This is a genomic window from Corynebacterium mustelae (assembly GCF_001020985.1).
Taxonomy (GTDB): Bacteria; Actinomycetota; Actinomycetes; order Mycobacteriales; family Mycobacteriaceae; genus Corynebacterium; species Corynebacterium mustelae.
Window position 1 is genome coordinate 461,374 of record NZ_CP011542.1, and the last position, 114,356, is coordinate 575,729.

Consider the following 114,356-nt stretch of genomic DNA (forward strand, 5'->3'; position numbering starts at 1 on the left):
TTGACGGCGAAAAGCGCTACATCGTTGCACCTAAGGGCCTCAAGCAGGGCCAGATGGTAGAGTCCGGCGCAACCGCCGACATCAAGGTTGGCAACAACCTGCCACTGCGGAATATCCCAGCTGGTACCGTCATCCACTGCGTTGAGCTCAAGCCGGGCGCAGGCGCTAAGCTCGCTCGTTCCGCAGGTAGCTCCATTCAGCTGCTCGGTAAGGCAGGCAAATACGCTGTTTTGCGTATGCCATCGTCTGAAATCCGCCGCGTGGACATCCGCTGCCGCGCCACCGTTGGTGAGGTCGGTAACGCTGACCAGATCAACATCCGGTGGGGTAAAGCTGGCCGTATGCGCTGGAAGGGCGTTCGCCCAACCGTGCGTGGTGTGGTCATGAACCCAGTGGATCACCCACATGGTGGTGGTGAAGGTAAGACCTCGGGTGGTCGTCACCCAGTAAGCCCATGGGGCAAGAAGGAAGGTCGTACCCGTAACCCGAACCGGTACAGCAACAACATGATCGTGCAGCGTCGCCGCACGAACAAGAGCAAGAAGCGCTAAGAGGAGGTAAGGAAAGATGCCACGCAGCCTTAAGAAGGGCCCGTTCGTTGATGAGCACCTCCTCGCGAAGGTCGACGCTCAGAACGAAAAGGGCACCAAGCAGGTTATTAAGACCTGGTCCCGTCGTTCCACCATTCTCCCCGATTTCATTGGTCACACCTTCGCCGTCCACGACGGTCGCAAGCATGTGCCAGTGTTCGTGGACGACTCCATGGTCGGCCACAAGCTCGGTGAGTTTGCACCAACCAAGACCTTCAAGGGTCACATTCAAGAAAAGAAGAAGGGACGTCGATAAGCGATGAGCGATATCACATCCGCACGCGCGACTGCCCGCTTCGTTCGCGTAACCCCTATGAAGGCACGCCGTGTAATCGACTTGGTTCGCGGTAAGTCCGTTGAGGAAGCACTGGCAATCTTGAAGTACGCCCCACAGGCTGCTTCCGAGCCAGTAGCCAAGGTCGTTCAGTCCGCAGCTGCTAACGCTGAGAACAACTTCGGCCTTGACCGTCGCACCCTGGTTATCTCCGAGGCTTATGCCGACGAAGGCCCAACCATGCGTCGTTTCCGTCCACGCGCTCAGGGTCGCGCATTCCAGATCCGTAAGCGCACCAGCCACATCACCGTGGTTGTCGAGAGCCAGAAGGCAGGTGCATAACAGTGGGACAAAAAATCCACCCACACGGCCTCCGATTGGGCATTACTTCCGACTGGAAGTCCCACTGGTTCGCCGATAAGAACTACGCTGAGTACCTCGCAGAAGACATCAAGATCCGCGAGTTCCTCACCAAAACCCTCGACCGTGCAGGTATCGCCGACATCGTGATCGAGCGCACCCGCGACCGCGTCCGCGTCGACATCCACACCGCCCGTCCAGGCATCGTGATCGGCCGTCGTGGTTCTGAGGCTGACCGTTTGCGCCGCGAGCTGGAGAAGCTCACCGGCAAGCAGGTCGCCCTCAACATCCTCGAGGTCAAGAACATTGACGCCAATGCTCAACTGGTGGCACAGTCCATCGCTGAGCAGCTGACCAACCGTGTGGCATTCCGCCGCGCAATGCGCAAGGCAATCCAGGGCGCTATGCGTCAGCCACAGGTCAAGGGCATCAAGGTCATGTGCTCCGGTCGTCTTGGCGGTGCCGAGATGTCCCGCACCGAGCGCTACCACGAGGGTCGCGTTCCTTTGCACACCCTCCGCGCCGAAATCGACTACGGCACCTATGAAGCACACACCACTTTCGGCCGCATCGGCGTGAAGGTGTGGATCTACAAGGGTGACGTCGTTGGTGGCCGTCGCGAGAGCGAAATCAACGCACCATCTGAGCGCCGTGGCCGCGGTGACCGCAACGCACGTCCGCGTCGTGGTGGCCAGCGTCGTCAGCGTGCTGAGCAGAAGCAGGAGGGATAACCTATGCTTATTCCAAAGCGCGTGAAGTACCGTCGTCAGCACCGTCCACACCGTGACGGCGTATCCAAGGGCGGTAATCGCATCAACTTCGGTGACTACGCAATCCAGGCTCTGGAACCTGCTTACATCACCAACCGTCAGATCGAATCTGCACGTATCGCCATCAACCGCCACGTCAAGCGTGGTGGTAAGGTGTGGATCAACATTTTCCCAGACCGGCCACTTACCCAGAAGCCTCTCGGTGTTCGTATGGGTTCCGGTAAAGGTCCAGTGGAAAAGTGGATCGCTAACGTTAAGCCAGGTCGCATCCTCTTTGAAATGAGCTATCCGAATGAGGAAATGGCGCTTGAGGCACTGCGTCGCGCAGGCCAAAAGCTCCCTTGCAAGGTTCGTATTATCAAGAAGGAGGACCAGTTCTAATGGCTAACGGTACCCCCGCACACGAGCTTCGCGAGCTTAACGCTGAGGAGCTCAACACCCGTCTGGCTGAAGCCAAGGAAGAGCTGTTCAACCTGCGCTTCCAGGCCGCAACCGGCCAGCTGACCAATAACCGTCGCCTGCGCACGGTCAAGACCGACATCGCCCGCATCTACACCGTTATTCGCGAGCGCGAGCTGGGCCTGTCTGTTGTTCCGGGAGCTGAGGCTTAATTATGAGTGAGGCAAACGTGAACAAGAAGAAAAAGGGCGCACGTAAGGTACGCACCGGCTATGTCGTTTCCGACAAGATGCAGAAGACCATCGTTGTGGAATTGGAAGACCGCAAGCAGCACGGCTTGTACGGTAAGACCATCCGCACCAACTCCAAGGTGAAGGTTCACGACGAGAACGAAATCGCTGGCATCGGCGACCTCGTTCGCATCGAGGAAACCCGCCCATTGAGCAAGGACAAGCACTTCCGTCTCGTTGAGATCATCGAGAAGGCACGCTAATTCTTTAGCCTAAAAGGCGCGGATAAAACTACACACTCGCCCGCCCCCCGACATAAAAGGGGATGCGGGCGAGTGTTTTTGCTTTTCGACGCTTTAACGGGTTTCGCTGTACTCAATGTTTTAGTTGGAAACGTTAATGAGCCACTCTTGTGCTGTTTTGTCGTTGATGACTAATCCCCCCCGACCGTAATCGTTCAAAAAGATCGGTAATAGTTGCTGCGGGTTTAAGTTGGTGGGGTTGAGAGTTCGGCATATATTGGATCTTCACGGCTAGATAAAGATCCAGCCCACACTTTGAAACATCGGAAATGATTCAAAGGCAGGCTGAACGATTAACCAGAGTCTAACAAAAATATGAAAGATTTGCCAGGGGTGCTGAGGCAAAACGGGGGAAGCGGGTTGGGCTGTCGGCCGAGTAGATCGAGATTGAGAAATCTTGAGCAAAAACGATGTGATTATCTCTGTTATGTGTGCCGTGTGATTGTAGACAGCACCCTGTACCTGTAACTAACCCGTTGCTCCCTTATACGATGGTTGGTTACCGGTTGAAGCGTTTTAATCTGAAGGTTTCGCGAAATATGCGTTGATTTCTTCCCGCAATTCGGTGTCAGTGGCGAACCTGTTTAAGAAATCAAGGAATGTGAGTTCGTAGTCGATGTCATAGAACCAGGCGTCGTGGTCCATGGCGTAAACAGTGGGATTTTGGGGGTGGGGGTCGTCGCTAAGAACGAAAAATCCCACCTGGTAGCGGGTGTTTCCTAAGATGATGAAGTTTGGGGACTTAGTGGTTGTGGGTAGTTTTGATGCGACTCCGGTGATGAAGCCCTCGTCATCGTGCCACTCTTCGTAGTCTGTGGTTCCTGGGCTCAGCGGCGTTGCGATCCAAGGCGAGAATGTGAAGTCTTCCCTTTGAACCAGTTCACGCAGTTGGCCTTGGTGTTCAAGGATCTTGCGAAGATCATCGCTGTATTCGACGTGGTCACTGAATCCTTGCTCAATGATGGGCGTTGGGAACGTCATGGACATGAGCGCTTCCTGCAGGGTGCCGTTGGGGCTGGCGTAGGCTGCGCCCAGTTCTTTCAGCCGTGCCTCGATTTCGGAAGAAAAGATCATAGGTCCGATTATGGCAATAAAGTGCAGATAGTGCGGGGTTTTATAAAAGGCTTCTGGCAACGTCGACAAGCATCGCGCAGCTCACCCGGCACTAGTTGAACGAACAGTGAAACGCCTGCGTGGGAACACCTTTACCGCAATGCTGAGGTTGTCGTGCATTACGAATGGCGCCACATTGCGCGCCAGCTTTTCGGGCTTGATTCTAGGACTACGGGGATAAGTAGGAGTGCCATCACTATCGTGATGATTCTGTTCTTTAGCAAATCCTCGACGATGCTGGTGGTGGGGAATCCATAGCCAACGATGGTGATGAAGCCCAAGAAAGCAAGCATCATGTAGGCACCGAGACGTGCTTTTGAGCGGCTCATCAAAAGGAGGACACCAGCAACTACTTCGTAGCAGCCAAGCACGATGGTGAGCCATCCGATATTCGGCATCACAAAATCTGACCACAGGTTAGAAAGCGAGGGTATGAGCGCAGTGTCGCCGAACACTGCGTAGCTTTCTGGATGGGTTCGGCCGAGCACAAGGTGAGAGAAACCTCCGGAAATGAAAATTACCGCGAAAAGGGTTCTTACAATCGACCTATACATATGCATCAGCCCATCCTACAGCGATGAAAAGGGTCCTTTCATGGGTTACAGACAATCGCAGTGAACCAGCAATCTGCCACCCAGGTAATCGTCGTAGAGCGCCGACCAATTTAGCAATAGAATGCCGACCAGTTTATCGGTAGAACCCTGACCGTTTTAGCAGTAGAGCTCCGTCCAGTTTGTTGATTGGTTGCATTTTCCCATGTAGATCGTGGTTTAATTCCTAAAAATCTCGCAACCGTGAACCCGAATCATAAGGCATCAAGCCGTTTCCTTATTTTTTAAAAGTGTGCGGAATTGGTCGGTGATGTAAGGTACTGCCGCATATACGGCAAAGCGAAGCTGACATACCCGTAGCGGGGGCTTGAGATGATTTCGGCGTTTAAAAGTCGACGCCGGTAATTGCCTGCATATTGCGTGTCAACGTTAAGCCGCTGGGCAATATCGGACATTTTGGACGGCCCGTCGTCTACTGCCATCGCTTTAAGAAAATCTTGATCCGTGGGGGAGAGGTCTGAAAGGGAAGGTTTGTGAACTAGCTCGCCGAGACGGTGGCGGGCGCGTTCACCACTTGCTTTAACCGAGTCTAAGGTTATGCGGTTTCCGTCCCGAGTGCGGAACAGGTATTGGCCTACCAGCTGAATCATGAATGGGTAGCCGCCACAAATCTCAACAGCTAGATCTAGTGCGCCTGGTTCCCATTCGAAATCCAATGAGGCTAGCGGGGACGAAAGGGCGGTGCGAACATCGGAATCAGCGACTAGCCCCAGTGCAATTTTGTTGGCACGGCGTAGGAATGTTACGGGATTTTGCCCAGAATCAGCCGCCAACAGTGGTTTCACGGATTGTGGAATGCCTGCCATGGTTATGGCAATCTCGCAGTTTTCACGGACTAAATGCTGAATGGTCGCCCCGAAGTCAATAACTTCTTCTTTTCGGTTATAGTGCAGCTCATCTAAGGTGATAAGCACTCCCACAGGTTCCTGTCCAATTTGGGCATCAATATGTGCCTGCAGCGTGAAAAGATTCGTGAGGACATCCCGTAACGTTGTATTTGGACGATATTTCTCTGTCTCAGTGAACTGCAAGCCTCCTAGCGAGGCGATGTTTACACCTGTAAGAGTTTTCTTGTGGGTGCGAAAGTTCTTTTGGATGATCCGGTACGCTGCATCTTGAATGCGTTGGGTAAAACCAGGGGTTGCAGTCTCGGCGATAACCCACCAAGATTCGGCTCGTGCTGCATCTTGAAATGCATTAAGCAATACGGTTTTGCCCACGCCACGAAGGCCAGTGATGAGGGAAACTCGTTCATGTGCGCCTGGGCCGTCGAAAAGCGCATCCTTGAAGTCTTCAATTTCTTGTTCACGACCAGCAAGGTATGGCGGGGTTGCTCCCAATGTGGCTTTGAAGGGATTGCGTACACGGCTCATGACATAAATCTACATGATTTTTACTATCCTTTACTATCTCTTACTATCCTTTACTATCTCTTACTATCTTCCGCATATTGCTAGCTCAAAACGGGTATGACGCAAGTTCGTAAGCCGTTGAGTTGTGACAACTGCCTACTTCGCGCTATCCCAAAGTTTCCGCAAGTGGATAACCAATTCGTCGGGCACCTGCATTGGAAGAGAATGGGTTGTGTTCGGCCACGTATGCACAGTGACGTTATCAAGCAATTGTTGAGCCTTATCCGCGGCTTTTTGCCCGCCAGCAAGTGAGCTGTCGCTGGCTATTGCAACGTAGACCGGCATAGAAAGCGCCACCGCCGTATCTTCGGTTAGCAGTGACGGGGTCGGAAGTTGCGCACGGTAATGCTTTGTCCCTAATGCGATCATACACGCCAGGGTGTCATCGTCATCGTGGTTGTATTCGGCACCGCCGATGCGGTTAAGCGCCTGGTTGCGAATGCTATCGGGTATTCCAGGAATCGATGCCACAACTACCCAAGCCATCATGGATGCAGGTGGATATGCGAAAGTAAAGACAGGTTCGAGAAGTGCAAGAGAGGCGACGCGTTCCGGATGGGTGCATGCATATGCGGTTGGGGTCGCCCCGCCGAACGAATGGCCAACGAAGTGCGCGCCCATAGGAGCTACGGCATCCATGACCTGGTCAATCCATTCAGCTTGGTTGGTCATCGAGGTAAGTGGTGCCGATTGGACGGACATGCCAGCGTCGCCAAGCGCATCGAAGGCCACAACGCGGTGGGTTTCGGCAAAGCTGGGCAGGTTAGTTGCCCACATTGGCACCCCTGACGAACGCCCGGTAACAGCACTATAGGGGTTGTATCCGCAGTCGCGGGAGTGCTCCACTCGTAAACGCGTACTGTGCCGTAGTCCGTCTGGATACCATGCTGTTTCGTCGGCGAGGGCATGAGCGTCATGGCATCGCGGTATGCGGTTGCGTAGGCGTTACGACCTGCGGTGGAATGGAAATGCCCGACTATAGGTTTTCTTGTTATTCTAACTACGACGGACCAAACCCCAATTATCGCCAGGATCGCGACGACAGCTTGTGCCAGATTCTTGCGGCGGGGGAATGCTCGGCGGTTAGGGCGTGCGGTTGACCTTTGTGTTGGGGCTACCAACGGTGACGGGCCCTTCTGCGGTGCCGACATAGCCCAAAACCTAGCACCGCATAGTGGAAAAGTAAAGGGTTAAGCTGCATAAACAGTGCGTTAGACGGGCCGCATTGGCAGCAGTTGGCGCACTGTGGCATGGATAAGTTTCTTGCTTTTCGATGCCGCAAAAGCCGCGTCTCATCATCTCAGCATTAGGTCGATATTGCTGGCCCAACAGTGTGCAGCTGATGGATAGATCGAGCGATATTTTGCCACCGAATCACGATAAAACCTGCCACCGAATCACGGTAAATTTAATATTTGGGTATGAAAAAGCACGTAAAGCGTAATATTCAAGAATGGATAATGGGGTTACTTAGCACGTTTTCTGCAGTTGGACTTACAGGTGCCCGGCAGGTAGGTAAAATTACACTTGCTTCAATGGTTGGGGCGTCGCTGAATAAAGAAATGTTGTTTTTAACACTTGATGATCCAGAAGTGCTAAACGCGGCGCGAACCGACCCACGCGGGTTTGTAGCGCAAGCAAAAGATCGGATCTTGGTTATCGATACGGATCGACCTTCGGGGATGTTTTATCGTTACTAGGTGGTTCACGGTCGTTGGGGCAGAGTCTGCATATAGTCTGGCAGAGCGCGTTATTGGATGTACGCTGTGGAGCTTTAGCCTAAAAAAGATATGATTTCACCATGTCTGTTTTCCCGAAAGCGCTGTCTGTCGGCAGCCATATTCGTGTGATCGCTCCTTCGGATTCGCTAGCACCAATTGAAACAGGGGAAATGGGTCGATACTTAAGTAATTTGGCCACACGGCGGTTAGAAAGTTTAGGGTTTCGGGTGTCATTTTCCTCATACGCTCGCGAGAGTGGCCGATTTGAATTTTCATCAGTTGACAAGAGACTGCATGATCTGCACGAGGCCTTCGCTGATAAGAGTGTCGATGGAATAATCACGGTCATTGGTGGTACCAGCAGCCACGAGCTACTTCCGTATCTGAATTTCGATCTAATTGCCGACAACCCAAAGTTTTTCTGCGGTTATTCTGACATTACGGCTCTTCAGAACGCGATATATGCGAGAACTGGAGTTGTAACTTACTCTGGCCCGCATTGGTCAAGCTTCGGTATGCGTGATTATTTTGAAACTACTCAAGCATCTTTCCAACAGGCCGCGATGAGCCTTAACTCTATTGAATGGAAACCAAGCAGTTGGTTCACGGATGACTCATGGTTTATCGAACAGGATAACCGCGTCACTGAACCGACTTCGGGCTGGTGGATTATCAATGATGGTTGCGCTCAAGGGACTGCCCTTGGCTCTAATCTGAGTACATTCACGCTTCTAAATGGCACTCGGTTCTTGCCGCAGCTGGCCGGCAGCATCCTCTTCGCCGAAGTTACGGCAGGATCTTCAATCGTGGAATTTCGCAGGCGGCTATTTTCGGTTCTTCAACAGCCGGGTGGGGACCAGCTGGCTGGGCTTGTTATTGGTCGATTCCAGAAACACAGCACAGTCACACGTGAGGATATTGAAGAACTAGTCAGCGACATACCTCAGCTTAGCGCTATTCCAGTTGTTGCGAATCTTGATTTTGGGCACACCAACCCGCAGTTAACCTTTCCTATTGGCGGGCAGGTGAACCTGCGGGCAGACAGTAATCAAAACCATATTTCGCTTGTTTTTACTCGCGGCTAGTAAAAACACTTGTTAGGTAAGTGTTATGAAAACCGGAACTTTTGATATTTGTACCTGGTGCACAACGTTACCTGTGCCTTGATTATTAGAGTTGTGTTGCGGGAAAGTACCGTGAACCAGGTTACAGGTAAAACTGTTAGTCCTGTTTGGAGGTTTCCGGATGTTCTTCAGTTACAAGAACCTCGGAATCAATCACGTCCCATTCGGGTTCTGCGGTAGTTTTGTTTTCTGAAGTGCGAAGTTGATCTTCAAAAACCTCAATGAGTCGGTTTCCTAGCGGTTTGAATGTGGCCCATGTAAGCCCTCCGGAAACCACACCACCAATAACCGGAACTGATTTTGTGATGGTCTTTCCCAACGCCTGTTTGGTGATTTTATAGCCGAGTGCTGCGGCGACCCGTTTAAGAAGCGGGTACCATGTGGTTTTCGTGAGTGGTTTGGAGACTACTTTCTTAGCTAGGTGTGTACTAAGATGCGGTACCAGGTTCTTCTTGACTAGTGAGGCTGCTCCAGATACCCCGAACATGGTACCTAAATACATGATGAGTCGATTTTGGCCTTCTTCGGAGAGCTCGTTTCCGTTGGTGAAAATGTCAATATCGCCGTATAGGTAAGCGATTTCTTGTGCCATACGGATGGCATACCCAAAGTACTGCACAGTATCGCCCATTCCAGCTGGAATCATTGCAAGAGGACTAGAAGGCAGGCCTGCCATGAATGCGATCCCAGAGGTCTTCTTGGTGTTAGCGGAAACGACTTTGAGCGCGTGCGTACGAATCTCGTCAATTGATAGAACGCTTGTTGTTCCCTCTACAAGAATGCGGTCTAGTTCAGGATGATTCTTGAATTTTGCAGTGAGGAATGTAGTGCGGTCAACCCGAACCATAGGCAATGCGGTCGCTTTCCCTATGACATCAACAAGGATGCCGTAATATTTCTCGGTGTCTAATCTCTTAGCGTTGCCCTTTGATGCCATACGCCATCCCTTCTTTCTGATATAAGTATTAACTGAAGAAATGATAGCATTTATTTGGCATTTTATTGGTTTATATATGTTATTTTCTTAGATTTTCAACTTCCGAGTAGCGCTGGTAGTTAAAGCAACAGGTCGTGCATGCCATGGCTTTGGTTATCGCTATAACCTAGATTGCGCAGTCGAGACTAGTGTCCATCGAAACCATGCAATCCGTGCCCAGCAACAATTTCAAATTCGAAGCCTCCGGAATTCTCAAGATAACACGCGTAGTGGTTGGGCCCTCCGGCGTGAGGGTATTTCTCTGAAAATAATTCGGTAAATCCATGTTGGGTTGCGGCGATTCGAATGGCGTCGACAACTGAAGGGCTGGCCGCAACCAGTGCGAGGTGATTAAGGCCAGCGCGCATGCGATCATGTTCGCCATTGATTTCGGGGGATTGTTCAAGCACTAGGTATGTGCCGTCGGGTGCTGTCCATATTTTTCCTGACTCCCATCCATCTATATCGTTACGTTCCCACCCTAATAAGCACAATAACCAATCGAAACTTGGGTACGTGCGATTAAGGTTTGTGGTCCATAATTCAATGTGGTGGAGCGAACGAGCCATTGCATTATTGTAAAAGACATGCACATGCGGCGTAGATGGGGTCGGCTTAAAAAAATTTTATTCACCCCAAATGCTGTAGTGAATACGCTCCCACAGATATTCGTCAACGCTGGCTTCCACCTCGTTAAGAATCTCAAGTGCATCAGCACCAGGAGTTTGGTCCGTCATTTCAGATAACTCTGGTTCTATCGGACAATTCTCAAGACACCGAACAAGGTACTCAATTGTTGTGGCGTTATATCCATTTCTATCGATGGCGGCAGCGACGAACAACGCGTGCACTTCTTGGCGTTCATCGTCGCAAAGTTCCATGTAGTCGTTGACGAGCGCGGCGGCGGTGGCGTCGTAAAGCCCAAGTGCAAAAACTGCGAACGTCCCAGGCATCGCCCGGTTGTGGTCTTCTAAGCCTAAGTACCATTCGTATTCTCTCATTGCCGTACGTGCGTAATCGGCAATGATGTCAAATAATTCGGGATAATGCGCGGCGCACTGGAAAAGCTGATCTATGCTATTGGTTTCCAAATATGGAATGGGGAGATAATTCTTGGTGGGGCCGGTGAAATCGATGCTGTAGCTGTTGGGGAAAAGTGGACAGGAAACAACGTGGATCAGGTACTCCAATACCGCGCGATACGCGCGTGGATCCTCCTGTGTCACGGTGACGGAAATAATCCCGGAAACGTCATTTGCCTGCCCATACCAACCATCGCCAGCAGAGGAAGCAACATTCTCAGGCAGATCGCCGCTGCCGGTTTCGAACAGGCGATATGGCGTGTCAGAGCCCAATGCTGTGGCCTGGCTTAACAGCATTTCTGCGTATTGGCGTGAGGAGGGGGAAGAGTACCGGATATCAGCTACCGCAACAGCACATGCAAACTCTAGTAGTTCGTGGGGCACCTCTGTCAGATCCACCTCGGGCTTGGGGTGCCACGTGGAAACTGCATAGGGGTTTTGGCTAGCCGGAAAGTACGGTTTTGTAAGGTGGCGTGTCAGCCAGTTGCGAATAGGCCCGCTAATAGTGTTCCACCCAACCAGTTCCCGGAGTTTATCCACCATGTCCCATTCGTTGGCGGTGGTAATGGAACCCACGTCCATGGTGTGTAACGCGAATGTTAAAAGCTTACGTACAGGAATACGGAAATCCTTGTAGTGGATTGATGTGGGGTGCTCGGTGGTGATATCACCGTGGTCAAGGTGACCCAACCGTAGTTGTTCCAGCACACTGGTGAAAATATCGATGACCATAGGGTCCGTGCAGTCGTCGAAACTGAGCTGGTCTTGGTCATTTCCCGGCATTATTTTCGCTTTCTAGGGTGGGCAGTAAACGGAAAACTGTAGGCGTAGTGCTGCGATGCGGTTCTATATATTTGTTTGAAATTGGTCGGCAACGTGGGGGCATCGTCAAGCTGCAATACGGTGGTTGCTTTTTCTAAACGATTCCGGCCCGAGCAATTTCGGGCGTCAGGAGACTTCCAAGAGATACGTGATATTGCTGAAGTCATGGCGCTGAAGATCATGATCGTTGATGAGGAAACTCATGCACCCTTCATTGCCTAGGACCAATTGGACGTCGTCCATGCTACGGGCATGAAGTTGGAGAAGAAGCCGTTGTCCGTCGCCGACCTCACGGGGATCCCAGTGGAAGAAGTGGCCCCAACCATCACCGAAAACTGAGGGATATATGTCAGGTTGATGTGTGGTGATGATCCGCCGCAGCTTCCGGGCAGTGGCAGCATCCGTAGGCAGGCCGCGTTCGGAGAGCTCGTGCAGTACAACTGGGTTTTCGGCACTGCTAAGTGCTTGTTGAATACGTGTGCCGGTGACTGTGAAGTGCCCGCCGCTTAAGAGATAGTCGGCATTTTCTGGAATATGTTCGGCGGCTTGGGCCTTGTCAAGTTCGTCGGCGGGAATGAGGCGTACCAGACACCCAGACTTGCCGTCGGTTGTGGCTTCATCGGAGCCAAAGGAGAAATCGTCCGCAACGAAGAACTGCAAAAGTCCACCGGTGGGGTAGTCAGTCAATGGCGGTAGTTCCGCGAGGTTGAGCTGGGCGATGAGGCACATCGGTTTGTCGTTGTAACCGCGGGGCCACGGGAATTCCGGGGTGACCGCACCGAGGTATCCCACCCGGGAACTTGCCGGATTGAGTTCGCGTGGTCCTGAGCCGGAAACGGGGTGTAATTCTAGAGCGATGACAGGGCGGGTTGTGGTGTTGTAGAAATCGGTGAGAGCCGGGCGGATATCAGTCACGGCGAAACAATCCTTACGATGACGGGATGGGCGGGGACTAGTGGGCGCTAAAACTGTACAGCGGGGTACTGAAATCGAGGTTGGCTAAGTCTTTATCGCCAATGAAGAAGTGTAGAATTCCATCGTGGCCAATATCGATTCCGGTAGCTGATGCGAGTTGTAGGAGTAACTGCATGTCTTGGGTATGGAAATGCGGGTTAAAGTAACGTGAATTTTCGTCATGGAGATAGTTGCGCGGGTCTTGTTGTGGGTGTTGGGTCCAGCCACCAAGGAAAAGCTGAGCGTAATGGTCGGTGACGTCTTCCAACGCGTCGACCGGGTCTAGCCAGCCGTATTCTTCTAAAGCGTCTTCTTCATCCAGGTCCTCGAAATCTTCGTCATCATAGAATCCGATGGAGTCGAGGAAATCCTCTTCTTCCGTGTAAATGCCCGCCTGCTCCGCCACTGCGCTGAACTGGTAGTCATCGTATTGCGGTGCCTGGTCGTAGAGGGTTCCAGTGATCCTGAATTGGTCGATGGTGAAAATACTCTTGGGGTGATCGTGAGTTTCGGCGGCAGCAGTTTCTAGCTCAGCCGCCGGAATATAGCGCACGACGCTTCCCCGGTAGTTGGGGTCGGCGCCGTTTGTGGTTCCCATGTGATCGTCCACGGCAACGAAGAATTGCAGCAAACCTTCCGCCGGTAATTCCTCCCTGGCAGGCAGTTCGGCAAGGTTGAGTTGCGCGAGATGCTGCATCGGATTGCCTGCGGAATCGACAGGCCACGGGTGGTTCGGTGTCACTGCCGCCGTATTGCCCGTACGTGAGGCGGTGACGGCGACTGGCTCAGTTGGGGGACTAAACGTTAGTTTCGTAGTTCGGCGTAGGTTTGCTGCTGCGAATTCAGCAAACGGTGATTCAATATTCTCGAGTTTAGATCGAATGAGGGAATCCACGCGGGAAGCCTTTCGCATTAGATGTGATATGTGCCTTGAAAATTTTAGCCTTCCCTAACGAAGCCAGTTATGTTTTTGCGCATAATAATTTAGTAATGGAACAAGCCCAATAAGCGAGAGTGCGACACTGCCGATGACGCTAATGACGATGCTGATGATCGTCCCAAGGTCAAAATCGTTACCTTGGGCTTGCTTCTCAGATGGCGAAGTTTGAGCAAGGGTGGCTGCTACTGCGTTGTGTTGCGGTTGGGCGACAGGGACAACCGTTGTGAGTGTAAGAATAGTTGCTGCGCAGCACGATAGAAGGCGGCGATACATGGTGCGGTTCCTCCGGGGTGGCTTAACTAAAACCTCGAGTGTTTATCATATATAAATTAGTATTAATCTATCTAAGATTAATACTTTTTCAAGTCTTTTGGCTACATTTTTGCTTTTTGACGCGTCAGTGTGGGCTTTTGGTAAAAATCCAACTTCACATGCCCAAAAATCTGTGATCGCGGGGGTGGGGTAGTGGTTATGATATCCACCTGTCTGGTGGGTGGTTTGTGTGAAGGTTTGATTAAAAGCTTGCCAATGTGAGCCTTCACATTTCTTTGATGAATTTTTATTGGTTGATGGTGGTCATGGCTTTGTTTTTAGACTGCCATTGAGTGGAATTTTCAGGTTTGCGTATGTGGGGTTAACAACGTTTTATTCCGAAAAAATGTGTGGAAAAGCTGGATTGTTACGGGGGTGAAATTGTTGGGATGTTTTTCATTTTATTCTAAAAGCGCTTGCCAATGTTAGCGCTATCATGCAAGCTGGGCCTAGAGCGGTAAGTGAGGCGCTCCACAAATAAGCCTGAGTGTGTTCCAAGCCTCATTTGCTTCCGCTGGAACAAGTGAAAGGAGGCTGCAAGCAATGACAACCGATTTGCTTCGCCTTGAACACATCTCGAAAACCTTTCCGGGTGTCAAGGCATTGGACGACGTAATGCTCACCCTGCGCCACAATGAAGTACTCGGCCTATGCGGTGAAAACGGTGCAGGTAAGTCCACACTTATGAAGATTCTTACTGGTGTCTACACCGCTGATCCGGGCGGTAGCATCTACCTCAACGGGAATTTAAGCAAAGTTAATGGCCCGCGCGACGCGCAAGAAAAGGGTATCTCCATCATTCACCAAGAACTCAACTTGGTGCCTGATATGACTGTTGCTCAAAACATCTACATGGGCCGCGAAGCTAAAACCGGTGGTTTGTTGCTGAACGACACCGCAATGGTTAAAAAGGCTGAGCAACTACTGACGAGGCTAGGGATCGATGTAAATCCGCGTGCCTACATCCGCGACCTTACTGTAGCCAGGCAACAGATGGTTGAAATTGCCAAGGCGTTGTCTTTCGATTGCAAGATTTTGGTCATGGATGAGCCCACCGCCGCCTTAACCGACACTGAAATCGAAACCCTCATGAGGCTGATCCGAAATTTCGTGTCCCCCGAAACCGGCATGGTGTATATCTCGCACCGGATGGATGAAATCGCCGAAATCACAGACCGAGTGACGGTACTTCGCGATGGCCAGTACGTTACCACCCTCGAGACCGCGGAAACCCCAATCAAAGACATCATCGCAGCAATGGTGGGGCGCCAAATTGTTACTGATGTTCGCCCGGAGCCTAAAGATTTCCGTGACCAGCCAGTGGTCTTAAGCGTCGATAAGCTCTCTACCCGCGACCTGGTCAAAGACGTAAGCTTCGAGCTGCGTAGGGGCGAAATCTTCGGCATCGCGGGGCTCATGGGGGCTGGGCGCACCGAACTTGCGCGCGCTATCGTCGGTGCCGACCCAAAAAGCGCTGGAACGGTCACCGTGGCTGGTACGAAAGTCACCTTGCGTTCGCCAGCCGATGCAGTCGAGCACGGTATTGGTTACCTTTCCGAAGACCGGAAACAATACGGGCTCCTACTAGACATGGACGTCAAAGCCAATACGGCGCTCTCGTCGCTGTCCACCAAATACTCGAAGTTTGGGATCATCCGCGAAGCTGACATTGCCCGCGATACCCAAGCTCAAGTGGGTCGTTTAAAAATCAAAACCCCCAGCATTCACCAAATAATCCGCAATCTTTCCGGCGGTAACCAACAAAAAGTCATCATCGGCAAGTGGTTGGTTCGCGACTGTGACATCCTCATCGTCGACGAACCCACCCGCGGTATCGACGTCGGCGCCAAGGACGAAATCTACGCCCTTTTGAACGAACTATGCGCCGAAGGAAAGTCTCTCATCGTCATATCTTCCGAACTTCCCGAGGTGCTGCGCATCTGCGACCGGATAGGCGTCATGTGCAATGGTCGAATGACCGGCATCTTGGAAAACTCCGAGGCAAACCAAGAATCAATCATGGAACTGGCAACCAAATTCCGCGACACTGACAAGGAGGTGGCCTAATGTCTGCGCAATCTACCACGACACCAAGCACCCTTAGCGCACGGCTAAATGCTCAGCTGCAGCAATTGCTGGCGCTGGCAGCCCTGGCCTTAATCTTCATCTTCTTCTCTGTATCCACTGACAATTTCTTCCAGTGGGGCAATATCACATCCATCCTGCTGTCTTCTGCGGTGATCGGCACGATGGCTCTAGGCGCTACATTCGTTATCGCTACCGCGGGCATTGACCTATCGGTCGGAACGGGTATGACGCTATGCGCCGTGATGACTGGTGTTTTCTTAAGCGGAGACTGGTTGGGGTTACCGCTACCAATTGGCATCATTGCCGCCATCGCCTTTGGTGCATTCATGGGATTCATCAACGGCATGAACGTGGCAATCTTCAAAATCCCGCCGTTCATCGCAACCCTGGCCATGATGATGGTAGCTCAAGGCCTAGCCCTGATTATCACCAAGTCCACCCCGATCTATCTCACCGATGTTCCCGCCTTTGCTGCCATTTCCCAAGGCGAGGTCATACCAGATTTCCCCAATGCCGCACTGATATTCATCATCTGCGCCATTTTCGCCGCAGTTGTGATGTCTAAAACTCTGCTAGGCCGCTACGCTCTTTCGATCGGTTCTAACGAGGAAGCCACCCGCATCTCTGGTGTCAACACCCGCAACTGGCTGATTGCCATCTACACCTTCGCCGGAATTTTCACCGCGCTGGCCGCAATCCTGCTATCCGCGCGCCTCAATTCAGCCCAGCCTGCCACCGGTATGGGCTACGAGTTAGAGGCGATCGCCGCTGTCGTCATCGGCGGTACATCACTGTCGGGTGGCCGGGCCACCATTTTCGGGACCTTTATTGGTGCACTGCTGATGGCGGTTTTGGCTAACGGCCTGCAAATCATGTCCATCCCACAGGAATGGCAGAAAGTTTCCATCGGAATCGTCATTCTCATCGCAGTCTTCGCTGACAACCTGCGTCGAAGCCGCGAAAAGAAAGCCTAACCCTAGTTTTAAGAAAGGATTAGTACATCATGAATAAGAAACTCCTCGCCGTTTTAGGCGCCACCGCAATGCTCGCCGCGTGTTCTGGTGACCAATCAGGAACCTCCACATCGTCTCCCAGTACCGACGGTAAACCCTATATCGCTGTGGTATCCAAGGGATATCAGCACCAATTCTGGCAAGCAGTCAAACAAGGTGCTGAGAAAGCCGCCGAAGAAGTTGGAGCCACCATCACCTACGACGGTCCTGACAACGAAACCCAAGTGGACAAGCAGATCCAACAACTGCAAACCGCCCTGTCGAAGAAACCAATAGCCGTGGTTTTCGCAGCACTTGACTCCCAAGCCGCAATTCCACTGCTGACCACCGCCCAGGGCGATAACATCCCAGTGGTCGCATTTGACTCCGGCGTCGACTCCGACATCCCCGTCGCAACCGCCGCCACCGACAACAAAGCGGCAGCTGCTGAAGCCGCCAAGCACGTCGTGGAACTTGTGGGCGATACCGGCGAAGTTGGCATTGTCTGCCAGGACCAAACCTCTACCACAGCTAAAGACCGCCGCGACGGATTCACCGAGTATCTGGAGAAGAACGCCCCTAACTTGAAAGTCGTTGACATTCAATACGGCGGCGGTGACCACCAGAAATCCGCCGATCTGACTAAATCCATGCTGCAAGCACACTCCGATATCAAAGCGATGTACGGCTGCAACGAAGGCTCTGCTGTCGGAATCGGCCTTGGTGTCACCGAAGCCGGAAAGAAAGGTGAGGTCACCGTCGTCGGTTTCGATTCCGGCGAAGCACAAATGAACTTCATCAAAGACGGCACCATCGCTGGCGCAGTCACCCAAGACCCAGTCGACATCGGATATCAAGCAGTGAAAGCGGCCTATGCCGCAGCTAACGGCGAAACCGTCGAAAAGAATATCGCCACCAACTTCGCCTGGTACGACAAAAACAACATTGACGACGCCGACATCCAAACCATGCTGTACAAGTAAGGAAGAACAATGACACAACATCCAGTCATCGGAATCCGCCCCATCATCGACGGCCGACGCCAAGGAGTACGTGAATCCTTGGAAGAAAAAACCATGGCAATGGCCACGGCAGCCGCCAAACTCATCGAAGACAATCTGCGTCACGCAGATGGCAGCCCAGTAACCTGCGTCATTGCCGATAGCACCATCGGCCGGGCCGGGGAGGCTGCCCAGTGCGCCGAAAAATTCGCAAAACTCCCCATCGCCGCCGAGCTCACCGTCACCCCATCTTGGTGCTACGTCACCGAGGTGATGGACTTAAACCCCAATTACCCACACGCTATCTGGGGATTTAACGGCACCGAACGGCCCGGCGCGGTGACGCTTGCCGCTAACCTAGCTGCCTACGCCCAGTTTGGGGTTCCCGCGTTCGGCATCTATGGTGAGCATGTCCAAGACGCTGACGATGAAACTATCCCTGCGGAAGTTGCAGAGCGGATTTTACGGTTTGCTCGCTGCGGCATCGCGGTTGGAACCATGAAGGGGCGTAATTACTTGCAGATTGGTTCCGCCTGCATGGGTATCGCAGGTTCGGTTATTGACCGGCATATGCTGCAGGATTACCTGGGCATGGGTACCGAAAGTGTGGACATGACCGAGCTTGTGCGGCGGATTGACCGGGAGGTATTCGATAGTGAGGAATACGATAAGGCTCGCGCGTGGGTGCGAGAGCGGATTACTGAAGGCGAAGACCACAATCCAGAGCACAACCAAATTTCCGACGAAGAGCGGGAAAAGCAATGGGATTACGTGACCAAGATGGCATTGATTGCCAAGGACCTCATGGTAGGTAACCCACGTCTTGCCGAGTTAGGTTTCGTTGAGGAAGCCGCTGGCCATAACGCTATCTGCGCAGGTTTCCAGGGGCAACGCCAGTGGACGGATCACCTGCCTAACGGCGACTTCATGGAGACCATTCTCAACACCAGCTTCGATTGGAATGGCAGGCGGCAGCCGCTGACGTTTGCCACCGAAAACGATGTACTCAACGGTATAAGCATGCTGTTTAATCACTTGCTTACCAACCGCACCCAGCTCTTTAGTGATGTGCGTACCTACTGGTCACCGGAGGCTATAGAACGAGTCACCGGAACTAAACCGGAAGGCTTGGCGGCACAGGGATTCTTGGATCTGCGCAACTCCGGTTCTACGTCGCTTGATGCCTCAGGTGGGGCGACCGATGCGGAGGGCAACCCGACCATCAAGCCGTGGTGGGAGATGACTGATGCGGATATCACGGCATGTTTGGAGGCCACTACCTTCCATGCTGCTACCCATGAGTATTTCCGGGGCGGCGGGTTTTCTACTCACTTCACCACCCCGGGCGGTATGCCGGTGACCATGGCGCGGTTGAATCTGGTCAAGGGGCAAGGCCCGGTGTTGCAGATCGTGGAAGGCACCACAGTTTTGCTTGACGACGCCGCCACTGCCGCCATCGTTGATCGTACCGACCCTACCTGGCCCACCACCTTCTTTGCGCCTAGGTTGACGGGTGAAGGGGCCTTCACCAGTGTTTATTCGGTGATGGATAATTGGGGAGCTAACCACGGCGCCATCGGGTATGGGCATTTCGGCCACGAACTGATCACTCTTGCCGCTATGCTTCGCATTCCGGTGAACATGCACAATGTCGAAGCCGACCGGATTTTCCGGCCCCGTGCCTGGGGATTGCACGGCACCCAGGACGCCGAATCCGCTGACTTCCGCGCCTGCGCAAACTACGGCCCCCTCTACGGCTGATGAATACGCTCAGCTACGCCGTAGTTGTCGACCTAGGATCATCCTCCGGCCGAGTCGTTGTCGCCAGCTCGGCCGGGGGAGACACCCTCGACATGACAGAAGTTCACAGGTTTGCCCATCATGCCCAATCTGATGGCAATCATCTGGTGTGGGACATCGACCACCTGGTATCCGAAACCATAACCGGGTTATATTACGCTAAGGAAGCGATCGGTGGTCTGCCAGCTACCGTCGCTATCGATACCTGGGGTGTTGACTATGTGCTTGTCGATACCGAAGGTAACCGCACTGCACCGGTTGTCTGTTACCGAGACGGACGCACCCACGCTACTCAAGCCGCGGCAGAAACCGCATTAGAGCCTGCGCAACACTTTGCCCTCACTGGTGTGCAACCGGAAACCATAACCACTGCACGCCAATTGTTTGCGCAGCAGGCCACCTCAGAAATCCCGGCAACCGCAGATAAAATGCTACTACTGCCTGACTATGTAGCGTTCTGTCTTACGGGGAGCATGGGGTGGTCACCCACCATTGCCTCAACAACCGCGCTCACTCAGCCCGGCAGTGCCAACTGGGCTGAGGACGTATTTGACGCGTATGCGATTCCTTGCACGCTCGTAGGTCCACTCAATACGGAAATGACCGACATCGGGTCGGTCACAGTCACCGGTTTGGAGAATTTCACGGTGGTGCGTGCTGGTGGGCACGACACTGCCTGCGCGGTACATGGGCTGGGGCTTTCCGAGACTCAGGGGTTTTTATCCTGCGGCTCGTGGTCGCTCGTCGGGTGTGTGCGGGATACACCTGTGCTTAACGACACAGCCTACCGCGCCGGGTTAAGCAACGAGGTCTGCACCGACGGCAAGATCCGGTTACTGCGCAACCTCACTGGGCTATGGATTCTGCAACAGTGCTGCCGGGTATTTGCCGAGCAAGGTAGACCAAGCGACATTGCGCTGCTGGCCACAGAAGCTGCCGATTGTCCTGATCCGGGTGTGTACATTGACACCAATGATCCGGTGTTTGCCGCACCTGGAGACTATCCAGCGATTATATCGGAGCGGTTGGCGGCATCAGGCGTCGAAAAGCATGACAGTGAGGCCGTGATCGTGCGGGTTGTGACTGCCTCCTTAGCCCGCACCCACGCGGCGACGGTGCGACACCTCGAAGAAGTAACCGGAACCACCTTCGACAGCCTGCGGATGATCGGCGGCGGAGTGCACAACGCCTTGTTATGCCAGCTCACTGCAGACGAATGCGGCATCCCAGTCATAGCTGGCCCTGCGGAAGGCACCGCCACCGGCTCGGCGATTGCCCAATTGGAAATTCAAGGCATCGAACGCGCAGCGCTTGTGCGCCACGTGGATACCATCACCTATCTGCCTTCGCGAAAGGAAGACTAATCATGGACCAGATCGAAAAAGATCTCCGGCAGGAAATTTGCGACATCGGCTACAAAGTATGGCTAACCGGAATGGTTGCCGCTAACGACGGGAATATTTCCGTTCGGCTACCCAATGGGGATGTTTTGTGTACCCCAACCGGAGTGAGTAAAGGCAGCCTCACGCCGGAGAAAATCTGCAAAGTCAGTATCGACGGCGAGGTATTAGCCGCAAACGCGCCGTACAAACCGTCCTCCGAAGTTAAGGTGCACCTGCGGCTGTACCAGGAGAGCGAAAAAGTGCGGTCAGTGGTGCACGCCCACCCGCCATATGGTACGGCGTTTGCCATCGCGGGTGAGCCGATCATTTCCAAAATGATGCCAGAAAACATCATTGCCATGCCGGAAATCCCAGTGGCCCCTTACGCCACTCCATCCACCTATGAACTCGCCGAATCGATTGCGCCGTTCACACACACTCACTCCGCCTGCCTTATGGAAATGCACGGTGCTCTAGCCTGGGGGGATAGCCTACTTTCTGCCTACCAGGCAATGGAACGCCTAGAATTTACCTGTAAGCTGACCTTCCTCACCCGCCAGCTTGGGGTGGATCGGCAATTACCTGACGACGAGGTGGAAAAACTCATCGGAATGCGTGCCCAATACGGTATTTGCTAACTACTGAAGAGGTGATACACATGCTCAAGCATATTCCACCAGTCTTAAGCCCCGATCTGGTGAAAAAACTCATGGAAATGGGACACGGCGATGAAATCGTTCTTGCCGACGCCAATTTCCCAGGACACAGCCTAGGCGTGCCCGTCATTCGCGCCGATGGCATTAAGGTGCCGGAGCTTCTCGACGCCGTGTGCACCCTCATGCCGCTAGACCACTATAATCCCAGCCAGTATTTCCTCATGGCTACCGTTGGGGACGACCCAACCCCACCGATCTGGTCTACATACCGCACGATTGTTGCGCAGCATGACGAAGAAGCAGTCGGCGAAGAAGTAGAACGCTTTGCTTTCTACGACCAAGCCCGGTCTGCTGCACTGGTGGTCATGACCGGAGAAACAGCACTGTATGGGAATATAATTCTGAAAAAAGGGGTTGTGTAAACCAATGTCCAACCGGGTATTAATGGCAGATGTTGCTGAACTGGCAGGAGTATCGTTGCAAACCGTTTCCAGGGTGGTTAATGGCTCCGCCGCGGTAAGTGATGCCACCCGCCAGAAAGTAACTCACGCCATTGAAACCCTCGGATACCGACCCAACCTTGCCGCACGCAGCTTGGCAGCTGGACAAAGCAGCGGCCTGGGAGTTTTATTGACCGGGGATGTAGATTACGGCATGTCAAGTGCATTTCGCGCCGTTGAACATGCGGCACGGGAACAAGGATATTACCTGTGCGTCGCCACCGCAGCCGAACCCAGCCGCTACGGCATTGCACTTGGGCAACTGGTCGATCAACGGGTAGCAGGATGCGTCGTCTTAGCCAGATCTGCCGACGTGCTATCCGCTTTGGCCAAACACGCGCCCCAACTACCTATTTGTCTTGTTCTCGCAGGACAACCTGCCACCGCGCACACCGCGGTGGTCTCTGTTGATCAAGAGACCGGGATTCGGCTGTTGATCGACCACCTGATATCGCAGGGTGCTACCAGTCTTGTTCACATCGCAGGCGATATGAGCTGGGACGATGCGGTAATCCGCGCCACTGTTTTTGAGAACCATTGTCGGGAGCAGGGGGTTTTAGGTCGCATCGTCCAAGGTGGCGGTTGGTCCGCACATGCTGGATACCACGCAGCCAATGCGATTATTGCTGCTGGAACACCGGACGCGATTGTTGCCTGTAACGACAATATTGCTTTCGGTGTACTTAGAGCACTACATGAACACGACATTGCCGTGCCAGATCAGGTACTAGTCACCGGATTCGATAATTCCCCCATGTGCGAATGGAGCTACCCGAGCCTGACTACCGTGACCCAAGATTTCACAGCACTTGGAACCGCAGCATTGACCGCACTTACCGGAATCCTCGAAGGAAACCAGCCGAGCCGCACAATTCTTACCCCCGATCTCGTGACACGAGAATCAACCAGCAAATAAATAAAGGAGAACCAATGAAAACCTACCAAAACTATATCGACGGAGTTTTCGTGGACGCAGTTGCAACCCAAACTGTCACCAACCCAGCCACCGGTGAAGCGTTAGCTGAGGCACCTGCATCTGATGCAGCCGCCGTCGATGCCGCAGTTAAAGCAGCCCGCGCCGCACAGAAAGAATGGGCCAAACTGACCAATACCCAACGGGCAGAATACCTGGTGGCGATTGCCGCAAAGCTGCGGGAAAACGTCGACAGGTTCGCAGGTTATTTGGTGGAAGAGCAAGGAAAGGTCCGAGGGTTGGCGGAAGTGGAGGTTAATTTCACCGCCGACTACCTCGACTACATGGCAGGCTTTGCTCGTCGCATCGAAGGCGAAGTGATCCCTTCTGACCGGCCTGGTGAAACCATCATGCTCACCTACCAGCCGATCGGCGTCGTAGGCGGAATTTTGCCGTGGAACTTCCCGTTTTTCCTCATCGCACGCAAAATGGCACCCGCCCTACTTACCGGCAATACCATCGTGATTAAACCGAGCGAAGAAACCCCCATCAACGCCTTCGAATTCTGCTCGATCATTGAAGAAGTCGGCCTGCCAAAAGGCGTATTCAACATGGTGGGCGGTCGAGGCTCCGTCGTCGGTGAAGCGATGACCACCCACCCTGATATTGACTTGATCTCCATGACCGGATCCGTGGAAGTAGGCCGCCGCATCATGGAAGCAGCTGGGAAAAACCTCACTCGAGTAAATCTGGAACTAGGTGGCAAGGCACCCGCCATCGTGCTTGCCGACGCCGACGTAGAACTCGCCGCCACCGCCATTTGGAATTCACGGGTAATCAACACCGGGCAAGTGTGTAACTGTGCGGAAGTCGTCCTGGTGGAAGAATCTGTCCACGATGAACTAATGGAAAAACTGATTGCCAAGATGGCGGATACTCGCTACGGCAATCCGTCGGAAACAGGCGATCTTGATATGGGGCCGCTGATCAACCCCGAAGCCATGGATAAGCTCGATGAAATGATCGCCGCCGCAGTGGATGCCGGCTGCACCATCGAAACCGGCGGTAGCCGCGCGGCAGATAAAGGCGCGGGTAACTTCTACCAGCCAACTGTACTATCCGGTGCCACAAGCGACATGGCTATTGCGAAGGAAGAAATCTTCGGTCCGGTGCTGCCAGTGGTAAAGGTCAAAGACCTAGACGAAGCCATTGCCATCGCAAATGCTTCGGAATACGGTCTCACCAGCTCCGTGTTTACCAATGACATCAACAAAGCCTTGAAGGCCTCGAACGAATTGCAGTACGGCGAAACCTACATCAACCGCGAAAACTTCGAAGCGATGCAAGGCTTCCATGCAGGCCGCCGCAATTCCGGTATCGGCGGCGCCGATGGAAAACACGGCCTGATGGAATACGTCGAAACACACGTAACTTACATCCAAACACACAACTAACGACGGAAGAACATCGCCACCGCGCCACCAATAGCCGCGATGATTGCCACAATAATGGCAAAAATCTTTCCAATGCCCAGCGGTGGTGATGCGGATTCCAACTCCTTGAGGCGCTGCGTCTGCTGCGCCTCAATTTCGCGAGCTTCGGCGATTTCGCGCTGCAATCGGGCAATGGCATCATGCAACCCATCAATATCGCCAAGCTCTGCGCTCAGTTTCTGCAGTTCTTCCTGCTGTTTCTCAATCGCTGCCTTGAGCTCGGAATTGCGGCTACGACTGCGCAACACCGTCTCGTCGTATTCGCGTTGATGGCTATCGAAAATCTGCCCAGATTCTTGAGGCTTGTTGTTCTTCGCTAATTCGTCATTAAGCCGAACCAACTCGTTGTACGAATCAGAAATCTTACTGTTCAACCCGGAAATCTCGGTGCGCAAGTTCCCCTCATCACCTGCCAACCGAACCGCATCAGCCTGGGCCTTTTCCAACTCGGCTGCGGCGCGCTCACGACGCTCATTGGCCTTGGAAAGAGTCGCGGTTGACTGGTCCAGTTGCTCCGTGAGCTTTTGCTCCTTGACCTCATGTTCCTTCAACAGCTGCGACATCTCCGCCGAAGTAGGCAGTTGCGCCCCGAATGTCTCAAGCTTATCGGAATAATACTCTGGTGGATTAGCCAAGATGTCATCAATCTCCGGGAAATCAGGAGTAACACCAGTCTTTTCCAGCTTCAACGCCACATCATGCCGGTGTACGAGAGCACTGGAAGCCACGGTGCCGTCGTGAAGCTTAGCGGAACGAATACCCAACGTTTGACCAATGTAGCCTTTACCCGGAACCCACGTCGGACCACCAGAATCACCAGGTTTAGAAGCCAAATCGCCACCATAGATCAGCTGACTATCCGTCTTTAACACCGGCCCGCAAGTAATGCGCTTCGTCGTTACACCCCAACGGCACATTGTATCCCCAACCTCAGGCCGATAAACCCGGTCGCCAGAAAACACATTGTGCCCCGCAGCCGAAGGATCACTCAACTCCACATACGCTAAGTCATAGGGGAAAAATCGGAAAATGGCCTCATTCAATTCCGCACCAGTAAGCCCCTTATTCAGATTGCTTTGCACATCGCTCCACCGGTACACCAAAGTCCCAACTTTCTGGCGCCACCGGTTAGTGACGGTCGCACCATGCACATGACAGTGACCCGCCGTCCAAATTCGATTGTTCTCCCGATCAATAAAACCAGCAGTGCATAAACTATTACCCAGAAAAATCGGATCCCCCTGATTGATGGGGTTAACCGCTAACGCATACGGGGCACGCACCACACTCAACGCCACAATTAGCGCAACCACAAACCGCATCACAGACTCCTTCTAAAACCACACCAACAACAAAGCAAGAAACGGCACCAAAAGCCACAAAAAATTAGCAAAATTCGTTGACACCGAATGCGGCTTCGACTGACCGAACCGCTCCGCTTGTCGACGATTAGACTCCAACAATTGATCACGCGTACGCACCAACTGCTCAACTTCAGCCGACAACGATTCAGCCACCTGCCGCTGCTGCTGCAACCGCACCAACACCGCCGTCGCATCCGATAACTGTTTGGTCAAAGTTGAGTGCTCCGAAACCAACTGGGCCACCTCTGCTTGCGACCTGCTCAACTGATCAACTTCAGACACATGATCGTGCAGCCGCGCATGCAGCTCAACCAGCCGATCACTCAAGGAAACAGCACGGGCCACTACCTCCGGAGAAGGCGAAACCAGAAGCTGCTCCTGCGCCAACCGCAACTGATGGCTTTTCTCCAAATACTCCTGCATCTCTGCCGACAACCCCTCAATGGCCGCGAGCCGGTTAGCCAACTCCACCCGCCTCTCGTCTTGATCAGACAGAATTCCCCGCAGACGGTCCGCCTCAACCGTCAACGCCGCCACCAATCTCTCGCGTTTTTCCACCTCAGTCTGGAAATACGGCAAGGTAGACTCAATTCGACGCGCGACCGTTATCGCCCGACCCCGTTCCCGGTTGGCCTCTTTTATGTCGCTCTCGAGCTGTGCCAACCGCATTGTCAACTCATGCTCCTGCGCCGCATAACCAGCAGTGCCCAAAGCATTCGCCCCAAAATCCGCGGGTAACTGTCCCTCCCGCACGTCAGCCCGCGCCACGCTTTCCGACGACACAACCGGAATCGCCACTGTCGCAGACACTGACCCACCAAGGTTTTCCCGTATAAAAACAGATCGAGAACGATCCGGGTCGCTAGTCGCAAAGCCAATGAATCCTTTTCCTGGCACCCACGCTGGCGCGCCGGGAGACACATCTAATGGTGCGGTAACGAATGCTGAACTATTAACCGCGAGGATGCTAGTGCACGTGATCTGTGCATTACTGTTAACCACACAAACCGGATCCAGTGCTTTAGGCAAATGAACCCGATCACCGGAAAAAACATTAGTGCCCAGCCGTGGTCGTTCCACGGAGATGACTCCAGAAGGGGCACAATGGGGATCTGTGAACACTCGACCATCGGCCGGATCTATATAGCTAATGACGCATTGACGATCCCCTACTGAAACTGTGTCACCCTGGTTTAAAGGTGAATCAGCAGCAGCTGGATGATTAAGGCTGGCCGCAGATAATGCCAGTAGTAGCCCGGATGTAAGTGATGCTCGCATTTCATGGACCCCTCGTAGTATAAGAAAATGACGGTAGCTACTTTACTATTTTCTAAGTGATTTATTAATTTGGGGCAGTGGGTAAGGTGTAACAGCAACCAGCGTCGCGTGAACGGTACTTACCAACAACCTTCTCCACATATCGCCATGCCGCCCGCATACATTGATACAGCCGGTAGGATTACCCGGGAAGAAAGTAAACTTTGCTCGGGGTAGTTCAAAATTGCCTCCAAATAGGGGCCAAAATCGTCGAGGCGGCCGCTGACCGTATGAATCACCAACGTGGTGGTAGTGGTCTGACTAGTATTTCTAATCAAATCGGTTGTCAAACTTAGATGAGCACTTTCATAAAAACGTGCCTTACCCCAATGTATTGATAGGAGTTTTATATATGCACGACTTTTATATTTCCGACCCGCATTTCGGGCATCAATTGGTGTCCCGATTGCGGGGTTTCGACGATCCCAAAGCCCACGACAGGTTTCTCTATAACGCATGGCTTGAGGCGCTGCCTGCGAATGCAGAAATCCGGTTGTGGATTCTGGGTGATAATTACTGCGGCCCGCCCGAAGCGCAGGATGCGGCTCTAGCAACGTTGCATAAGTTTCGGGAAGACATGGCTAACCGGAAGAATTCGTACCTGGAGTTGCATGGAATTTTGGGAAATCATGACAGCGCCCACCCGTTGTCGTCGAAAAGCTATAAGCAGCTGCCCCGTTATCTGCAAACCTATGATTCTGTGCAGATCGCTGCCACCGCGCGGATGGCTGGTACCACAGTAATGTTGAGTCATTTTCCGTATGACGGTGACCATCATGACTCCGATCGGGTTGAACAGTTCCGGCTGCGTGATTTAGGGCAGCCGGTTATCCATGGGCACACGCATAGTGCCGAGCAGCTTTCATGGTCAAAGCTCGGTTCGTTGCAGGTGTGTGTTTGCGTCGAGGCATGCCCGAATTCAGCCCCGATTGCTAAGCCGGAGTTGGAGCAGATTATTAAGTTCCACCATCATCCGCGTCGTAAATGAATCGTGCGTATGCTGCTGCACTTTTCTTGGTTACAGGGTGTTCGTTGTACTCCAACCGCGCTGTTGGTTTTCGGCGTAGTCCGACTTTTCCGGTTTCTGGGTGCCGTTCAATTCGACCATTTTTGGGTGGTTTCTGAGGATTGTCGTCGTTGAGGCCGTTGTGTCGGCGGCATAGTGGGGTGATGTTGTCTTGTGTGGTTGGTCCTCCTAGGTGGTAGGGGTGGATGTGGTGGGCTTGGCATTGGATAGCGGGGGTGTCGCAGCCGGGCCAGGCGCATACGAGGGTTTCGATGATTGCTTTGAGTCGAATGTCGGCTCCGGCGAAGCGGTCGGTGATGCGGGTTTGTGCCAGGGTTGCCACGACGGGTTGGTTGTTGTCGTTGGTGGCTATAACTGCGGCCCATCCGGTGGGGGCGAGTTCGGTGTCGATGACATCTTTGAGGTTTACTAGTGCTCCGTCGGTGGTTGCGATGGTGCCGTCGGCGTGGAATCGCAGGTCCGTGGCGATCATGAACATGGGGCTAAATCGCTCAGGTGTGTGTTGGTTGCCGATGATTGCGTTGTGGAGGGCTTTTGCGTAGGCGTGGTCGTAGGCGAGTTTGGGGGTTTTCTTTATGAGTTTCCGGGCGGCTGCGTCGAGAATGGTGTCGATGCGGGCTGCGGTATGTTCGCTGAAGCAGGCAACCAGCCGCCGCTTGCCGTCGCGGCCTACCGCGCGGTGGCAGCGAGCGGAGTCGGGTGCGTTGCGGGAGGTGTTTTCTGTTAGTTCGCGCATGTAGCGGGTTGCTACGTTTTTGGCGTTGTCGGCGGTTTTGCCGGCGGCTAGTGTGCACAGCTGTCGAAGGTGTTCGTTTTTATTTTTGGTTCGCCGTAGTGGCCATGCGATGGTGGCGATGTCTTTCAGCGTGGTTAGTGAGAGGTTGGCGTCGTTGGCGGCTTTTTGAATATCTGGGTGGCTGAAGGTGTCCCAGGCGCGTTGGAGTTGTTTGACTTCGGCTAGCCGGTAGCCGTAGTCGGCGGCGAATTGTTCGATGGTTGTGGTTGTTAGTTTTAGGTGAATGTCACGGAGTAGCTGGATGCCGGATTGGGCGCGGGCGTTAAGGTAATCCGTGAGGTTCATGCCTTCTACTTTTATGTCTGCTTTTCGACGCTGCAAGGTTTGACGGCAACCTGTGGATAGCTTTTTTGCTGGCGCGCTTTTTTACGGTGTTTTTTCATTCGGTGGGTATACCATTGTACCGGTTTATAGTCTTGGCAGCAGGGTGGTGGTGCACGTTTTCCACAGGTGTAGCACTTTTGGGTCATCAAATAAAAATTGGTGCATGATAAGATATTTACATACTCTGTTTGGGTTCTTTTTGGAAAGTTGCAGAAGGTGTCACAGATTTCGGACAAAACTGAAGAAGTTGTTGGGTATGTTCCTGGTGGTTTTGACATGCTCCATATTGGACATTTGAATATTTTGCGTGCGGCTCGGCAGCGGTGTACTCGGTTGGTGGTTGGGGTGGCTACCGATGAGTCACTATTGCGGATGAAAGGCCGGTCGCCGGTGATTCCGCATGCGGAGCGCATGGAATTAATCGCGAGTCTGCGGTTTGTGGATGACGTAGTTACTGATACTGATCAGGATAAGCGAGTAGCTTGGAAGCGCCACCCTTTTGATGTTTTGTTTAAAGGTGATGATTGGAAGGATACGCCCAAGGGCTATCGGCTGGAGGCTGAGCTGGCGGAGGTTGGTGCCCGGGTTGTGTATTTGCCTTATACTCCGTCTACTTCTTCTACGATTTTGCGGGAATTCTTAACTCGGTAATTGTTATGTCTTTGAATGATTTTGATTGGGTTGCGCGCTATCGGTGGGCCAGGCAGTCGTTGGACTCTGCGCAGAAACCGGCGCAGGGGGTTCCTGCCTATACTCGCTGGGTTAACCGTCGTGGTGCCCGGTTTGTTGCTGCGATCGGTTTCGCGTCTGGCTGGACTCCTAATATGGTTACGGCCATGTCTGCAGCGCTGTCGGTTGCGGGGATGGTTGTGTTATTGGCTTTCCCTCCTGCGGTTTGGGTGGGGTGTGTTGCGGCAGCGTTGCTGGCGGCTGGCTATTTATTTGATTCCGCTGATGGGCAATTGGCTCGGGTGTCGCAGGTGTCGTCTAAGACGGGTGAGTGGATCGACCATGTGGTGGATGCTTTTCGATCGCCCGCGATTCATCTGTCAGTTGCAGTTGCGGTGTATGCGTATCGGCCGGACTGGATTTGGCTTGCTGCTGTTGCCTTGGTGTATTCGTTGGTTACGAGTGGTCAGTTTTTGAGCCAGATTCTGGCTGAAGCGTTTGTGCGTGGCGCGGGCCGTGCGCAGTCTCGGGGCGGTAATCTGCGTTCGTGGGTTTTGTTGCCGACTGATCCTGGCTCGTTGTGCTGGTCTTTTGTTTTGTGGGGGGTAGCGCCAGCGTTCGCTGTTGGTTATGCGATATTAGCGGTGGTGGCGGTGGCGCATTCGGCAATGTCACTGCGGCGTAGGTTTAGAGATTTGCTGGCGGTGGACGGTGCCTGATGTGATGGTACTGCTGCCGGCACGTAATGCTGCTGACACGATTTTTTCTGCTGTTTCGTCTACGTTACGTGCGTTGCCGCAGGATTCTCAGCTTTTTGTGCTGGATGATGGTTCTACGGATGACACTGCTGCTATAGCTGTGGCGGCTGGCCGGGGAGATTCCCGGTTGCGGGTTGAGTCGCGACCTGCTTCTGGTGGGTTGGGGTTGGCGTTGAATTCGATGTTGTCGGAGGCTGATTGTCGACTGGTTGCGCGGATGGACGCAGATGATGTGAGTCTGCCGTGGCGGTTTCGCCTTGCATTGCCTGCAATTGAAAAGAATATCGATGTGTTATTTTCGCAGGTTATTAATTTTCGACGTCGGCGGGTGCAGCCCTTACCTCCAGTTGGTATTCCGCCTGAGGTTTTTCCGTTGCATCTGCTATTAACGAACCCGGTTTCACATCCGTCGATGATTGCGCGACGCGAAGTTATTGACGGATACCGACAGGTGCCTGCTGAAGATTACGATTTGTGGTTGCGGTTAGCGGCAGCGGGTAATCGGCTGCGTCGGTTGGCGATGTGGGGTTTATTGTATAGGTTGCATCCTAATCAGGTGACAGCTTCGTCACAGTGGCGTGTGGCTTCGTGGAATGATCCGGTGCAGGCCGAGGCGTTTGCGGATCTTAGCGAGCGCCTGTGTGGGGTTCGGTTGCGGCGCATCGTCGCGTTGGCGCAGCTGCCTGCTGCCGAGCGCGATGCTAGGTTGGCAGAATTCGCTTCGCTTGTCGACGCCCAGATTGCGGCGGCGCCACGTGGTCATCGGTATTTGTTGCGGCGTAGACTAGCCGAACGCTTGGCTTGGGCACAATCTTTTAATACTTCTTATTCAAAGCATCAGGGATAATTATGAATCAGGAACATGGCTCTATTGGTTTTGCTGCGCTGCTTCGTATCGTATTGAAGCGGGGTTTGTGGGTCCTGGTCGGTACCGTTGTGGGGCTGGTCATTGCGGTTGGTTATCTGCTGGTGGTACCAACGACCTATACGGGAACTGCTGAGGTTAACATTACGGCGGTGAGTTCGGAGCCGGTAACGGAAGGCCGTTCAGCTTCCAGCCTGGTTGATCTTTCGACGGAGCGGCAGCTGGCGGCGTCGTCTAGTACAGCCCAATTGGCGGCAGCTTATCTGGGGGATGGTTGGACCAGCGAAATGCTGATGGAAGGCATTTCGGTTACTGGTGATCCTGATGGCACGGTGCTTCGGGTCGCTTATACGGATACTGATCAGCAACGCGCGGTTGAAGGTGCGGATCAGTTGGCGCGGGCGTATTTGGATGTACGCTCGTCGTTGGTTATTGATCGCATTGAAAGCGTGGTGAAATCGATTGACCGCCAGATCAAAGAAAGTGAGCTGGAACTGGAGCGGCTGCTGCAGGCCCAGGACGGCTATAACACCTCGGTTACGGTTCGGATTGACACCGTGCGGTTAGCTATTCAGGCGTTACAGCAGCGTCGGACCACATGGAATGATGTTTCGGTTGAGTCCGGCCAGGTTATTACCCCGGCCAAAGAGAATGTGGTGGATACGAATCCGTCGAAAAGCAAAATTTTGGCGCTTGGCCTGCTTAGCGGCATGTTTTTAGGTATCGTTTTGGCGTTGGTCCGTCATGTCGCCGCGCGGCGTCCGTTGGAGCCGGAGGATCTTGAGGAATTGTTAGATGCTCCCGTGTGGCGGCCAATCGCTAGCGTGGGTGATAAAACCCGATGGGATTTGGCAGCTGAACTGTTGCGTTATGCGAAGAACGATGACGATTCGCTTGCCATCATTGTGGACTGGTCCGCATCGGATGCGATGGCTGCCGCTGCGGCGTTATCGCAGTCAACAGTGGCGACCATGATTGATGTCAATAATAATCGGGCCCAGGTGTTGCGGGAATTAGTTGGCGTGCAGTCTGCGGTGCTGGTGGTACCGTTGAACTGGCACAAGGTGGATTTACAACAGTTCGTCACCGACATTGAGGCAATTAACGTCTCGCTCATTGGGATCATTGTGGTTGATGCAAAGAAGGGCATTAAAGCATGATTATCGGTATTGTTGATCGCCCGAAAAAAAAATTAACGGTTTTCTCTGGTACTGACTCGGCAGATGGTGCTCGCGTTGTGGTGCGAGATTCTGGTTACACGGTAGGTTACGTGGAATTATCTGGTACAGATAATATAGCTGAACGTGCGGTCACTGCTTGCCCTGCCGCCCTGCCGCAACGTGAGTGGGTAGGGGGCGCTGGAGCTGAGCTTAGTGCAAGTATTATCATTTCGACATTGGGAAAGACACCGTTGCTTGTCGACGCTGTTACCGCAGCTTTGAACCAAACCCATCGTCATTATGACGTTATTGTTGTTGACAATGATCCGGATTCTGGTGATACGCAGCGACTATTAGCGGGTCTTGATGTAGCGATTGTTGCGGAGCCTCGTAAGGGGTTATCGCACGCCCGCAATCGGGGATTGCAGGCCGCTACTGGTCAAATCGTCGCGTTCACCGACGATGATGCGATTACTCATCCAGAATGGCTTGCTGGGATTGCAGATGTTTTTGCGTCACTTCCGGTAGCTGGGGTTACCGGTCCGGTTTTTCCGAAGGAGCTTCAAACCCCGTCGCAACGCTATTTCGAGGCGCGAGGTGGATTTCCAAAGCACCTTGAACCGATAATCTGGGACGCAGCAACACCGGTGGTCGTAGGTGGCCCGCTATATCCGGTAACCACTGCTCGGGTGGGCGCTGGAGTGAATATGGCGTTTCGTAAGGACGTGATAGCTAATTTCGACACCAATTTGGGTGCCGGTACTTTAACCAATGGTGGGGAAGACCTTGATGCGTTTGCCCAGCTTCTTGCGGCTGGCCACAGCATTGCCTACTCGCCTGATGTGGTGGTTCACCATGTCCATCGTCGCGACATGGCGGGGTTGAAAAAACAAATCTACGGTAACGGAACTGGCATGTCGGCGCTGCTAGTAAAATCGGTTCTTCGAAAACCCAGCACCCTGGTTAACCTAGCAAAGCGGATTCCACGGGTTGTAGCCCGGGTCGCGCCAGGTTCTGCACGCGTCGTGGGTGAAAACGGTGATGTTCCTAAAGTATTGACCTGGTTGGAATTAGGCGGATTTCTGCTAGGTCCAGCGCTGTACTTGCGGCAACGGTGGTTAGGATCGTGAAAGCCGCGGCGTACGATCGGCTGCCTGCGTGGCCAGTTTTATTGCCGTTTTCTGCCTACGCGCTGTGGTGGGTGCTCGGCATTGGTGACTTCGTGTGGATTTTTGCCGCTGTAATCATGGTTGCGGCGTGGATTGGCGTTCGTGGACTTCGGCTTCCCACCGTGATGCTGGTGTGGCTATTGTTTTTACTGTGGGTGGTTGCGTCACTACCGATGACGGATACCGGTGGGCGGCTGCTGGGGGCAATTTACCGACTCTTGCTATATGGTTCGGCAACAGTTTTTGCTCTCTACGTTTTTAACGCCAGGCGTCATATCACGGTATGGCGGGTAACGGGTGCCATGGTGTGGTTTTTGGCAGGGATGACGGTGTGCGGTTATCTAGCTTTGGCCTTGCCCGAACTTTCGATTCGTACTCCAATGGCCTGGATCATGCCGGAGGCGCTAGCTCGAAATGATTTGATCGGCGACATGATCATTCGGCGTACTACTCAGTGGAAAGCAGACGCCTGGGTTCCGCAGGCGGTCCGTCCTGCGGCGCCATTTTTGTACGCAAACACCTGGGGTAACGTCTACTCCTTGGTTTTGCCGTTAGCTTTGCTGCACTTGTGGTTGGCTTGGTACACGCAGCGGCGCTGGTGGATTATCGCGGTTGTCGTATTAAGTATCTACCCAGCGCTGAGCACGTTGAACCGAGGTATGTTCATTGGCCTCGGCGTGGTGGCAGTATGGGTTGCTATTCAGGCTATTCGACGCGGCCAGATTTACCAGGTTATTGGTTTTAGCGTCTCGGGAGCTATTGCGGCGATGGTGTGGTATTTTTCCCCGGCTGCCGAGGCATTTTTTGATCGTGTTGAAGTTACCAATTCGACCGCTGACCGTGGGGAACTGTACTTAAACACGTTCTACGCGGTGGTGGATTCACCATTATTCGGCTATGGGTCACCTAGACCCGCAGCGGTGCCGTGGTTGCCGTCAATGGGGACACAGGGGCAGTTGTGGACCGTGTTGTATTCGCACGGTTTTGTGGGGCTGCTACTGTTTATGGTCTTTTTAATAGTGCTCTTTTTGTTGTCTATACCCCGTATAGATCCGGTCGGGGCGGTATTGGGTGGCGTTTTGGCTGCCACCATTGTCGAAACCACGTACTACGGGATGATGACGGGAATTATGGTGACCATGGTGGCAGTAGGTTTAATTTTGCGCAATGATACTGCGGTTAACAGCGGGGATCGTCCGGGAATTGTTGTTCAGCCAGCTTCCAGACGCCGTCGTCAAGCGAAAACACCGCAATCATGAGAGAACGTTGTTCTTCTCGGGGGATATCGTCGTTGACGGTGCTGCCGTTTTCATCTAGCACCTCTACCCGAGTCGAGTCGATGCATACCCGCGCTATAGCTGTATCTGGGGTTTCACCAGGCTCGACTGTGGTTCCCACAATGTTGGCGTTGCCTTCTTGTCGGAACTCATTCGTTGCCCACTCCAGGCGTTGGTTTTCGATGTCCTCGAGGGCTGTTTCGGTGAGGATTTGCGAAAGGTCAATTTCGGCGGTGGGGTCGGCGAGGCTGCTCCAGGTGCTGCGCAGGATGCGGTTTGCCAGCTCGGCATCGAGGACTCCGGGTTGGGTTGGTTCAGGCGCCGCGATCGTCGTCGTGGTTGTTGGGGTCGAGGTCGATGTCGATTCTGCTTCCGGGGCAGGTGCAGTATCATCACAGGCGGCTACCGAGATCGCAGGTAGCAAAATACCTATTAACGCCGCCATTTTTTTGTTCATGGTTCTCCAGTCATGAGGTTAAGTTGTAACTGAGCACATGTTAACACCCACCATTGTTTGTTTTTATATTCGTCACATGAAATCGGGTAGAGATGAAAGATAATTTGACTCAACGTCGCGATTTAGCACGCGGTGGAATGGTTAGTTTCCTTGGTTCTGCCACGAGTGCATTACTGGGTTTTGTCCTGACAATTGTGTTTTCTCGACTGTTGGGAGCTGATGGCGCGGGGGTAATTTTCCAAGCAACAGGTGTGTTCGCTGTGGTGCTTGCGTTTGCCAAGTTGGGTCTTGATTCCACCGCGATTTATCTGTTGCCACGGTTGAAGTTGGATTCTCCGGAAAAAATCCGTTCGACTATAACCGCTTTTGTGCTGGCTGCGCTTGGCGCAAGCTTGGTTTTGGTTGGATTACTTGAGGTTATTGCACCGTTGCTCTGGTCTGGCGTGGTCTCGGATGTTGTTCGCGTGCTTTTGGTTTTTGTCCCGGTGGGGGCGTTGTTGCTTATCGCCTCGGCAATTTTACGTGCATTGGGCTCTGTCACAGAATACGTTGTGGTGGCTAATGTCGCGCTGCCAGCACTGCGGCCACCGCTGGTTGCAATTGCGGCGGTTGCTACAGGGTCGGTGCTGGTGGTGGCTGTTGCCTGGGCGCTGCCACTTGCACTATTGGTGGTTGTTGCTGGTGTTTTAGTTTCACGTCACCTTGGCCGGGTGGAGGCGGGTAATCGTGGAGTGGCTATTCCAAGCCGCGGTCAGTGGCGAACGATCATGGGATTTGCTGCGCCGCGCACTGTTTCGGCTGGGCTGGAGCAAGCTTTGATTTGGGTGGATGTTTTGCTGGTCGGCTGGCTGGTGAGTGACCAAGCAGCGGGCGTTTATGGTGGCGCTGCACGGTTTATTCAAGCTGGCCTGGTGGTAGATGCTGCGTTGCGTGTGGTGGTTTCCCCTAAGTTTTCCTCTTTGCTCCATCAATCAAAGACCGAAGACGTGCGGGATTTGTATGTGACAGCCACGATGTGGTTGGTTCTGATTGCGTCGCCAGCATATGTGCTTTTGGCGGTTTTTTCGCCAGTTTTTCTTGGGCTCTTGGGGGCAGAGTTCGTTTCCGGCGCTGCGGTTTTGAGTATTCTCGCGGTGGGAATGATGTTGACCTTTATGGCTGGAAATATTCATTCGCTTCTTATCATGAGCGGCCGTAGCGGTTGGGCTGCGATAAATAAGGCTGTGGTTTTGACTATTAACGTCGTTGGCAATTTGTTCGCGCTTCCTCATTACGGCATTCTTGGCGCGGCGGTTGTGTGGGCGCTGAGCATGCTTTTCGACGCCCTCCTGGCGGCGGTAGAGGTGCGGATATTTTTGAATATCCGCGCTCAATTCGCCGAGATTGTGATTCCACTCCTAATTGTCGGGGCCGCCTTTGGCATTCCGTCGGCAATTGCGGTTGTGGTATTCGGTCAATCGGCCCTTGCGCTTTTTGTAGCAGTCGTTGTAGGAGGAATTTCGTGGTTAGCGGCGTGTCGGGTATTCCGTAGCTTTGTTCACTTGGATGGGTTGGTGGAGATGCTTAGGTCGCGTCGATAAGCAAAAACGGTGCTATATCAACCTTTTTGTTACCCCCGGCTGTAGCATGTGAGCTTCCCGCTTTTTCATGCGGAGATACTTTAAAAACTTCAACGTGAGGGGGCAAGTAGAAAATTAGCGTTTTTGGGAACTTCGTTTTTAAAACTTTAGCTGTGTAATGATGAAGTCCCTGACTAAAAATTTTAAGTCTTAAATAAGCATTTTAAGGTGTTTTACGTGCTTCGGAATCGTGGCCTATGGGCCTTATTAATTAGCGTCTTGTGTTTGTTCCCCGGAAACATGGCTGTCGCCCAAGAGCCAGTCAGTGTTCGGGATGGTCGGACTGAAGCTACGGCTGCCGGTTCTTGTTGGGAAATCAAACAACGGTTTCCTCATAGCCGTACCGGTGTGTACTGGCTTCTAACCCCACAGATGAACGCACCACAGCAGTTCTTTTGCGATCAAGAAATGAGCGGCGGTGGTTGGGTACTCATCGGTCGTGGCCGAGAAAATTGGGACCGGTACCCGGATGGCAAAGGTAATCCAGCTGACTTGCTGCACCGCAACCGTACACCAGAAGATTTCCCTGCCGTGCAGTTGCCCGAAGCAACCATTAACGGGCTTCTAGGCGGAACGCCAGTAAATTCTCTGCGGACGGGAATGCGGGTTGTACGTACCACAAATAACCGCGGTACCGACTGGCAAACCGTCGATATGCGTCCTAATAAAATGCAGGAATGGACCTGGGCTCTCGCATCTGATGATGTTGCTGCCTACCGATTCAATGAGGGCTTCTGGAACACGAGTGGCGCCATGTCGAGCGTATTTGGATTTGATTCCGCTTGGCACGCCATGGATTTATCTATGACATCTGCTCGGAAATTCCGCATAGGCTTTGGCTACGGCAGATCAGCAGCTGGTGGAAGCGATTCGCCCACCAGTTACCTATGGAGTGCCAATGGTATAGCGCCACTTCCATATGCCGAGCTGTACATCCGCCCAGAGATTTCCTCTGACGGTTTTGAGCAGATTCCGGACAGCGGAACCCCAGCCATTGCCGACCGCGCATTGGCCGCTAACTTTGCCTCTCGAACCACTTGGGGTGTTACTGGAAACCTCAATGGCCGTAAAGCAGAAGGAAACTCACCAGTTCAGGCATTTGCCGAAATCGGTGAAACAGTCTACGTTGGCGGAAACTTCACCCATGCCGAACAACGCTCAACCGGCACCAAAGTACCGCGTACTGCTGTCGCGGCATTCGATAAAACCACCGGTGATCTCCGTGAGTCGTTCAGCTTGACTCTTGACAACCAAGTCAAGTCGCTTGCTGCACTACCGGACGGTCGATTGCTAATCGGTGGCGATTTTAAAACTGCCAATGGTCAACGCCATGTGGGAACGGTTGTAGTCGATCCAAATACTGGTGCTATTGACCCCAATTGGACACTTCAGGTTTCGAGTAGGCTGGCATCCGGTATCGTCAGTGTGACATCGCTGTCAGTTTCTGGTGACCATGTCTATATTGGTGGAAACTTCACGCACCTATCATCAAATCAAGTCAACAACGTTTATGCTCGCGCCGCTGGCCGGGTACGACTTGACGGAAATCCAGATCGTTCCTGGAACCCTGAATTCAATGGTACGGTCGTCGACATTGACACCTCACCGACCGGAGACCGGTTCTATGCGGCAGGGTACTTTACAAAGTCAAGCGGGACTAGCGCATCGAATGCTGCCATCATCTCCACCGAAGCAGGCGCAGCCGTCGTGCCTGGCTTTGAGTTTGTTGGAAGTACTCCAAGTCGTAAAAACTATCAACAAGCGATCGATGACTCAGGTGAATTGCTTTTCGTAGGCGGTTCTGAACATAACTTGTACGGTTACGATCGCCACAGCCTCAATCGAGTATCGGGTTCAATTACGAAGAACATCGGTGGCGATCTCCAAGCAATCGCGACAAATGGTGATATTGTTTATGCTGGTTGCCACTGTTCAGATAGTGTTTATGAAAACTCATACACCTGGCCTTCGCTCAATCGTGATTGGACCAAAGTAGACAATATCCAGTGGGTTGGTGCCTGGGACGCAAAGACTGGCGCTCAGCTGGGACAGTTCTCCCCATACATGCTTCGCTCGAATAATGCCGGTGCATGGAGCCTGTTCCTCGCATCGGACGGAGCGCTGTGGGTTGGCGGTGACTTTGTAGGCTCACGTACCTCTATGAATGCTGCCCAATGGAACGGCGGTTGGGTACGCTATCCGGCCCGCGACGCAATTGCCCCGCAAACGCCTAGCTCGCTGTGGGCCGGCGCAACCACCGACACGTCCGTTGATTTGCGGTGGGAACCAGTCACCGATGCGGTTTCTTATGATATTTTGCGTGATGATCGTGTGATAGCAACATCAACCAATCCAGCCGTTACTGTGCCAAGGTCTGGATCTGATAGATTCTTCGTCCGAGCTGTCGATGCAGCAGGGAATCGTTCGGCTTCCACACCAGTATTCACCCCTGGCGAAGCTGGAACTTCACCTATCCTCATCGATCAAGGTGCAACCTGGTCCTATCTATATGATCAGGCAGAGCCTGCGGCGAACTGGAATCGGCCTGAATTCGATCGTGCGCAGTGGGCAACCGGACCGGCCCCTCTTGGTTACGGTGGAAACAACCTTTCCACCACGATCACACCGCCACGTGGTTCAAACCGTCCTATCTCTACTAAGTTCGCACATGACTTTACAGTGACTGACCCGAAGTCATTTACTGAAGCTTCCTTGGAATACGTTGCCGACGACGGAGCCGTAGTGTACGTCAACGGTATCGAGGTAAGTCGGACACGTATGCCAGAGGGACGTATTACCGCAGATACCCGAGCTACCCAAGCAGTATCCGCTACAGTAGCTGCCGCGGAGCGTAGCCGGGTAGCAATACCGTCATCGCTGTTGTTGCCGGGTAAAAACACAATCGCAGTGGAAACACATCTGAATTACCGTTCTAGCTCCTCACTGACGTTCGACGCGACGCTTCGGATTACCAATAATGATCCCGCACCAGAAAAACCGCCTGCTCCTCGGAATAACATCGTTATTCCGGAAGGCACAGAATGGCACTATTGGTATGACCTAGAGGAGCCAGAAACCGATGGTGACTTAGCGGATTGGCAGACAGGGCTCGCGCCGATAGGTTGGGGCGATCCGCACGCTGCAACACCGTTGGACGTTCCGGTCGCACAACGCGCTCGCACGGCATATTTTGCCCGCGACCTGGAGCTATCAGAACTTGATGGAAAAACTCTTAAACTTTCGGTTCGCGCTGATGACGGGGTTGTCGTGAAGATAAACGGTGTCGAAGTCGGCAGGAAGCGGATGGGTGATGGAGTAGTTACACACAATTCATACGCTGATAAGTCAGTCAACCTCAATACTGCGCTATCAGATCTTTTGGAGATAACTGTGCCAAAAGAGGTTCTCAGAAACGGTCAGAATAGGATTGTGGTCGAAACCCACCTTAATTACAGGTCAACACCTACAATGAGTTTTGAAATGTCTGCTACGCTAGTCTCATAATGACTCATGATCTTGCCGTAGAAAAACTCGCACAAGCAATGGTTAAGCCAGGTACTGTGGTTACCTGGCTTAACCATTGGTCTATTCAACACGCTAATTGGAATGCACTAGCCGAAACTACTTCCATAGGTTTCGATGGTACGTTGTTGCAAATTGTGCTCAATAGGAATGGGTATGCCATTGGACGGACATCAGCGGATTTGGTTCTGCCAGTGCTGTTTAATGAGATGCTAGAGGCTGGCAAGAACATTGTTCTTATCGGTGCCGCTCCGGGGGTAGCGGAGAAAGCCGCAGAACGAATCACCCGCCATACCGTTTTTGCGTTTAATGGCTTCGATGATTTGGCGGAAATACGGAAGAATCCGACACGCATTGGTATAACCGCGCCGGACGTTATTGTTTTAGGTCTCGGGGCGCTGCTGCAAGATGAAGTCGCTATCGAAATGCATCAAGCTTTTCCAGATGCAATTGTCTGTACTGCCGGTGGGTGGATCGACCAGTTTGCGAAAAATGAACAGTACTTTCCACCCTGGGTGCATCGGTATCGGCTCGGATGGGCATGGCGGATAGCTCATGAACCTCGCCGCCTATTGCGGCGTTATACGATAGATGCGGTGGCGTTTGTACTTCGCCACCGCAGGTATCTCGCAAAACTTGCTGAATTAAATCGGATCGCGACCCGATACTCGTTGGATAAAACGGATCTCTAGTATGCGCCCTCTTTGGACAATACTGCCTTGAACGTACGCGCCAGGATGGAGAAATCGAGTGCCGCGCTGCAATTTTCGACATAATAGAGATCGAGCTTGACGGATTCCTCCCACGACAAGTTGGACCGGCCCATTGTTTGCCACAGCCCGGTAATTCCTGGTTTTACAAGGAACTTTCGCAGAACGTGTGGTTCGAATCGAGCAACTTCCCGTGGTAATGGTGGCCTAGGGCCAATGAGCGTCATATCGCCCAATAGCACGTTAAATAGCTGCGGCAATTCATCAAGGCTGTATCGGCGAAGGAACCGGCCAGGTGCAGTAATACGCGGGTCGTTCTTTAGCTTAAACAAAACCTCATTTCCAGCATCATGCGCCTGAGTAAGGGCAGCTAACTGGGATTCAGCGTCGGTTTTCATCGTGCGAAACTTAATCATCTGGAATGGTTGACGATTATGGCCCACCCGAGTTTGGAGGAAAAATACCGGACCGCCATCGTCTAGCTTAATTACTATAGCGATAACTGCGAGCAGCGGCGCTAACAGCAGAATGCCCAGGGAAGCGGCAACGATGTCGAGTAGTCGTTTTGCCGAGAAGTAAAGTCCGGTATATCGACTAGTTTTAATTTCGAGCAATGCAGTTTCTACGCCTGACCGAACGCTCATTCGGCCGGTTGCCACTCCATTGAACGGGAGAATAAAGATCAAGCGAATATTGGATCCTTCAAGTGCCCACTTTAAGCGTTGGGTTTGATGAGCATTCAGACCGCATAGCATGGAAACTAATAATGTATCTGCCTTGTGCCGCGCCAATTCGGTGAGAATGTAGTTTTCGAAGGAAGTTGAATTATATGCCTGGTTTATATCAATCCAACTTGCCAGATTCAGATTATATTTCTGGGCGGTCTGTAGATATGCTAATTCACATTCGGTTGTTGGGCTTGATGAAAGAATTACTGCATTACGGGTGCGCTGTCGCGTAGCAGGAAATCCCAACCTAAACTGTTGGATTGCTAAGCGGGAACCGATAAGTAGGAGCAGTCCGCCTGGCATCGTGGCGAAGAATAACCACTGTGGAAGCGAATCTAAGTAGATTGTGTCTGCTATGGCAAACATTCCGAAAGTTAGTAGGGTTGCCAAAGCTATCTTTTGCACTGGGATGGATTGGTTGACATCAGCATTAGACGAATGAGTGCCCGATAGTGTCAATAACGCGATCCAGGTTGTACACAATGTAATTGCCGACACAATAAAGCCAACGGTGGCCTCTTCTGCTGTGGAGAAGCCCTGGGCGTAAAAGCTAACGCACAATGGAATAACGATTGCCATTGCGATCACGGCTAAATCGCTGAAAATCAGGATAAACGCCGAGGACGAACGTTGCTTTCTCCGGATGGTAGCGGGGAACCACCGTCCAGTTACATCGTCCAAAGAAAAATACGTGGACACTGCGGGAACTTTCTTCGTTTTTGAGTGACTTTTCAAAGTCATTAAAGCCTTTAGGACAACTTTTACCCCGTTAATTGAATAAAATCAAAGATTATTAATTTCTAATAGATTCTTAGTTAATAAAAGCGATATTGAAGCAGGTAAAGCACGTTTTCTTCTTTTTAAATTTGGCTTTTAAGTGGTCTTTTGTCACCAAAAAGACATAAGTTACAAAACGATAACTTACTTAGAAACTTCTAAGGAGATAATTGCGTAAGAAAATTACAAAGGTGCTGCCCGTTAATTTTTAAGCAAACGATAAATGGGGGAGGGTAGCGGGGGTGCGGTAAAGGATGATGATGATAGTTTTGGCAGTTCAAAGCCGCTTTATTGCAGGTTTGGAGTTTCACCATTCAAACGTTTGCTATTTATAGTAAGTCCGTTTTAATGACTAAGGCTATTAATTATCTCGCAAAAAAATTAACCAAATGGAGCCAAATTAAGGCTATACTTATAACAATGTTGCAAATGTGCTATGGATATAAGAAAAAGTCGGGATTAAGCCCCGCTCTGGGCTACGGGAATTTTCCTAAACTTATCCGTTTGTGCAGTTAAAAATGGTTTTTTACGGCTACTACCGATCTGTTTAGCTTGTCTGACGTGTGCGGCACTCTAGGTGAAAAGCTTGCTATTTTTTAGGTTTTACCTAAAAGCTTGCCCACGATTAAAGGGAATCTGCAGCTATCTGGATGTCAGACAAGTGGGAAAATGCAGCCCATTTGACCCTTAGATAGTCAAATTTCTTTGATTATATTTAGTTATCCTACGATTTTTGTATGTGGCGTAAAATTTCGGCGAGGGGTTGAGGGGGATCAGTGCCTGGTTTGGATGGGCGTTGCTTCTTAATCAATTTAACGCCCACGTTCGATAGGGTTTCGTTGTAGCGACTTTTAGATTAATTGGGGACAATTAATAGCTGGTTTGCTTTTATTTAGTGAACCGCTCCGCCGTGCGCTACCTCAATCCGTATCGTCGTATTGGGACAGGGGCTATCTGGTTTTGGTGGAGGCTTTAGGGAAAGCTGATGCCAGTTTGGGTCTGCATGGTGGAGTTGCTGTGATCGTCTTGGCTTTGGGGACAGTATCCTCTCGCGTGAAGGGTCGGGTATGTGCGTCGTCAAGCACCGTGGAAAGCTAGCTATAGCTTGCTTTCGGGGTTTGCATCAAGCGTCCAGCTTGTGGTTTAATTTTCAGGTTGCCTTTCATAGGTCGTATTTGGGCTGCTGTTTCCGGAGTGGTACTGATACGAAACCCCTCGATCTTGATTGGATTAAGATTCGTTGTTTGGTTTGATCAAAACCAAGTGTGGAAAGCGGCATGTACATAGACCGCGTGTGTCAGTTCGGAAATCTGCCACACATAATATTTAGGTCAAGGAGACCCATAGTGATTCAGCAAGAATCGCGTCTGAAGGTCGCCGACAACACTGGTGCACGTGAGATTCTGTGCATCCGCGTTCTTGGTGGCTCCACTCGACGTTTTGCTGGCATTGGCGACGTTATTGTCGCAACTGTCAAGGAAGCAACCCCAGGTGGCAACGTTAAGGCCGGCGAAATTGTCAAGGCCGTCGTTGTGCGCGCAAAGAAGGAAACCCGTCGTCCAGACGGTTCTTACATCCGCTTTGATGAGAACGCAGCTGTCATCATCAAGAATGACAATGAGCCACGCGGTACCCGTATCTTCGGCCCTGTTGCTCGTGAATTGCGTGACAAGAAGTTCATGAAGATTGTTTCTCTCGCTCCGGAGGTGATCTAACTTATGAAGATCCATAAGGGCGACATGGTCGTCGTAATCTCCGGCCCAGACAAGGGCGCTCAGGGCAAAGTCATCCAGGCTTTCCCAAAGACCAACAAGGTTCTGGTCGAAGGCGTTAACCGCATCAAGAAGCACGTTGCTAATTCCGCACCAGAGCGTGGCGCTTCTTCCGGTGGCATTGTGACACAGGAAGCACCAATCCACGTGTCCAACGTGATGGTTCTGGATTCCGATGGCAATCCAACCCGCGTTGGCTACCGGTTTGATGAGAACGGCAAGAAGGTCCGTATCTCCCGTCGCAATGGGAAGGACATCTAAACATGAGCGAGAATTACACTCCCCGGTTGAAGACTCGCTATCGCGAGGAAATCCGTACCAAGCTCAACGAAGAATTCAACTATGACAACGTTATGGAAATTCCTAACGTTGTGAAGGTTGTTGTGAACATGGGTGTGGGCGACGCCGCACGTGACTCCAAGCTCATCAATGGTGCGCTGGAAGATCTCACCGCAATTACTGGCCAGAAGCCAGAGCTGCGTCGCGCTAAGAAATCCATCGCTAACTTCAAGTTGCGCGAAGGCATGCCAATCGGTGCCCGCGTTACCCTGCGTGGCGATCGCATGTGGGAATTCCTGGACCGTCTGCTGACTGTCGCACTGCCACGTATTCGTGACTTCCGCGGCCTTTCTGATCAGCAGTTCGACGGCCACGGTAACTACACCTTCGGCCTGACTGAGCAGACTATGTTCTACGAAATCGACGTTGATAAGGTTGACCGGCCACGCGGTATGGACATCACCGTTGTGACTTCCGCAACCAACAACGACGAAGGCCGTGCGCTTCTGCGCGAACTCGGCTTCCCGTTCAAGAAGAACGACTAAGCTTTAGCTTTTCGACGAACCCCCGTTGCATGCCCTCACCGGTGGCAGCGGGGGTCGTCGTTTTTGAATATAGACGACGCTAAGGTCAGAATTTGGAAAGCAATTTTTGTTGGTAAATATGCTACTTCCATAGATCTAATTCTCGCCAGTTGCCAGGGAAGCCCATTTGTGTCTCTACCGAAAAATTCGGGATATGGGGAACCTTGTTCATGATCTCTTTTACTCTGCGATTCCAATTTTTTCCCTGATCAGTGTGCCTCAGGATTAGTGGAAATCAATCGTGCGCAGGCCTCTATGTCTAATAAATCTTGGTTTACATGAATGTACGGATCCACCTTTCCCGCTTCGTATACGATTTTCGTTCGTATCGCTATTTCTGCCATTTCGAGATCTTCGAAAAGGATTTTTCGTAATCGGGAATCGAAATTTGCAAGGTTTATCGCATAGTTGAAGTGGGTTTCCGGGTTAAAGTCTTCTTTGCGGAAGTTTGTAGGACTTTGTCGTTCTTCTTTTGGAAGTATCTGGCGGAAAGGGTAAAAATACCCCGATAACCTGTAATAACCGTAGTATCTGAGGGCGCTCAGGCTTTCATCCCAGTTGTCAATTATCACGCCTTGCGCGCGCAAGAGTTTAAGTTGATCATCGTATGAAAGGTGAGGTTTTTGGTAGCGCATGGGAGTTAAAACCTGGGATCTATAAAAGGAAAACATACCCATCACGAAAGTAGAACTTTCGCGAGAGGGGTATGTGTTTATAGAAGACACAATACACCATGACACTATTGTTTTGGAACAATTAGGAAAACTTGGCGGTTTATTTCATCCGCCCCGGTGATCCCTATGTACAGTGGGTACTCTGTACCTGTCTGTACCTGGTACCTTGCGACGACACCGATAGCACATTTGACCAGCGGCGAAGCTGAATGCACGTTGTTACAATGTGGTGCTATGAGTGCAACTGGTATTGTGGCGGACCCGGAGCTGACGGCAGCAATTGCGGAAGCGACGTGGTATGCGGTTACCACTTTGCATGAAGCACACGGATCGGATTTTTACCAATACAGTTTGTGTACCACGGGCGAGGCATTGCGGCCGTATTTATCGGCGACGAAGCCCGGGATGGATTGGTGGGATCTGTTTGATGGCCCCTTTGCGTTGTGGGGTGAGGAATACATGTCAAAGTTGCACGACGTTTTTGATGCGCGTTGGAATCCACATCGTCTGGACGCGGACTATGACGCATATTGTGATGCGCGGTACCGTTCGATGGAGGAAACACTGAAGCAACTTGATAGTGAGGGGCTTTTCGGTACCGGTGAGAAGCGGAAGAAGACGCTTATCGGGGTGTTGGTTGTGCCCCCGGACGCCACAAATACCGAGCAGATGATTCGGCTTAATCCACCAGGTGAATTATTGGATCGGTGGCTTGATGAATGCGATGAGTCTTAGGAAGTGATTTGTTGTTTGGTAAGTGGGGGCGTCGCCGAAACGAAGACAACGTCATGGACAATTCCCGGTTACGGGCACGGTTTGTTGCGGCGGTGGAACGGCTTAATTCGGCTACATTATGGGAGCAAATAGCGGCGGTGCATGCGCTATCGGCGCTTGCTGACGACTTCCCGGAGCTTTATCAACAACGAGTCGTTAATGTCCTCTGCGGCTATTTGCGTGGTGAAACGCATGATCGCAGTACCCAAGAAATCCAATCGGCGATCGTTACGGAAATAGCCGATCATCTGCGAGACAACAGGCCGCCCAGTACCCGGTGGTGTGGGGCGGAATTTGATTTTCGGGGCACACATTTTTTCTGTGACGTGGATTTTCGGGAAGTGCGCTTTGATGTACGAGCGGATTTTAGAGGGGCAAGCTTTAGTGGCAATACGTTATTCGTAGGTGCGGAATTGTGCCATTGCGCGCGCTTTGATTCGGCGGTGTTTAGCGAGAACGCGATGTTCGCTGGTGCGACTTTCGGTGACGATGTGAGTTTCGATTCGGCGGTGTTTGGCCCCGGGGCGGATTTTTCTAAGGCAGCTTTTGGCCGTGGCGCTTCGTTTACCGATGCGATTTTCGGGGTTGATTCTTGGTTCTATGGCGCTGTATTCGGAGAGGGCTCCGATTTTTCCCAGGCGCGGTTTGGGGATAATACGTGTTTTGACCAAGCGGTTTTCGGAAGCATAACCAGGTGGGGTGGCGCGGAATTCGGTGATTTCGTGTCATTCGAGCAAAGTATCTTTGGTGATGGCACTGATTTCACCGACTCTGTCTTTGGCTACAATGTGTCGTTTGCACGTGCCGAGTTTGGGTCTGGTGCTGAGTTTGAATCTGTGCAATTCGGTGAGGATGCATGGTTTATTTCTGTGATTTTTCATGGTTCGGTAAGCTTTGCAGGGGCATTGTTCGATAGAGGAGCCGACTTTAGTTTCTACGATGATGCTGACCAATCACATCCGCCTAAATTTGCGGAGCTCCCGGTAGTTGCGGGTATTTTATGCCAGCCGGGGGATTGGCCATCGGGTCTTCCGGGGAGTGTGTAACGATTGTTGCCGTTTCAACGATGAAGGGTGTGGCTTAAATGAGTTAAGAATTTCTAAGAAAGTTTTCATAGATGCGTCTCTTTTCATCTTTCGTGGCTGCCGTGTCTATAGGGGCGGCCATGTGCGCGGTTCCAGCAACCGCCCAATCGTCGTTTCCGGAGATTCCCGAACAGGCGTTGGTGAGCTCCGGTTCCACCGAATCGATTTTCCATAATCTGGTTACCGCCATCGCCAACTCGCCAGGTTCGACCCCTAACCGACTAGAAGATGCATTGAAGAAGGCTCAGCGATTGGGGGTCACTGACTCGGAGGCTCTGAAAGGGCTGACTAGTTCCGACGGTGAATACCCCTTGGAGACTGACCCCAAGATTGAAAAGCTTGAGCTGCTGCGCCGCGTCGATGAACCTGGCCTGCGGATTCAGCGGTGGTACGTCGCCTCACCCGCCATGCAGCGGGTGGTGGAAGTTCAGGTAATGCTGCAAAAAGACCCAAGCACCCCGGCGCCGATGCTGTATTTGCTGGACGGTATCAGCGCCCCGTCCTATCCGGGTTGGCTGCGGGAAGGCAAATTGATCGAGACGATGGCGGATGAGAACGTCACCATCGCAATCCCTACCCAGGCAAGCGCGTCGCTTTATGCGGATTGGGTGAACGACGATCCGGCCTTGGGGCGGAATAAATGGGAAACCTTGATTACCGAGGAATTGCCACAGATTCTCGAGTCCGGTCAGGACGGGGTGAATTTTAACGGCAAGCGGGCGATTGGCGGTTTGTCGATGGGTGGTGGTTCCGCAGTTCGCATCGCGGCGAAGAACCCCCAGGTCTTTGATGCAACGATGGGCATGTCCGGCTGCTATTCCACGACTGATCCGATCGGGCGCGCGATTAGCAAGATCATGGTGCAGGGGCGTGGCGGCAACCCGACAAACATGTGGGGTCCGGAAACTAGCCCTGAGTGGGCGAAGAATGACGTGACCCTTAACCCGGAAGGCCTGCGCAATATGGCGGTGTATCTGTTTACCGCCGATGGGCATATTACCGAAGGCGATAAGCAGTTGCACAAGGGACGTCCATTTTTTGAATTACCAGCCGCTGCGGTGCTGGAACAGGGCACTTTCCGCTGCACTCAAAAGCTGGAACAGGCAATGAAAGACGCCGGAATGACTCACCAGACTGTGGTCTACCAGCACGGTGGGGTGCACAATTGGTTATTGTTTGCGCAACAATTAGGCCCAGCATGGGCATCGGTGAAGTCGGCACTGTACTAGAACGCTTTTCGACGCAGCCTAGGTGGCGTCGAAAAGCAAATTAATTCTTAGGGTGCGATAGTGCTTTACTAAAATTTTCTGTAAATCTACAGGCAATTTCCAGCTTCAATGCAACCAAATTCCAGGGATGGCACCTACCTTTCGGTGTCAGTAGATACCTAAAGCCAAACCGGAGGAATTTCAATGTCGGTTCTGACCATCGCCGCACCTAGCACCACGACTACTGATATTTACAACACTCAGGATTTCAACACCACCGACGTATACGTGCTCGCTAATCCGACCCCTTATGACAACCGTTGTGGATACTACGTCCCGCAACGGGCACGCGCCAAGGTCGGCCGGGGACTTGATACCCTTCGTGCCTTTGCGCGCACTATTAGTCTTTAGGGATGCGTGGCATAAAATTATTGCGAGGGGTAGGTTAAAAAATAATCGCTACTATGGCGATTATGACCCTTGAACATAGTAGCCGACCCCAGTTTCATGTCACACCACCGCAAGGGCGGCTCAACGACCCCAATGGGGTTTTCCTTGACCCACAGGATCGAAACATCATTCATGTGTTTTATCAACACGACCCTGGTTTTCCTCACGCCGCTAAACGGACCGGATGGGCGCATACGACGGCAGCATTGACCGGGCCGGATGCACTGCGATGGCGTCATTATCCAAATGCTTTGTATCCCGATGCGGAATATGACAGCCACGGTTGTTATTCCGGGGGCGCAGTAATTGATAAGGCCGGTAACGTCAAACTTTTCTATACCGGTAACCGGAAAACGATTGATCCAGCTTCCGGTGAGGAGTCCCGCCACGCCACGCAGAACATTGTCCATGCCGATGCTGTATCCGATGATTATATGGGCGGGGTATACCGAAAAGACGCAGCTAACCCACTCATTCCAGCACCACATACGGGCTACACCGCGCACTACCGTGACCCGATGATCACTATTGATCCGGAAACCGAATCCGGATGGCGGATGGTTCTAGGGGCACAGCGTGCCGACGAAACCGGCGCGGTCGTACTTTATCGAAGCGTCGATCTTTACCAGTGGGAATGGGGCGGCGAACTGCAATTCGACACTGCCACGGCAACTCCCGGCAGGGCACCCGACCTGGTGCCGGGTGGTTACATGTGGGAGTGCCCAAATCTGATTACCATGCGCGATCAGGTGACTGGTGAAGTACTCGATCTTTTAATAGTGTGCCCGCAAGGGCTGGCGGCGACTACTGATTCGTCAGGAACCACTCATTACGCCAATAGTGATCAGTGCGGGTATCTTTTGGGCAGGGTTTCTGGAACGGCCATGAAGATTCATTCCGGCTTTAGTGAATTGGATAATGGTCACCATTTTTATGCGCCGCAGATTATTGGGGAGACTTTTGCCGATGACCGCCACGTTGTGGCCGAAACCGCCATTCTTATCGGCTGGTTGGGGTTGCCGGGCCAAGACGACATGCCAAGCTTAGACAGTGAGGGGTGGGTGCATTGTTTGAGCACGCCCCGTCGGTTATCAATCCATGATGGCAAGCTCCGGCAGCAATTGATCCTGCCCACTGCGGATAACGCTGTGCCTGTGGAAAACCAACAGAATAAAAACATTCCAAAAGTCTCAGCGGGGAATGCCTGGTGGGCCCGGTTATATCCGAACGGGCAGAATGTCACATGGACGCTGGTGGATTCAAACGGGGGTAGCGGGTTGGAAATTCGCGTGGAATCTGGCGAGTCAGCTGCAATTGCTATCACGGGTGACGCAGGACTCAGGAGATTGGCCATTAATGTCGATGAACTGCTTGTTTATATTGATGGCTGCGTGGTGGAGGTGGAAGTTAACGGCGGCGAAGCCTGTTTTTCCACCGTCGCTTTCCCACCAAATGGCGAGAGGTGGGTCACATTCCATAAAGAATGTGATTAAGTATTGTTTTTGGATTAAAAGCACTGTTTAATGGGAAATGAGGCTACATGCACTTCCCGAATGTGAGTTTCTGTACTTTTGGGAAGTCTGATCGGAAATAATCAAAAATAGAGAGGCTCCAATGCAACACTCAGAAGTTGCCGCCCGAGTGCTTCAGGCGGTCGGTGGAGAAGGAAATGTGGTTGCCGCCGCACATTGCGCGACTCGATTGCGCATGGTGCTCCACGATTCCAAGAAGGTTGACCACAAAGCCCTGGATAATGACCCGGACTTAAAAGGGACCTTTGAAACCGGCGGAATGTTCCAAATTATTGTTGGCCCCGGAGATGTCAATATCGTCTTTAATGAACTCGATAAGCAAACCAGCAAGAATATCGCTGTCACCGCAGAAGAATTAAAAGACGTGGCTGCCCAAAGCGGCAGTGTGTTTACCCGTGCGATTAAAGTGCTGGCGGATATTTTCGTTCCGCTTATCCCTATCTTGGTCGGTGGCGGTCTTTTGATGGCCATTAACAACGTCCTTACTGCGGAGAAACTATTCGGCCCGGAATCCTTGGTTAATATGTACCCGCAGATCACCGGGATGGCGGAGATGATTAATCTCTTAGCCGCAGCGCCATTCGCATTCTTACCAATCCTGGTCGGGTTTACTGCTACCAAACGCTTTGGCGGCAATGAGTATCTGGGCGCAGGTATTGGTATGGCAATGGTTTTCCCGTCGCTAGTCAATGGTTATAACGTCGCGGAGACAATAGCGGCGGGCGAAATGCCAACCTGGGATCTCTTTGGGCTCTCCGTCGCCCAAGCTGGTTATCAGGGTACAGTTTTGCCAGTTCTTGCGGTTTCGTGGATTTTGGCCACCATAGAAAAGTTCTTCCATCGCACCCTCAAAGGCACAGCTGACTTCCTCATTACACCAGTTTTAACCTTGCTCATCACTGGTTTCCTAACGTTTATTGCCGTGGGGCCAGCAATGCGCTGGCTTGGTGACTTGCTGGCGGTGGGGATTCAGACCGTTTATGACTTCGGTGGACCTGTTGGTGGATTCCTCTTCGGTTTGGTCTATTCTCCAATTGTTATTACTGGCCTACACCAGGCGTTTCCACCGGTGGAACTACAGCTATTTGCGCAGGGTGGATCCTTTATCTTCGCCACAGCATCCATGGCCAACATTGCGCAAGGCGCAGTTACTTTAGCGGTATTTTTCCTAGCCAAAAACGAAAAACTTAAAGGACTGGCAGGTGCGTCAGGTATCTCGGCAGTGCTGGGCATTACAGAACCAGCGATTTTCGGTGTGAATTTACGGCTTCGGTGGCCGTTCTATATCGGCATCTGCTCAGCAGCAATTGGTGGCGCGCTGATTGCACTATTTAACGTAAAGGCTACTGCGCTGGGGGCGGCTGGGTTTATCGGAGTTGTCTCTATCCGTGCTGAGGATATGCCGATATTTATCGTTTTATGTTTCGTGACTTTCGCAATCGCATTCATCTCCGCTTTCGTCTATGGTAGCTATCTACGCAAACGAAACGGCAGTATTGACCCTGATGATGTTGGCGCAGTTCCCGTAGCAGGGGAGCAAACCGCCAAACCGGTAGCAGACGTCGAAACTGTGCCAGCACTAGTGCCGGCAGATAATGCCCTCGCTATCCTCGCACCGCTTACCGGTAAAGTTCAGCCACTAGCATCAGTTTCCGACCCAATGTTTGCCCAGTCAAAACTGGGTGAGGGGATGGCGATTATTCCAACCGAAGGGCGGATTGTTGCCCCGGTGAGCGGCAAGGTCGTGGTTGCTTTTCCATCCGGGCATGCCTTTGCTATCCGAACCCAAGGTGCAGACGGGAAAAACGTTGAAGTGCTCATGCATATTGGTTTCGATACCGTGAACCTCAAGGGACAATTCTTTACACCTCGGGTACAACAAGGCGACGAAGTGACAGTAGGCGACGTGTTGGGCGAATTCGATATTGCGGGAATTACTAAAGCTGGCTACGAAGTGACAACACCGGTTGTTATTTCCAATTCGAAACGCACGGGGCCAGTCATCCCTGCGTCGGCTAGCGGTGATATTGCCATTGGTGACATGCTGCTGACCGTAGATCCCAAGGAAGGTGCGCTAATACACTAGCCATTGGTGGCTATCGAAAAACCTGGTCTGCCGTAAACGGGCCAGGTTCCCTTTTTCTCGGTGTGAGACGGTTGTGTGTGAGAGAATACAGGTGACTGTTTTTCGCGTCTACTAATACACAGATTCATGAACAATACTCCTAATCAACCACCGTTGCATACCCATGACGAATCGGCCGACTGGCTCTTGCCCGATACTAAGAAAGTCGCTGCTTATGCTTATCGACGGACGGCGATCCCGATCGTCATCGTGACAGTTGTTATCACATTGCTGGTGGTTGCGGTTGGAGTAATAACTTTTTTTACAATGAATTCTTCGGAAACGTCCGCTGCGGCACCGACGTCGACAAGCACTACAGAATCAATTTCGCCGACTCAATTAACGGAAACAACGACCGTAACAGCAACGCAAACCACGTCAACCGCTGTGGAAGTAACCACCACTGTTACCACAGAAGCCGCAAACCCAGCTGAATCACAGAACACCGGAGGTATTGCCTGTGATGGTCGAGGCGTCCTCATCGTGCATTCTGTGGTCGATTACGGGCAAGATATAGATGCCGAAACGCAATCCGCATTGGCGAAATATCCAGGTGCCAGAGCCTTATCGCCGGGCGCGTGTTCCTCACTGCGTGCTCAGGTTGATGGCCGGACGATTTGGCCGATTGTCATAGACTACGGATTTGACACCTCTGCCTTGTGTGCCGCTGCACGTCAACTTGGTGGCAATCCACGGACGCTGAATAACGCCAGCGATTTCACGAGTCCCTGCTAAGACGTAATGAGCGGGGGTAATACCGATACCCCATATAATTGATGCGGTTTTGTTATAAATGGGGTGCTGATTCCAACTTAGGTATGACTCTGGAGCCTTAGTAATTGGTTTGAGCTTGAAAGATTGATAGTGGCTCCATCCACAACGAATTTGGGTGTCATACCAGGGGTGGATATTGAATTGGGTACTAAAGGATACAACCTGTCCACAATGCCAAAATTAGTTAGTAATTACCCCATTGCCTAGTGGTATTTTGGCAGGTGACCTTATCCTCATAACCGATTGCTTCCGGTGTGGTAGGTCGCAGAAGAGAAACCGGAAGTAGCAGAGTTTATGCGGGCACGGCGTCCGCATCTGCCACAACTGAAAGGAACACGGTGAGCGAAAAGAAAGCCAGCAAAGGGAAAATCTTCGCGATTATTGCCGCAGCCGTTCTTGGTATCGCCGCAATCGCAGGAGGGCTGTCGATGTTCCTCACTGGTAACAGCGGCCAGCTTATAACTGCAGCCGACTACCGTGTCCTTGATGTTCGCGACAATGCTCAGCGCGTGTCAGTATCCGGAAATATCGAGGCCCACAAAACCCTCACCCTTTCAACTCGTTTGACCGTTCCGGTGTCGACCCTTGATGTGCGGGTGGGGGATCGGGTTAATGCCGACCAGGTGGTCGCGCGGCTTGATGTGAGCGAATTGGAACAGGAATTACTGGACAAGCAAGCCCAAGCTGCGGCCAATGATGCGAATGCCATCGGCCAGATTCAGAACGCTGAGCGCACGTACAACCAGTACAAGGAGTTGCTTGATTCTGGCCATAACCCAGAGATCAACGGTGCCCAGGCCGCATTGCGTAATGCGGAGGCACAGTACGACCAATTGAATCGTGATTTTGAATTTGAACGGAACCTGCGGCTGCAAACTCGGGATCCACAAATCACCGCACAGGATTCCGCGGTAAAAGCAGCCCGGGAACAAGCCTTCGGGGCGGCCGTTGACGCGGTGCGTGCCAGCGTCAATATCGAGTCCGCGCTTTTCGATGAAACCGCAGAACGCAATGCGTTAGCTCAAGACCAAGCACACCTGCAATCGTTACAAGAGCAACGTGCAAACGCCACCGGTGATGCCGCTCGATCCATCGACGCGATGATTGCCGAAACACAGGCAAAAATTGCGACTCGGGAACAAAACCTCTCCCGGCAAGCCCGCGTGCAAGCAGATGCAGGGCTTAATGCCGCAGATTCCGCAACCCGCGCGGCAACAGCAGCCCGGACCCTTGACGAGGCGCAACGTAATTACGAAGTCACTTTGGAACAAATTGACCATAAACTCGCTAATTCCCAGCGGGCTGTAGCACAAGCTTTTGAAGCGAAAAAAGAAGCCGCCACATCGTTAGAGACAGCGAATATGACCGCTAACCATCAATTGACTAATCACCAAGCGGCAATTGATGATGCAGTGCGATCCGCCCGAGCAGCTAAAGCATCGGCTGGAATAGGTGATCGTAAACTCACCATGGACATTGCTTCGGCTGAAGTGCGGGCACCATTCAATGGATTGGTTACCCAGGTGATAGCCAAGCAAGGCAACCCGGCAGCAGGTTCCTTGCTCACAGTGGCTGACGATCAGCGCCTTATCATTCACGCCGAAGTGAAAGAAATCGATGTAGCCAAAATCGCGGTTGGGCAAACCGCCGAGTTCACCACGCCAGGCACTGGTGAGAAAAAGTTTAAAGGAAAAGTGACCTTCGTATCCCCAGCTGCAGCAAGTGAGCCTGCTGCACCTGCCACCGGTGGTGGCACAGGAGCAGCCGCTGCCGCAGCTGCGGCAGGAGGGGCTGGTAGTTCCAGCGGCGGAAAGGTTGTTTTCCCCATCGAAATCGAAGTGACTGGTGACCGCGAAGGACTTCGACTCGGTTCAACTGCGAAGACTCGAATCGTCGTGGAGGAAGCCTCCGACAAGTTGGTGGTCCCACAAACCGCAGTTTTCACTGACGGTAAAAAGCAAAAGATTTTGATCATTGAAGAAAAGGACGGCTCGGCGGTCATCGCTGAACGTGAAGTCACCCTTGGCAAAAAAACCGATTTTGATGTTGAACTGACCAACACCAATGTAAAGAAGGGCGCCAAAGTTCTTGTGGAGGCAGAGAAATATCGGGATCAGATCGGCAACCTGGTGGATGTGCAGAAACCGCTTCCTGGTTCCAGCTCACCAACTACAACATCCACTAGCGCTGGTTAAAGGATCACTGGTGAAGCTAGATGTCTGAAACACAATCGAAAGAAACTGATTCCGCTGTCCAACCGCCTAATACCCCGGAACCAATAGCGGTTTCCGAACGGCCACCGCACCAAGAGCCACCCGTTTTTATCCCACGGGAAGATCTCTTGATCGAAATGCATGGAATTACCAAAACCTTCAATATTGGTAGCCCGAGTGAATTGACAGTGCTGCACGGCTGTGAATTTGACTTGGCGCACGGCGAATTCCTCTCAGTGGTGGGTACCTCAGGCTCCGGTAAATCCACCCTGATGAATATCATCGGGCTGCTTGATCGCCCGACCACCGGCCTGTATTACCTTGCTGGTGAGAACGTGTTGCGACTAACCGATGAACAATCTGCTCTTTACCGGTCTAAGCACATTGGCTTCGTTTTTCAGAACTTTAACCTGGTAGGCAGAATCTCTGCACGTAAAAACGTCGAAATGTCGATGATGTATGCCGGCGTTGGGCGCAAAGAACGCACCGAACGAGCTGACCACCTGCTCGAAATGGTAGGCATGATTGATCGCGCTAACCATTCACCCGCCGAACTCTCTGGCGGCCAGAAACAGCGTGTTGCTATCGCACGGGCATTGGCGAACGAACCGGACTTGATTTTGGCCGACGAACCCACAGGTGCCTTGGATACTGCCACCGGGCGGATGGTTATGGATCTGTTCCACACATTGAATCAGGATCATGGGGCGACCATCGCACTAATTACCCACAACCCGGAACTAGCGGAGGAAACCTCCCGAATAGTCACCATGGTTGATGGCATTATTACCGGTCCACGGGCACCTCGCGGTCGTATCCGAGGAGACCTGAAAGTTACTTCTACCGGGAGACAAAACCCATGAGCGTATATGAATCTCTCTCGCTAGCCCTTTCCAACCTTAAGGGTAATAAAATGCGATCCGCGCTCACCTTGTTGGGTGTCATTATTGGTATTGCCTCTGTGATCGTGATTTTGACTTTGGGTAGTGGGTTGAAATCAACTACTCAGGAAAATTTGTCCTCAGTAGGTGGAACGGATTTGGGTGTAGAGATGCGGCCTAAACCCACTGAAGAAGAATTACAACTATATGGTGGGGAAGAGTATTACTACTTTTCAGGCCGGTTAGACGATCCGGAATACGAAATCAACAGTGATGATATTGAACAACTCCAAAATCAATTTGGTTCACAAATATCTCATATCGGATTAGGACAAGGCAATAGCTACTCGGGTGAAGTCTTTTACGAAGGAAAAACCACAAATGCCAGCCTGCAGTTTGTAAATGCTGACTTGCTTGCAATGCAGAATATTAAAGTTGAGGCGGGCCGGAGCATAACCGAGGAAGATATAGCTAATAACCGACCGGTTGCAATAATTCCCAAAAAACTTGTTGAATTGCTTTTCGACGGTAACGTTCAGGCCGCGTTAGGTTCTGAAATCAGTCATGAAAGTGAAGACGGAATTACCTATTACACGGTAGTCGGTATCGAAAAAACACAGGAATCAGGCCTGTTTGGCCTTGGTGGTAGCTCAAATTCCATTTACGCTCCATATACAGTTGAAGTCAGGCTAAGTGATCGTGCGGGTATGTGGCAGAACATTTCAGTTCGCGCTAATCCAGAAGCTGATACTGACCAACTTATATCCGAGCTTCAGGCGTTCTTTGATAAAAAAGTCGAAGGCAACACGGTGTATGAGGCGAAGGTCCGAGACAACCGTAAGAGTCTGGATGCATTTAACAACATCATCAACGTGATTAGCGTCGTTATCGCTGGTATTGGTGGGATTTCGCTTTTGGTTGGTGGCATTGGCGTCATGAATATCATGCTGATTACTGTCACTGAACGTACCCGAGAGATTGGTATCCGTAAGGCACTTGGTGCTAACCGTGGGGATATTCGCCGCCAGTTTGTTATTGAGGCCATGGTTGTTTGTACCATTGGTGGTTTAATCGGCGTATTACTAGGTGGCTCGCTTGGTGTGCTGATTGGCTACTTTATGTTTAAAGGTGCCATTGTTTCCCCACCAATTTTGGGAATTTTCGTATCCCTTGGTTTCTGTTTGGCCATCGGTTTATTCTTCGGTTGGTATCCCGCGAATCGCGCAGCGAAGCTTGATCCGATTGAGGCGCTTCGGTACGAATAACAAAAAAATCCTTGGTGAAGCCACAGTGCTTCACCAAGGATTTTTTTGTTTGCTCTAGAACTTGATGTTCAGGGCTTTCATCAGTTGTGGGCCGAACTGGCTGAAACCAGCGATGACAGCCGCGATGACAGCGATAATGGCGGTTAATGACCCCCATACAGCAGCGTGTGGGAAGGGCTTCTTATCACCGGGAGCTGGTGGTTGTTCGGAGCTTGGAGCCGGAGCTGACGTCGTGGTGGAGGTATCCGGCTTTGGAGCAGGCGCGGAAGTGGTTGGGTCGGTAGGCTTCGGAGCCGGCGCGGTGGTGCTCGGTTCACTAGGCTTCGGAGCCGGATCGGTTTGTGGCGCTTGATCTGCATCGAAATTATATGCAGCTTTCACTTTGGCCCGATTAGCTGCACCAGAAGCACTAATGGCCGCAGCGGCGGAATCGTCAGAAGGTGAAACTTTGGCGATGTCTAGGTTCTTTGCCACGTTAGACAGCGGGTGCCCGCCAAAATGTCTGCGTTGATCAGGGCGGACTTCGTTGATCTTGTTGCAGGTATCGTCATCGCTGGTACCGTATTCGCATTTGACGAAGTCTTCCTTAACCTCCCAATCAGTAACAGCAAAAGCATCGTATTCGGTGGTGGCTTTGCCAGAAGCTAATTCACCGATGATGCCGCTCAGTCGGTTTTCGCCGTCTGAGAAAATTCGTAGCCGGTTGTTGTGCAAACCGATGGTTTTATCATCGGCACCTGCTGCACGAGCAGCATCGCGAGCTGCCTCAGTCGCCTTGCCGCCGCGTTTGAGAACCGTATATGCCTTTTCGGTTTCTGCTTTATCGAAACCGACTTTGGATAGATCCAATGAGCGAGCTTCCACATCACCCTCATACTTCATAATGGCAAGGGATAGTCGGGCTTTAGCCACATAACAGTTATCCTCAGAACGTTGGTGCATGACAGCGTCGTGTGCTGCTTCCTCGGCAGATTTTCCACGATAGTTGGCATACTTCTGGTTATATGCTGCGGTGTGATACAGGTGTCGTATCTGGCTGACAGCTAGGAAGCTTTTTACTTCGCCCTCGTATTTCGTACTGTCCGCTACCGGAGTATAGAAGTACTTGTGCGGCATTGCATCAGTGGTTTGGTAGTTATCGTCACCGCCAACTGCGTCGTGGTGTCCGCCAGCTTGGTCTTGGGCGAATGCCGTGGTTGGCAAGACAGCAGTGGACACAACGGGAATGGGGACAGCAACTGCGGCTGCTATGAGTAGCGGCAAGAACCGATTGTTATGTGTGGTCATTGGATTTCACCTTTAAAAACGAGTGTGCTGTGGCCAGGTCTCTAGCCACAGCACTACAGGAGACAGGAAGAATGAGGAATTTTAGAACTTCAAGTTCTTAAACATTCCAGAAAGTTGTGGCAGGAATTGTGAGATGGCTGCGACGACCGCACCGATGAGCGCGAGTACACCGATGACGATTCCAGCAATAGCGCCTGGGCTGGAACTGCCGGATCCGCCGCCTGGGTTTGTCGGTGGCTTGTGGTCCGGGAATTCTTTGTGGTATTCCTCGGCTGCCTTTTCAAAGCGTTTTTCTGCTTCGGCTACTGCCTTCTTGGCTTTGTCGATGGCTGCTGCGTCTTTGTCTGCTTCAGCTTTAGCTAGTTCCTCTTTAGCCTTGGTTAAACTAGCCTTTGCCTCGTCAAAGTTCAGCTGCACCAGTTTCTTTCGGGCTTCTTCCTCCCGCTGTTTTTGGCGTTGTTTTTCTTCTTCGGTGGGTTCATCCTGAGCTTGCTTGCTGGCGTCGAAAAGCCGAACTAGCTCGTAGTATTCCATATGATCGCCGCGCGATTCATTGAGGGACGGGACATACAGACTACCGTTAGGAGTGGTTATCATATTCGGCTGGTAGACGTTGTTGGTTTCGCGGCCGTTTGGAACAACGGATTCCTTTGGCTCACCATCTTCCATCACTGGGGTAAGTGTATTCAGGTCGAACCAGATCAGCTTGGAATTATTGCCGGAGTACATCACTGGATTATTGTCTGCATCCCAGGTAACACCCGCAATGCCCGCAGCAGGTGGTTGCTTCCGACCAGCGCTGGTTACCTCACGGTTTGCGTAATCGAGGACTTCGATCTTTGCGTATGAGGCGACGGTGTTCTTATTCCATCGAATGATCTGTCGACCATTGGTGGTGTATCCCTCAAGATAATCGACGCTGATTTCCGGCTGAGATTGCCGCATGAAAGATACCGCTTGTTCCGGGGTTGTCGCAGCGGGATCAATAGACAGGAGCACGTTCTTTGCTGCTTTGCTGTCACCAGGGAAAATGACCGGTTCGCTGTTGGCGTAATAGACGAACGTACCGTCATCCATTGGCATTAATTGAGTGCGGGCAGCCCCGAAGAAATACCGTGGTGCGAAAATTGAATCACCGGAGACAGCATTTCCAATCACCTGCGAGGAGGTGGGAAGCTTGAGGGAATCACCCAGGGTGGAACCAGTGAGTGGTGTCAGGTAGGCTGCTTGGTCATCGGCCGAGGAAGTGGAGGTGGCCGCGGGTTCCACTGAGATAACAATTCCCTTTTTCGTCTTTGGGTGGATACCTACGGCATAGATATTGCCGGGAACAGTGCCGACGGTTTCGACAGACCCGAAACTAGTGGCGTTAACCTTTACCCGCTTCAACTCGTTGGTGAGTTGATTGGCTTTGTATTCGGTGAAGTAATAGTAACCAGTTTCAGCGTCAAAGGAACCAATTCCGTTTTGGCTCAACGGAATTTCGGTAGTGTCAATGGTCTTCATTTCAGGGCTAACGAGGAAAAGACCTTTTTTAGCAATGGCTACCAAAACATTATTTCCAACTGCGTACAACGAGTGCAGATCGTCATATTTGGTATCGGCGGTCCAGTTGGTTGGAAATACAGATAGGCCTTTATCTGTTGATGGCCGGGCGCCGTCACCAGTTGCAGTAAAACTCAGTGGGTCCAGTCCTTCGCCACGTTCGTAGAACCCGGAGAACATGGAAACGCCCTCTTCAGTCAATCGCGTGGGAATACGGGACCAGTTAATTTGGCCATTATCTTTAGTGAAGTTGCCGCTCACGGTAGCCAAAGTGGCGACCTTCACGGGCTCTTTTGGCTCGTAGAAGGTATTCTTTTCGTATTGTCGGGACCGGACAGTAGCTTCAACATATGATCCGTCTTTATCAATAACCACTTTGGGGTTTTTGAAAGTCAGATCCAGCTGGCACACAGCTGATAAGTCTTTTTCGCTGCTGCCGCCACAGTATTTGCGGTACCGAACGGTACCGGTAAATTGGGCTTCGGTACGTTCGGCTTCACGGTCGAAAGAATAGGATGCAAGCGGGAAGTTAAAAGCATTATTTTGGCGGGTTGCCCCATCCTCAATGAAAGTAGCGCCACTGGTGTAGTTGTCAAAGCTGGCACGAATGCCCCATGATAACGAACCAGTCGGTGCGTCTTGCGCCCAGGCTACTGAGTGTATAGGTAGTAGCGAGGCGATGGATATAGCAGCAAGTATCGCACCGCGTCGCCGGTTGAAAATTCCCACTGTGGTTTCCTTTCAGAATTTTCCACTGTTGTTGAACTAGAGATTTATTGAATAAGTATTTGCAAAGAATAAACTTTGGGCTACTTAACCAATAAAAAACTTAGCCAATTTATAGAGGCTTGGCTAACCTTTTTTAAGAGGGGGTAAGTTACTTTACAGGTGAAATTGAGGATCGTAGATTTCGACGATCCTGTAAGTGATAAGGCTGCGGGTGGAAAATATCGACTTCTATCTGAAGTGATGGTTGACATCCGTAAAACTTGAGCCTGTATTAAGTACCCCCGGTTTTCGTGTCATAATGAGCTGGCTTAAAAATTGAAACATGAATAAGGAGTAGTGGGTGCGCGCATTCGTAGCCGCTTCGACGGTTGTATTCCTCTCATACGCGATTCCGGTGGAAGCCGTGGAAATACCGCAAATTCCACAACATTTACCCGGCCAGGGGCCCATTGTTAACTTTCCCAATGCGCCAGTTCCGACCCCGTTTGAACTCTCCGATTATGTGGGATACGTCTCGGACGTTTCATCGCACCCTGGCGGTGGCTATGTCCCTGTGGTGGATATATTTAACGACATTAGGTCTCAGCACCCTGAGGTTCTACGGCAGAATCTCGAGTTCGTTATCGCGGAAAATACGGCAGCGCTTAATAATCCGGCCCGCGTGACACAAGCGCAGCGAGATGCGTTGGCGGATTTTGATGGGGTACTACTGCCTCTGTCGGAGGCATTGGGGCCTGAGTTGGGGGCGCACTTTCGTGCGGCATTGCGGGATAATCGGCTTCCTAAAACCCAGATGCTTTTCGACGGTGGTTGGTTCGCCCGTGCCGGGGGGATTGCTAGCTCCACTTTTGTTGAAAAGCGGGTTTTTAACTATAAGCGCCCATTTATAGTGGCGCCGGATCAGGTGCACCGCATGGCGATCCCCGAACGCGATATCTACCCAACTTCGCAATCCTTCCCTTCTGGACATACGAACCAGATAACGTGGGCGGCAACGTTATTGGCGGTTATCCTTCCGGAGGCGGCCCCGCAGCTTTTAGCCCGCGCCACCTCGGCGGGGCATAGCCGGATCGTATTGGGCGTGCACTATCCGCTTGATGTTATCGGTGGCAGAATGACTGGTACGGCTGCGGCGGCGGATCGGTGGAATGATCCCAAAATGAAAGCTGCCCTTCGCGCTGCGGGCCAAGAGATTAGGACGGAATTGCAGTGGCGTTGTGGAAGGTCCGTTGCGGAATGTCTCCCAGCACCTGAGAATAACGCTGGTTTGCTCGCTGATTACACGGAAAAACTTCATTACAATTTTCCAACAGTTTGGGAAGCTGACGCGCCTATGGTGGTGCCGCCGCAAGCGCCTGATCTATTGTCGGAACGGTTTCCAGAGCTTAATTATCATCAGCGTGCGGAAATACTGCGGCAAACCGCCTTGCCTGCAGGCCACCCGCTCGATAATCAACGGGGAGCAGGTTCCTGGCAACGGCTTAATCTCGGTCGGGCGTTTATGGCGCAGTACCACATTGACACCCACGGGAACCTACAAGTGATCCTGTAGCGATCTTGAAACCAAAAAGCATGCAAAGCTGCGGCCTTGGTCGCGTCGACAAGCAGACGCTAGTTGCAATAGCTGGCGCTGCAAGTGTAAAGTATCCCCTCGGACTTTTATGCCCTTTTCACGGGTTTTAATCGCATCCGAGTTTAGACATTTATTCACCTACATTGTTGTAGGCCCCCCGCCTTGTGCGACCGCTTAAAATGTGGCAGCGAGCACCCCAGCTATTGAGCTTGGGGCGCGAAAAGTGGCCGATAATATGCGGTGACGCTTTTGAAGGTGGGAGGAACCGCGACGAGAAAGGCTTATGGGTCACTTTTATGACCATGACAGATCCAATTGCGGATATGTTGTCGCGCGTGCGCAATGCAAACCATGCGCACCACGACTCCGTATCCATGCCTTCCTCCAAGCTCAAGGCAAACATTGCCGAGATCTTGAAGTCTGAAGGCTACATTGCTGATTACACCGTTGAAGATGCCAAGGTTGGTAAGACCTTGACTCTTGAACTGAAGTACGGCCCATCCCGCGAGCGCTCCATCTCTGGTGTTCGCCGCGTTTCCAAGCCAGGTCTTCGTGTGTACGCAAAGTCCAACAATTTGCCGAAGGTTCTCGGTGGCCTGGGTGTGGCTATCATCTCCACCTCCCAAGGTTTGCTGACCGACCGTCAGGCTTACGAGAAGGGTGTAGGCGGAGAAGTTCTCGCCTACGTCTGGTAAGGGAGGAGCGATAATGTCACGTGTTGGTAAGCAGCCTATCGCTGTTCCTGCAAACGTAGAGGTCAAGATTGACGGCCAGTTTGTTGAGGTCAAGGGTCCGAAGGGTACCCTGTCCCACACTGTTGCTGAGCCAATCAAAGTTGCTCTCGAAGACGGCCAGATCGTTGTTACCCGTCCGGATGACAACCGCAAGAACCGTTCTCTGCACGGCCTATCCCGCTCCTTGGTTAACAACCTTGTTGTTGGTGTTACTGAAGGCTACACCATCAAGATGGAAATCTTCGGTGTTGGTTACCGTGTTCAGGCTAAGGGCCAGGACCTGGAGTTCTCCCTCGGCTACTCTCACCCAGTGCTGATCAAGGCACCGGAGGGTATTACTTTCGCCGTGGACGGCAACACCAAGCTGTCCGTCTCCGGTATCGACAAGCAAAAGGTCGGACAGATCGCCGCCATCATCCGTAAGCTCCGTAAGGATGATCCTTACAAGGGCAAGGGTATTCGCTACGAAGGCGAGCAGATCCGTCGCAAGGTCGGAAAGACGGGTAAGTAAGCAATGAGCAACAACGAGAACAACAACAAGCGCACGCCGGTTGGCAAGGACATCTCCACCCGCCGTCGCGAAGCTCGCGCACGTCGCCACAACCGTATCCGCAAGACGCTGCGGGGCACCCCAGAGGCACCACGTCTTGTCGTTCACCGCACCTCCCGCCACATGCACGTCCAGGTTATCGACGACCTCGCTGGTCACACCCTGGCTGCCGCTTCCTCCATGGAAGCAGCTGTTGCTGGCGTCGAAGGTGACAAGAAGGCTAAGGCAGCTAAGGTTGGCGAGCTCATTGCTGAGCGCGCCAAGGCAGCTGGCATCGAAAAGATCATTTTCGACCGTGCTGGCTACAAGTACCACGGCCGTGTTGCCGCACTGGCCGACGCAGCTCGTGAAGGTGGTTTGAAGTTCTAATGATCACCTCTATCAACAACAACGGAAGGAACGCCTAATGTCCGGACGTGAACGGCGTGACGGCGGACGCTCCGCCGATGAGAACAAGAACGAGCGCCGCGGTGGCCGCCGCGACGATCGTCGTAACCAGCAGCAAGATGAACGCTCCCAGTACATCGAGCGTGTCGTAACCATCAACCGTGTATCCAAGGTTGTTAAGGGTGGTCGTCGGTTCAGCTTCACCGCTCTTGTCATCGTTGGTGACGGTAAAGGCATGGTCGGCGTTGGCTACGGCAAGGCTAAGGAAGTCCCAGCTGCTATCCAGAAGGGTGCTGAAGAGGCTCGCAAGAACTTCTTCCGTGTCCCAATGGTTGGCGGAACCATCACCCACCCAGTTCAGGGTGAAGCAGCAGCCGGCATCGTTATGATGCGTCCAGCTGCCGCTGGTACCGGTGTTATCGCTGGTGGTGCTGCACGTCCAGTGCTTGAGTGCGCAGGCGTTCAGGACATTCTGTGTAAGTCACTTGGCTCCGACAACGCTATCAACGTGGTACACGCTACCGTTGCTGGCTTGAAGCAGTTGGTTCGCCCTGAAGAGGTTGCCGCTCGCCGTGGCAAGACCCTCGAAGAGGTTGCCCCAGCTCGTATGCTGCGCATCCGCGCAGGACAGGAGGCTTAAAGCTAATGGCCCTCAAAATCACCCAAAACAAGGGACTGGTTGGTGCTAACCCTAAGCAGCGTAAGAACATCGCTGCTCTGGGACTCAAGCGCATCGGCCACTCCGTAGTCCGCGAAGACACACCTTCGACCCGCGGCATGATTCAGGTCGTGCGTCACATGGTTTCTGTCGAAGAAGTGGCAGGGGAGTAAAACATGAGTGATGTAATCAAGCTCCACGATTTGCGTCCAGCTAAAGGCGCAAACAAAGCTAAGACCCGCGTAGGTCGCGGTGAAGCTTCCAAGGGTAAGACCGCAGGTCGCGGTACCAAGGGTACCAAGGCTCGTAAGCAAGTCTCGGCTGCTTTCGAGGGTGGTCAAATGCCAATCCACATGCGTCTGCCTAAGCTGAAGGGCTTCAAGAGCCGCAACAAGGTTATCTTCCAGGTAGTCAACGTTGCTGACCTTGAGAAGGCTTTCCCTAACGGTGGCGACGTTACCGTTGCGGACATCGTTGCAGCTGGTCTGGTTCGCGCTAAGCAACCTGTTAAGGTTCTTGGCGAAGGTGAACTGACCGTTAAACTCAACGTCACCGCTGATAAATTCTCCAAGTCCGCACAGGAGAAGATCGAAGCTGCTGGTGGTTCTGTAACCACCAAGTAGTTACGATACTCGGACACTTAAAAACGCCAGGCTGGTACGATCCGCTTGGCGTTTTTTGCTTTTCGACGGCGGGAAAGACGGCATGTGAATAGGAAAGCCAGACACTGCTAAAGGCCTCACGATTCGCTGACGAACCTACTTGAACTTCATGAAAAGAACCGGGAAGGAACGAATGACGCATCACAACATGAGGCCAAAGTCTGTAACCACTGATGTGCTGTACAAAGAGCGTTTGGCTTTTCTGCACGATGACCCAGAGGCTTATTTTCGTCGGTATCCATGGCCGAGGTTCGGCTTTGAGTTCTCGGAAGAACCGAAAGAAGACTAAAAACTCTAGAAAATTTCCATAACAAATGGCTTGGCGATCTAAAGCTAAGGAAATTTTTTATTATGTCGCCGGTGCGGTAAGACTTAAACCTGACGTAACGTTTTGTTGCGCTATGGTTTTCGCTTACAAGGGGTAGAATCACATGAGCCTCAACGACACCGCAGATGCGATGGTTGCCAAGAAAACGCAGTTGCTGGAACAACAATTCGGCCGTTATGCGATGCGAAGTGTCCTGGCCGGGGTTTATTTGACGCTTGGCACCGCATTCTCGGCGGTGATGGCCCAACGGGTAGAAAACTTAGCGCCAGGCCTAGGCGGGCCCGTATTTGCGATGTTCTTCTTTATCGGTCTTGCCACCATAGTGTTATTGGGCGCGGAATTAGCCACCGGCAACATGATGTACATGGTCTACGGGCTGTATCGCAAAACCGTGGCGGCACCGGTGGCGGTGAAGCTTCTTGTGGTCTGTACTGTATTCAATCTGGTGGGGGCGTTATTGGTGGGCTTCGCCCTTGGCTTTGCGGAGGCGTTTTCTGCCGTGACTGATTCCTCTTTTGTGTCGACACTGATTAATAAAAAGCTTCATAAAGATCCGATGGGTTTATTCGTGGAAGGAATCGTGGCGAACTTCGTGGTCAACATGGGCATGGTCGGGGTGGCTGTGTTAAAGGACTACACGGCGAAGTTCTTCATGTTGATGTTCGTGATCGGCATGTTCGTTGGCTTAGGTACTGAGCACGTCATCGCCAATTTTTCCCTCGTTAATATTGTCGGATTCAGTGCCGATCCGCTGCCGGAGTTTTTCACGGCGTCCCATATCGCTATCAACTGGACGTTGGTGTGGTTGGGTAACTTCGTGGGCGGTGGTGTGCTCATTGGCTTGGTGTATGCGTGGCTGAATGACACCAAAGCGCTGTATCGCGATTAAGTGCTGCTTTCTGCTGCCACTTTTGGGGGAGAAGAGCTATATTTATCCGACGTTAAGGTTTCTCTACGGATGTTTTCGGTTTCGCTGACTGGGATTTGGTTTGTGACAGGTGGTAGAGTAGCAAGGTCAATCTTGTCCACTTTTTCCGGAAGTTTTCGGAAAAATTTCACAGTCGAATTTTTCCTACAGCAACACATAGCAAATCCTATGGAAGTGGTGCTGGTGGGAGCCAGGAGGCTTTAGTGTCCGCCATTCTTCAGGCATTTAAGGATGTGGATCTACGCAAGAAGATTTTGATCTCCATTGCGTTGATCATTCTCTATCGCATCGGTGCCCAAATCCCGTCCCCGGGCGTTGACTACGCGTCGATTTCCGACCGTATTCGGCACCTTACGTCAGATTCTTCCAGCGTCTATTCGCTGATTAACCTGTTTTCCGGTGGTGCGTTACTGCAATTATCCATTTTTGCCATCGGCGTGATGCCTTATATCACGGCCTCCATTATTGTCCAGCTGCTTACCGTGGTTATCCCACGTTTTGAGGAGCTGAAAAAGGAGGGGCAGACCGGCCAGGCCAAGATGGATCAATACACGCGCTATCTCACGTTGGCGCTTGCTTTGTTGCAGTCCGCAGGTATCGTGGCGCTAGCCGACCGGGAGCAACTATTAGGTCAGGGTGTTCCGGTTTTGGTTAAAGATCGCACCATCTTCGATCTGATTTTGTTGGTTCTGGTTATGTCCGCAGGTGCGGTTTTGGTGATGTGGCTTGGTGAGCTCATTACCGAACGCGGTGTAGGTAACGGAATGTCCCTGCTGATTTTTGCAGGTATCGCTACTCGGCTGCCTGCTGATGGTGCAAACATCCTCTCCGGTTCCGGTGGGCTGGTGTTTACCGGTGTGCTTATCGCGGTTATCATCCTGGTTGTTGGCGTGGTCTTCGTTGAACAAGGGCAACGCCGTATTCCGGTTCAGTATGCCAAGCGCATGGTGGGGCGTCGTCAGTATGGTGGCACCTCCACCTACCTGCCGCTGAAGGTCAACCAGGGTGGTGTTATCCCAGTCATCTTCGCATCCTCGCTGATCTACATGCCAGTGCTGATCACCCAAATCGTGAATTCTTCCTCCGCAGAGGTTCCTGACAACTGGTGGCAGCGCAATGTCATTCAGTATTTGCAAACCCCATCTTCGTGGCAGTACATCGTTTTGTACTTCGCGTTGATCATCTTCTTCTCCTACTTCTACGTATCGGTACAGTACGATCCGAACGAGCAGGCTGAAAATATGAAGAAATACGGCGGTTTCATTCCAGGTATCCGCCCGGGTCGCCCCACGGCAGAATATTTAAGTTTTGTCATGAACCGCCTGTTGTTCGTCGGTTCCCTGTATCTTGGAATTATCGCTGTACTACCTAACATCATGTTGGAACTCGGCGTTAACGCCCAAGCGGGAGCAACGCCGTTTGGTGGTACCGCGATTCTGATTATGGTTTCGGTTGCTTTGACCACGGTAAAGCAGATCGAATCCCAGCTCCTGCAAAGTAATTACGAAGGACTTCTGAAGTAAAATGCGACTCGTTCTCCTCGGCCCTCCCGGTGCGGGCAAGGGCACCCAGGCTGCCATCCTTTCTGAAAAACTCGGCATTCCCCACATTTCCACCGGTGATTTATTCCGGGCGAATATTGGTGAAGGCACCCCTTTGGGGGTAGAGGCACAGCAATACCTCGACGCCGGAAAATTGGTCCCTACCGATGTGACTGCACGGATGGTGAAGGCACGCCTTAAAGAGGATGACGCTCGCGATGGTTTCCTGCTTGATGGTTTCCCACGCACGGTGGAGCAGGCAGAAATTCTGGAAGATTTCATGAAGGAATTCGGCACCGAATTGAACGGTGTGGTTAACTTCCAGGTTTCGGAAGACGTTGTAGTGGAGCGGATGTTGGCCCGCGGTCGGGCAGACGACAATGAGGAAACGATCCGCACTCGGCTGCAGGTTTACCGCGACGAAACGGCACCGCTTATCGACCACTACGGTGATGAGATCATCGCAATCAAGGCGGAAGGCACTGTAGAAGAAATCAACGCACGTACCCTTGAGGCATTGGGCAAGTAGCCTCAACCGGTCGGTCGGATCTAAGCTTTTAGCCGGAGTGCAGCTTTTGTTGCTGTGGCTCCGGCTTTCATTATGTTGTACGTAAAAAAGAGTGAGGTTATGGGGTTTCGGAAACGTCGAAAAGCAATAGCAGCTAAAACGCCGGCAGAATTAGACGCCATGCAGGCGGCGGGTGAGATCGTTGGTAAGGCATTACAAGCGGTTGGTGCGGCGGCTAAACCAGGAGTGAGCACCGGTGAGTTGGATGAAGTTGCCGAAACAGTCATCCGGGAGCTTGGGGCAACCCCAACGTTTAAAGGTTACGAGGGGTTCCCCGCCTCAATCTGCGCCTCTATAAACGACGAAATTGTCCACGGTATTCCTAGCAAGAACCGCATTCTCAAAGACGGAGACCTGGTATCTATTGACTGCGGCGCCACCTATGAAGGCTGGGTGGGCGATTCTGCATTAAGCTTCGGGATCGGAACTTTAAGTCCAGCGGCTCAAGCTCTCAATGAAGCCACCGAGTGGGTACTATCGGAGGGGCTTAAAGCTATGGTTCCTGGTAACCGCTTGACAGATGTATCGTACGCGTTAGAGGTGGCTACCCGAGCCGCCGAGACCCGGTGGGGTATTACACTTGGCATTGTTGACGGTTACGGTGGGCACGGAATCGGCCGGACCATGCATGAAGAACCGTGGTTACCCAATGAAGGAAAACCTGGCAAGGGCCCAATGATCCAGGAAGGGTCAGTGCTTGCCATCGAGCCTATGCTCACGTTAGGCAGCGTCGATTCCATAGTGCTTGACGACGACTGGACGGTGGTCACCGATGACGGTTCGCTTGCCGCCCACTGGGAACACACAGTTGCGGCAACCTCCACTGGCCCACGAATTTTAACGCCACGCAAGTAACCTGGGTTCAAAGCAAACCCACTCCACTGGGCAAGCGTCGAAAATTTGTAACCGTAATGTAATAATTTCTTAAGTGGGGCGCTTGCCTGCGGAAACGGCTGTGATGATTGTGATTTGCGATTCACATGTGGCTGCGGGGCGATGTTTTTTCTCACTCAACGGCTATAGTAGTCACCATGTCTTTTAAGCCTCGCGCGCTCTCCGCACTCCGTCGCTTTTCTAAAGCCGCCGCAATTGCTGTTTCCATCACCGCTGTTACAGTTACATCCCCAGCTGTCGCCTCTGCTCAGATGATCCCGGGTGTACCAAGCTCTTCGGATCTAACCGCGAAACTTCATGAAGACGTATGGAACGCCCGCAATCACTTGCATTCAGAAGCTGAACGTGTGCTTGACCCACAATCTGCTCAAAATGCCAAAAATGCGGTTGACGGTGTCACTAACGCAGTTGCGCCAGGAATGATCGATCAAAAGAACCGGGAAGCAGAAGAAGCCCGGATGCGTGCTGAGGCACAACGCTTAGAACAAGCCCGCGCCAACTTCGATTACGGTCCGTGCCCGAAGCATGCCGCTGCATGTATTGACCTTAACAAACAGCGCACTTGGCTACAGAAAAACGGTGTTGTATGGGGTGGCGAGCGGCCTATGTCCTCTGGCGCACCTGGTTGGGAAACCCCGAAGGGCACCCACCGGGTGAATCGTAAAGTCAAGGACGAAATCTCGCGTGAATTCAATAACGCTCCTATGCCATACTCGGTGTACTTCACCCACAATGGCATCGCGTTCCATGAGGGTGACGTTGACCTGTGGTCGCACGGTTGCATTCACCTCAACCATAACGATGCGGTGCAATACTTCAACGAATTAAAGCCGGGCGACATCGTTTACGTGTACTAATCTGCGGCTGACATGAACACACTGGCCTTTCTGCTACTGGCAGGAAGGCCTTTTTGTATTTTCTGAGGCGGAAAATGACAGTAGAGGAAATAGTCCACAAAGCAGTAGCAGACATGCGCAAAAGGCAGCGCCTACAAGGCGATGTGACGGTTGTTGTGGTCGATGCGGCCATGCCAGACGAGGTGAGCGCAAGGTTGGCGAAAGTAGACTTCAATGACCAATCCCTAGTGTTGTGGCTGGTTGGTACACCATGGCAGGTAGGACGCTATTACCACCAGCTGAAAACGAAGCCAGTTTCCATCGGGGTATCCGACCACGAAGCCCTGAACATGCTGCAATCGGGCGCTAAACTGTGGATCATTGATGATATTCCAGCACGAATATCACAGTTTCCGTTCTATGGACCACAACGGGGCCACTATCGGTGGCAAATCGTCATGGGCATAGCATGGGCGGTGACAACGATCAAGGAGGCTGCGAGCAAGAGGCGAAAAAATGGGGCGTTGCGTTCTATGTAGGAAACGCCGTCGGGGCTGCTGTGAATATGCGGTTTGCCGAAATTAGGAGAAAGTGGAAAATTGACTATACGTTTATCCACTTTGTTGATATTTCTCATAATGCGGAAAATCTACCTGATGCGGTCGATAAATGCGCAAAGACCTCAGGCACATATGATTTTCACCGATTAATTTTAATAGTTCCAGGTTTGGAGATCGCCGAAAACGCTAAAAATCGCTTGGAGCGGCGAATAAGATTATACGATCTTCGCTACCAGGACGTTCGATTTGTTTCCTTGATCGATGTATTTCGAAAGCAACATTATTTGTTCGCTGGGAAAACATTTTTCGACGATGACCTCTGGGAAGATAGGGCACAAGATATTGGCGTCGTTTTGATCAATCTTGATCATGGCGAGGTGATGTCTAAAGCAGGTGGACGTCAACCATTTAGCGCTAAAGCTGACTTGCCGCCCATTTTGCAGCGACACATCGCATTATGCTCCGAGCAGGAACGAGAAGTCTGGGTCTTTTATTCTGATGAAAAAGAAGCGTCTAATACAAAAGACTTCCTGCCTGATGCAGTGCCAGAGTTTTACGCAGCGCCAAATGAAGTGGCTCAATTTGTCCTCGATCCCGTCAATAGAATTCATTGTTTTTCACGAGATGACGTCTATGGACAAACACATCGACATTCAAAAGTTAGAGAAGTCCGCAAGGGACGACGAAACACGAAGATATTTCTCTCGCTCCTTACCATCGTGGTTCTGCTCGTTGCGGGGTTTGGGATAAAGAAATTTTACGACTACGAAATTCGACATGGTGAAGGGCTATCCCAGCGTAACTACTCAGGGCTGCCACGCAGCTTCGATTTTGTGGGGCGGTCAGATTCAGAAACGTGGGAAACTCTCATGCCACAGCTAAACGTGCGTGCACTAGGCGTGTTTGGTAGTTGTTTCGCTCCCACGTCTGAAAGAATGCCATTGCGAACCATGCAATTTGACTGTTTCCTATTTGGTAAAAGCGTGCGCGAAAACCTCTACCGAAAAGGTTACGAGAAAGAGCTTGTCAGCCACGCTATTGATGGCTATGTTTACATTCGCTGGAAAATGGAACACATGGATACAGCCCCATTAATCAACGCTGTTCCCGAAGCTTCCTGACCATAAAACCGTAGTCAGCTTTGGAACCGAAATGCATGCAGTTCTTACTGAGCCTTGTACAGCGCAGGGGACTAGATTCCCCGGACGAAGCTTACCTAGCACTGAGGAATCCTCACTAAAAATCTACGACCACCGTCGGCTGATCATCGATGAAAACGGAACTACGTTCTCACCGACCGTCACGGTTACTGACGTTAATTCTGTTGCTGGTTACAATGTGGTTTTACATGAGCTATTCCCCGACGTGGATGAGAACAGTTTCCCAGTCTCTGGTGGCTAGTGAAGTTCGGCACATAATTTTGGGCATTTATGCAGGTTGTGTGTACTATGGACAAATGGTGTTGGATACGTGTGTCCACATCATGGTAGAAGTAAACCCACAAACCAGCCGTTAAGCTGGGGAATTGCAGAGGATATGGCTAAAAAGGAAGGCGCCATTGAGGTCGAGGGTCGCGTTGTCGAACCCTTGCCAAACACTATGTTCCGAGTCGAAATGGACAACGGACACGAAGTTCTTGCGCACATCAGTGGCAAGATGCGCCAACACAACATCCGTATTCTGCCTGAGGATCGCGTTGTAGTGGAATTGTCCCCCTACGATTTGACCCGCGGCCGCATCGTTTACCGCTACAAATAATCTTATTAAGCCTCCTTGCTTTAGTGGCGCTTTCTAGTGCCACCCACACCTTCGGCGACGGTGGCCGAAGCCTCATGTATCTTGCCCCATCGTCCGGCATCCGTCCGGGCAAAGTAGCAATTGGTGAGGACGAGCTTGGAGAAAACCACCGTAACAACCGGAAAGGTATCGCCTCATGGCACGTCTTGCTGGTGTTGATCTTCCACGCAATAAGCGCATGGAAGTCGCACTCACTTACATCTACGGCATCGGGCCAGCCCGTGCCGCACAGCTGCTCAAGGAGACCGGCATTTCCCCGGACCTGCGCACTGATAACTTGACCGACGAGCAGATCGCTGCTTTGCGTGACGTCATCGAAGCAACCTGGAAGGTCGAGGGTGACCTCCGCCGCCAGGTTCAGGCTGACATCCGCCGCAAGATCGAAATCGGCTGCTACCAGGGTCTGCGCCATCGTCGTGGCCTGCCTGTTCGCGGCCAGCGCACCAAGACCAATGCGCGTACACGCAAGGGTCCGAAGAAGACCATCGCCGGAAAGAAGAAGTAATCTATGCCTCCTAAAGCACGCTCTAGCGCACGCCGCACTGGCCGTCGCGTTGTAAAGAAGAACGTGGCTCAAGGCCACGCTTACATCAAGTCCACCTTCAACAACACCATCGTGACCATCACTGATCCAGCTGGTGCTGTTATCTCCTGGGCATCCTCCGGCCACGTTGGCTTCAAGGGTTCTAGGAAGTCCACCCCATTCGCCGCACAGCTTGCTGCTGAAAACGCTGCTCGCAAGGCAATGGATCATGGCATGAAGCAGGTTGAAGTTTTTGTTAAAGGTCCAGGTTCGGGCCGCGAGACCGCTATCCGTTCCCTCCAGGCTGCTGGCCTAGAGGTCACCAAGATTTCGGATGTGACCCCACAGCCATTCAACGGCTGCCGTCCACCGAAGCGTCGTCGCGTTTAAGGAAAGGAAAAGGTAACTTACAATGGCACGTTATACCGGTCCAGTAACCCGTAAGTCCCGCCGCCTCCGCGTCGACTTGGTCGGCGGAGACAAGGCATTCGAGCGCCGTCCATACCCACCAGGGCAGGCTGGCCGCAACCGCATCAAAGAATCTGAGTACTTGCTCCAGCTTCAGGAGAAGCAGAAGGCAAAGTACACCTACGGCGTTCTGGAAAAGCAGTTCCGTCGTTACTACGCTGAGGCTAACCGCCTGCCAGGCAAGACCGGTGAAAACCTGGTTATCCTGCTGGAATCCCGCCTCGACAATGTTGTTTACCGCGCTGGCCTGGCACGCACTCGTCGTCAAGCACGCCAGTTGGTCTCCCACGGACACTTCCTGGTAAACGGCAAGAAGGTTAATGTACCTTCCTTCCGTGTTTCCCAGTACGACATCATCGACGTTCGCGAGAAGTCGCAGAAGATGGTGTGGTTTGAAGAAGCACAGGAGAACCTGACCGACGCAATCGTACCTGCATGGCTTCAGGTTGTTCCCGCTAACTTGCGCATCCTCGTGCATCAGCTGCCCGAGCGCGCTCAGATCGACATTCCGCTCAACGAGCAGCTTATCGTCGAGCTTTACTCCAAGTAATCTTTTTCATCCTTTCCGCCCACGCAGACGTCAAATAGCGGTCGTCACACATAGGAGAGTTACATGCTCATTTCACAGCGCCCAGTCCTTACCGAGGAATTCGTATCCGAGGCTCGTTCCAAGTTCGTCATCGAACCGTTGGAGCCAGGTTTCGGCTACACCCTCGGTAACTCATTGCGCCGTACCCTGCTGTCCTCCATCCCCGGTGCAGCAGTTACCAGCGTAAAGATTGATGGTGTTCTCCATGAGTTCACCACCATTACAGGTGTTAAAGAAGATGTTTCCGACATCCTTCTAAACATCAAGGGCTTGGTCATTTCTTCCGACTCCGACGAGCCGGTTGTTATGTACCTGCGCGCCGAAGGCCCCGGCGTTGTCACCGCTGGCAGCATTGAGCCACCAGCTGGTGTGGAAATCCACAACCCGGATATGCACATCGCAACCCTCAATGAGCAGGGTCGCCTGGAGATCGAAATGGTTGTTGAACGCGGCCGTGGCTACGTTCCCGCCACCACTTTCTCCGGCACCACTGAGATCGGTCGCATCCCAGTTGACCAGATCTACTCCCCAGTGCTGAAGGTCAGCTACAAGGTCGAAGCTACTCGTGTTGAGCAGCGCACCGACTTTGACAAGCTCATTATCGACGTGGAGACCAAAAACTCCATCGCACCGCGTGACGCCCTGGCATCTGCTGGCAAAACCCTCGTTGAACTGTTCGGCCTCGCACGTGAGCTGAACACCGCCGCTGAAGGCATCGAAATCGGCCCTTCCCAACAGGAAACCGAATACATCGCCGCCTACAGCATGCCAATCGAAGACCTGCGCTTCTCGGTTCGTTCCTACAACTGCCTGAAGCGTCAAGAGATTCACACCGTTGGCGAACTTGCCGAATGCACCGAGTCCGACCTGTTGGACATCCGCAACTTCGGCCAGAAGTCCATCAACGAGGTCAAGATCAAGCTCGCCGGCTTGGGTCTTACTTTGAAGGATGCGCCTGAAGATTTCGATCCGACTCAGCTTGAAGGTTACGACGCCGAAACCGGCGACTACATCGACACTGATCCGGACGACAACGAGTAAATCGCCAAGTCTAAGGGCATGAAGTTTTCTGCCCTACGCGCTCATTAATTCTGTACACGAGGAGTACATCTAATGCCTACCCCAAAGAAGGGCGCCCGTCTCGGCGGTTCCGCGAGCCACCAGAAGCACATTCTGTCTAACCTCGCGCAACAGCTGTTCACCCACGGCGCTATCAAAACCACCGACGCAAAAGCTAAGATGCTGCGTCCATACGCTGAGAAGCTCATCACCAAAGCGAAGGCTGGCACCCTTGCCGACCGCCGCAACGTGCTGAAGCTGATCGCCAACAAGGAAGTTGTTGCTCACCTTTTCGACGAGCTCGCTCCTAAGTTTGAAAACCGTGAGGGTGGCTACACCCGCATCATCAAACTGGAAAACCGCAAGGGTGACAACGCTCCAATGAGCCAGATCTCCCTGGTTCTCGAAGAGACCGTTTCCGCCGAAGCTACCCGCGCCGCACGCGCAGCCGCATCCAAGGCTGCCGAAGACAAGGCCGAGGAAGCTCCAGCAGCCGAAGAAGCAAAGGTCGAAGAAACCGAAGCTACCGACGCTGAGGAAACCACCGAAGAAGCCAAGGCTTCCGATTCCGAGGAAACCACCGAAGAGAAGTAAAACTCTCTAACAAAATCCTCCCCACCGATTGAGGTTGGGGAGGATTTTCGCTTTTCGACGCGCTTACGCTTCGGCCTAGTAAAAGTTGAATTCGGAAATCTTAAACCTAGTTCAAAGGAGCGGTAAAACCTAGGGCAGTTAATCGATTTGCATCTTAGGCAATAATAAAACTGATAAAGAGTAAGTGATGTTTTTGGATAAAATAAATACTTTTGTCCAAGCTCCGTTAACTAAACTTTCTATGTTCCTTTGGAGTTTTCAAGATCCATTCTCATTAGTGAGATTTCTTTATCGCTCTTGAAGATCGCATTATCAAGCATCAGGGGATCGAGAGTTTTAGCATTCGTAAAGCAAACTACCGATTCAAATTCAGCACCATGGAAGTCTGCGTTTCCTCGAAATTCAGCATTGCTAAAACTGGCAGAACCATCGAATGATGTATGACCAAAGGAGATTATTTTCGGGAAAATAGAACTATTAAAATCGGCGAATGTGCCAAAACCAGCGGCATAGAAATAGCCTCCGCCATCGAATATAGCGGCAGCGAAATCTGCCACCTGTTCAAAATAGGTGCTTTCGAATCTAGCAAACCCCGAAAATAGAGTACGTTTAAAGCGTACTTCTTTCTCGAAATGGGCATCGCTGAAATTCGTTTCTGCAAAAGTGCAGTCGCTAAATTGAATCTCTTCGCTTATTGTTGCGCCATGTAGATCGATTTCGCATTCAGTCCAGAGTTGATCATCATCTTTTACCTGGATGTTTTTATTCTCGGCGTTTGTTCCTTGTAGTAAGTGTTCTCGCATTACTTGGAGGATGGTCGACTCAACTGCTGCATCTTGCTGTTTACTACGGTGAGTGCGTAAATAACCGCATAGGATGTTGACGACTCGTTGCTTGTATTGCTCTTTGTATGTGTCGGAAACATCGGCAAGAGCGTATACACCTGCGATTCTCACCTGTGGTGACTCAGAACCTAGTTGTTGGACTGCTTCATTCAGGCGTCGATCGGCTGTTTCAGCTTGCTCTTTCTCTCGTTGAATTTCATTTTCAATGGCCTTGTTATAAAGTTCGGTTTCTTGGTCAGTTCTTTCTCGATAACGAATAACCAGGTAAGCAATGGCACCGATGCCGCCAACTGCTGTTAGTGCCGTTTTGACCATTTCAAAACTTCCTGCTTCTGCGCGTGCGAACCAGATTACAGTCACACGTTGCAGGATGTATCCAATGACCTGAAGTTTGGTTGGATTTTCAGGAAAAGGTGTGGGTGAGCTTGTCCAAATGGAACCCAAAATCGTGAATGCGGCTAAGCCAGCGAATGACCAGAGCGTTATGGCAACCCAGAGTTTCATCCTGTCAGCGGCATAGAAGTAGTGGTGCCATTTAGATTCGTTCATGTAATTCTCCGAAACGCGTGTTTAATCGGAGATTATTTTAGTGGTGCACCGCTAACTCGGTGACATTTTCATAGGTGATGTGATTTTTGGTTCTGGGGTGGGGTTTCGTCGAAAAGTAAAGTTTGTTGGCTCCCTAAAAAACTTTTTGGTTTTTAGCGTGCGGATTTCATGGATTAATTCCAATTAGTGAGGGGCTTTTCACTGGTGAAAATGGCAGATGCGAGCATTTCTTGAAGCGTGGTGTGGGCATTTTTAAAAGTGGTTTTTGCGTTAAATTTCGTGCCGTCGAATTTCGCTGTACCGAGAAATTGCGCGTTTTGGAATTGCGCTTCAGCGTTGAATGTTGTATCCCAAAAGCTCGCGTTGGATTTAAAACGTACACTGTCGAAATCTGCCTTGGCATTAAAAACGGTATCCCAGAACCTTGCCTCGTCGGCAAAAGCCGCGCAGCTAAAACTAACGTCAGCGTCAAATTTTGCGTCCTCAAAGCACACGTGGCTGTCAAAGAGTGTGCTTGTGAAACGTGTAGTAGCAGAGAAAACCACGCCTTCAAAACGTGCTTGGCTTGCGAAGCTGGTGCCGCTGAGATTTGTGTCGGATTCAAATCCTGCTCCCCAGAATATGGCAGAAGACATGAAGTTGGCTCGTTGGAAATCAGCAATTGATGTGAAAGTGCTGCTGGAGAAACTGACGTTGTTTTCGAATGTAGCCCCGGAGAAATCCACATCAGCATTAAAGATTGCGTTGGCGAAGTTAACGTGGTTGATAAAATGCGCGTCGGAAAAGTCGGCTTTTCCAAAAGTGCATCCGTTGAAGTCCACCGCTGCACCGAACGTTGTGCCGCGTAGTTTGATGTCGCAGTCGCCCCAGGGGTGGTTGTTAGATATAAGAAGGTGCTTACGCAAAACGTCCAGGATTGTTGATTCAATGGAAGTTTCAGCCGCAGTGTCCTGCTTTGCGCGAAGGTGGCTGCATAGAACATCGACAACCTGTTGTTTGTATTCGTCGTGTGTGTCGGCGATAGCTGCAAGGGCGTGAACAGCTGAAATTCGGGCTTTACGCGACATCGATTCGAGTTTTCGCGTGGCTTCGGAAAGCTGGTGGGAGACAGTGTTGTCTGGGTTATTGGTCATTGTTGTTTCCTGCGGCGTAAAACCAGCTAGTCGGGAGCGTTGAGAGCGCCAAGATATGGAATATACGGTTTCACCTCAGATCATTCTATGCGCAGGGCCCGCCGACTCGTCGAAAAGCGTGCGGAATTTCGTAGCTGGTAGCGGCTTCGCTTGCTATCATCGGGCGTACTACGGATTAAAGGAGTAACGATGGGCAATGTGTTTTTTCCGGGTGCGACTAACCCGGTGGAAGAATTGGCTTGTATTTTCCGTGATGCGGCTGATCCGGTAGCGGCGGCAACGCAGTGGGCGCAGGGGGTGTTTGCGTCCGCTGAGCTGGACCCGAAGGCGCATCCGGTTCGCGCGATTAAGGCGCTGCGGGATGCGGAACCGGCGTTGAATCTCAACGCGGCGACGTATGTGGTGAAAAAGATCACCGGAGACGATTAGTCGTAGGTTCTGGCTGTTGCTAAATGTCCTGGTGGTTGCGTGCAACGTGTGAAGTTTTGCTACCGTTGGGTGGGTGATGGAGCAAAACGATTCTGTGGTGCGTATTCGTCTGGATTTGGCGTATGATGGCACGAATTTTCACGGCTGGGCCCGCCAAGGGGATTCGGATTTGCGCACGGTGCAGCGGGTGCTGGAAGACGCATTGGAGTTGGTGCTGCGGGTGCCGGTCAGTTTGACCGTTGCGGGCCGCACCGATGCCGGGGTGCACGCGGCGGGACAGGTGGCGCATTTCGATGTGCCGGTCGCAGCGTTGGATACCCGCAGTATCGCCGGTGATCCGGGCACGTTGGTGCGCAGGTTGGCGCGGTTATTGCCCGAAGATGTGCGGGTGCATGCGGCCAGTGTGGCGCCGGATGGTTTCGATGCGCGGTTTTCCGCTTTACGACGCCACTACGTTTACCGGTTAACAACGCATCCGCGCGGGGCGCTGCCGACCCGGGCGATAGATACGGCGCACTGGCCGAAACAGATTGATCGGGCGGCGATGCAGGCGTGCGCGGATGTATTAGTGGGGTTGCATGATTTCGCGGCGTTTTGTAAACACCGGGAGGGGGCAACCACCATTCGGGATGTGCAGAAGTTTCAGTGGCATGACGTATCCACCGAATACGAGCCACTGACTTTCGAAGCACATGTGACGGCGGATGCGTTTTGTTGGTCGATGGTGCGATCGTTGGTGGGCTGTTGCTTGGTTGTGGGGGAAGGCAAACGTAGCCAGGAATTTCCTGGTGAATTATTGGCCGAGCAGGCGCGGTCGTCGCGGCTTCCGGTGGCGCCAGCGAAGGGGTTGTCGCTGGTGGCGGTGGACTATCCGGCTGATTCGGAATTGGCGGATCGGGCGGAGTTGACGCGGGCGAAGCGCGACGAAAGTGACATAGGTTTCGTAAATAGTTAGGCGGTAGTGGTGCAACCCAACTAAACTGCTAGGTCATAACGATGATGAATAGGAAGGTAGTTGGGTGACGGAATCGGAGTTGATCCAGCAAGCGCTCACTATTGTGGCTGCATTGGTGGTGCCGGGACTGATTCTCAACTGGGTGTCGGGGTTGCGGTTGCCATGGGCGGTCGCGGCGGCGATCCCAACTACCTGTGGCGTGGTGGGGTTCGCCGGTTGGTTGCTCAGCCGGATGCATGTGCTTTTTAATCTCACCAACGTCGGTTATTTCTTTGCTGCCGTTGTGGGTTTGGCTGCGTTGTGGCGGCTGATGTTTATTGTGGGGCGGCTGGTGCGGCGTCGAAAAGCAAAAACACAGGCGGAAGCGCAGCCTGATGCTGGTGCCGACGCCGAGGCGGAAAAACCGCGCTGGTGGCGGCAGTGGTTTAGCAACGGAAGCTTGTTTGACCCGAGGTGGATTTTGCCGGGCGCAGGTGTAATCGCTGGCGCGTGGGTGCTGATCCAACGACTCGTGGAGCTGTACGCGAAGCTGCCGAATCAAATGCTGTCGATCGTGCAAGGCTGGGACGTGCACTGGCATGCCAGCGAAGTGCGCTACATCGTGGAAGAAGGAATGGCCGATTCCACGCGTATGGGGGAGGCACACAACCTTGACGGGAAAGCGGAGCTGTTTTACCCCTCCGGGTGGCACGCGGTCGCGGCGTTATTATCGGACGTGATTGACGTCGAGCCGATTGCGGCGTTGAACTGGATGAACGTTATCCTTCCCAGCGTGGCGCTGCCGCTGTCGGTTGCGCTTATTGCGTGGCGGCTGGTGGGCAATCGCGGCCTGGTAGCGCAGATCGCGGCGGGGTCGTCCGCAGCATTGGTGATCTGCGCGACGGTGCTGTACTGGATTCCGACATATGTGGGGATGTGGCCGTATCTAGGGTCGATCTCCATGGTGGGTATCGTCGCGGCGTTGTTTATGTCGGTGCCAGCGGTGCCGATTCGGATGTTCGCCGCCGTGGTCGGTTTTATCGGTTTGGTGATTATGCACCCAGCACCCGTGACCATCGTTATTGTCATGCTGGGACTATGGTGGCTTTTCGACGTCCTCTGGCGGCCAACCAGAACCTCGCAGCGCGAGAACCGATTTGTTGGCGGACTGCTCGTGCGCCTGCGGGATTTCGGATTGCTTGCGATTGCTGGCGCGGTGGGCATCGGCTTACTTCTGCCGCAATTATTAGCCGGGGTGGGGCAGTCGGGTGACGTGCAGGCCGTATCGGCCTATGAGGACATCACCTGGTCCGAAGCCTGGTATAAGACGTTTTTCATGCATACTCGCCACGTTGGCGAATTTAAGGGCATGGAGGATTGGCTTTGGCTGCTCATTCTCGCGGGATTCGGCGCGGTGGCGTTGTTACTTTGGCGCAAAAATATCTGGGGACCTCTGTTTGTTTTGATCTCCGCGCTGCTTACAGTCAATTCACTCAAAGCCTTGCCCACCCCGTGGAACCAGATTCTCGATACCATCGGTGGCCTGCACTACGGCACCGCTCACCGCCTGGTGATCCCGGTCGCGATGTTCCTCTTCGCCTACGCCGGAGTGGGCTTTGCAGTATTGGTGCGCTTGGCGTTTGCTGGAATGATCAAACATCGAGTGTGGTCCAAAATTTCCGCTGTTCTGTCAGTAGCTCTGGCGGTAGGGCTGGTCGCCTGGTACCAGCCGATGGCGGTTTCCTCGGTAACCAAGGGCTCCAAATGGGTCGTCGAGGGAATATACGGCTCCAACATGGTTAACGCCAAAGACCTCAAGGCTTTTGACTGGCTGGCAAAGCAACCCAAAGCCTATGACGGACTCATCTTCGGTGAACACGCGGATGGCTACGGCTGGATGTACGCCTATAATGCACTGCCAAGCGTCTCGCGTCATTACCTATGGCCAACCCTGGCCAAAGACGCACCGACCCATAAAATCCACAACAGTGCTTATCTCATCGGTGCCGGCAACTACGGCGACCCCGATCAGCGCAACCTGGCCGACGACGCAGTAGATAAATTGGGCGTTAACTATATCTTCATCTCGCCACCAAACTTCTGGCATTTCCAACACACCAATTTGGAACTTACGGTAAAAACCGCGACCGCACCGGGGCTGACCCTGGTGTACCGGGACGGACTGATCCGAATCTATGCGGTCAACGACCACTTCACCGATGCGGAGCTTAGAAAGATGCGCAGCAGTGGGTCACCAGAAGAACTCCCGCCAGTTTCCGAATATCACCGTCCGACGAAACCTGCCACCCCGGTTCCAGGCAAGGAAGAGATAACCAAACGCGATGCCGTCGAAAGGCAACGCGATGACGCGATTGCTCGCAACGATCGGGCACTTTTACGGCACTAACGTGCTAAGGTTTAAAATGCGTCACTGCTTAGGGATCACGCAGGGCGCATTGGGAGCATGTGTCGTGGCATAAGCATCGGAAAGGGTGCGCCACGAATGGGAATTACCCCCACAACGAAAGCCCAGGTCTCTGGGCACAAATTCCTCGCCCGCCGAATTGAACACGGCCTGGTGTTTGGCGACATTCGTATGATCCACGACCCGCTGGCGAAACGACGCCGCGCCTTAGGATTCGGGCTGGCCGCCTGCGTACTCATCGCATTGGGTGCGGTGGCGCTTGGTATTTTCCGTCCGGCGGTTGACCCCGGAGACGCAGGCATAATCAAGGCAGATACTGGGCAACTCTATGTCCGTCTGGAGGATCGATTACACCCAGTGCCCAATTTGGTATCAGCCCGCCTTATTGTCGGCGAACCGGTCCAAGCCAAATCCGCGAGTGCCGCAGTGATTGGTGATATACCCAAAGCTGCCCCCATCGGCATTGGCGATGCCCCCACATTCATGCCCGAAATCGGAGCGAAGCAACCTTCTGTAACCGCACATGCATGCCATTCCGTCCCCACCCTCACCAGCAGATTAGATATTTCCCAGGCGCAATTGACCGTCGTGTTTCACTCGGAAGCCGCACCCGATACTTATGCTCCGCTTAAGCCTGATACTGCAATCCTGGCGGAAGTAAACAACGCAGAATGGGTGATTCACGCCACAGGGCGCAGCGTGTTGCCGCCACCTAACACGGAAACAGGTCGTGCTATTCGACGCCGACTTGGTATCGGCCCATTGACACCCCGGTGGCAAGCCCCACCGCAGCTGGTGAGCGGCATTCATGAAGAACCAGCTATCACAGTGCCTCGGGAAGTGAAAGAGATTTTTAAAGTCACCGGTGCCCAGCAACCCACATATTGGGCCAAGCAAGAATCCGGCATTATGTCCGCCACTCCACTTCAAGCAGACATCCTCATTGATTCTGGCGTTCCACTTCGTGTTATACCGGGAACGGAACTTGGTGAGCTTCCTGACTCACCACACTTACCACCCCGATTACCTGCTCAATTGCCATTGCCGGAATCAGAAATAACGTGGATAGACCCAGTGGGGAACCATATTTGTCTTACCGATACCGGCGGGGTGGATATGATACAACTGGCAGCGGAAGGGGCACAGGTACCGAAATTTTTCGGTGATGCAATTCAACTATCCGGCGACACCACCGCCACCCATTTCGCTGGAACTGGGTGGGCAATCGGAATTGACACCGGAAACGGAATCCACGTAGTTTCCGCGCATGGCCGACGCCACCAGTTGGAGACTCCGGAAACAGCACCGATTATCGGGATTGACACAATCCATACAACCTCGTGGGATATTGTTCGGTTGTTGCCCGCAGGTACCCCGCTAAGCAAAGAACAGGCGCTGCGGACAATGTATTAAATTCCGGATTGAAGATGATGGATATTCCCAGTTAAGGGTGATAAGTGACATAAATCTACTTCAAAAAACTGTGTGATTCTTACTCAGGTAGTAATGAAAAGTGTACCGATCCAGATGTAACCGAGTAGATTGGGAAACGATGTAAAAACACTATAGATTCCCCACCCAACCAACTTCACCAACCAGCACTGTGAAAGCGAGGCGGTTAGACTCTATGTCTCCGATGCGCGACGCGGTTAACGCAAAAATTGACGCGATTACATCGCGTCATGAAGCGATGAAAGCCAAGAAATTCGGTTTTTTGGTTCGCCCCACTGTGTTAGTTATCGGTTGGTTCGTTGTGGTTTTCGGCATCATCACCATCCCACTGCCAGGTCCCGGTTGGTTGACAGTTTTTGTCGGCATCGGAATTTTAAGTTTGGAACTGCACTGGGCCTCCCGAGTATTGGCGTGGGGCGTGCGACGATACGATCAATTCACCACGTGGTATCAATCCCAACCTCGACTAACCCGGGCGTCTCTAGTGGCCGCCAGCTGCGCCGTGGTGTGGGTGGCACTTGGCGGAACCGTGTTCGTAGCGTGGAAGCTAGGTGCGATTCCGGTACTTGATCCAGTCATGCACGCGATGATGTAGCAGCAGTTTGCTCAAGCTCAGCTTTTTACATCCGGCGCTGCCGGAGTGCTAAAGCCACCACAGTCAAAACCCCCAAACCATACAATAACCAGGCAGTTCGCTGCACCGAACCGGTATCAGCCGGTTGTGGCTTGGCAATGGCGATAGTTGCCGATTGCGGTTTCGGGGTGTGGAAGTGCCGTAACACCTGTTGAATATCTAAAGCCCCCGTTGCTGGGTCGACACTTGCGAATAGCAATTCCCGTACCTGTTGTGGACTAGCTGCTGGATACCGCTGTTTCAACAATGCGACAGTGCCTGTCACCACCGGGGTGGCGAAACTGGTTCCCTCGAACGGTGCAATACCACCTGGGTGGATGATTCCATCGCTCAGTTCGCCGTCACGGGTGGCCAGCCCAGCTGGAACTACACCCGGCGCGGCGAGCATTGGTTTGGGGGAGCGGACGGAGTACTCCGCGAGATGGTATGGGTCAGCTAAGGAACCAACACCTATTACTTGCGGGTGGTGGGCGGGATAGACTGTGGATCCTTGTGGGCACGATTGGCTGAGGTTTCCTGCGGCCGCGACGATGACTACACCGGCTGCTTCTGCTTTGCGTATCACTCGGTCGAATTCTTGAGTGTCAACTGGTGGTGTACCTGGTGGCAGACAGGATACGACTGAGATATTGATTACTTGGGCGTGCTGATCGATGGCTGCTTCGATGGCGGCCGTGAGGGTAGCTAGCGATCCACCTGCTACTTCAGGGCTATTGGGTGCTGGTTCGCGTTGAAATTTGGTGCTGGTTTGTCGTAGTGACAGTAGGCGAACGTCGGGGGCGATGCCGACAATGCCGTCGCCGGTATCGCGGGTAGCGATGACTCCTGCGACTATTGTGCCGTGTGCATCACAGTCGATGATGGCGCCCACCCCGGCGTCCACGAAGTCGCCGCCATCAATGACTTCAGGGAGCCTAGGATGTGGGTAGATTCCGGTGTCGATTATTGCGACGGTGACCCCTAACCCGGTGGCGAATGCATGGACGGGGCGGAAACCATCGGAAAGTGCTGCTTGGTGGATGCGGGCAGGTTCTGGTGCGGTATTGGTAATGGCACATTCGATGTGTGGAGGTGGTGGTTCGATAGGCTCTGTTGGTTGCGCGGTGGCTGTGGTAAAGGATGAGAGGAAAATCAGTGCCGCACACGACATGCTGAGGGGAAAACCTAATCGGTGGTTATTGTGGTTCATAATGCAATCCCGCGCAGCAGACTGAACATTCCAACGAGGTGCAGCGCCAGCGGCAAGCATGCGGCGATACATAGTAATTCAGCGCGTTCTATCCACACCACCGTGGTTGGTTCCAGGGTTGTTAGTCGTTGTGCCCATGCTGGGGATGTGAGTGAAACTGCGACGATTATGATTGTGAAGATGAGCAACGCGGGGTGGGGGCTTTGGCCTAGTGCCGGTGAATGAATGTAGATGAATGGCCAGGTAGCTGCGGCGCAGGCGCTGGCTGCCGCAGACATTGCGATTAACCATATGGCCCAGGTGTTAAAGGATACTCGGTGTCGGTGGGCGTGAAGGAGCAGGGCGCAGCACATGGAAAGTGCGAGGGAGAAACTGAAACCTGAGTGTGGTGCCATGATCCCGATTGCCATGATTGCTGGGCATAAAACGATGGCGAGTCCAATGAGCATTCCATCAAGTACCTTGCGGGCGCGTTCGGCTTGGTGGGGTACTTCCGCAATGCTGACATCGGAGACTTCTAGGTCTTGTCCTGCGGTAGGCAACACTGGGATTTGTACGCGTGCGAGTTTGATGGCGATGGTTGGGGCGAGTGCAATCACAATCATGCCGACTGCAATGAGGGCGGCCGCCGCATTGACCACCCAATCCCAGCTAGGCATGAGTGATACGGCAACTCCTGGGCGATACGCGGTAGTGCCGATGGCTGCGATGACACAACCGATGGCGATGGTGTGTAGTGCGGTGACAAGAAGCGGCTCGGTCAGGATGGATTTCAATCCAACACAGGTTATGGAAATGGCGATGGCTGCCACCAGTAGGGCTAACGCCCAGGATTGGGCGAATCCTACCGCGGTGGTGTTTTCGGCCCAACTGGGGACTATGCCACGCCCTAGGACAATACAGGTACCAATTACTCCATTGCCTATTGCCACTATCGGCAGGAACAACACCCGGCGGGTGATAATTAACATTGCTAAAGCTGCCAGTACCACGGTTGCCAATCGAAGCGGTAGTGGGGCGATGAGGCCGTGGGGGAGTGGGAACGCTAATGCGACCAGTGCCAAGCCGCATAGCCCGACTCCGGCGGCAAGGTTCGCAGTGCCTACTGCTGGGTTGACGGAGGTGGTGAGATCTTCTAAACATTCCGCCGCGTCGCGGACGACGGGAGCTGGGGTGGCGCGTTTGGGGCGCAGGATGAGTACGTCGCCGTGGCTGAAATGCGCTTCGGCTAGTGAAGCTCCAAGTGGAACCACTTGGCCTGCTGCGGTGACCGCCTGCCAAGGGCTAGAAATCTGCGGTGCGTTGGTGATGGCGATGATTTCGTCGATGATCTCTGCCAGCCGACTACTGGCTGGGATAACTAGGTCGGCGCTTTGTTTATGATTGCCAACTTCGACGCGCACCGTCAGCCGGATAGCGTTGTTATTGCTTGCGTTAATGGTGGTCATGGTAGGTAGCGAATGGTTTAACGGATTGGGAAATGAACACCCATAGTGGGTACTTCCATGACCTTTCCCTCATCACTCAACATCCCCATGTGTGGATGAACGGGAAATTAAATAAGCTCAAAACCCTGGTGTGTCATATCCATAATGACTTAAACTAAACGTTGTGTCCACCCTAGATGGGGATCGCTGGGTGGAAAATTTTCCACGTGTGCGTCTTACGCGTATTCCGTTGCGCTGCCGTGCCATGCACCCAATCATGTGTGTGGCCGCTAGGGCAGTGCGTCGTGCGCGCTAGCTGTGTAGAGGATTTCTCAGCCATGTCCGATTCCCAAGTTCTTGATAACTTAAACTCCCCGGCGAACACTACGGGGCTCATTGCCGCCCATAGCCATCCACCAGCCGGAACGTTGGTGCCGGCCATTCACATTTCTGATCGCGATACCGCTCCGCCGCTGCCAAGCGGCACCATTAGCCCCGATGATGTTCCCGCGGCGCCGAAGCCGCAACCTATTCCACTGATTCGTGCGATCATGCCGATTGTCATGGTTGTAGCGATCGTGGCAATGGTAGGGCTTATGTTCTTATCCAACGGCACGATCAATCCCATGATGTTGGTATTTCCGATCATGATGCTCATGGGAATTTTTATGATGTTTAGCCCCCAGCCGGGGGAGGACACGGACGAAATGCGTCGGACGTATCTGCGCCATATAGGAGTCATTCGTCAACAAGCCCGTAAAAATGCGGAAGCACAACGCGAACATGAATTCCACAATTACCCAGACCCAAATGATCTGGTGTCAAAGATTGGCACCAGCCGTATGTGGGAAAGAGCCGGGGAGGATCCAGATTTTTTAACCGTCCGGATTGGCTTAGGAACCGCCGGATTATGCACCCCCATTGACGTATCTGATCCAGGAGCGACAGAGGACTTGGATCCGGTGTGCGCAGTCAGTCTGCGGCATGCAGTCCAAGATGTCGGCATTGTTACGGACATGCCAGTAGTCATTCAATTACAGGCATTTCGGGCGGTGCTGCTTACCGGCAATAAAGCCACCGATTTGGCGCGCGCCATGGTGGCACATATCGCGACGTTCCATGGGCCGGATGCGGTTGCGCTCCAGACGAGGGGTGATAGTTTCTGCTGGTTAAAGTGGCTACCGCACACTAATCCGGAATCGCTGACCGCAGCCGCGACCTCCATCGTGCTTATCGACGACACCGTAAGCCCCAGTGAGGTTGCCCAGATACTAGATGAACACCCATGGACGAGTGTGATTGCAGTCAATAACCGCTCAGTTGCGGTGGTGGAACTGGCGGAGGAAGAAGGCCTGGTCATTCACGTAGGAACAGAATTGGTGGTCCACACCATCAGCGGTGGGGAGGCCATTGGGGTTCCAGATGGGTTAGGTGAGGCGGAGGCGTTGATTTTATCCCGCAAAATCACGCCGTTCTACCGGCAATTAGCACCCGGTGATAAAACTGGCGGCAGCCTGGAACTACCAGCGCTGCTGGGGGTTGATGACTTCAATCCTGATACTATTGCTTCGCTGTGGCAACCACGGGGCAAATGGCGTCTGCGCGTTCCAATCGGCCAAGACGATCAGGGGCGCAATCTCATCATCGACATTAAGGAATCAGCGCATGGCGGCATGGGGCCGCACGGATTGTGCGTCGGTGCGACGGGTTCCGGTAAGTCAGAATTGCTACGCACATTGGTGGTGGCCTTGGCTGCAACCCATAGCCCACATGATTTGAATTTCGTGTTGGTGGATTTCAAAGGTGGCGCCACTTTCCTTGGATTGGACGGGCTGCCGCATACCTCAGCGGTGATTACTAACCTAAGCGAGGAATCGGTGCTGGTAGAACGAATGCACGATGCTATTTCGGGTGAAATGAATAGGCGTCAGGAACTACTACGCAAAGCTGGAAACTTTGCCAATGTCACGGAATATGAAGCGGCTAGGCGAAGCGATAGGCCGGACCTTGAGCCTTTGCCCGCACTGTTTATTGTCTTAGATGAGTTTTCGGAGCTCTTAGGGCAGCACGCAGACTTCGCGGATCTATTTGTTGCAGTAGGTAGATTAGGTCGATCACTGCATATTCACCTACTGCTAGCTTCGCAACGGTTAGAGGAAGGCCGGTTGCGTGGTCTTGATTCACACCTGTCCTATCGAATTGGGCTGAAAACATTTTCCGCTGCGGAATCGCGCCAAGTGCTCGGGGTGCCAGATGCCTACCATCTGCCGAGCAAACCGGGTGCCGGGTATATGAAAGCCGATGCCGATCAACTCATTCGGTTTCAAACGGCCTATGTATCTGGGCCATTGCTCAGACCCCACCACGTGTTTTCCCAGCAAACAGGTGACCGGGTCAAACTGTGGGACGGTTGGGAGATCATAGATAACGATGCCGACCACACCTTGGTCGCCGATCCCCGAGGTACCCTGGTGGATGCGTTGGTTGAAGCTGCAACCACTGTGGCAGGGCAATGGAACCAGACATCTCACCAAGTATGGTTACCGCCATTACCGCCGGCGATCCCAATCAGCGACGTGGTGGCGTCGACAAGCGAAAATCTAAGCGGTTTATCGGCGCCGATCGGTGTCATCGACCGGCCATTTACCCAGCGCCAAGACACGCTACTTGTCGACTTTAACGGGCAGAAAGGACACGCTTGCATCTGCGGCGGCCCACAGACCGGAAAAACCACGGCGCTGCGCACCATCATGGTGGCGTTAGCGGCAACTCATACCACCGACGACATTCGGTTTTATGTACTTGATCTCGCTGGCCGTGATCTGGAATCCATGATGATGCTGCCGCACGTTGCCGGGGTAGCACATCGCGGCGAAACCGAAAAGATTGAACGGATCATTGACGAAGTGGCGTCGTTTATCGACAAACCGGAACTACGTCACACCTTCCTAGTAGTCGATGGTTGGCACGTGTTACACGCCGAACACGAAACACAATTGGACACACTTGGCCGGATTGCCGCAGACGGGTTAGCGGCAAACGTTCATCTTTTGATTACAACACCGAGATGGACAGTGGTGCGCCCTGCGATACGGGATCTCATTGTGCAACGGTTGGAGCTGAAACTATCCGAGCCATTAGATTCGCTCATCGACCGAAAAGCGCAGCCGAAAATTCCGTCCGCACCGGGCCGGGGCTTAAGCATGACGGGGGAGTCGATGTTGATTGCGCAATCTGCTCAGCAAGACATCGCCCATGTAGCCACCATCAGCGCAGCACAACCACGGGTACCAGCCTTAAAGACGCTGCCTAAGCGGATAGAGCTGACCGAGCTGGCACGTCATTTGGAGCCACGGAACGTAGCAATTGGGATAGGTGGACCGCTGTTGGGGCCACTGTATTGGGACACCGCAACACACCAACACTTCGTGTGTATCGGCAGCCAACAATCCGGTAAAACCACCACGATTTCCACGATCTGCCAGGGGCTTTCGGAGCTTGGACGGGAAGCCGCGCGGCTCGTGGTCATCGACCATCGGCGCAGCCACTTAGGGGAAATTCCGGCCGAGATGCTGGCGGGATACAGCGCCAGCAGTAAGGAAACCGAGAATCTCCTCAACCAAGCTGCGATCACATTGCAAGAACGCCTACCCGGTAGCGACATCACGCCGGAGCAATTACGCGATAGGTCGTGGTGGACAGGACCAGACATTTTCATCGTGATTGACGACTACGATCTGCTTTCCGACATGCTCATGACCCCGCTCATGCCGCTTATGCCGCACGCCAGGGACATTGGGCTGCACATCGTAGTGGGCCGAAAATCTGGTGGCGCAGTTCGGGCGTTTTTCCAACCATTCCTATCCGAAATAAAAGACCAAACCCCGATGGCCGTGATCTTGGATGCAGATAAAGACGACGGCCCGCTCTTTGGAATCCGAACCACCGCCCAACCGCCCGGGCGGGGCGTGCTTGTTGCAGGTGGTTCCACCCAAGGAAAAATTCAAGTGGCCCACATATCCACCGATAATCAAGGAGAAACGAAATGACCCACATCCGGCCGGAATTGGAAACCTATGACTTGATTATCACCGTACTGGACACCGCCAGCATCTTCGAAGGAAAAGAAACAGCCTACCGCTACGATTTACCCGCAGCCGGGATACGTGATGGGTGGGCAATGCCTGCGATTATTGAACAGACGCAAAAATTACTGAACCCAGGCTGGCCCGATGTGACAATCGGCATTGACGCAGCAACCGATGTTACTGAACAGCTCATTAGGGCGTTGGCGTGTGAGGGAGCTAGCGCCACCGCCATCGATGATTTTATGGAAGAACCCTTGCCAGACGGTATTCCCGGCCCCGTCGTTGACCTTGGCGTACAGCCGCCTACCACTATGTTTCCGCCGCAGCGCCTCGTACCATCGGCGGCGGAGTCAAAGTCACGCCGACAAAGCAAACTAACCGTCTATGGGTTGTACGCTGCGATGGTTCTGGTGGTTGTTGGAGTATGCCTTGTTTCGTGGTGGGCTGTGTCTACCGATCAATCTGCTGCGGTGCCACCGGCGCCAGCTGCCGACAGTGCGCGGGAAACGGCCGCTTCGCAACGAATAACACCGGCCACAGTGCCGCCCGAAGCGCCTACCACACGCTACGAATACGGACATGTTGCACTGCGGCTTCCAGCGGGATTTCGGGTAGAAGACGGTCCAAAACCAGGTCTGTTTCGCGCAATAGGCACGGATGAGAACCTGCGGGTATTAGTCGCCATAGATCCGCTTTTCGACGCCGACCCGGCCGCCGTTGTAACCGAACTAGAGACACTGATTGCTAACGAAGAAGTCATGACGAAAGTGAAACCGTTAGGAATCGGGCGTGGGCCGGAAATCGGTTATCAAGAAACTCCTGGCGATGGTTCCGGTGTGCTGTGGGTGGCGTGGGTTGATGGTGAACATCTGTTTTCTGTTGGTTGTCAAACCCGCAACGGTGTGTGGACCATACCCCAGAAATCAATCTGCCGCCAGGCGGCAGAAAGCCTCGAAATTCTCACTACCCCCACTAGTGGGGGCGTCTAGAAAAGTGCTTCTAGCAGGAGTTTTGAAATTTTTTAAAAAAGTTTGGAAAAACATGGAACCGAATGGCACCTTCGATGAGTCCAACTATATGTGAAGCGCAATAAAGCTCAACTTCCATGAAACGCTTCACACTCGTGCCCGGTATCCCCAACCGGACATACCGTATCCAAACCGTGCCATGACTGGTGGCACTGGCAACCTTCAACCCAGAAAGGGGTTTTTACGTGAGCAACGTTTTTCGCACAGAAGCGGATGTCATGGTGGCCACAGCTGGCCGCGTTGACGACACCAACAATGAAGTGCAATCCGAACTCACTCGGCTGCGTGGCGTCGTCGATTCGGTGCGAGGGTCGTGGCAAGGTTCCGCCCAGCACGCATTCGACAATCTCATGCAGCGGTGGAACACCGCAGCGGGAGAACTGCAAGAAGCTCTGACAAGCATCAGTGAGAATATTCGCTCCAACGCTAGGTCATTCGAAAGCGTTGAAGCCGATAACGCCGCAATGTTCAACGGGGTAGGCGGAGGTGGATTAGCGCTATAGCACAACCGACATCGTTTTTAATCGCACAACATGAACACACGCACGACACTGTGCTCCTTCATGTGAACCCAGTGTAGGTTTCACATTCTTAGAACACTTGTACCACTACTTTGCATAGTTTTTCGCTGATTGTCCGTGGTTGCTGCCTTAAAGCCAAACCATCGATCCCCACTTTGTGTGGTATTGGCTTTTAAGACATAACTAGGAAACACAGTGATAACGAAAGGAGAACCCCATGGACGTAATCCGGTATGGCTTTGGCGAAATCGAAGCCGCCGCAGGAGACATCCAATCCACCTCCGGGCGCATCAACGCCCTACTTGATGCCATCAAATCCCAGATTCAACCGATGGTTGCGTCGTGGGAAGGCGACTCCGCAATCGCATATCAGGAGGCCCAAAATAAATGGGATCGTGCGGCTGCGGAACTGAATACGGTTTTGGCGACAATCTCACAAACTGTTCGTTCCGGTAACGACCGAATGAGCGACGTCAACCGCATGGCGGCCTCCTCCTGGGGCTAACTCGCTTTAACCACCATATAGACAACATATTTCCCATCAACGCGGTGAGGAAAGGACAATGTTAAATCACCGCACGCCAGGCCACCCTGACACCGATTTGTATCAGATAAACACCGGTGTGTGACACTAGGTTGGTTGAAGCTTGGTTCCGCAGGATGACCACGCCCAGTTATTTGCCCCTAACTTGCTCGAAATAGGCTTTCATTGTGGCAGATGAACCCGTTTCGGGGTGAGTTAACTGTGCGTACCTGTAGCGCAACCGCATCAACCAGCCTGGTGGTTTTGGTGTGTTTAGCGTACGTACGGTAGAGTTTCTGTTTTGTGTGTGCAAAGCGCAATTATTTTGTGCAGTTTGTTCCTTGATCGGGTCTCCACCGGCCGCCGAATAAGGGGTTTTGTGCGCATCATGGCTGGCAGTTCTTAGACAGACTTATATAAGGAGTCATAAGTGTCTACTTATCACCCAAAGGCAGGTGACATTACCCGCAAGTGGTACGTCATCGACGCCACTGACGTGGTTTTAGGTCGCCTTGCTGTAACCGCAGCTGACCTGCTCCGCGGCAAAGGCAAGCCACAGTTCGCGCCAAACGTTGACTGCGGCGACCATGTAATCATCATCAACGCTGACAAAGTTCACGTATCCGCCAACAAGCGCGACCGTGAATTCCGGTACCGCCACTCGGGTTACCCAGGTGGTTTGAAGACCATGACCCTGGGTCGTTCCCTGGAACTGCACCCAACTCGGGTTATCGAAGAATCCATCCGTGGCATGATGCCCCACAACCGCCTAAGCCGGGCTTCCGTGAAGAAGCTCCACGTTTTCGCTGGTTCGGAGCACCCATATGGTGGACAGAAGCCAGAAACCTACGAGATCAAGCAGGTGGCACAGTGACCGATCAGAACGTAACCGAAAACTACGCGGCAGATGCAGCTGACATTGCTGCCGCAACCGCTGCTACCGAAGAATTCACCAACACTATCGGCGATGCCATGGCTGTTGAATCTGAGGCTCCAGTAGCTGCGCCAGTACTGCACGAAGGTCCTATCCAGACCGTTGGTCGCCGTAAGCGCGCCATCGTTCGGGTTCGCCTGGTTGAAGGCTCCGGCCAATTCGTGTGCAACGGTCGCACCCTTGAAGAGTACTTCCCGAACAAGCTGCACCAGCAGTTGATCAAAGCCCCATTGGCTTTGGTTGATCGGGACGGTCAATTCGACATTCACGCTAACCTCACCGGCGGTGGTCCAACCGGCCAGGCTGGCGCATTCCGGTTGGCTATCGCACGTGCACTTAACGTTTACAACCCAGAAGATCGCCCAGCTTTGAAGAAGGCTGGCTTCCTTACTCGGGATGCTCGTGCCGTGGAACGCAAGAAGGCGGGTCTGCACAAGGCACGTCGTGCACCACAGTACTCCAAGCGTTAATACGTGGTTTATTGTTAAAACAGCCGCACCTCATTTTACGAGGGCGGCTGTTTTGCCATTGCCAAGACTACTGGTGTTGGTAGAACAACACCAGTAGTCTTGGCAATGGGGGTAGAACGCGCATCGATTCCTCGCTTTATCAGTCGCATTTAAGCTTCTCTCGTTACTATCGGCATTAACTACGGGATATAAACGAATATGAGAGGGTGATGACAGTGCGCAGAATCGGCAGGATTTTCCTGAAAATTGGGGCAGCCCTGATCGTGATTATCGTGGCCTTGGTCGGTTTTTCATACTATAACGCCAATAAATATGATGTTCCAGGTCCTGATCCACGCGATCCAAGCGTGGCGATGGCGGAGGGCAACGTTGATCGGGTGGAGGGGGAATACCTCAACGGGTTTTATTACCACGCGAAAGGTGTTCCACATCCCGGTACCGTCGTAGTTTTTGGTGGTTCCGAAGGCGGCGCTGCCCACAGTGACGCGGTGATGCTTCGCGAACAAGGTTATAACGTGTTGGCGTTGTATTTCTTCGGCCAACCCAACCAGCAGCAACTTTTAGATGAAGTCCCGTTGGATTTCTTCAACGAGGTCCTTGATTGGATTCGCGCTAACGACGATAGCGATGCACCGCTTACAGTTATCGGGAGCTCCAAGGGAGCGGAATTAACCGCGAATTTGGCTGCACGCTACCCTGAAATCGACAATATCGTGCTGTACACGCCCGGCGAATACACCTATCAAAGTCTCAGTTTTGATAAGGGTGAGCCAACCAGTAGTTTCACCTATGAAGGTCGACCAGTTGACTTCCTGGCGTTTAAAGGATCGTTCATCGATTTTCTGCCTAAGATAGTTCGGTTCCTGCTCAACCTACCCATTTCTTACCGCGGGGATTATGAAAAGGCAATCGCGGAGGCCGATAACGCGGATGCAGCCCGGATCGATTTGAGTAAGTTTGCGGGGCATGGTTTGTTGTTTGCTGGCGAACAAGACAGAATGTGGCCAGGTGAGCAGGCGGCCCGGAACCTTGCTGAGCAAAATCCGCAGCTGGAAGCTGTTGTTTTCGAGGGAGCGGGACATGTTTTCCTTGAGGACATGGATGAACTGGGTCCGGTGTGGCCAACAATGCTAGGTGGCACGTTAGAGGGAAATAAAAAGGCCAAGATCGAGTCGGACAAGCTGTTGTTCGAGCGGTTAGAACAGTGGCATTCCGTGCCTGCTAATTAGTAGTAGACCTCAGCTTCAGGTGATGCCTGTCGACGCACCCTGCCTCCTATAACTGCCAGTGCGATAAGGATTCCAAGCCCACCTGCAACCAAAGCGTAGCTAAGCAGGTAAGACATACTTGCTACTTGATCATGGGAAAAGAATTTCGTGAAAACACCCATGACGGGATGTAGCGCAACTGGTACCGGGCGGTCATCAAAATCGGGGAGAATCCAAAACCCCATGAGAATGCATAGATGAAAGGAGCCGATCAGCATCAATATTTTCTGTCGTATGCGCGAGTCTATCTTGTGACTGGTTAAGGGAGGAAGAAAGAACAAAACTAATCCGGCCAAAAATATGAATAAGAAAATTGCAGGACCACGGAAAAAGAACAGTATTGCGGAAATCCATCCACCCAAACCGGAAGCAGTACGTAACAGAAGTGCTAGAAAATATAGTCCTATGGTGCAGCCACACCATAGGACATAGGCACGTCCACGAAAAGTCTTCATGAGGGTCAAGTATAAGCATCGTTGACTTACAATCAGCGCTACTGGGGACGTCGAAAAGCGAAAACATGGCGGATCGTTCTAGGTTTTTTAGGCCAAGACTCCCGCATAAAGAGGTATTTAGGACGTATCCTAAAAGAAGTATCTTTTAGAAAGGGAACAATTTCATCATGACACGACTGTTTGGAACCGACGGGGTTCGTGGCCTCGCGAACGAAGCACTCACCGCCCCGCTGGCCTTGCGGCTTGGTGCCGCAGCTGCGGAAGTTCTTACCTCAGGACACCGCACATCCAAACGCCGCCCGATCGCGGTAATTGGGCGCGACCCGCGCGTCTCCGGCGAAATGCTTGCCGCCGCACTTGCTGCCGGAATGGCAAGTCGCGGCGTCGACGTGCTCCGGGTTGGGGTGCTACCTACCCCGGCTGTTGCGTACCTAACTGAATACTACGGCGCTGATATGGGGGTAATGATCTCCGCCTCCCATAATCCAATGCCTGATAACGGCATTAAGTTTTTCTCAAAGGGCGGGCATAAACTCCCAGATGTAATCGAAGACCAGATTGAAAAAACCATGGAATCATTGCCGGAGACCGGGCCTACTGGCCATGGGGTCGGGCGGGTTATTGAAGAAGCCGTGGATGCGCAGCAGCACTATCTTGAACACCTCGCGGAATCCATGCCACGCAATTTAAGTGGAATAAAAGTGGTGGTCGATTGCGCGAACGGTGCGGCATCGACGGTAACACCGATGGCATACGCTGCGGCAGGGGCAGAAGTGATCCCTATTTTCAACCAGCCAACTGCGTACAATATCAACGATAACTGCGGTTCTACTCATATAGAGCAGGTAAAAGCCGCCGTTTTGCAGCACGGTGCGGATCTCGGTCTGGCGCACGACGGTGACGCGGACCGTTGTCTTGCGGTCGATGCCGAAGGTACTGTTGTTGATGGTGATCAAATCATGGCTATTTTGGCATTGGCGATGAAAGAAAACGGTGAGCTGCGTAAATCCACCCTTGTTGCGACAGTGATGAGTAATCTCGGTTTGCGGTTGGCCATGGACGACGCTGGAATTACATTGCGCACGACAAAAGTCGGTGACCGATATGTGCTGGAAGACCTGAACGCGGGTGGTTACAGCCTGGGCGGCGAACAGTCCGGGCATATCGTTATGCCAGACTATGGCACCACGGGTGATGGCACGTTGACGGGCCTGGCGTTGATGTCGCGCATGGCGGAGACGGGTCTGTCGCTGAAATCTTTGGCAGAAGCGATGACGGTATTGCCGCAGGTTCTCATCAATGTCCCGGTCTCAGACAAATCTAAGATTGAGTCCCACCCCGATGTGCAGGAAGCGATCGCCAAAGCGGAGGCTGAGTTGGGCTCAACCGGACGGGTCCTGTTACGTGCTTCCGGTACTGAGGAATTGTTCCGCGTGATGGTTGAGGCATCCAGTGAGGAGACCGCCCGGCAGATCGCAGGGAAACTCGCCGCAGTGGTGTCTCACGTGTAGGTTTCCTACGAAATCCCGCCGCCATTCCCGGTTGTACACAACTGGGAACGGTGGTTTTCGTCATTTGTGGGGCGGTGTTCCGCGCGGTTTGCTTTACGACGGGGGTGGTCGCCGTTTTAGATAAAAGTGCTACTTTCCTGGTGTATTTGCAGGTATCGGCCTCGTATTGATGGGGGTGAGTGGAAAATATTTTCTAGCTTTTTCTAGAAAATGCCGATGTTTACTTTTAGTATGTGGAATTGATTTACATCGATGTAGTTTATTTTTCGATCTTTTCATCTTTGGTGGTGTGATTTGAGTTCTGATTTTTGGCAAGTGCCGATTGGTGATCTGCGGACAATACAAAACAATTTGAATGACATGAGTTCCACGCTAGATGGCGTTGAAGGTGATGCCGAAGGTTCTGACGGTATTGATGAGGTGCATGGACACAAGATCGCCCAAGCAGTTGAAGAATTCTTCTCTGAGTGGAAAGCCTCGCGGCGCACCTTGATTAAAAATATTGAAGGGATGGGTACCGTTTCTGGCGAGATTGCCAAGGCGGTGGAGAGTTTCGACACCGAAACCGCATCCGCTTTGAACCAATTTGATGCCGAATTACGCAAGGTTTCTGGGGGTGCATAAATGAGTTCGATGTTTTCCTTCGGAACCAGCGATGCGGAAGGATCAGCTTCCGAAATCCTGTCGGTGCAAGCCGCAATGATTGACACCATGGATGCCATCGGCCAATCAGTGGATAAGCTCCGCCCGGATTGGGTCTCTTCCGAATCGGACCAGTACCAAGAAATCATTAGCAAATGGCAAGAAGGTGCCGCCGGTATTCGCGACATTCTCAAAGACGTCAGCGAAACGCTCACCGCCATTAAAGACGGCAATACCGAGCTGCGAAAGGGGATCGACGAATTGCTGCAGCAAATCACATAAAAGACCCGCACGCTGTGGCTACATTAAAATGCCAAAATCTCGGTAACGGGTGTGCGGGTGTTGCAGAAAACCGAGGTAAACCATTGAAAATAATCTTTTAAGGAGTGTTGTTGTGTCTCAGTCGTCTAATGTGTCTGTTGAGCATTCTGCGGTTTCGGGTCATGTGGAGTCGTTGCGGGTGAATCATGAGCAGTTGAAGTCGCAGGCGTCGTCGTTTGTGTCGGCTATTGAGCCGTTGCGTGGGGTGTGGAAGGGTGCGTCTGTGGAGGCGTGGAATTCTATGACGGAGGCGTGGAGTGAGAATATGGAGTTGGTGAATCAGGCGTTGGAGGAGTTGACGTCGCGGGTGGAGCAGGCTGGTAAGGATTATCAGGTGGGTGAGGATGATCAGGCTGCGACGTTGCAGCAGCGTTTTTCGGGGATGAATTTTCAGTCGGGTCCGATTTTGTAGTTTTGTGTGTTGGTGCGTCGTGGGTGGCGCATTGTTGTTTGTTTTTGTTGTTTGTTGTTGTTTGTTTGTGAAGGGGTTTTGTTGTGTCTGTGTATGCGTATGATCATGCGAGTGCTGAGGCTGCGGCGGAGGAGTTGCATGCGGTGATGGGGGCGATTGAGTCGACGTTGTCGGAGATGGAGTCGGATGTGTCGAAGTTGGCTGCGGGGTGGGATGGTTCGGAGCAGGAGTTGTATCGGGGGGTGCATGGGAAGTGGTCTGCTGCTGCGGAGAATATTAAGGGTATTTTGGGGCAGGTGCGTGCGGCGTTGGATGAGAATACGCAGGCGGTGTCGGAGACGCGGTCGCGGGTGTCGGGGTCGTTGTCGGGCCAGTAGTTGGTTGCTGTTGGTGGGGTGCGTGTGTGCTGGTTGGTGTGTGCGTGCCCCTTGTTTTTTGTTTTTGTTGTGTTGTTGGTTTGTGGGTAGTTTGTAGGGGTTGTTGTGCCGGGTAGGTTTGTTGGGCCGTTTGTGGGGTTTGAGGTTTCGGATTTTCGCCTTGGTGGGGATGTGTCGGCGTTGGTGTTGGTGGGGGCGAAGTGGCGTCGGTTTGGGGAGCAGGCGTTGGAGACGGCGGGGTTGTTGCGGGGTGTGTCGGATGGGGGTTTTGTGGGTTCGGAGGGGGATCGGTTTCGGGAGTTGATTAATGGGGAGTTTCCGTCGCATTTGGATGTGGCGGGTGGGGCGCATGTGGGGGTGGGTGATGCGATTGCTCAGTATGCGCAGTTGCTTGAGGGGCAGAAGGCGCAGATGCGGGGGTTGCGGGAAAATGCTCGGGTGGATCATGGGGTGGTGAATTCGACGGCGATGCAGTTGAATGCTGCGGAGGCTGCGGCGGCTGCGGCGGCGGGGACGCCGGGGGCTGCTGCTGCTATTGCGGCGATGGAGCAGGCGCGGTTGGCGCATGAGGCTGCGTGGGTGAAGTGGGAGCAGGATTTGGCGTCGGCTAAAGCGATTAAGGAGGTGTTGGGTGCTGGGGTGGATGTGCAGGTGCAAAAGATTGCGTCGCAGGCGCGGAAGCGGTTTGAGGAGAATCCGAATTTCCTTCAAGAGTTGTGGCAAAAGCTTGATGACTTCATGGATAAAAACGCCGACTGGTTGAAAGTAATATCTGACGCGTTGCAGATCATCGGTAGTATTTTGATGTTCATCCCAGGACTGCAAGTACTTGGTGTTGCATTATTGGCTATTGGTGTTGGTTTGAAGGGCTTGTTGGCTGCTACTGGTAACGCTAGTTGGGGTGAGTTCGCTTTCGACTTGGCTACTGCCGGGCCGTTAGGGCTACTCGGGAAATTCGCCAAAGCAGGCAAGCTAGGCGTGACAGCTTCAAAGCTTGCCGGTAAAGGAAGCCAACTCGCAGGAAAAGTTTCCCAGTTGGCTGGCAAAGTCGCATCAAAGGTTGGGGATTCCATCTCTCGTGGTATCGATAAGATGCGCAAAGTGCTCGACCCGGTGGATATTGCTACTGGTGCAATGGTCGATGACGATGTTGATGTCTTCATCTCTGGTGTGTTGCCGTTGGTGGTGGATCGGCATGCGTTTTCGTCGCATGAGGTGGGTCGTGTGTTGGGGCCTCGGTGGGTGTGTAGTGTTGATTGTCGCTTAGAGGTTTCGGGTGATTGTGTGGTGATGTTGGCGCCGGATGGTGCGGTGGTGTCGTTTCCGTCTGTGCCTGTGGATGGGTCTGAGGTGCGTGCGGATGGTCGGCCGTGGTTGTTGTCGTTTGGTGATGGTGCGTATCGGGTTCGAGATATTTCCGCTGGTGTGGTCTACGAATTTAGGGTGTATGATCTTGATCCTGCGGAAGCTCATCGGAGCCAGGTGACGACGAAACCTGGGGCAATTGCTGGTTCTGGTGGTGTGGTTGATGGTGTGCCGTGTGTGGGTGGTTCCATGGTGGGGATGGGAATCACCCCAGGCAGCATTGCTGATACGTGGGATATTGGTGTTGAGGTTGGCCTATCGGCTGTGGTGCATCATACGGGGCATCGGATTGAGTATGTATGGGATCAGTCTTCTGGGTTGGTGACTGCGTTGGTGCGTAGTGATGGTACTCGGGTGGATTTGGGTTATGACATGGTTATTGGTCGGTTGAGTGATGTGTGGGTGTCGAACCCACGCACGCATCCGGATCAGGAGCCGGTGAAGGTGATTGGGTATGAGTATGATGCGGACGGGCAGTTGGCCAGGGTGCGGAATTCTCATGATGGGGTGTTGGAGTACCGTTACGATAGTGATGGTCGGGTTGTGGCGTGGACGGATCGTAATGGTGTGTCGTATCACTATCGGTTTGATGCTGATGGTCGGGTTGTGGCGCAGGTTGGTTCTGGTGGGTTGATGCCGAATGTGGTGGTGTGGTTGGCGGATACTGCTAGTGATGCACCATTAGGTGGGGTGGTTGCGGTTGCGATTGAAACTGCTGGTAGCTTTCATGAGGATCCGCTTGTGGCGGGTGATGGTGTTGTTGGTGAGTATTTCTCCCGGTTGGATGGTTTGCCGTTGGTGAAAGCACTTCGGTCCGGTGGTCTTGTGGGGGCGGGGATGATTGGGTGTGGTCGTACTGGTTCGCGGGATATGGATGGTGATGCGTGGGCTGTGCCGGCAGAGTGGCTTCATGATGAGTTTTTGGGTGATATTCGTCCGACGGTGTATCGGGCGTCTGCTGCTGGTGATGTGTGGCGGGTTGTGTCACCTTCAGGTGAGGTGACTGATTATGTGCATGATGTGTGTCATACGATTACGTCGGTTACAGATACTTGTGGGGGTGTGACGGAGTATGTGTATAACGATGATGGGGTGCTGGTAGAGACTATTTTCCCGGATGGGAGTAGTGTTCGTGTTGAGCCTGGTTCGTGGGGTGTTCCGGTTCGGGTTGTAGGTCGGGATGGTCTGGTTTCTGAGTATGAGGTTGATGCGTGTGGGTTGGTCACGCGGGTTGTTGATCCGACGGGTGCTGTGACGTGTTGTGAGTTTGAGTATCGTAGCTCGGGTGTAGTACCGGCGGTGGTGGTGGATGCTGCTGGGGTGCGTACGATTGTTGAGTGTGATGATGCTGGCCGCACTGTGGCGGTGGTGGATGCTGCTGGGGGTCGAACGAGTTATGTGCGGGATGTGCGTGGTCTTGTGTCGGAGGTTGTGGATCCGGTAGGGGCTGTAACTCAGGTGTCGTATTCGCCGGAGGGGTGGGTGGAGTCTGTTGTTCAGCCTGATGGTGGTATGCGGGTGTTTGGTTATGATGGGGAGGGTAATATCACCGAGGCGGTAAGTGAGATCGGTGCGGTGACCAGGACGCGGTTTACGGTGTTTGATAAGCCGGTGGAGGTGGTGGATCCGACAGGTGCTGTGACGAGGTGTACGTATAATACGCAGATGCAGCCGGTGGCGGTGACGAATGGGGATGGGCATACGTGGCGGTTTGTGTATGGGTTGGATGGTCAGGTGGTGTCGGAGACGGATTATAATGGTGTGACTACTACGACGAGTACTGCCACTGATTCTGATGGTGTGGTTACGCGTGTTGCGTCGGCTGCGGGTGTGAAGACCGTGCGGGTGAATCGGTTGGGGTTGGTGGATTCTGTTTCGGATGCTGCTGGGGTTATTCGGTACTCTTATGATGAGTTAGGGCGGGTGCGGTCTGTTACCACTCCGGAGACGACAGTTGTGTTTGGGGTGGATGAGTATGGTCGTAGAATCTCTGAAACGGTGACGCTTGCTAGTGGTGAGTCGACTGTGACGCAGGTGGAGTTTGATCCGATAGGTCGGGTTGTGGCGGAGCATACGACGACACCGACTGGTCAGGTGATTTCGGGGTTTGTTACTCATGATGAGGTCACAGGACTTATTGCGTCGACACTGGTGTCGCGTTCTACTGTGGATAAGGTGGCTGCGGGTGTACCGGGTCAGGTGGTTACGGAATGTGGGTTTGGGGTTGATGCTGCTAGTCGGCGTAGCTGGATGCATACTGGGTCGCTTGTCAGGGAGTATGCCTATGACAGGTGTTCGCGTAAAACTGATGATCATACGTACCTGTTGGATGCTACTGCGCCGGGTGGGCGTAGGCGTATGTCGGGCTATGGGTTGTCGTGGCGTGTGGATGATGTGGTTGTTGGTGTGGCGGATCATCTTCGTGGGATGAAGACTTTTGATGTGGATGTGATGGGTAAGATCACCGCTGTCACCACCCAACCGGTACCGTCTGGTACCAGCCACACCCCGTCACCGCATGCACCATCGTCGCTGGTGTCAGTGTCGCAGTCACTTTCTTCACCGTCGTCACCACAGTCGTCGCAGGCGTCGGCTGGTGTGGTGTCGGAGGTGTATGGGTTTTCTGCTGCTGGTGTGCTCACGAGTATTCGTACTGATTCCCAGTTTCAGGCGGATGGTGGGTATGTGCCGTCATCGGTGTCTGGTGTGGTATCAGATGTGGAGTTTTCTGGGACGAAGCCGGTTCGGGTGGGTCGGACTCGGTATGAGTATGATCCGGCTGGTCGGGTGATACGTACGGTGACGAAGCGGTTGTCGAAGAAGCCTTTGGTGAAGACGTTTTTTATGCGGGTACGTCGACTCAGCCGGTGGGGTTTACCTCGTCGGATACACCTGGTGTGGGGTATAAGTATATTTATGATGGCCTGGGGCGTCGGGTGGCGAAGGAGACCATTGATACTGGTAGTGGTCAGGTGCTTGTGCGGGTGATGTTCACCCATACTGGTGATCTCCTGACTGGGGAACACACGACCTACACCACCACACCTGATACTGCTTTGGCTGCTGGTGTCACCACTGGTGGTGATGGGGTGGTGGGTCGGATGTGGATCTATGATCCGGACACCACAGATCCGATCGGGCAGCTGACCTTAACCACGCACGGCCAGCAGGTGGCGGGTGTAGTGTCTTCTGATCCGTCACGGGTGTTGTCGTGGTCGCAGGAGCAGGTGGATGTGGTGTTTGCTGCGATGACGACGGATCTTGCTGGTGCACCGTTGGAGCTTGTGGATCCGGATTCTGGTGAGGTTACTGGGTGTAGTGTTCAGTCGTTGTATGGTCAGCGTGTCTGGCGGGGGAAGAATCAGTGCCCGTTGTTGTTTGCTGGCCAGTACGAAGACGCGGAATCTGGGTGGGTGTATAACCGGTACCGGTACTACCAACCAGAAGCTGGTATGTATAACGCCCAAGACCCACTCGGTGTAAGCCCGAACATAGCAACACCCCAAGGGTACGTCACAAACCCCACCGTTCTCATCGACTACTACGGGTTGAAGTATTGCCCATCAGCATGGAGAAGGACTCAACTTGGCAGGGATTTTGCTCGTTTATCCTCCCATCAAAAAGGCGTTTTGGGTGAACTCGCAGCAAGGCGATATGCGGATCAAATAGGCCTAGAACACTCCACAGATCGTCTTAGTTATACTGTTGGGCAGCGGAACCGCATTTCGGACGGAATACTTTCCGATAAGATTACAAAAGAATATGTCGGTATTCCTGAAGACAAAGCAGTTAAGCGGCTAGGGCGATCAAAACAAATTCTAGATGGCATTAAGTTCACTGAGAATCAGGGAAGTCAGTACCACCTTTTTGTCCTGAAAGATACTAAGATAAGTCGTCCGTTGATGAGGGAAATAGAAGCCAATGATCACGTGTTCCTCCATCGTATTAATGAATCTCAAATTTATATGGCGGGTCGGCAGTTAGGTTATTGGTAGGAGGATAAAGATTATGTCTAAGCGAAGTTCTTTGGATGAGCAGCGTGTTGTGTTGTCGCAGGTGTTGGTGAAGTTTGGTTTGCCTGATCGGTTGCCGTCGCGGCATGTTTCTGTTTCTGATGATGTGGTGTTGGCGATGGTGGAGCATGCGCCTGAGATTGTTTCGGATTTGTTGGATTATCCGTTGGTGCTTGGTGAGTTTGTTTCATGTGTAGCTGATCATGTTAAGGCGAAGCACGCGTCGCGGTGGGATGCTGCGGTGGCTGCGTTTCATGCGCTGCCGAGTAGGGTTGATGGGGACGTCCTTCGTAATAATAGGAGGGTTAATGCCGTTAGAATGCTGGGTAAGTTGATGGGTGGTAGTAAGAAGCGGGTTGCTGAGTTGGTGGGGTTGATTGCTTCTGGTGATGCGCGTGATTTTTTGTTTGTGTTGACGGGGTTGTTGCCGAAGCTTTCGCAGGAGCAGTGGGATGTGATTGCGCCGAAGTTTGATGATTTTGAGACGCAGTCGTCGTTGCGGGGTAGTGTTGCGAAGACGCGTGAGAGGTTGGTGAAGAATGGTGTTGTTCCGTGGTTTCCGTCGGTTGTGAATGAGAAGGTGGAGCAGCATCCGGAGATTATTGTGGGCAAGATTGATGCGTTGTTTAAGGGTCTTGCTGATAAGACGAAGGATAGTCATGATGTGGCGTCGGTGATTTTTTATGCGACGCCGTATTTGTCGCAGGAGCAGTGGGATCGTTTGGTGCCGCTTGTGAAAACGAAGGAAGATAAGAAGTCCATAGCGTTGCTTGTTGATGCGTGGGCGGATGTACTCGCGGAGAAAGGCATCAATCCCTGGCTGCCGTGGGCTGCGGAAATTAAGAAAGCAACGTAAAAACGTCGATAAGTATGGGGTAGTTCCGTGGGAAAGAAGCGCATGTGATTAACCCAGAGACGGTTTATGCGATTTTGTCGCGTGATGATTTTCTTGGTGTGTTTCCTGGCCAGCCGATTGAGCAAACTCGGGTTGATGATTATTTGAGTTTTTGTTTCGAGCAGCCGCAGTTTGCGACGCGGTGTAGTGAGAAGATTATTCCCGTATTGGACGCTAGTGAGCGGCAATTGGCGAAGTTTGATTCTGACAAGCCGCATGTCGCTACCATGCTTTTGATGGGTTACTTCTTTGGTAATCAGGCCTTTGTGGATGAGCTCTCAGCGCTTGATTCACGGGTGCGCGCGTTTCCGATTCGATTGGGCTCTAGTGATGTTGCTGCTTTTATAGTTAGTACTTGTTTTGAGTTGTCGAGTGAGTATTTGGATCATTCTGAGCGGATTGTGTATCGGCGTGAGAATTTGGCGTTGCCGAAGTATGAGCGGCCGATTCATTCAGTCCGCCGGTTGGTGGTTACTCAGCCTGATGAGGAGCCGCTGGGTTTGTTTCGGTTGCCGCATTTGAGTCAAGTTACTTTTGTGGCGGGTGAGATGGCGGAGTGGTTTGATGCTCATGCGCAGCGTCTGGAAATAAGTCTGCATGGAAAAGCTCAACTTCATCCCGTACTTGGCGAAAGGAACAACGATTATGTCTAAGCGAAGTTCTTTGGATGAGCAGCGTGTTGTGTTGTCGCAGGTGTTGGTGAAGTATGGTCTTCCGAATTCGCTTCCGTCGCGGCATGTTTCTGTTTCTGATGATGTGGTGTTGGCGATGGTGGAGCACGCGCCTGAGATTATTTCGGATTTGTTGGACTATCCGATGGTGCTTGGTGAGTTTGTTTCGTGTTTAGATTCGCATGTTAAGGCTAAGCACGCGTCGCGGTGGGATGCTGTGGTGGCTGCGTTTCATGCGCTACCGAGTAGGGAGGACGGTGACAGGCTAAAAGGCGATGATCGTGTAGTGATGGCTGTGTGTTTGGGAAGATTGGCTGGTGGTAGTAAGAAGCGGGTTGCTGAGTTGGTGGGGTTGATTGCTTCTGGTGATGCGCGTGATTTTTTGTTTGTGTTGATGGGGTTGTTGCCGAAGCTTTCGCAGGAGCAGTGGGATGTGATTGCGCCGAAGTTTGATGATTTTGAGACGCAGTCGTCGTTGCGAATTAATGTTGCGAAGACGCGTGAGAAGTTGGTGAAGAATGGTGTTGTGCCGTGGTTTCCTTCGGTTGTGAATGAGAAGTTGGAGCAGCATCCGGAGATTATTGTGGGCAAGATTGATGCGTTGTTTAAGGGTCTTGCTGATAAGACGAAGGATAGTCATAATGTGGCGTCGGTGATTTTTTATGCGACGCCGTATTTGTCGCAGGAGCAGTGGGATCGTTTGGTGCCGCTTGTGAAAACGAAGGAAGATAAGAAGTCCATAGCGTTGCTTGTTGATGCGTGGGCGGATGTACTCGCGGAGAAAGGCATCAATCCCTGGCTACCTTAGCCCGCAGCGACGCAGTAGCGTCGAAAAGCAAAAGTTAGGGATGGGTCATGTTCGTATTGGTGTCGCCGCCGGAATTTTCGGAGGAATTGCAGCTGATTTGCGGGCTGGACGAGGCCCAGCGCAGGCGGTTTATCGCGGTTGTGGTGGCCGATTGGTTGGATCGGGTCGCGCCGAATGATCCAGGAACTGCGGTGTCGGCGGAGATGTCGGCGTTGCTGCGGGATCCCGAGCAGTTGTTTAGGCCGGAGAATTTTGCAGCGTGGGCTGAGGAGGTCGATGACGTGTATTTGGACTGCTTGGATGCGGATGGATCGCCCAAGCTGGTTCGGCCGTTGTTTTATCGGGCGCGGTTTGCGACCTGAGTTGCACAGTGGTTTGTGGTTTTGGTGGGTTTGGTTGTGGGTGAGCTGGGGTTTTAGGGTGTTTTTTGGGTTTTTGTCGTACTAATTTGGTGGGTTTTTTGGGCTTGTTAGTCTTGTTGTGTGGTGCGGATTAGGAAAGTTAGGACTGCTAGCGGTGCGACTGCCGTGCAGATCGTGCGGGATGTGCATCGCCGAACTGTGGTGGATTATCATGTCGGTTCTGCCCATAACGAGATTGAACTTCACGCTTTACTCAAAAAAGCGCGTGATCTGCTTTACGCTGATCAGCTTGAGTTAGATCTTGAGTTACCAGTGGCAGGTGATACCGAAGACTCGTTGACGGTGGAGTCGATGACTGCTCGCGTATTATTGGATGTTTTTGCTTGTGCGTGGTCGACGCTTGGTTTTGATGCGATCTATCCGGTGGATTCTGTTTTTGCCCGCACTGTTTTTGCACGTGTAGTCCAGCCTTCTTCGAAGTCACAAGTACCCATGGTGCTTCAACGGTTAGGGTTACCTGCTGTTCATCGCAACACGGTTTCAGCTGCAGTGAAAACAGCTTTTGATGAGGATAAGTACAGTGCGTTTTCCCGAGCATGTTTTGATTTCAGCCTGGCACGTGGCACAGTAGCGTGGGTGCTTTATGACGTTACGACGTTGTATTTTGAAGCAGATCGTGAAGACGATTTACGTAAAGTGGGGTACTCGAAAGAGCGTCGTATCGATCCACAGGTTGTTGTGGGACTGCTTGTTGATAGCCGTGGACTTCCCTTGGAAATTTCCTGCTTCGAGGGAAACAAAGCAGAAGCACTCACCATGATTGATGTACTGAATAGCTTTCGCAGGCGGCATAACGTGGAAAATATCATTGTTGTCGCCGATGCTGGCATGATTTCTGCGGACAACTGCAATCATCTAGAAGCGCTTGGGTTTCAATTCATTATCGGGGCAAGAATGTCCAAAGCTCCCTACAAGATGGATATGCCCATCAATGAGACAGGACACGCTATTGATGATGGGCATATCGTCGAATCAACGAAAACAATGGGCCCTAGCACAACTCACCGAACCACACGGCGAATGGTCTGTCAGTATTCACACAAGCGATTTGCCAACGACAAGCACACTCTTGCCAAGCAACGTCAACGTGCTGAAGAAATCGTCACAGGAACGCGGAAACAAAAACGGGCACGGTTTGTTACCCACACCAGCGGCCGTTGTGAGTTCAACACTGATGATTTTGAAAAAGCGTCACAACTAGCAGGCTGGAAAGGATACATCACCAACATCTCGGCCGAGGACATGTCAGGTGAACAAATCATTGCAACATATCATGACCTATACGAAGTGGAACGAAGTTTCCGAATGGCAAAAAGCGACCTTCAAGCCAGGCCAATGTACGTACGGAAAGAAGATTCCATCCGCGCCCACCTAAATCTCGTCTTTGTCGCCCTAGCCGTCGCACGTTTCCTACAAGATCTCACCGGATTCAGTCGACAAAAAATCATCAACATCCTCGAACCCTTACGAGACGTAACCATCAACACACCCCACGGCCCGATAACCATCCCCACAAAAATCACACCAGAAGCCCAAGAAATCCTCAACAAAATGTCGTACTAAAACTGTGCAAGTCAGGCGTTGTTTTATCGGGCGCGGTTTGCGAGCGCGGTGTCGGTGGCGGGTGAGGCGATTGCTGACGATTCAAAGCTGGATGAGTTCCTGTACGAATACTCGTTTAGCAGGGAAGACGTCGATACCGATTCTTTTTATATGGTTGCGTATCGTTCATGTTGCGCGCCAGATGTGTGACGGATTTTCGCTTTCCTTTGCCCCACGCGGCAGCGATCGCCGCTAGTCTTGGTAAAAGACCAAGCAGCATATAAGGAGGACCGTAAATGATTGTTCCGTATTATTTCGAGCTTAGCGACGAGCAATTGGCCAGTTTGCAGGCAGCACCCGATGAGGATACTGCTACCGATATTGTTTTCGAGTGGTTAGAAGAAGAGGACGATACCGAAGTCGAAGACTACATCGAGTTTGATAAAGCGCCGCATTTCGCGGCGGAGTATTTCACAGAACACGATCCCAGCTTGATCCCAGCGATCTACGGGGTGACCACTATTGTTGAGGACCCGCCGGTGCTCATTTCCACGGCCCAAGAGGCGGCGGAATTTGCTGAGAAATTGGCGGCGGTGGCACCAACCATTGATGACTATGACGTGTTGGAAGTGGTGACCGGTCTGGCTGACTTTTATTCGAAAGCGGCGGCTGCTGGGCATGCGGTGTGTATCGTGTGTAATTAATACGCCAGGCTAATGACGGTTTTCCTGCACCACTAAGCGCCCTTATGCAGGGGCCATGGTGGTGTAAGGTTTACCCATTCGGGGTGGGAAAAGATTTTCATGGAACCAAATGGGGGGTTGGGTGAGTCTAACTAGGTAAGCGACTTTTTACTGAGGCGCCGGTCGCGGTGTCGGATTTTTTGGAAAAGAGGTTGGTTACCATGACGTCAGGTCGAATACAGGTCGATGTGCCAGTAGCGCGGAGTCTATTGGGCGACTTACAGCGTGAGGCTGATACTCAAATTCGCGTGCATAATGCGGATATCCCGCAGGTTTCAGCTGGTGCATTGGGGCGTGATTTCGGCGAGTATGAGCAACGGTTGGCGGCCGCGTTTGGCCGGTTGCATGATCGCATCGCGCGTCAGATCGTCAACGTCAAGGAGGCCGCTGCTGCGGCGGACGCTGATGTGGCGTTGATAGCGGCGGTTGATGTCGATAACGCCGGTGGGTTCGGTGGGCAGCGATGAGAAGCGGCATAACCAGCATATTATTGCGTGCAATTGAAAAGCTGGCGACGGCGAGTCGCGGCACTTATCGCCCACCCACCCAGGCGGTTGCCCAGGTTGAGCGTGCTTTTGGCGCGACGAAGGGTCTGGATACCTCGGCTATCCGATCAGCCGCCCAGCTCGTGCGGGGTTCGTCCCAGTCGGAAACCGCTGCGGGAATCTCCGAGGTGATAACCGGCGTGCTTGTCGACGTCGCGGTCGGGCTCATTGGCGATGCATTGCAGGGGTTGATATCGGATTGGTTTGGTGCTTCCGATGATGCGGAAGCTGCGGGCAAAGAAGCAGAAGCCGCAACGTCAGCTGTTAATGAGATCAATGATTCGGCTACGAACCAATGCCATATGGTGGAGGATCGCGCGGCGGCACACATCGACATGCTGGCAACCATACTCAGCAGCATAGATCCGGCGGAAAATCCAGAAGGTTTTGCCCAATTGGTATTGCTTGGGGCGGGTGTCGTTGATGAGTCGTTGTCCGCGATGACGGATATTTGCGGTGAGCGGGATCATGCGATCGCGGCGAGCTATGGAAAGCTGGTCGACGTGGTTGAAACCCTCGCGGAATCGAATGCCCACCGGGTCACGCCACATCCCGTGTCGGAAACTCTGGCCGCAGGTGCGGCGAAAACCATGGCGGCAACTGTGGATGTGTTGGGGACGGTGAAGCAAACCGTGGTCGGTATTGGTGATGATGTTGATCGGCTGGTCGATTTTGTGACGGGTAGAGATGACGATGCATCGGCGGAAAAACCGCCTCGGGTGGCAACGGATTCTAATGGTGGTCAGTCAGTCACTGCGACGAATGCACCTGGTGATCAGTGCCAACCGAGCAAACCTACTGTGCTAAAGGACATACCACCTGTTACGACGACAAAGAGTGAGCCAACTGCACCGCCTGTTGTTGGATATAAGCCCATGGCATCGGTACAGTCGCCGAACCCGCAGGCACCTTTGCCGCAGCCGGTGGCATCGCAACCAATTCGAACAGATAGCGTACGAAACGCTGGAGGGTGGTAATTGACAATGGAATACGCGGATTTCATCGAAAGGTTCCGCAGCATGACGGATCGGCGTATGGCGGAATTTGAAGCACAGTTAAAAGCTGTTGAGGCTGAAGCAACACGCATTACTAAACGTCGCCGAGTAGGAGACGGTGCTGCTGCTCGGCAACCTAGCACCTTGCGCAGAAAAGGTAAGGTGAAAGGGGTGCTGCGGAAGATGTGACGTAAGTTGGCTAACTGCTAGTCGGCGTACTGTGCGAAATCAGCCTTGGCCAGTAACTCTGAGCCATGGATGGATGTCACTTTCTTGGCATAGGAATCGGCGGCACGGAAACCGGAGTACTTGCGTTCATTGGTTAATGTGGCTAATAAGAATCCGGTAATCAGGCCTCGCACTCGCTCTCTGGTGATGTGTCGGTTTCGTAAGCCGGTCAGAAGCGGGAAGAGTCGAGACTCATTGAGAACGTCATGATTTGCCCCCTCTACTTCGCGGTAGGCTACTGGCCCTGCCCATTGTGCGGCGAGGTTGGCTGGGTTTCCGTAATCGAAGAAAGCGTATTCACCGGTGCCTAGAACTAGGCCAGGGGAATGAACTGTGGCGGCAGCTTCTTCAGCTGAGGGAGTAATGGTTGACGGGTAGGCGGCGACTACGGCTTTGAGGTTGCCTCTTCCTGCTGCGGTCAAGACAGCGGCTCCTGCACCCATTCCGTGTCCGACTACGCCAATACGGCCTGGCGCGATGGTGATATTGCCGGTGCCGAGTTTCACTCCGGTGAGTACTTGTAAGCAGGTTTCTAAGTCGGAGGCGAAGCCGCGGTGGTTGGGGCTGAATCCGGTTTCGGTGTTGGGGGCGGCAACGACGATACCCCAGCTAGCGAGATGGCGGAGCGTGGCATGGTAATTTTTTATGTCTTTGAGCCAGTCGTGCCCAAAGGCAACGCCAGCAAGCGCATGGCCTTCGGCGGGTGTGTAGATTTTTCCTGGTAATCCCACGAAATCAAGCTCGCCCACGAGTACTCGGTGGGGGCCGCGTTTGGAAAGT

At 52.6% G+C, this 114,356-nt stretch carries 116 protein-coding genes (2 of these 116 only partly in view); 91 read left to right on the forward strand and 25 right to left on the reverse strand.

The genetic code is table 11. The features are described from left to right. The 7 genes in view from rplB to rpsQ are tightly spaced (at most 16 nt apart) and all read left to right on the forward strand, a layout consistent with a single transcriptional unit that may run on beyond the window. Positions 1-551 carry the 3' portion of a 50S ribosomal protein L2 gene (gene rplB / locus CMUST_RS02135; protein WP_047261135.1) on the forward strand. Its footprint begins 292 nt before the window's first position, so only the last 551 of its 843 coding nucleotides appear in the window; its start codon lies beyond the left edge, outside the window; it ends in the stop codon at positions 549-551. Between the two features lie 16 nt (positions 552-567). After that, positions 568-846, forward strand: coding sequence for a 30S ribosomal protein S19 (gene rpsS, locus CMUST_RS02140; protein ID WP_047261136.1), 279 nt, complete (start codon positions 568-570; stop codon positions 844-846). Positions 847-849: 3 nt separating this feature from the next. Beyond that, a complete protein-coding gene (gene rplV / locus CMUST_RS02145) occupies positions 850-1,206 on the forward strand; it encodes a 50S ribosomal protein L22 (RefSeq protein WP_047261137.1) in 357 nt (118 codons plus the stop codon). A 2-nt stretch (positions 1,207-1,208) separates the two neighbouring features. Beyond that, positions 1,209-1,955 carry a 30S ribosomal protein S3 gene (rpsC, locus tag CMUST_RS02150; RefSeq protein ID WP_047261138.1) on the forward strand — a complete coding sequence of 249 codons (747 nt, stop codon included), beginning with the start codon at positions 1,209-1,211 and terminating at the stop codon, positions 1,953-1,955. A 3-nt stretch (positions 1,956-1,958) separates the two neighbouring features. Continuing rightward, positions 1,959-2,375, forward strand: a complete 417-nt coding sequence (gene rplP, locus CMUST_RS02155; protein WP_047261139.1) for a 50S ribosomal protein L16 — start codon at positions 1,959-1,961, stop codon at positions 2,373-2,375. Next, on the forward strand, positions 2,375-2,605 hold the full coding sequence (rpmC, locus tag CMUST_RS02160; protein WP_047261140.1) for a 50S ribosomal protein L29: 231 nt from the start codon (positions 2,375-2,377) through the stop codon (positions 2,603-2,605). The genes rplP and rpmC overlap by 1 nt, the downstream gene beginning before the upstream one ends. A gap of 2 nt (positions 2,606-2,607) precedes the next feature. After that, complete coding sequence (gene rpsQ / locus CMUST_RS02165; RefSeq protein WP_047261141.1) at positions 2,608-2,886, forward strand: 30S ribosomal protein S17; 279 nt, start codon at positions 2,608-2,610, stop codon at positions 2,884-2,886. 555 nt (positions 2,887-3,441) lie between these two features. Here rpsQ and CMUST_RS02170 read toward each other — a convergent pair. The 4 genes from CMUST_RS02170 to CMUST_RS02185 form a co-directional block, all read right to left on the reverse strand. After that, the gene (locus tag CMUST_RS02170; RefSeq protein ID WP_144414102.1) at positions 3,442-3,999 is read right to left on the reverse strand and encodes a hypothetical protein; all 558 of its coding nucleotides are present in this window, start codon (positions 3,997-3,999) and stop codon (positions 3,442-3,444) included. A gap of 158 nt (positions 4,000-4,157) precedes the next feature. Then, positions 4,158-4,526 carry a hypothetical protein gene (locus CMUST_RS02175; RefSeq protein WP_201779214.1) on the reverse strand — a complete coding sequence of 123 codons (369 nt, stop codon included), beginning with the start codon at positions 4,524-4,526 and terminating at the stop codon, positions 4,158-4,160. Between the two features lie 347 nt (positions 4,527-4,873). After that, positions 4,874-6,022 (reverse strand): ATP-binding protein, encoded by a 1,149-nt coding sequence (locus CMUST_RS02180; protein WP_047261144.1) that lies wholly within the window; start codon positions 6,020-6,022, stop codon positions 4,874-4,876. Between the two features lie 135 nt (positions 6,023-6,157). Next, positions 6,158-6,907, reverse strand: coding sequence for an alpha/beta fold hydrolase (locus CMUST_RS02185; protein WP_236690142.1), 750 nt, complete (start codon positions 6,905-6,907; stop codon positions 6,158-6,160). A 575-nt stretch (positions 6,908-7,482) separates the two neighbouring features. Between CMUST_RS02185 and CMUST_RS02190 the strand changes: the two genes are divergently transcribed. Both CMUST_RS02190 and CMUST_RS02195 read left to right on the forward strand, forming a co-directional pair. Next, positions 7,483-7,761, forward strand: coding sequence for an AAA family ATPase (locus CMUST_RS02190; RefSeq protein ID WP_144414103.1), 279 nt, complete (start codon positions 7,483-7,485; stop codon positions 7,759-7,761). A gap of 101 nt (positions 7,762-7,862) precedes the next feature. Then, complete coding sequence (locus CMUST_RS02195; RefSeq protein WP_047261146.1) at positions 7,863-8,867, forward strand: S66 family peptidase; 1,005 nt, start codon at positions 7,863-7,865, stop codon at positions 8,865-8,867. A 136-nt stretch (positions 8,868-9,003) separates the two neighbouring features. Here the strand turns inward: CMUST_RS02195 and CMUST_RS02200 are convergent, their stop codons facing one another. From CMUST_RS02200 to CMUST_RS02225, 6 genes are all read right to left on the reverse strand, one after another. Continuing rightward, positions 9,004-9,843: a hypothetical protein gene (locus tag CMUST_RS02200; RefSeq protein ID WP_047261147.1), complete on the reverse strand. Its 840-nt coding sequence runs from the start codon at positions 9,841-9,843 to the stop codon at positions 9,004-9,006. A 185-nt stretch (positions 9,844-10,028) separates the two neighbouring features. Then, complete coding sequence (locus CMUST_RS02205) at positions 10,029-10,451, reverse strand: VOC family protein (RefSeq protein ID WP_047261148.1); 423 nt, start codon at positions 10,449-10,451, stop codon at positions 10,029-10,031. 57 nt (positions 10,452-10,508) lie between these two features. Further along, a complete protein-coding gene (locus CMUST_RS15715; protein ID WP_052844478.1) occupies positions 10,509-11,747 on the reverse strand; it encodes a DUF6138 family protein in 1,239 nt (412 codons plus the stop codon). A gap of 165 nt (positions 11,748-11,912) precedes the next feature. Continuing rightward, positions 11,913-12,701, reverse strand: a complete 789-nt coding sequence (locus CMUST_RS02215; protein WP_047261149.1) for a DUF1963 domain-containing protein — start codon at positions 12,699-12,701, stop codon at positions 11,913-11,915. Between the two features lie 37 nt (positions 12,702-12,738). Beyond that, complete coding sequence (locus tag CMUST_RS02220; protein ID WP_047261150.1) at positions 12,739-13,653, reverse strand: DUF1963 domain-containing protein; 915 nt, start codon at positions 13,651-13,653, stop codon at positions 12,739-12,741. Between the two features lie 36 nt (positions 13,654-13,689). After that, positions 13,690-13,953 carry a hypothetical protein gene (locus CMUST_RS02225; protein ID WP_047261151.1) on the reverse strand — a complete coding sequence of 88 codons (264 nt, stop codon included), beginning with the start codon at positions 13,951-13,953 and terminating at the stop codon, positions 13,690-13,692. 582 nt (positions 13,954-14,535) lie between these two features. Between CMUST_RS02225 and CMUST_RS02230 the strand changes: the two genes are divergently transcribed. The 9 genes from CMUST_RS02230 to aldA are packed head-to-tail and all read left to right on the forward strand — an operon-like array spanning position 14,536 to position 24,778. Next, entirely contained in the window at positions 14,536-16,059 is a 1,524-nt protein-coding gene (locus CMUST_RS02230) for a sugar ABC transporter ATP-binding protein (RefSeq protein WP_047261152.1), read from the forward strand. Continuing rightward, complete coding sequence (locus CMUST_RS02235) at positions 16,059-17,054, forward strand: ABC transporter permease (protein WP_047261153.1); 996 nt, start codon at positions 16,059-16,061, stop codon at positions 17,052-17,054. The genes CMUST_RS02230 and CMUST_RS02235 overlap by 1 nt, the downstream gene beginning before the upstream one ends. A 29-nt stretch (positions 17,055-17,083) precedes the next feature. Further along, positions 17,084-18,055 (forward strand): ABC transporter substrate-binding protein, encoded by a 972-nt coding sequence (locus tag CMUST_RS02240; RefSeq protein ID WP_047261154.1) that lies wholly within the window; start codon positions 17,084-17,086, stop codon positions 18,053-18,055. A gap of 9 nt (positions 18,056-18,064) precedes the next feature. Continuing rightward, positions 18,065-19,834 (forward strand): L-fucose isomerase, encoded by a 1,770-nt coding sequence (locus CMUST_RS02245; RefSeq protein ID WP_047261155.1) that lies wholly within the window; start codon positions 18,065-18,067, stop codon positions 19,832-19,834. Further along, the gene (locus CMUST_RS02250; RefSeq protein ID WP_047261156.1) at positions 19,834-21,237 is read left to right on the forward strand and encodes a rhamnulokinase; all 1,404 of its coding nucleotides are present in this window, start codon (positions 19,834-19,836) and stop codon (positions 21,235-21,237) included. Before CMUST_RS02245 ends, CMUST_RS02250 begins: the two co-directional genes overlap by 1 nt. A 2-nt stretch (positions 21,238-21,239) precedes the next feature. Continuing rightward, positions 21,240-21,893 carry a class II aldolase/adducin family protein gene (locus tag CMUST_RS02255; RefSeq protein WP_047261157.1) on the forward strand — a complete coding sequence of 218 codons (654 nt, stop codon included), beginning with the start codon at positions 21,240-21,242 and terminating at the stop codon, positions 21,891-21,893. A gap of 20 nt (positions 21,894-21,913) precedes the next feature. Then, positions 21,914-22,333 (forward strand): L-fucose mutarotase, encoded by a 420-nt coding sequence (gene fucU, locus CMUST_RS02260; RefSeq protein ID WP_047261158.1) that lies wholly within the window; start codon positions 21,914-21,916, stop codon positions 22,331-22,333. A gap of 4 nt (positions 22,334-22,337) precedes the next feature. Then, positions 22,338-23,327 carry a LacI family DNA-binding transcriptional regulator gene (locus CMUST_RS02265; RefSeq protein WP_047261159.1) on the forward strand — a complete coding sequence of 330 codons (990 nt, stop codon included), beginning with the start codon at positions 22,338-22,340 and terminating at the stop codon, positions 23,325-23,327. Positions 23,328-23,341: 14 nt separating this feature from the next. Beyond that, entirely contained in the window at positions 23,342-24,778 is a 1,437-nt protein-coding gene (aldA, locus tag CMUST_RS02270) for an aldehyde dehydrogenase (protein ID WP_047261160.1), read from the forward strand. Here aldA and CMUST_RS15720 read toward each other — a convergent pair. Both CMUST_RS15720 and CMUST_RS02280 read right to left on the reverse strand, forming a co-directional pair. Then, positions 24,775-26,139 (reverse strand): chymotrypsin family serine protease, encoded by a 1,365-nt coding sequence (locus CMUST_RS15720; protein ID WP_052844479.1) that lies wholly within the window; start codon positions 26,137-26,139, stop codon positions 24,775-24,777. The genes aldA and CMUST_RS15720 overlap by 4 nt on opposite strands. Before the next feature lie 12 nt (positions 26,140-26,151). Then, the gene (locus CMUST_RS02280) at positions 26,152-27,459 is read right to left on the reverse strand and encodes a hypothetical protein (protein WP_047261161.1); all 1,308 of its coding nucleotides are present in this window, start codon (positions 27,457-27,459) and stop codon (positions 26,152-26,154) included. A gap of 391 nt (positions 27,460-27,850) precedes the next feature. On the opposite strand from CMUST_RS02280, the gene CMUST_RS02285 reads away from it, so the two are divergent. Then, positions 27,851-28,486: a serine/threonine protein phosphatase gene (locus CMUST_RS02285; RefSeq protein ID WP_047261162.1), complete on the forward strand. Its 636-nt coding sequence runs from the start codon at positions 27,851-27,853 to the stop codon at positions 28,484-28,486. Here the strand turns inward: CMUST_RS02285 and CMUST_RS15725 are convergent. Continuing rightward, positions 28,455-29,606: an HNH endonuclease signature motif containing protein gene (locus tag CMUST_RS15725; RefSeq protein ID WP_052844480.1), complete on the reverse strand. Its 1,152-nt coding sequence runs from the start codon at positions 29,604-29,606 to the stop codon at positions 28,455-28,457. The genes CMUST_RS02285 and CMUST_RS15725 overlap by 32 nt on opposite strands. Before the next feature lie 255 nt (positions 29,607-29,861). Between CMUST_RS15725 and CMUST_RS02295 the strand changes: the two genes are divergently transcribed. Genes CMUST_RS02295 through CMUST_RS02320 form a run of 6 tightly spaced genes read left to right on the forward strand, consistent with a single transcriptional unit; the run spans position 29,862 to position 35,525 of the window. Further along, entirely contained in the window at positions 29,862-30,296 is a 435-nt protein-coding gene (locus CMUST_RS02295) for an adenylyltransferase/cytidyltransferase family protein (RefSeq protein ID WP_047261163.1), read from the forward strand. A gap of 5 nt (positions 30,297-30,301) precedes the next feature. Further along, positions 30,302-31,033, forward strand: a complete 732-nt coding sequence (locus CMUST_RS02300) for a CDP-alcohol phosphatidyltransferase family protein (RefSeq protein WP_047261164.1) — start codon at positions 30,302-30,304, stop codon at positions 31,031-31,033. Positions 31,034-31,037: 4 nt separating this feature from the next. Further along, on the forward strand, positions 31,038-31,919 hold the full coding sequence (locus CMUST_RS02305) for a glycosyltransferase family 2 protein (RefSeq protein ID WP_083987677.1): 882 nt from the start codon (positions 31,038-31,040) through the stop codon (positions 31,917-31,919). A gap of 2 nt (positions 31,920-31,921) precedes the next feature. Next, positions 31,922-33,097, forward strand: coding sequence for a GumC domain-containing protein (locus CMUST_RS02310; RefSeq protein WP_047261166.1), 1,176 nt, complete (start codon positions 31,922-31,924; stop codon positions 33,095-33,097). Beyond that, positions 33,094-34,227 (forward strand): glycosyltransferase family 2 protein, encoded by a 1,134-nt coding sequence (locus CMUST_RS02315; protein WP_047261167.1) that lies wholly within the window; start codon positions 33,094-33,096, stop codon positions 34,225-34,227. The genes CMUST_RS02310 and CMUST_RS02315 overlap by 4 nt, the downstream gene beginning before the upstream one ends. Next, a complete protein-coding gene (locus tag CMUST_RS02320; protein ID WP_047261168.1) occupies positions 34,224-35,525 on the forward strand; it encodes an O-antigen ligase family protein in 1,302 nt (433 codons plus the stop codon). The genes CMUST_RS02315 and CMUST_RS02320 overlap by 4 nt, the downstream gene beginning before the upstream one ends. Here the strand turns inward: CMUST_RS02320 and CMUST_RS02325 are convergent. Continuing rightward, the gene (locus CMUST_RS02325) at positions 35,446-36,000 is read right to left on the reverse strand and encodes a hypothetical protein (RefSeq protein ID WP_047261169.1); all 555 of its coding nucleotides are present in this window, start codon (positions 35,998-36,000) and stop codon (positions 35,446-35,448) included. The two genes, CMUST_RS02320 and CMUST_RS02325, sit on opposite strands and share 80 nt — an antisense overlap. 92 nt (positions 36,001-36,092) lie before the next feature. Between CMUST_RS02325 and CMUST_RS02330 the strand changes: the two genes are divergently transcribed. The 3 genes from CMUST_RS02330 to CMUST_RS02340 all read left to right on the forward strand — a co-directional run bounded on the left by CMUST_RS02330 (position 36,093) and on the right by CMUST_RS02340 (position 41,833). Further along, positions 36,093-37,580, forward strand: a complete 1,488-nt coding sequence (locus CMUST_RS02330; protein ID WP_047261170.1) for a flippase — start codon at positions 36,093-36,095, stop codon at positions 37,578-37,580. A gap of 216 nt (positions 37,581-37,796) precedes the next feature. Next, entirely contained in the window at positions 37,797-41,123 is a 3,327-nt protein-coding gene (locus CMUST_RS02335; protein ID WP_052844481.1) for a fibrinogen-like YCDxxxxGGGW domain-containing protein, read from the forward strand. Next, positions 41,123-41,833, forward strand: coding sequence for a WecB/TagA/CpsF family glycosyltransferase (locus tag CMUST_RS02340; protein ID WP_047261172.1), 711 nt, complete (start codon positions 41,123-41,125; stop codon positions 41,831-41,833). The genes CMUST_RS02335 and CMUST_RS02340 overlap by 1 nt, the downstream gene beginning before the upstream one ends. Here CMUST_RS02340 and CMUST_RS02345 read toward each other — a convergent pair. Further along, positions 41,830-43,278: a sugar transferase gene (locus CMUST_RS02345; RefSeq protein WP_158408184.1), complete on the reverse strand. Its 1,449-nt coding sequence runs from the start codon at positions 43,276-43,278 to the stop codon at positions 41,830-41,832. The genes CMUST_RS02340 and CMUST_RS02345 overlap by 4 nt on opposite strands. 1,424 nt (positions 43,279-44,702) lie before the next feature. On the opposite strand from CMUST_RS02345, the gene rplN reads away from it, so the two are divergent. The 3 genes from rplN to rplE are packed head-to-tail and all read left to right on the forward strand — an operon-like array spanning position 44,703 to position 45,952. After that, the gene (gene rplN, locus CMUST_RS02350; protein ID WP_047261173.1) at positions 44,703-45,071 is read left to right on the forward strand and encodes a 50S ribosomal protein L14; all 369 of its coding nucleotides are present in this window, start codon (positions 44,703-44,705) and stop codon (positions 45,069-45,071) included. Positions 45,072-45,074: 3 nt separating this feature from the next. Beyond that, the gene (rplX, locus tag CMUST_RS02355) at positions 45,075-45,389 is read left to right on the forward strand and encodes a 50S ribosomal protein L24 (protein WP_047261174.1); all 315 of its coding nucleotides are present in this window, start codon (positions 45,075-45,077) and stop codon (positions 45,387-45,389) included. A 2-nt stretch (positions 45,390-45,391) separates the two neighbouring features. Beyond that, complete coding sequence (gene rplE, locus CMUST_RS02360; RefSeq protein ID WP_047261175.1) at positions 45,392-45,952, forward strand: 50S ribosomal protein L5; 561 nt, start codon at positions 45,392-45,394, stop codon at positions 45,950-45,952. Between the two features lie 248 nt (positions 45,953-46,200). Here the strand turns inward: rplE and CMUST_RS02365 are convergent, their stop codons facing one another. Further along, a complete protein-coding gene (locus tag CMUST_RS02365) occupies positions 46,201-46,668 on the reverse strand; it encodes an Abi family protein (RefSeq protein WP_052844483.1) in 468 nt (155 codons plus the stop codon). Positions 46,669-46,899: 231 nt separating this feature from the next. Here CMUST_RS02365 and CMUST_RS02370 point away from each other — a divergent pair, with 231 nt between their 5' ends. From CMUST_RS02370 to CMUST_RS02415, 10 genes are all read left to right on the forward strand, one after another. Beyond that, positions 46,900-47,400, forward strand: a complete 501-nt coding sequence (locus CMUST_RS02370; protein WP_047261176.1) for a DUF4303 domain-containing protein — start codon at positions 46,900-46,902, stop codon at positions 47,398-47,400. Between the two features lie 8 nt (positions 47,401-47,408). Then, on the forward strand, positions 47,409-48,485 hold the full coding sequence (locus CMUST_RS02375) for a pentapeptide repeat-containing protein (RefSeq protein ID WP_047261177.1): 1,077 nt from the start codon (positions 47,409-47,411) through the stop codon (positions 48,483-48,485). A 71-nt stretch (positions 48,486-48,556) separates the two neighbouring features. Further along, entirely contained in the window at positions 48,557-49,753 is a 1,197-nt protein-coding gene (locus tag CMUST_RS02380) for an alpha/beta hydrolase (protein ID WP_047261178.1), read from the forward strand. A gap of 183 nt (positions 49,754-49,936) precedes the next feature. Then, on the forward strand, positions 49,937-50,143 hold the full coding sequence (locus tag CMUST_RS02385) for a hypothetical protein (protein ID WP_047261179.1): 207 nt from the start codon (positions 49,937-49,939) through the stop codon (positions 50,141-50,143). A 62-nt stretch (positions 50,144-50,205) separates the two neighbouring features. Continuing rightward, positions 50,206-51,675: a glycoside hydrolase family 32 protein gene (locus CMUST_RS02390; protein ID WP_047263294.1), complete on the forward strand. Its 1,470-nt coding sequence runs from the start codon at positions 50,206-50,208 to the stop codon at positions 51,673-51,675. A 121-nt stretch (positions 51,676-51,796) separates the two neighbouring features. Next, on the forward strand, positions 51,797-53,800 hold the full coding sequence (locus CMUST_RS02395; RefSeq protein ID WP_047261180.1) for a sucrose-specific PTS transporter subunit IIBC: 2,004 nt from the start codon (positions 51,797-51,799) through the stop codon (positions 53,798-53,800). Between the two features lie 126 nt (positions 53,801-53,926). Further along, entirely contained in the window at positions 53,927-54,574 is a 648-nt protein-coding gene (locus CMUST_RS15730) for a hypothetical protein (protein WP_052844485.1), read from the forward strand. A gap of 377 nt (positions 54,575-54,951) precedes the next feature. Next, a complete protein-coding gene (locus CMUST_RS02405; protein WP_052844486.1) occupies positions 54,952-56,808 on the forward strand; it encodes an efflux RND transporter periplasmic adaptor subunit in 1,857 nt (618 codons plus the stop codon). A gap of 155 nt (positions 56,809-56,963) precedes the next feature. After that, the gene (locus CMUST_RS02410; RefSeq protein ID WP_144414252.1) at positions 56,964-57,689 is read left to right on the forward strand and encodes an ABC transporter ATP-binding protein; all 726 of its coding nucleotides are present in this window, start codon (positions 56,964-56,966) and stop codon (positions 57,687-57,689) included. Continuing rightward, on the forward strand, positions 57,686-58,972 hold the full coding sequence (locus CMUST_RS02415) for an ABC transporter permease (RefSeq protein ID WP_047261181.1): 1,287 nt from the start codon (positions 57,686-57,688) through the stop codon (positions 58,970-58,972). The genes CMUST_RS02410 and CMUST_RS02415 overlap by 4 nt, the downstream gene beginning before the upstream one ends. Before the next feature lie 54 nt (positions 58,973-59,026). Here the strand turns inward: CMUST_RS02415 and CMUST_RS15735 are convergent, their stop codons facing one another. Both CMUST_RS15735 and CMUST_RS02425 read right to left on the reverse strand, forming a co-directional pair. Further along, complete coding sequence (locus CMUST_RS15735; RefSeq protein ID WP_052844487.1) at positions 59,027-60,259, reverse strand: hypothetical protein; 1,233 nt, start codon at positions 60,257-60,259, stop codon at positions 59,027-59,029. A gap of 81 nt (positions 60,260-60,340) precedes the next feature. Beyond that, a complete protein-coding gene (locus CMUST_RS02425; protein ID WP_047261182.1) occupies positions 60,341-62,533 on the reverse strand; it encodes an HtaA domain-containing protein in 2,193 nt (730 codons plus the stop codon). Between the two features lie 340 nt (positions 62,534-62,873). Here CMUST_RS02425 and CMUST_RS02430 point away from each other — a divergent pair, with 340 nt between their 5' ends. From CMUST_RS02430 to rplQ, 22 genes are all read left to right on the forward strand, one after another. After that, on the forward strand, positions 62,874-64,085 hold the full coding sequence (locus CMUST_RS02430; RefSeq protein WP_144414106.1) for an acid phosphatase: 1,212 nt from the start codon (positions 62,874-62,876) through the stop codon (positions 64,083-64,085). Positions 64,086-64,402: 317 nt separating this feature from the next. Beyond that, a complete protein-coding gene (gene rpsH / locus CMUST_RS02435) occupies positions 64,403-64,801 on the forward strand; it encodes a 30S ribosomal protein S8 (RefSeq protein WP_047261183.1) in 399 nt (132 codons plus the stop codon). Positions 64,802-64,814: 13 nt separating this feature from the next. Then, a complete protein-coding gene (rplF, locus tag CMUST_RS02440) occupies positions 64,815-65,351 on the forward strand; it encodes a 50S ribosomal protein L6 (RefSeq protein ID WP_047261184.1) in 537 nt (178 codons plus the stop codon). 3 nt (positions 65,352-65,354) lie between these two features. After that, complete coding sequence (gene rplR / locus CMUST_RS02445) at positions 65,355-65,759, forward strand: 50S ribosomal protein L18 (RefSeq protein WP_047261185.1); 405 nt, start codon at positions 65,355-65,357, stop codon at positions 65,757-65,759. Between the two features lie 37 nt (positions 65,760-65,796). Further along, positions 65,797-66,417, forward strand: coding sequence for a 30S ribosomal protein S5 (gene rpsE, locus CMUST_RS02450; RefSeq protein WP_047261186.1), 621 nt, complete (start codon positions 65,797-65,799; stop codon positions 66,415-66,417). A 5-nt stretch (positions 66,418-66,422) separates the two neighbouring features. Then, the gene (gene rpmD, locus CMUST_RS02455) at positions 66,423-66,608 is read left to right on the forward strand and encodes a 50S ribosomal protein L30 (RefSeq protein WP_047261187.1); all 186 of its coding nucleotides are present in this window, start codon (positions 66,423-66,425) and stop codon (positions 66,606-66,608) included. Positions 66,609-66,611: 3 nt separating this feature from the next. Then, positions 66,612-67,058 (forward strand): 50S ribosomal protein L15, encoded by a 447-nt coding sequence (rplO, locus tag CMUST_RS02460; RefSeq protein WP_047261188.1) that lies wholly within the window; start codon positions 66,612-66,614, stop codon positions 67,056-67,058. 172 nt (positions 67,059-67,230) lie between these two features. Then, positions 67,231-67,386 (forward strand): hypothetical protein, encoded by a 156-nt coding sequence (locus CMUST_RS16745; RefSeq protein ID WP_158408186.1) that lies wholly within the window; start codon positions 67,231-67,233, stop codon positions 67,384-67,386. Between the two features lie 142 nt (positions 67,387-67,528). Further along, positions 67,529-68,314 (forward strand): formate/nitrite transporter family protein, encoded by a 786-nt coding sequence (locus CMUST_RS02465; RefSeq protein ID WP_047261189.1) that lies wholly within the window; start codon positions 67,529-67,531, stop codon positions 68,312-68,314. Positions 68,315-68,556: 242 nt separating this feature from the next. Continuing rightward, the gene (secY, locus tag CMUST_RS02470) at positions 68,557-69,876 is read left to right on the forward strand and encodes a preprotein translocase subunit SecY (RefSeq protein ID WP_047261190.1); all 1,320 of its coding nucleotides are present in this window, start codon (positions 68,557-68,559) and stop codon (positions 69,874-69,876) included. Position 69,877: 1 nt separating this feature from the next. Then, positions 69,878-70,423 carry an adenylate kinase gene (locus tag CMUST_RS02475; protein WP_047261191.1) on the forward strand — a complete coding sequence of 182 codons (546 nt, stop codon included), beginning with the start codon at positions 69,878-69,880 and terminating at the stop codon, positions 70,421-70,423. A gap of 99 nt (positions 70,424-70,522) precedes the next feature. Beyond that, a complete protein-coding gene (gene map / locus CMUST_RS02480; protein ID WP_047261192.1) occupies positions 70,523-71,317 on the forward strand; it encodes a type I methionyl aminopeptidase in 795 nt (264 codons plus the stop codon). A gap of 176 nt (positions 71,318-71,493) precedes the next feature. After that, a complete protein-coding gene (locus tag CMUST_RS02485) occupies positions 71,494-72,213 on the forward strand; it encodes a L,D-transpeptidase (protein ID WP_047261193.1) in 720 nt (239 codons plus the stop codon). Positions 72,214-72,287: 74 nt separating this feature from the next. Continuing rightward, positions 72,288-72,731: a hypothetical protein gene (locus CMUST_RS02490; protein ID WP_047261194.1), complete on the forward strand. Its 444-nt coding sequence runs from the start codon at positions 72,288-72,290 to the stop codon at positions 72,729-72,731. Then, positions 72,662-73,873 (forward strand): hypothetical protein, encoded by a 1,212-nt coding sequence (locus CMUST_RS02495; protein ID WP_144414107.1) that lies wholly within the window; start codon positions 72,662-72,664, stop codon positions 73,871-73,873. Before CMUST_RS02490 ends, CMUST_RS02495 begins: the two co-directional genes overlap by 70 nt. A 31-nt stretch (positions 73,874-73,904) precedes the next feature. Beyond that, positions 73,905-74,153 (forward strand): hypothetical protein, encoded by a 249-nt coding sequence (locus CMUST_RS16505; protein ID WP_144414108.1) that lies wholly within the window; start codon positions 73,905-73,907, stop codon positions 74,151-74,153. A 135-nt stretch (positions 74,154-74,288) separates the two neighbouring features. Continuing rightward, positions 74,289-74,510: a translation initiation factor IF-1 gene (infA, locus tag CMUST_RS02500; protein ID WP_047261196.1), complete on the forward strand. Its 222-nt coding sequence runs from the start codon at positions 74,289-74,291 to the stop codon at positions 74,508-74,510. A gap of 175 nt (positions 74,511-74,685) precedes the next feature. Further along, positions 74,686-75,054 carry a 30S ribosomal protein S13 gene (rpsM, locus tag CMUST_RS02505; RefSeq protein ID WP_047261197.1) on the forward strand — a complete coding sequence of 123 codons (369 nt, stop codon included), beginning with the start codon at positions 74,686-74,688 and terminating at the stop codon, positions 75,052-75,054. Between the two features lie 3 nt (positions 75,055-75,057). Then, positions 75,058-75,462 carry a 30S ribosomal protein S11 gene (gene rpsK / locus CMUST_RS02510; protein ID WP_047261198.1) on the forward strand — a complete coding sequence of 135 codons (405 nt, stop codon included), beginning with the start codon at positions 75,058-75,060 and terminating at the stop codon, positions 75,460-75,462. 22 nt (positions 75,463-75,484) lie between these two features. Next, positions 75,485-76,090: a 30S ribosomal protein S4 gene (rpsD, locus tag CMUST_RS02515; protein WP_047261199.1), complete on the forward strand. Its 606-nt coding sequence runs from the start codon at positions 75,485-75,487 to the stop codon at positions 76,088-76,090. Positions 76,091-76,153: 63 nt separating this feature from the next. Then, positions 76,154-77,170: a DNA-directed RNA polymerase subunit alpha gene (locus tag CMUST_RS02520; RefSeq protein ID WP_047261200.1), complete on the forward strand. Its 1,017-nt coding sequence runs from the start codon at positions 76,154-76,156 to the stop codon at positions 77,168-77,170. A 72-nt stretch (positions 77,171-77,242) separates the two neighbouring features. Next, on the forward strand, positions 77,243-77,782 hold the full coding sequence (gene rplQ / locus CMUST_RS02525) for a 50S ribosomal protein L17 (RefSeq protein ID WP_047261201.1): 540 nt from the start codon (positions 77,243-77,245) through the stop codon (positions 77,780-77,782). A 239-nt stretch (positions 77,783-78,021) separates the two neighbouring features. Here the strand turns inward: rplQ and CMUST_RS02530 are convergent, their stop codons facing one another. Beyond that, entirely contained in the window at positions 78,022-79,176 is a 1,155-nt protein-coding gene (locus CMUST_RS02530) for a pentapeptide repeat-containing protein (protein ID WP_047261202.1), read from the reverse strand. A gap of 173 nt (positions 79,177-79,349) precedes the next feature. After that, positions 79,350-80,309: a pentapeptide repeat-containing protein gene (locus tag CMUST_RS02535; protein WP_047261203.1), complete on the reverse strand. Its 960-nt coding sequence runs from the start codon at positions 80,307-80,309 to the stop codon at positions 79,350-79,352. 189 nt (positions 80,310-80,498) lie between these two features. On the opposite strand from CMUST_RS02535, the gene CMUST_RS02540 reads away from it, so the two are divergent. From CMUST_RS02540 to CMUST_RS02560, 5 genes are all read left to right on the forward strand, one after another. Continuing rightward, the gene (locus CMUST_RS02540; protein ID WP_047261204.1) at positions 80,499-80,738 is read left to right on the forward strand and encodes a hypothetical protein; all 240 of its coding nucleotides are present in this window, start codon (positions 80,499-80,501) and stop codon (positions 80,736-80,738) included. A gap of 76 nt (positions 80,739-80,814) precedes the next feature. Then, positions 80,815-81,693: a tRNA pseudouridine(38-40) synthase TruA gene (gene truA, locus CMUST_RS02545; protein WP_047261205.1), complete on the forward strand. Its 879-nt coding sequence runs from the start codon at positions 80,815-80,817 to the stop codon at positions 81,691-81,693. A 64-nt stretch (positions 81,694-81,757) separates the two neighbouring features. Beyond that, the gene (locus tag CMUST_RS02550) at positions 81,758-84,079 is read left to right on the forward strand and encodes a DUF6541 family protein (RefSeq protein ID WP_052844489.1); all 2,322 of its coding nucleotides are present in this window, start codon (positions 81,758-81,760) and stop codon (positions 84,077-84,079) included. A gap of 96 nt (positions 84,080-84,175) precedes the next feature. Next, a complete protein-coding gene (eccB, locus tag CMUST_RS02555) occupies positions 84,176-85,510 on the forward strand; it encodes a type VII secretion protein EccB (RefSeq protein ID WP_047261206.1) in 1,335 nt (444 codons plus the stop codon). A 214-nt stretch (positions 85,511-85,724) separates the two neighbouring features. Next, a complete protein-coding gene (locus CMUST_RS02560) occupies positions 85,725-86,144 on the forward strand; it encodes a TIGR02611 family protein (protein ID WP_047261207.1) in 420 nt (139 codons plus the stop codon). 25 nt (positions 86,145-86,169) lie between these two features. Here CMUST_RS02560 and CMUST_RS02565 read toward each other — a convergent pair whose 3' ends face one another. The 3 genes from CMUST_RS02565 to CMUST_RS16750 all read right to left on the reverse strand — a co-directional run bounded on the left by CMUST_RS02565 (position 86,170) and on the right by CMUST_RS16750 (position 89,139). After that, positions 86,170-87,372, reverse strand: a complete 1,203-nt coding sequence (locus tag CMUST_RS02565) for a S8 family serine peptidase (protein ID WP_047261208.1) — start codon at positions 87,370-87,372, stop codon at positions 86,170-86,172. Continuing rightward, positions 87,369-88,820 (reverse strand): type VII secretion integral membrane protein EccD, encoded by a 1,452-nt coding sequence (gene eccD / locus CMUST_RS02570; RefSeq protein ID WP_047261209.1) that lies wholly within the window; start codon positions 88,818-88,820, stop codon positions 87,369-87,371. The genes CMUST_RS02565 and eccD overlap by 4 nt, the downstream gene beginning before the upstream one ends. Before the next feature lie 172 nt (positions 88,821-88,992). Continuing rightward, the gene (locus CMUST_RS16750) at positions 88,993-89,139 is read right to left on the reverse strand and encodes a hypothetical protein (protein WP_158408187.1); all 147 of its coding nucleotides are present in this window, start codon (positions 89,137-89,139) and stop codon (positions 88,993-88,995) included. Between CMUST_RS16750 and eccCa the strand changes: the two genes are divergently transcribed. The 7 genes from eccCa to CMUST_RS02605 all read left to right on the forward strand — a co-directional run bounded on the left by eccCa (position 89,138) and on the right by CMUST_RS02605 (position 97,592). Continuing rightward, positions 89,138-92,848 (forward strand): type VII secretion protein EccCa, encoded by a 3,711-nt coding sequence (gene eccCa, locus CMUST_RS02575; protein ID WP_047261210.1) that lies wholly within the window; start codon positions 89,138-89,140, stop codon positions 92,846-92,848. The two genes, CMUST_RS16750 and eccCa, sit on opposite strands and share 2 nt — an antisense overlap. Next, a complete protein-coding gene (locus tag CMUST_RS02580) occupies positions 92,845-93,876 on the forward strand; it encodes a type VII secretion-associated protein (RefSeq protein ID WP_047261211.1) in 1,032 nt (343 codons plus the stop codon). The genes eccCa and CMUST_RS02580 overlap by 4 nt, the downstream gene beginning before the upstream one ends. Positions 93,877-94,100: 224 nt before the next feature. Further along, positions 94,101-94,418: a WXG100 family type VII secretion target gene (locus CMUST_RS02585; RefSeq protein WP_047261212.1), complete on the forward strand. Its 318-nt coding sequence runs from the start codon at positions 94,101-94,103 to the stop codon at positions 94,416-94,418. Between the two features lie 235 nt (positions 94,419-94,653). Beyond that, a complete protein-coding gene (locus CMUST_RS02590) occupies positions 94,654-94,941 on the forward strand; it encodes a WXG100 family type VII secretion target (protein WP_047261213.1) in 288 nt (95 codons plus the stop codon). A 448-nt stretch (positions 94,942-95,389) separates the two neighbouring features. Further along, positions 95,390-95,833: a 50S ribosomal protein L13 gene (gene rplM, locus CMUST_RS02595; RefSeq protein WP_047261214.1), complete on the forward strand. Its 444-nt coding sequence runs from the start codon at positions 95,390-95,392 to the stop codon at positions 95,831-95,833. After that, positions 95,830-96,363 (forward strand): 30S ribosomal protein S9, encoded by a 534-nt coding sequence (rpsI, locus tag CMUST_RS02600; RefSeq protein WP_047261215.1) that lies wholly within the window; start codon positions 95,830-95,832, stop codon positions 96,361-96,363. Before rplM ends, rpsI begins: the two co-directional genes overlap by 4 nt. A gap of 209 nt (positions 96,364-96,572) precedes the next feature. Further along, the gene (locus CMUST_RS02605) at positions 96,573-97,592 is read left to right on the forward strand and encodes an alpha/beta hydrolase family protein (RefSeq protein ID WP_047261216.1); all 1,020 of its coding nucleotides are present in this window, start codon (positions 96,573-96,575) and stop codon (positions 97,590-97,592) included. Here the strand turns inward: CMUST_RS02605 and CMUST_RS02610 are convergent. Further along, on the reverse strand, positions 97,589-97,849 hold the full coding sequence (locus CMUST_RS02610) for a hypothetical protein (protein ID WP_047261217.1): 261 nt from the start codon (positions 97,847-97,849) through the stop codon (positions 97,589-97,591). The genes CMUST_RS02605 and CMUST_RS02610 overlap by 4 nt on opposite strands. Positions 97,850-98,253: 404 nt before the next feature. Between CMUST_RS02610 and glmM the strand changes: the two genes are divergently transcribed. The 16 genes from glmM to CMUST_RS16755 all read left to right on the forward strand — a co-directional run bounded on the left by glmM (position 98,254) and on the right by CMUST_RS16755 (position 113,537). Beyond that, entirely contained in the window at positions 98,254-99,597 is a 1,344-nt protein-coding gene (glmM, locus tag CMUST_RS02615; protein ID WP_047261218.1) for a phosphoglucosamine mutase, read from the forward strand. Between the two features lie 360 nt (positions 99,598-99,957). Beyond that, complete coding sequence (locus tag CMUST_RS02620) at positions 99,958-100,221, forward strand: hypothetical protein (RefSeq protein ID WP_052844490.1); 264 nt, start codon at positions 99,958-99,960, stop codon at positions 100,219-100,221. Beyond that, positions 100,222-100,521 carry a WXG100 family type VII secretion target gene (locus CMUST_RS02625; RefSeq protein ID WP_047261220.1) on the forward strand — a complete coding sequence of 100 codons (300 nt, stop codon included), beginning with the start codon at positions 100,222-100,224 and terminating at the stop codon, positions 100,519-100,521. It abuts the gene before it with no gap. 112 nt (positions 100,522-100,633) lie between these two features. Beyond that, the gene (locus tag CMUST_RS02630) at positions 100,634-100,972 is read left to right on the forward strand and encodes a WXG100 family type VII secretion target (protein WP_047260918.1); all 339 of its coding nucleotides are present in this window, start codon (positions 100,634-100,636) and stop codon (positions 100,970-100,972) included. Positions 100,973-101,055: 83 nt separating this feature from the next. Beyond that, complete coding sequence (locus CMUST_RS02635) at positions 101,056-101,349, forward strand: WXG100 family type VII secretion target (RefSeq protein WP_047260919.1); 294 nt, start codon at positions 101,056-101,058, stop codon at positions 101,347-101,349. A 105-nt stretch (positions 101,350-101,454) separates the two neighbouring features. Next, positions 101,455-105,702 carry a DUF6531 domain-containing protein gene (locus tag CMUST_RS02640; protein WP_052844491.1) on the forward strand — a complete coding sequence of 1,416 codons (4,248 nt, stop codon included), beginning with the start codon at positions 101,455-101,457 and terminating at the stop codon, positions 105,700-105,702. Further along, the gene (locus CMUST_RS15740; protein ID WP_144414109.1) at positions 105,651-106,709 is read left to right on the forward strand and encodes an RHS repeat-associated core domain-containing protein; all 1,059 of its coding nucleotides are present in this window, start codon (positions 105,651-105,653) and stop codon (positions 106,707-106,709) included. Before CMUST_RS02640 ends, CMUST_RS15740 begins: the two co-directional genes overlap by 52 nt. Positions 106,710-106,722: 13 nt before the next feature. Then, the gene (locus CMUST_RS02645) at positions 106,723-107,583 is read left to right on the forward strand and encodes a hypothetical protein (RefSeq protein WP_047261221.1); all 861 of its coding nucleotides are present in this window, start codon (positions 106,723-106,725) and stop codon (positions 107,581-107,583) included. Positions 107,584-107,627: 44 nt separating this feature from the next. Continuing rightward, complete coding sequence (locus CMUST_RS02650) at positions 107,628-108,275, forward strand: hypothetical protein (protein WP_047261222.1); 648 nt, start codon at positions 107,628-107,630, stop codon at positions 108,273-108,275. After that, positions 108,268-109,101, forward strand: coding sequence for a hypothetical protein (locus CMUST_RS02655; protein ID WP_047261223.1), 834 nt, complete (start codon positions 108,268-108,270; stop codon positions 109,099-109,101). The genes CMUST_RS02650 and CMUST_RS02655 overlap by 8 nt, the downstream gene beginning before the upstream one ends. Before the next feature lie 47 nt (positions 109,102-109,148). Beyond that, positions 109,149-109,463: a hypothetical protein gene (locus tag CMUST_RS02660; RefSeq protein WP_047263300.1), complete on the forward strand. Its 315-nt coding sequence runs from the start codon at positions 109,149-109,151 to the stop codon at positions 109,461-109,463. A gap of 165 nt (positions 109,464-109,628) precedes the next feature. Further along, a complete protein-coding gene (locus CMUST_RS02665; protein ID WP_052844452.1) occupies positions 109,629-111,086 on the forward strand; it encodes an IS1634 family transposase in 1,458 nt (485 codons plus the stop codon). Between the two features lie 275 nt (positions 111,087-111,361). After that, entirely contained in the window at positions 111,362-111,769 is a 408-nt protein-coding gene (locus CMUST_RS02670) for a DUF1877 family protein (protein ID WP_047261224.1), read from the forward strand. A gap of 200 nt (positions 111,770-111,969) precedes the next feature. After that, entirely contained in the window at positions 111,970-112,275 is a 306-nt protein-coding gene (locus tag CMUST_RS02675; protein WP_047261225.1) for a hypothetical protein, read from the forward strand. Continuing rightward, positions 112,272-113,330 (forward strand): hypothetical protein, encoded by a 1,059-nt coding sequence (locus CMUST_RS02680; protein WP_047261226.1) that lies wholly within the window; start codon positions 112,272-112,274, stop codon positions 113,328-113,330. The genes CMUST_RS02675 and CMUST_RS02680 overlap by 4 nt, the downstream gene beginning before the upstream one ends. Positions 113,331-113,372: 42 nt before the next feature. Beyond that, positions 113,373-113,537 (forward strand): hypothetical protein, encoded by a 165-nt coding sequence (locus tag CMUST_RS16755; protein ID WP_158408188.1) that lies wholly within the window; start codon positions 113,373-113,375, stop codon positions 113,535-113,537. A gap of 17 nt (positions 113,538-113,554) precedes the next feature. Here CMUST_RS16755 and CMUST_RS02690 read toward each other — a convergent pair whose 3' ends face one another. Then, on the reverse strand, positions 113,555-114,356 hold the 3' portion of the coding sequence (locus tag CMUST_RS02690) for a dienelactone hydrolase family protein (RefSeq protein WP_047261228.1). It continues 32 nt past the right edge of the window; the window shows 802 of its 834 coding nt (coding positions 33-834); its start codon lies beyond the right edge, outside the window; its stop codon occupies positions 113,555-113,557.

What these genes read in the sequence shown, in the direction of transcription:
- rpsS (WP_047261136.1), top strand. Translation starts at nt 568, where the DNA reads ATGCCACGCAGCCTTAAGAAGGGCCCGTTCGTTGATGAGCACCTCCTC.
- rplV (WP_047261137.1), top strand. Translation starts at nt 850, where the DNA reads ATGAGCGATATCACATCCGCACGCGCGACTGCCCGCTTCGTTCGCGTA.
- rplP (WP_047261139.1), top strand. Translation starts at nt 1,959, where the DNA reads ATGCTTATTCCAAAGCGCGTGAAGTACCGTCGTCAGCACCGTCCACAC.
- rpmC (WP_047261140.1), top strand. Translation starts at nt 2,375, where the DNA reads ATGGCTAACGGTACCCCCGCACACGAGCTTCGCGAGCTTAACGCTGAG.
- rpsQ (WP_047261141.1), top strand. Translation starts at nt 2,608, where the DNA reads ATGAGTGAGGCAAACGTGAACAAGAAGAAAAAGGGCGCACGTAAGGTA.
- CMUST_RS02170 (WP_144414102.1), bottom strand. Translation starts at nt 3,999, where the DNA reads ATGATCTTTTCTTCCGAAATCGAGGCACGGCTGAAAGAACTGGGCGCA.
- CMUST_RS02180 (WP_047261144.1), bottom strand. Translation starts at nt 6,022, where the DNA reads ATGAGCCGTGTACGCAATCCCTTCAAAGCCACATTGGGAGCAACCCCG.
- CMUST_RS02190 (WP_144414103.1), top strand. Translation starts at nt 7,483, where the DNA reads ATGAAAAAGCACGTAAAGCGTAATATTCAAGAATGGATAATGGGGTTA.
- CMUST_RS02195 (WP_047261146.1), top strand. Translation starts at nt 7,863, where the DNA reads ATGTCTGTTTTCCCGAAAGCGCTGTCTGTCGGCAGCCATATTCGTGTG.
- CMUST_RS02200 (WP_047261147.1), bottom strand. Translation starts at nt 9,843, where the DNA reads ATGGCATCAAAGGGCAACGCTAAGAGATTAGACACCGAGAAATATTAC.
- CMUST_RS02205 (WP_047261148.1), bottom strand. Translation starts at nt 10,451, where the DNA reads ATGGCTCGTTCGCTCCACCACATTGAATTATGGACCACAAACCTTAAT.
- CMUST_RS15715 (WP_052844478.1), bottom strand. Translation starts at nt 11,747, where the DNA reads ATGCCGGGAAATGACCAAGACCAGCTCAGTTTCGACGACTGCACGGAC.
- CMUST_RS02220 (WP_047261150.1), bottom strand. Translation starts at nt 13,653, where the DNA reads ATGCGAAAGGCTTCCCGCGTGGATTCCCTCATTCGATCTAAACTCGAG.
- CMUST_RS02225 (WP_047261151.1), bottom strand. Translation starts at nt 13,953, where the DNA reads ATGTATCGCCGCCTTCTATCGTGCTGCGCAGCAACTATTCTTACACTC.
- CMUST_RS02230 (WP_047261152.1), top strand. Translation starts at nt 14,536, where the DNA reads ATGACAACCGATTTGCTTCGCCTTGAACACATCTCGAAAACCTTTCCG.
- CMUST_RS02235 (WP_047261153.1), top strand. Translation starts at nt 16,059, where the DNA reads ATGTCTGCGCAATCTACCACGACACCAAGCACCCTTAGCGCACGGCTA.
- CMUST_RS02240 (WP_047261154.1), top strand. Translation starts at nt 17,084, where the DNA reads ATGAATAAGAAACTCCTCGCCGTTTTAGGCGCCACCGCAATGCTCGCC.
- CMUST_RS02245 (WP_047261155.1), top strand. Translation starts at nt 18,065, where the DNA reads ATGACACAACATCCAGTCATCGGAATCCGCCCCATCATCGACGGCCGA.
- CMUST_RS02250 (WP_047261156.1), top strand. Translation starts at nt 19,834, where the DNA reads ATGAATACGCTCAGCTACGCCGTAGTTGTCGACCTAGGATCATCCTCC.
- CMUST_RS02255 (WP_047261157.1), top strand. Translation starts at nt 21,240, where the DNA reads ATGGACCAGATCGAAAAAGATCTCCGGCAGGAAATTTGCGACATCGGC.
- fucU (WP_047261158.1), top strand. Translation starts at nt 21,914, where the DNA reads ATGCTCAAGCATATTCCACCAGTCTTAAGCCCCGATCTGGTGAAAAAA.
- CMUST_RS02265 (WP_047261159.1), top strand. Translation starts at nt 22,338, where the DNA reads ATGTCCAACCGGGTATTAATGGCAGATGTTGCTGAACTGGCAGGAGTA.
- aldA (WP_047261160.1), top strand. Translation starts at nt 23,342, where the DNA reads ATGAAAACCTACCAAAACTATATCGACGGAGTTTTCGTGGACGCAGTT.
- CMUST_RS15720 (WP_052844479.1), bottom strand. Translation starts at nt 26,139, where the DNA reads ATGCGGTTTGTGGTTGCGCTAATTGTGGCGTTGAGTGTGGTGCGTGCC.
- CMUST_RS02280 (WP_047261161.1), bottom strand. Translation starts at nt 27,459, where the DNA reads ATGCGAGCATCACTTACATCCGGGCTACTACTGGCATTATCTGCGGCC.
- CMUST_RS02285 (WP_047261162.1), top strand. Translation starts at nt 27,851, where the DNA reads ATGCACGACTTTTATATTTCCGACCCGCATTTCGGGCATCAATTGGTG.
- CMUST_RS15725 (WP_052844480.1), bottom strand. Translation starts at nt 29,606, where the DNA reads ATGAACCTCACGGATTACCTTAACGCCCGCGCCCAATCCGGCATCCAG.
- CMUST_RS02300 (WP_047261164.1), top strand. Translation starts at nt 30,302, where the DNA reads ATGTCTTTGAATGATTTTGATTGGGTTGCGCGCTATCGGTGGGCCAGG.
- CMUST_RS02305 (WP_083987677.1), top strand. Translation starts at nt 31,038, where the DNA reads ATGGTACTGCTGCCGGCACGTAATGCTGCTGACACGATTTTTTCTGCT.
- CMUST_RS02310 (WP_047261166.1), top strand. Translation starts at nt 31,922, where the DNA reads ATGAATCAGGAACATGGCTCTATTGGTTTTGCTGCGCTGCTTCGTATC.
- CMUST_RS02315 (WP_047261167.1), top strand. Translation starts at nt 33,094, where the DNA reads ATGATTATCGGTATTGTTGATCGCCCGAAAAAAAAATTAACGGTTTTC.
- CMUST_RS02325 (WP_047261169.1), bottom strand. Translation starts at nt 36,000, where the DNA reads ATGAACAAAAAAATGGCGGCGTTAATAGGTATTTTGCTACCTGCGATC.
- CMUST_RS02330 (WP_047261170.1), top strand. Translation starts at nt 36,093, where the DNA reads ATGAAAGATAATTTGACTCAACGTCGCGATTTAGCACGCGGTGGAATG.
- CMUST_RS02340 (WP_047261172.1), top strand. Translation starts at nt 41,123, where the DNA reads ATGACTCATGATCTTGCCGTAGAAAAACTCGCACAAGCAATGGTTAAG.
- rplX (WP_047261174.1), top strand. Translation starts at nt 45,075, where the DNA reads ATGAAGATCCATAAGGGCGACATGGTCGTCGTAATCTCCGGCCCAGAC.
- rplE (WP_047261175.1), top strand. Translation starts at nt 45,392, where the DNA reads ATGAGCGAGAATTACACTCCCCGGTTGAAGACTCGCTATCGCGAGGAA.
- CMUST_RS02365 (WP_052844483.1), bottom strand. Translation starts at nt 46,668, where the DNA reads ATGGGTATGTTTTCCTTTTATAGATCCCAGGTTTTAACTCCCATGCGC.
- CMUST_RS02370 (WP_047261176.1), top strand. Translation starts at nt 46,900, where the DNA reads ATGAGTGCAACTGGTATTGTGGCGGACCCGGAGCTGACGGCAGCAATT.
- CMUST_RS02380 (WP_047261178.1), top strand. Translation starts at nt 48,557, where the DNA reads ATGCGTCTCTTTTCATCTTTCGTGGCTGCCGTGTCTATAGGGGCGGCC.
- CMUST_RS02385 (WP_047261179.1), top strand. Translation starts at nt 49,937, where the DNA reads ATGTCGGTTCTGACCATCGCCGCACCTAGCACCACGACTACTGATATT.
- CMUST_RS02390 (WP_047263294.1), top strand. Translation starts at nt 50,206, where the DNA reads ATGACCCTTGAACATAGTAGCCGACCCCAGTTTCATGTCACACCACCG.
- CMUST_RS02395 (WP_047261180.1), top strand. Translation starts at nt 51,797, where the DNA reads ATGCAACACTCAGAAGTTGCCGCCCGAGTGCTTCAGGCGGTCGGTGGA.
- CMUST_RS15730 (WP_052844485.1), top strand. Translation starts at nt 53,927, where the DNA reads ATGAACAATACTCCTAATCAACCACCGTTGCATACCCATGACGAATCG.
- CMUST_RS02410 (WP_144414252.1), top strand. Translation starts at nt 56,964, where the DNA reads ATGCATGGAATTACCAAAACCTTCAATATTGGTAGCCCGAGTGAATTG.
- CMUST_RS02415 (WP_047261181.1), top strand. Translation starts at nt 57,686, where the DNA reads ATGAGCGTATATGAATCTCTCTCGCTAGCCCTTTCCAACCTTAAGGGT.
- CMUST_RS15735 (WP_052844487.1), bottom strand. Translation starts at nt 60,259, where the DNA reads ATGACCACACATAACAATCGGTTCTTGCCGCTACTCATAGCAGCCGCA.
- rpsH (WP_047261183.1), top strand. Translation starts at nt 64,403, where the DNA reads ATGACCATGACAGATCCAATTGCGGATATGTTGTCGCGCGTGCGCAAT.
- rplF (WP_047261184.1), top strand. Translation starts at nt 64,815, where the DNA reads ATGTCACGTGTTGGTAAGCAGCCTATCGCTGTTCCTGCAAACGTAGAG.
- rplR (WP_047261185.1), top strand. Translation starts at nt 65,355, where the DNA reads ATGAGCAACAACGAGAACAACAACAAGCGCACGCCGGTTGGCAAGGAC.
- rpsE (WP_047261186.1), top strand. Translation starts at nt 65,797, where the DNA reads ATGTCCGGACGTGAACGGCGTGACGGCGGACGCTCCGCCGATGAGAAC.
- rpmD (WP_047261187.1), top strand. Translation starts at nt 66,423, where the DNA reads ATGGCCCTCAAAATCACCCAAAACAAGGGACTGGTTGGTGCTAACCCT.
- rplO (WP_047261188.1), top strand. Translation starts at nt 66,612, where the DNA reads ATGAGTGATGTAATCAAGCTCCACGATTTGCGTCCAGCTAAAGGCGCA.
- CMUST_RS16745 (WP_158408186.1), top strand. Translation starts at nt 67,231, where the DNA reads ATGACGCATCACAACATGAGGCCAAAGTCTGTAACCACTGATGTGCTG.
- CMUST_RS02465 (WP_047261189.1), top strand. Translation starts at nt 67,529, where the DNA reads ATGAGCCTCAACGACACCGCAGATGCGATGGTTGCCAAGAAAACGCAG.
- CMUST_RS02475 (WP_047261191.1), top strand. Translation starts at nt 69,878, where the DNA reads ATGCGACTCGTTCTCCTCGGCCCTCCCGGTGCGGGCAAGGGCACCCAG.
- map (WP_047261192.1), top strand. Translation starts at nt 70,523, where the DNA reads ATGGGGTTTCGGAAACGTCGAAAAGCAATAGCAGCTAAAACGCCGGCA.
- CMUST_RS02485 (WP_047261193.1), top strand. Translation starts at nt 71,494, where the DNA reads ATGTCTTTTAAGCCTCGCGCGCTCTCCGCACTCCGTCGCTTTTCTAAA.
- CMUST_RS02490 (WP_047261194.1), top strand. Translation starts at nt 72,288, where the DNA reads ATGACAGTAGAGGAAATAGTCCACAAAGCAGTAGCAGACATGCGCAAA.
- CMUST_RS02495 (WP_144414107.1), top strand. Translation starts at nt 72,662, where the DNA reads ATGGGCGGTGACAACGATCAAGGAGGCTGCGAGCAAGAGGCGAAAAAA.
- CMUST_RS16505 (WP_144414108.1), top strand. Translation starts at nt 73,905, where the DNA reads ATGCATGCAGTTCTTACTGAGCCTTGTACAGCGCAGGGGACTAGATTC.
- infA (WP_047261196.1), top strand. Translation starts at nt 74,289, where the DNA reads ATGGCTAAAAAGGAAGGCGCCATTGAGGTCGAGGGTCGCGTTGTCGAA.
- rpsM (WP_047261197.1), top strand. Translation starts at nt 74,686, where the DNA reads ATGGCACGTCTTGCTGGTGTTGATCTTCCACGCAATAAGCGCATGGAA.
- rpsK (WP_047261198.1), top strand. Translation starts at nt 75,058, where the DNA reads ATGCCTCCTAAAGCACGCTCTAGCGCACGCCGCACTGGCCGTCGCGTT.
- rpsD (WP_047261199.1), top strand. Translation starts at nt 75,485, where the DNA reads ATGGCACGTTATACCGGTCCAGTAACCCGTAAGTCCCGCCGCCTCCGC.
- CMUST_RS02520 (WP_047261200.1), top strand. Translation starts at nt 76,154, where the DNA reads ATGCTCATTTCACAGCGCCCAGTCCTTACCGAGGAATTCGTATCCGAG.
- rplQ (WP_047261201.1), top strand. Translation starts at nt 77,243, where the DNA reads ATGCCTACCCCAAAGAAGGGCGCCCGTCTCGGCGGTTCCGCGAGCCAC.
- CMUST_RS02530 (WP_047261202.1), bottom strand. Translation starts at nt 79,176, where the DNA reads ATGAACGAATCTAAATGGCACCACTACTTCTATGCCGCTGACAGGATG.
- CMUST_RS02535 (WP_047261203.1), bottom strand. Translation starts at nt 80,309, where the DNA reads ATGACCAATAACCCAGACAACACTGTCTCCCACCAGCTTTCCGAAGCC.
- CMUST_RS02540 (WP_047261204.1), top strand. Translation starts at nt 80,499, where the DNA reads ATGGGCAATGTGTTTTTTCCGGGTGCGACTAACCCGGTGGAAGAATTG.
- truA (WP_047261205.1), top strand. Translation starts at nt 80,815, where the DNA reads ATGGAGCAAAACGATTCTGTGGTGCGTATTCGTCTGGATTTGGCGTAT.
- eccB (WP_047261206.1), top strand. Translation starts at nt 84,176, where the DNA reads ATGGGAATTACCCCCACAACGAAAGCCCAGGTCTCTGGGCACAAATTC.
- CMUST_RS02560 (WP_047261207.1), top strand. Translation starts at nt 85,725, where the DNA reads ATGTCTCCGATGCGCGACGCGGTTAACGCAAAAATTGACGCGATTACA.
- CMUST_RS02565 (WP_047261208.1), bottom strand. Translation starts at nt 87,372, where the DNA reads ATGAACCACAATAACCACCGATTAGGTTTTCCCCTCAGCATGTCGTGT.
- eccD (WP_047261209.1), bottom strand. Translation starts at nt 88,820, where the DNA reads ATGACCACCATTAACGCAAGCAATAACAACGCTATCCGGCTGACGGTG.
- eccCa (WP_047261210.1), top strand. Translation starts at nt 89,138, where the DNA reads ATGTCCGATTCCCAAGTTCTTGATAACTTAAACTCCCCGGCGAACACT.
- CMUST_RS16750 (WP_158408187.1), bottom strand. Translation starts at nt 89,139, where the DNA reads ATGGCTGAGAAATCCTCTACACAGCTAGCGCGCACGACGCACTGCCCT.
- CMUST_RS02580 (WP_047261211.1), top strand. Translation starts at nt 92,845, where the DNA reads ATGACCCACATCCGGCCGGAATTGGAAACCTATGACTTGATTATCACC.
- CMUST_RS02590 (WP_047261213.1), top strand. Translation starts at nt 94,654, where the DNA reads ATGGACGTAATCCGGTATGGCTTTGGCGAAATCGAAGCCGCCGCAGGA.
- CMUST_RS02605 (WP_047261216.1), top strand. Translation starts at nt 96,573, where the DNA reads ATGACAGTGCGCAGAATCGGCAGGATTTTCCTGAAAATTGGGGCAGCC.
- CMUST_RS02610 (WP_047261217.1), bottom strand. Translation starts at nt 97,849, where the DNA reads ATGCTGATCGGCTCCTTTCATCTATGCATTCTCATGGGGTTTTGGATT.
- glmM (WP_047261218.1), top strand. Translation starts at nt 98,254, where the DNA reads ATGACACGACTGTTTGGAACCGACGGGGTTCGTGGCCTCGCGAACGAA.
- CMUST_RS02620 (WP_052844490.1), top strand. Translation starts at nt 99,958, where the DNA reads ATGAGTTCCACGCTAGATGGCGTTGAAGGTGATGCCGAAGGTTCTGAC.
- CMUST_RS02625 (WP_047261220.1), top strand. Translation starts at nt 100,222, where the DNA reads ATGAGTTCGATGTTTTCCTTCGGAACCAGCGATGCGGAAGGATCAGCT.
- CMUST_RS02645 (WP_047261221.1), top strand. Translation starts at nt 106,723, where the DNA reads ATGTCTAAGCGAAGTTCTTTGGATGAGCAGCGTGTTGTGTTGTCGCAG.
- CMUST_RS02655 (WP_047261223.1), top strand. Translation starts at nt 108,268, where the DNA reads ATGTCTAAGCGAAGTTCTTTGGATGAGCAGCGTGTTGTGTTGTCGCAG.
- CMUST_RS02660 (WP_047263300.1), top strand. Translation starts at nt 109,149, where the DNA reads ATGTTCGTATTGGTGTCGCCGCCGGAATTTTCGGAGGAATTGCAGCTG.
- CMUST_RS02670 (WP_047261224.1), top strand. Translation starts at nt 111,362, where the DNA reads ATGATTGTTCCGTATTATTTCGAGCTTAGCGACGAGCAATTGGCCAGT.
- CMUST_RS02675 (WP_047261225.1), top strand. Translation starts at nt 111,970, where the DNA reads ATGACGTCAGGTCGAATACAGGTCGATGTGCCAGTAGCGCGGAGTCTA.
- CMUST_RS02680 (WP_047261226.1), top strand. Translation starts at nt 112,272, where the DNA reads ATGAGAAGCGGCATAACCAGCATATTATTGCGTGCAATTGAAAAGCTG.
- CMUST_RS16755 (WP_158408188.1), top strand. Translation starts at nt 113,373, where the DNA reads ATGACGGATCGGCGTATGGCGGAATTTGAAGCACAGTTAAAAGCTGTT.